Origin of the sequence: Rhizobium sullae (genome assembly GCF_025200715.1) — a bacterium.
Classification (GTDB): domain Bacteria; phylum Pseudomonadota; class Alphaproteobacteria; order Rhizobiales; family Rhizobiaceae; genus Rhizobium; species Rhizobium sullae.
This window is the reverse complement of record NZ_CP104143.1, coordinates 3285343-3398658: the sequence shown is the minus strand read 5'-3', so window position 1 is coordinate 3398658 and position 113316 is coordinate 3285343. Positions and strand designations below refer to the sequence as shown.

Sequence of the window (113316 nt, the reverse complement as noted above, 5' to 3'; positions counted from 1 at the left end):
ATAAGAAGGATCAGTTCTTCCTGCTGACCGTCGAAGAGCATGCCGTTGTCGATCTCAAGACCGTGCATGCATTAATCGGTGCGGCCAGCAAGGTTTCGTTCGGCAAACCGGAAAAGCTGATGGAATATCTTGGCGTGATCCCCGGCGCGGTCACGGCCTTTGGCGCTATCAACGACACGGGCATCAATGTGACCTTCGTGCTCGACGTGGACTTGATGAAGGAGGAGATCGTCAATTGCCATCCGTTGTCCAACGATGCGACAACGTCGATTGCAAGCGCAGACCTCATCCGCTTCATGGAAGCGACCGGCCATAAGCCGCTTGTCTTGAAAGTGACGGCCTGACATACGATTTTAGCGCTAGAAAAGCCGGGCACCGGCATGGCGGGAGATACCAATGAGCGGCAGCGACAATCCTTACGGCAATTCCTTCGGCACGCAGATGTCGGCAACGGCGAACTTCGGTTCGGCGCCGCAGCCGGCGGCAGGCGGCGGACATATCAAGGATACGACAACCGCCACTTTCACGACGGACGTCATCGAGGAATCGCGCAACCAGCCGGTGCTCGTTGATTTCTGGGCGCCTTGGTGCGGCCCCTGCAAGCAATTGACGCCGGTGCTCGAAAAGGCGGTCAACGAGGCGCAAGGCCGCGTGAAGCTCGTGAAGATGAATATCGACGACCATCCGTCGATCGCAGGCCAACTCGGCATTCAGTCGATCCCGGCCGTGATCGCCTTCGTCGGCGGCCGCCCGGCCGATGGTTTCATGGGTGCTGTGCCGGAAAGCCAGGTTCGCCAGTTCATCGACCGCCTCGCCGGTCCTGCCGGTGCGGATCAGGCTGCGGAGATCGAAGCGGTGCTTGAGGAGGCGTCGGGCCTTCTTGCCGCGGGCGACGTCAATGGTGCCGCGCAGCTCTACGGTGCAGTGATGCAAGCCGATCCGGAAAATGCCAAGGCGCTTGCTGGAATGGCCGAATGCATGATTGCCGCCAACCAGCATCAGCGCGCTCGCGAAGCCTTAACCGATCTGCCGGAAGGGCTTGCCAATGACGCCGGGATTCAAGCCGTCATCACGAAGCTCGATCAGATCGAAGAAGCTCGCAAGCTCGGCGATCCCGTCGCCCTGGAGCAGGACCTTGCGCTCGATCCGGACAATCACGACGCACGCATGAAGCTTGCCAAGATCCTGAACGTCGAGGGAAAGCGCGATGAGGCGGCAGACCATCTGCTCCACATCATGCGCAAGGACCGGACCTTCGATGACGATGGCGCGCGCCGTCAGCTCCTGCAGTTCTTCGAAGTCTGGGGCTTCAAGGACCCGGCAACCGTGTCCGCGCGGCGCAAGCTTTCAGCGATGCTCTTCTCATAACTTTAGAAACCTTGCCCTTGCGTTTTTGGGCAAGGGCACCACATTTCAGAGGCAGAACAGGAGTATCGTTTCGCTCCTGCCGGTTGGTTGCGGGACAAGGTTTGATGCAAGTCGGGAATGCAAGATATTTAAAGCCCGGCGATCTGCCAGATTCGATCGCCGTCTTTCCTCTGACCGGCGCTCTTCTTCTGCCTACGGGACAGCTTCCGCTGAATATTTTCGAGCCACGTTATCTCGCGATGTTTGACGCCGCTCTGGCCGGCAATCGGCTGATCGGCATGGTCCAGCCCGCGCTTGGTGATAACGATTCGACGGCGGGCGAGAAGAGTGGCGAACCTCATCTCGCTCCCGTCGGCTGCATCGGGCGGATCACCTCTTTTGCGGAGACGGGCGACGGGCGCTATATCGTTTCGCTGACGGGCGTTTGCCGCTTTCGCCTACTTGGCGAAAAAATGACGCATGAGCCGTTCAGAAGCTTCCACATCGCTCCCTTCATTTCCGATCTCTCCGCACGCGATGAGGAAGACGCCGTCGATCGTGGCGCCTTGCTCTCCGCGTTCAGGGCTTATCTCGATGCGAACAAGCTTGAGGCCGATTGGGAAAGCGTCGAGCGCGCCAGCAACCTGACGCTCGTGAATTCGCTTGCGATGATGTCGCCCTTTGGCCCTGCCGAGAAGCAGGCGCTGCTGGAGGCGCCCGATCTTAAGACCAGAGCGGAAACCCTGATCGCCATTACCGAAATCGTGCTCGCGCGCGTCTTCGGTGACTCCGATACGGTTTTGCAGTAAATCATCGGGTATGGACGAAAAACTCAGCCGTGTTGATCCGAAACTGCTTGAGCTCTTGGTTTGCCCGCTGACCAAGGGAAGGCTCAGCTATGACCGGGAGCACAACGAACTCGTCTCGGAAAAGGCGCGCCTTGCCTATCCGATCCGTGACGGCATCCCGATCATGCTGGTGTCAGAGGCACGGAGGCTTGACGATTAGATCGTCTCGCCTGCCAAAAGCCTTGGATTGTTCCTGGCCGCCGTGCCGGCCGCCTGCCCGATGAAGAAGGACTTGAGGCTCGGCAGCCTGTCGACGATGCCGAGGCCGACATCGCGGGCAATGCGCACCGGCATTATGTCATTCGAGAACAACCGGTTCAGCACGTCGGTCGTAACCCCCATGCGGAAGGTGTCGAAGCGGCGCCAGGTCTGGTAGCGTTCGAGAATATTGATCGAGCCAATATCGAGCCCGAGGCGGTCGGCCTCGACGACGGTCTCAGCCAGCGCGGCCACGTCCTTGAAGCCGAGATTGAGACCTTGGCCGGAAATCGGATGAATGCCGTGTGCCGCATCGCCGGCAAGTGCAACGCGCGGTGCCACGAAGGCGCGGGCAAGCGTGAGGCCGAGCGGGAAGGCACGCTTTTCGCCAATGACCTTGAGCGCGCCGAGCTTGTGCCCGAAACGGCGCTCCAGTTCCTCCTCGAAAATCAGGTCGTCGTCGGAAACAAGCCGGTCGGCATCGTGCGTGCGTTCGGTCCAGACAAGGGAGGAGCGGTTGTTGGTGAGCGGCAGGATCGCGAAGGGGCCGGATGGGAGGAAATGCTCTTCGGCGCAGCCATTGTGCGGCCGCTCATGCTCGACGGTCACAACGATGCCGGACTGGCCGTAATCCCAGGTGACCGTCTTTATGCCCGCCAGATCGCGGAGCTTCGACCGCACGCCGTCACAGGCCACGAGCAGGCGTGACTCCAGCATGCTGCCATCGGACAGCGTGATGGAAATCCGGTTTTCTTCCGTCTTCAGGCCAGAGGCGCTCAGTCCATGCCGGATTTCGATGCCGAGCCGGTCGCAGACGCCGCGCAGCGCGCGGACCATGACGGCGTTCGGGATCATGTGCGCGAAGGGGCGGCCATCTTCCACTTCACCGTCGAAGGTAAGGAAAACCGGACGCACCGGATCGGAGGTCCTGGAATCGGTCACGATCATCTTGGTGATCGGCTGGGCTTCCGGAAGGATTTCTTCCCAGATGCCGAAGACCTCCAGCATCTTCGTTGCTGCGGCGATGACTGCGGAGGCGCGCATATCCTTCTGCCAGACATGCTCAGGCGATGCTTCAACGACCGCAATCTCAAGGTGGGGGGCTGCCTGCTTGACCGCGACCGCCGCGGAAAGGCCGACATAACCTCCGCCAACAACCAGCATGTCCAGCATCGCCTGCTCCCCGCGCTTGTGATTACAATGACGATCTATATAGATCATCGCATCCCCACTTCCTACCGTCGGGAGCTGAACAAATGATGGAAGACGCAGCCAAGCCCACGGCCATGGAAACGCTGCTCGCGACGCTCGATCTCGAGCCGATCGAGGTCGATATCTTTCGTGGTCGCAGCCCGCAGGTTGGCTGGCAACGCGTTTTTGGCGGACAGGTGATCGGTCAGGCACTGATGGCTGCCCAGCGGACGATCGAGACAGAGCGCTTCGTTCACTCACTCCATGCCTATTTCATGCGGCCGGGCGATCCTTCCGTGCCGATCGTCTATCAGGTGGAACGCATTCGCGACGGATCGAGCTTCAATACGCGCCGGGTCGTGGCGATCCAGCACGGCAAGGCGATTTTTGCGCTCTCGTGCTCCTTCCAGATCGAGGAACCGGGTTTCGATCACCAGATCGAAATGCCGGATGTTCCGACGCCGGAAAAGCTGCTCGGCGAGCAGCAGATCAAGGAACAGTATCTCGCGCATGCGCCGCCGGCTGTGCGCAAATACTGGGAGCGCGAACGGCCGATCGAAATCCGGCCGGTTTCGCTGACGCACTATTTTTCCGACAGGAAGCTCGATCCCCGTCAGGACGTCTGGGTGCGCGCGACGGGGCCGGTCCCGGATAACCGGCTCTATCAAGCCGCAGTGCTTGCCTATCTCTCAGACATGACGCTACTTGATACCTCGCTCTACGCTCACGGAACGTCGATCTTCGACCAAAGCCTGCAGGTTGCGAGCCTCGACCATTCCATGTGGTTTCATCGGCCTGATAAACTTACGGATTGGCTGCTTTACACGCAGGATAGTCCATCTGCTTCCGGCGCTCGTGGGCTCACGCGCGGTAGCCTGTTCACGCGGTCTGGCGTTCTGATTGCGTCAGTCGCGCAGGAAGGTTTGATTCGGAAAAAGGCAAATGAATAAAAAATGTGCATTTTTTCAAATTTGGGCATTATTTGGGCGGTTCTTGCCCTACCATTTGCCTCTTAAATAGCATCGTTCATTATACTCTTTATTTTTCAATAACTTATAGTCTGCTTCGAATCTGGCACGCCCTTTGAATGTATATCCCCAGTCGCTGTTCGTGAATGTCAGCGGCAAGGAGAGTCGGCTCCGCGCCGAGGATAACGAAGGATGGGAAAACCAGATGAAAATTGTGATGGCCATTATCAAGCCGTTCAAGCTCGATGAGGTCCGCGAAGCCCTCACGGCGATCGGCATCCAAGGCCTGACCGTGACCGAGGTGAAGGGCTACGGACGCCAGAAGGGGCATACCGAAATCTATCGCGGTACGGAATATGCAGTCAGCTTCCTGCCGAAGCTCAAGATCGAGATCGCCGTCGCATCAGAAATCGTCGACAAGGCCGTCGAAGCCATCGCGTCGTCAGCCAAGACCGGCCAGATCGGCGACGGCAAGATTTTCGTCTACTCGATCGACCATGCCGTCCGTATCCGCACGGGCGAAACCGATACCGAAGCGCTGTAAGAACGGCTGAGCAAGGAGCTTTATTCCAATGTCAATTTCGAAGTTTTCCTCCACATTTGCGCGGCTCGGGGCTGCGTCTGCCGCGCTTTTCGCGCCGGTCGTCGCCTTCGCGCAGGAGACCGCGCCGGCTGCTGCCGATGCCGCGGCTGCAGCGGCTCCGGCCTTCACCATGGACAAGGGTGACAATACCTGGATGCTCGTCTCATCGGCGCTCGTGCTGTTGATGACCATTCCGGGCCTGGCTCTCTTCTACGGCGGCCTCGTGCGCGCCAAGAACATGCTCTCCGTGCTGATGCAGGTATTCATGATCACTGCCGTTGTGTCCCTGATCTGGGTCACCTACGGCTACTCGCTGGCCTTCACTGACGGCGGCTCGCTGAACAGCTTCGTCGGCGGTTTCTCCAAGGCCTTCCTCGCCGGCGTCAACACGGCGTCGCTTGTCGAGACCTTCTCGAAAGGCGTCGCCATTCCGGAATACACCTTCATTGTGTTCCAGATGACGTTTGCCTGCATCACGCCCGGCCTCATCGTCGGTGCGTTTGCCGAGCGCATCAAGTTCTCTGCCGTCATCCTGTTCGTTATCCTGTGGGTCACCTTCATCTACTTCCCGATGGCGCACATGGTTTGGTTCTGGGGTGGTCCGAGCTCGTACACTTCGCCGTCCGGCCTGATCTTCTCCTATGGTGCAATCGACTTCGCCGGCGGCACGGTCGTTCACATCAATGCTGGTATTGCCGGCCTCGTCGGCGCCATCATGCTCGGCAAGCGCACGGGCTATAAGAAGGAAATCATGGCTCCGCACTCGATGACGCTCACCATGGTCGGCGCAGCGCTCCTGTGGGTCGGTTGGTTCGGCTTCAACGCCGGCTCCAACCTCGAAGCAAATGCCTACGCTTCGCTTGCCATGATCAACACTTTCCTCGCAGCCGCTGCTGCCGCTGTTTCCTGGTGCATCGTTGAAACCTTCGCCCGCGGCAAGGCTTCCATGCTGGGTGCTGCTTCGGGTGCAGTTGCCGGTCTCGTTGCCGTTACTCCGGCAGCAGGCTTTGCAGGTCCGATGGGTTCGATCGTTCTCGGCCTCATCGTTTCGCCGGTCTGCTACTTCTTCGTCGACGTCGTGAAGAACAAGTTCAACTATGACGACAGCCTTGACGTCTTCGGCGTCCATTGCGTTGGCGGCATCATCGGTGCAATCGGCACCGGCATTCTCGTCAACCCGGCTCTCGGCGGTGCAGGCATCGTCGACTATTCGACGGCGGATTTCGCTGCTTCTTATGCTGGTACGGCAACTCAGGTCTGGGCTCAGTTCAAGGGCGTCCTGACGACCCTCGTCTGGTCGGGCGTTGGCTCTGCGATCCTCTACAAGATCGTCGACCTTATCATCGGCCTGCGCGTAACCCCGGAGGCAGAACGCGAAGGTCTCGACCTGTCGACCCACGGCGAAGCTGCCTACCACTCTTCTTGATCACAGGGATTGCGGCGCCCAGCAGAGGGCGCCGCAGAACAGCCCGTCGCGGCCTATCGAAATATATAGGCCGCATCTTGGCCCGGACCTTTTCAGGTTCGGGCCTTTTTATTTGCCGGTCGGGCCTATCCGATCTCTCATGGTTAACATCGCTTTAACCCTCCTTTGATTAGGTGGGGCGGACGCATATTGCGTGGCGACGCCTCGGCGACTCGCGCGCTCAGCATTGGACGGGTTGGGTATATGGCAAGAAGCACTTCGCCGGTGATCGATAACCGGCCGGACCGTTTCTCCCTCTCAGGGTTCGTGCTCAGGCAGGCGCAAGCTCTCCTGGGTTTTGCGATCTTCCTGCTATTGGCGCTGGCGGTTGCAGCACTGGCGACATGGAACGTCTCAGATCCGAGCTATTCCTACGCAACCGGCAATCCGCCGGCAAATGTCCTGGGATATGGCGGCGCCGCCTTTGCCGATATCGCGATGCAGTTTTTCGGGCTTGCCAGTGTTGTGGCGCTGCTGCCGGTCGTCGCCTGGGCCCTGGCATTGATTTCCGGCCGCCGCATCAGCCGCATTCCCGCTCGAGCCGGCGCCTGGGCCCTAGGTTCGGTCCTTTCGTCTGCCGTGATCGGTTGCATCCCGCCGCCCCTGACATGGCCGATCCCCAACGGTATAGGCGGCGTCATCGGCGATATGATCCTTCGTTTTCCGGCTCTTTTCGTCGGCGCCTACCCGAGCGGCGCGTTCGCGACGGCTGTCGGCGGCGTGTTCGCGCTGCCCACCGCCTGGATGATGCTATTTGCTGCGGGCATCGTTGGCCGCACGGAAGCCGACGAGGACGTGAGCGATGCATTCGTGGCTGCACCGTCCAAGGCCCGCTCGATTGGTGATGAGGATGAAGACGACGAAGAGGGTGGGTGGCTTGCATTCGGAGCGTTGACGCATGTCTGGTACATGAGCCAGGCGCGGATGCGCCGCATCTTCGGCCTAGGGCCGCGCAAGCGCCGTCAGAGCGATTTCGAATCGCCCTATGACTTCAACGACGATGAATTCGGTACCCTGAACGAGCCCGTCCGCGCCAAGGCGCCGGCAGGCCGCGGCGAGCGCCTGGAGCCGTCAATGGAACCACGCAACGGTTCGCTCCGCCGTGTCGTCTCCGCGCCGTCGATTTCGCTCAACGACGATGATGATGACGATGTGCCGTTCGATAGCGACATGCCGCCGCGTCCGGCCGATATTCTGCCGGACGACGACGAGGGCTGGATGATGCGTGCACCGGCGAAGACCGCTGGCGGCAAGCCCGAGCCGCGCGTCGTGCCGCAGGTCTCGCGGCCAAAGCCTGGTGCTCGCATCGAGCGCGAGTCGCAGGGTTCCTTCATTCGCCCAGAGGGCTTCCAGGTTCCCTCGATTCATCTGCTTGCCGAGCCAAAGAACGTCGTTCGCGACTCGTCGCTTTCGGCCGATGCGCTGGAGCAGAATGCCCGCATGCTCGAAGGCGTCCTCGAAGACTTCGGCGTCAAGGGTGAAATCATCCATGTCCGCCCCGGCCCGGTCGTCACGCTCTATGAGCTTGAGCCGGCTCCCGGCATCAAGTCCTCACGCGTCATCGGCCTTGCAGACGATATTGCCCGCTCCATGAGCGCGATCGCCGCCCGTGTCGCCGTGGTTCCCGGCCGAAACGCGATCGGAATCGAATTGCCGAACTCGACGCGTGAAACGGTGTACCTGCGGGAACTGATCGCATCACGCGATTTCGAAGGCTCGAAGGCAAAGCTTGCGATGGCGCTCGGCAAGACAATCGGCGGCGAAGCCGTCATCGCTGATCTTGCGAAGATGCCGCACCTGCTCGTTGCCGGTACAACTGGCTCCGGCAAGTCGGTTGCCATCAACACGATGATCCTGTCACTACTCTACCGTCTGACGCCGGAACAGTGCCGCCTGATCATGATCGACCCGAAGATGCTCGAACTCTCAGTTTACGACGGCATTCCGCATCTGTTGTCGCCGGTCGTCACCGATCCGAAGAAGGCTGTCGTCGCGCTCAAATGGACCGTCCGAGAGATGGAGGAGCGTTATAAGAAGATGTCGAAGATCGGCGTCCGCAACATCGACGGCTTCAATGCACGCGTCGAGCAGGCGTTGGTCAAGGGTGAGGCCATTTCGCGAACCGTGCAGACAGGGTTTGACCGTCACACCGGCGAAGCGATGTACGAAACCGAGGAATTCGACCTGCAGCCGATGCCCTACATCGTCGTTATCATCGATGAAATGGCCGACCTCATGATGGTCGCCGGCAAGGATATCGAGGGCGCCGTCCAGCGCCTGGCGCAGATGGCGCGCGCCGCCGGTATTCACGTGATCATGGCCACCCAGCGTCCGTCCGTCGACGTTATCACCGGCACGATCAAGGCCAACTTCCCGACGCGCATCTCCTTCCAGGTCACGTCGAAGATCGACAGTCGCACGATCCTCGGCGAACAGGGTGCCGAACAGCTGCTCGGCATGGGCGATATGCTCTACATGGCGGGCGGCGGACGCATTCAGCGTGTCCACGGTCCCTTCGTGGCCGATATGGAAGTCGAGGAGATCGTTTCTTATCTGAAGACGCAGGGCGCGCCGCAATATCTCGAGGCGATCACTGCAGATGACGAGGACGACGATGATTACGGCGGCCCTGCGGGCACCTCCAATCTGGCGGATTCCGATGACCCCTATGATCAGGCAGTGGCCATCGTGCTTCGCGACGGCAAGGCTTCGACGTCTTATATCCAGCGCCGTCTCGGCATCGGCTATAACCGCGCCGCTTCACTGATCGAGCGCATGGAGCAGGAAGGCGTCATCGGCCCTGCGAACCATGCGGGCAAGCGCGAAATCCTGGTTCCGACCGAAGGCGATATCCTCGATCGCTAGCGGCCGGAAAAGCCGCCGGGGCAATGGCTTCACGGAAACCTGATAGCCTCGAAAGCGTTACCTTCTGCAGCGGTGCGTCTGCGCCATGAAGACGCCGCCTTTCGGCAGCATGCAGGTCGCATCAAAGGAGACCCAGATGACCAATTCGGATTCCGGCTTCAAAGGCCTCTCGCTCACCCGCCGCCATCTTGTTGGTGCACTGGCGCTGGCTGCCGTTTCAACTGCAATTCCAGTCGAAGCCTTTGCGCAAGCTGCTGCCGGCGGTTCCGCGACGGCACAGGCGATCGCTGATCATTTCTCTGGCGTCGCCACAATGCAGGGTGATTTCGTCCAGTTCGGCCCACGTGGCGAACAGACAGGCGGCAAATTCTACATTGAGCGCCCCGGCAAGCTGCGCTTCAACTATGACAATCCGTCGCCGATCAGGGTGATCTCCGACGGCAGGAATGTCGCCGTCGGCAACCTGAAGCTTAAGACCTGGAGTCTCTATCCGCTTTCGAAGACGCCGCTCAGCCTGCTGCTTGCACGCAGGATCAACCTGTCGGACGGTTCGGTGAAGAGCGTGAAGGAGGAATCGGATCTGACCACGATTGCGCTAGGTAACAAGACGATCTTCGGCAATTCGACGATCACGATGATGTTCGATCCGAAGACCTACGATTTGCGCCAGTGGACGATCACCGACAATCAAGGCAAGAACACGTCGGTGATGGTGTTCAACGTGAGGACCGGCGTTCAGTTTGATCAGAAGGTTTTCAGAGTGCCGTATGAAAGCATTCCAGGTACTGCCGCTAACCGCGACTGATGCCATATGACTTTCTGTGAAAAACGCCCGGTGAAAGCCGGGCGTTTTCGTTTGCGGACGTTCCATCCGACGTGCCTTTGCTCTAAGGCCTTTTCCATCTCTTTTTAAAGGCAATGGCATGAGCTTCTCGATTACCACCTGGAACATCAATTCGGTGCGCCTGCGCATGCCGATCGTTGAGCAGTTTGTGCTCAAGCACAGGCCGGATATCCTCTGCTTGCAGGAAACCAAGGTTCCGAACGAGCTCTTTCCAGCGGCTCCGCTTCGCGCCATGGGTTATGAGCACATCATCGTGCATGGCCAGAAAGGCTATCACGGCGTTGCTATTGCATCGCGCATCCCGCTCCGTGAGGATCATCGCCTGGACTACGGCAATGTCGGCCATGCCCGCCATATCTCCGCGATCTTTGAGCGGGAAGGGCGCCGCGTCAGGCTGCACAACTTCTATGTGCCCGCCGGCGGTGACGAGCCGGACCCGGCCGTCAATCCGAAGTTTGCCCATAAGCTGGATTTCGTCGAGGAAATGAAGCTGCTGAAGGCTAACGGCGAAGCGAATACCTCGGCCATCCTCGTCGGTGACCTGAACATTGCGCCGCTCGAGCACGACGTCTGGTCGCACAAGCAGCTGCTGAAGATCGTCAGCCATACGCCGGTCGAAACCGAGGGTCTGCTGGAGGCGATGAAGCGCGGAGCCTGGCTCGATCTCATGCGTCAGCAGGTGCCGGCGAGTGAGAAGCTCTATACTTGGTGGAGCTACCGCGCCAAGGACTGGGAAGCCGCCGATCGCGGCCGCCGCCTCGATCATATCTGGTCGTCATCGGACCTCGGTCCGTTGTTGCAGCGCATCGACATCCTGAAGGAAGCTCGCGGATGGGACCGCCCGTCCGACCACGTGCCGGTGACCGCGCATTTTAATCTCTGAGATCTACGAAAAACGGTGAAGCTGCGCAGTCGCCCGCGCCGCCAATTCCGCGATGTTGTCGCGAATGCGGCTCTCTATGATCCGGGCTGCGTCCGGATATTCCTCGATTAGCCTGTGGAAGAGCGCCCGCGTGATGCGGATGACGCTGGAATCCTCTCGGGCCACGGCCGTGAATTTGCGCTCCACCAGCGTTACCAGCGCGAGTTCGGACAGCAGTGTGCCGGGACCGGCGATGTGCTTGACCTTGGGATGGCCATCGGGGTCGGCCGTGCTGAGCTCCAGCGCACCGCCGGCAACCACGTAAGCGCTTTCGGCGGGCGATCCCTCGCGGAAGAGCATCTGTCCGGTGGAAATCAAACGCCGGTCGGCGCCGAAGGCGATCAACCGCAGCTGATCGGCAGACATGCCTCTGAAGAGCTGCTGCTGCGAAAGCAAGTTGATATCGTCTGTCAGCGCCATCCGGCTCTTTGCCCTACGGTATGATTTTGTAGCCGCCGTTTTCCGTCACGAGGATTTCGGCGTTCGAGGGATCGCGCTCGATCTTCTGGCGCAGGCGGTAGACGTGTGTTTCAAGCGTATGGGTCGTCACGCCGGAATTGTAACCCCATACTTCCTCAAGAAGCACGTCGCGGGTAACGACCTTCTGCTCTGCGCGATAGAGGTAGCGGATAATCGCCGCTTCCTTCTCCGTGAGACGGATCTTCTGGCCGTTCTCGGCGGTGAGCAGCTTTTGGCTCGGCTTGAAGAGATAGGGACCGACCGTGAAGGTTGCGTCCTCGCTCTGTTCATGCTGCCGAAGCTGAACGCGGATGCGCGCCAGAAGCACTGCAAAGCGGAATGGCTTGGTGACATAATCGTTGGCGCCGGCTTCCAAACCAAGGATGGTATCTGAATCCGTGTCGTGCCCGGTCAGCATGATGATCGGCGCCTTGAAACCGCCCTTGCGCAGAATCTTCACGGCTTCGCGCCCATCCATGTCCGGCAGTCCCACATCCATGATGAGAAGGTCGATAGGCGTGCTGCGCGCAACCTGTACGCCTTTGCCGGCTGTTGCCTCTTGCAAAACCGTGAATTCATCATAGAGCGCAAGCTGCTCCGTGAGTGTTTCGCGGAGGTCGCTATCATCATCCACCAGTAGAATGGTGCGTGCGGTCATGCGGTTCTGTTCCTCAATTCCGTCCAATCAAGTCCTACGACATATTCAATCGTTGGCAAAGACCAGAAGACGTGCTGTTGCCCAGCTGGGGCCGATGTGATTTCAATTGAACTCACAAGCAAAACAAGAACATGTGAGAAAGATGGAGAAAAAAAGGCGAACCCGAAGAACCGCACCATCCACCATTATTGTGCGTCCGGCGCCCGGCAGGCAGAGCCGTGCACTGGTTCAATGCGGTCCTCTCGTCGTTCCCGCTGCAATCGGCCGCTCCGGCCGCACCATCTTGAAGCGCGAGGGCGACGGTGCAACGCCGATTGCTTCGTTGAAGCTGCTTTACGGCTTCCGCCGCGGCGAGCATCCGAGCCGCCTCGAAACACCGCTCTCGATCCGCCGCATCCGGCAGGACATGCTCTGGTGCGACCAGCCCGGCGATCCGAACTACAATCGCCTCGTCAGGGCGCCGTTCCGTCCAAGCCACGAGGAGTTGAAGCGCAAGGATGGACTCTACGATATATGTGTCGTCACGGATTGGAATATCACATCCCGCACCCGCAATCGGGGATCGGCAATCTTCTTCCATCTCATCAGGCCGGGCTATGAGCCGACGGCCGGTTGCATCGCCGTCCATCCACGCGACATGCGCCGGCTTCTGCCGCATATGCGCAAGGGGACAACGATACGCGTTCTCTGAGGCGTCAGGGGTGATAATTCGTACGCCGTCTCCTATATCCGTTTGACCGGCACTCAGGCTGCCGGGAAATCCGCTTGCGGATTCAATTTTATCCCCCTCCAATTCTTCAAACTTCCGGAGATATATTGTGGCCAATCAACCCATCATCACTTTCCATGACGGACATTCCATTCCCCAGGTCGGCCTCGGCGTATGGCAGACGCCACAGGATATCGCGGCGCCGACGGTCCGCAAGGCCCTCGAAGCCGGCTACCGCCATATCGATACGGCTTCCGGCTACGACAACGAAGAGGGTGTCGGCGAGGGTGTGCGTTCCTCCGGCCTCGATCGTAAGGATGTTTTCATCACCACCAAGCTTCGCAACACGGATCAGGGTTACGACAGCACCATGCGCGCCTTCGAGGGCAGTCTGAAGAAGCTCGGCACAGAATATGTCGATCTTTACCTGATCCACTGGCCGTCGCCGCACCGCGGCCTCTATCGCGAAACCTGGAAGGCTTTCGTCAAGATCAGGGCAGAAGGCCGCGCTCGATCGATCGGCGTCTCCAACTTCTATCCGGATCATCTGGATCACATCATCGGCGATACCGGCGTGGTTCCGGTCATCAACCAGATCGAGCTGCACCCGGATTTTCAGCAGAAGGCCGCGCAGGACGCGCACCGGAAACTGAATATCGTCACTGAATCCTGGAGCCCGCTCGGTCAGGGCAAGTTCATTGCAAATCCGGTTGTCGGTGAGATCGCCAAGAAGCATGGTAAGACGCCGGCGCAGGTCATCATCCGCTGGCACATCGATACCGGTCTTGTCGTGATCCCCAAGTCGGTAACGCCGTCGCGTATCGAGGAAAACTTCCAGGTCTTCGATTTCAAGCTCGATGCCGAGGACATGGCGGCGATTGCCAAGCTCGACGACAGGAATGCCCGCATGGGGCCGGAACCCTATACGGCAACGTTCTGATCAAGAGACCTTCTATCTCCTCCTCTCCACCATTGCGGCGAGGAGGAGATGGTTGCTCACCTGAGTTCACGCGGCGTCACGAAGCGTTCGAGGCGTCCGCTTCCTGGCGATATATCCGCCCAACGGTTCGCCTCAAACGCAATGATTGCCAAGCCGGCAGTGGGGAATTTGTCCTTCAGGCGCGCGCAAGCGTCTGGATCGCCATTGCCGATGAGATTGTTCGCGAGGTCCTGAAAACCGGGATTGTGTCCGACGAGCATGACTGTCCGGGCCGACGATTCAATCTTCTGGAGGATGCCGGCAATCCGCCCCGCCGGGGCTTCGTATAAGTCCGGCACGTCGCGTTCAGCAATCGAAGCGGAAAGTTTTTTCGCGACACGCTTCCATGTTCCCTGCGCGCGCTGAGCGGTTGATACTAGGACGAGGTCGGGAAAGAGCTTTTCACGCGCCATATAGGCGCCGATCAAGGGTGCAGCCTTTCGCCCGCGCTTTGCTAGCGGACGGTCATGATCCGCGATATCGGCCGGCCAGGCGGATTTTGCGTGACGCAGAAGAAAAAGGCGAAGGTACTTCGGCGAAGGCTTGTTTGGCGCATTCATGCTGCTCACCTGAAAGGGCAGGAAACTATTGTCTCACCGAATGCGCATCTTGTCTTCTGGAGACGGCATGCCTCCCCTTCTAATCGAAGGGGAGGCAATGGTCGTCAGTTCCACTCGCGGATATCGACGAAATGGCCTGCGATCGCAGCGGCGGCGGCCATAGCCGGGGAGACGAGGTGCGTGCGGCCCTTGAAGCCCTGGCGGCCTTCGAAGTTGCGGTTGGACGTCGAGGCGCAGCGCTCGCCCGGCTTCAAGCGGTCGTCGTTCATGGCGAGGCACATGGAACAGCCGGGCTCGCGCCAGTCGAAGCCGGCCGCCTTGAAGATCTTGTCGAGGCCCTCGGCTTCCGCCTGTTCCTTCACGAGGCCCGAGCCGGGAACAATCATGGCGTTGACGGTCGAAGCAACGGTCTTGCCTTCAACGACCTTGGCAACGGCGCGCAAGTCTTCGATACGGCCGTTGGTGCAGGAGCCGATGAAGACGCGGTCGATGTTGATCTCGGTCATCGGCGTGCCTGGCTTCAGGCCCATGTAATCAAGCGCGCGCCACTTGGAGGCACGCTTCGTTTCGTCCCGGATCTCGTCCGGGTTAGGAACGACGCCCTGCACCGAGACGACATCCTCCGGCGAGGAGCCCCAGGAAACGATCGGCGGCAGCTCGGCAGCGTTGAGCTTCACGACGCGGTCGAAATGTGCGCCTTCGTCCGACTTCAGCGTCTTCCAGTAGGCAATCGCCTGTTCCAGCGCCTCGCCCTTCGGCGCACGCGGCTTGCCCTTGATATACTCGAAGGTCGTCTCGTCGGGCGCAATCAGGCCGGCGCGGGCGCCGCCTTCGATCGACATGTTGCAGATCGTCATGCGGCCTTCCATCGACAGTGCGCGGATCGCTTCGCCGGCATATTCGATGACGTAACCCGTACCGCCGGCGGTGCCGATTTCGCCGATGATGGCCAGCACGATGTCCTTGGCGGTGACGCCTGCCGGAAGCTGGCCATCGACCTGCACCAGCATGTTCTTCGCCTTCTTCTGGATCAGCGTCTGCGTCGCCAGGACGTGTTCGACTTCAGACGTACCGATGCCGTGGGCGAGCGAGCCGAAGGCGCCGTGGGTGGACGTGTGGCTATCGCCGCAAACGATCGTCATGCCCGGCAGGGTGAAGCCCTGTTCCGGCCCGATGATGTGCACGATGCCTTGGCGCTTGTCGTTCTCGGAGTAGTACTCGACCTTGAACTCGGCGGCGTTCTTGGCCAGCTGCTCGACCTGGATACGGCTTTCCTCGTTCTTGATGCCGAGATGGCGATCGGGCGAGGTCGGAACGTTGTGGTCGACGACGGCGAGCGTCTTTTCCGGGGCGCGAACCGTGCGGCCGGTCATGCGCAAGCCTTCGAACGCTTGCGGCGAGGTCACTTCGTGGACCAGATGGCGGTCGATGTAGAGAAGACAGGTGCCGTCTGCCTGTTCGTCGACCAGATGGTCGTCCCAGATTTTGTCGTAGAGGGTACGCGGTGCGCTCATGGCTTTTCAGTCCGTTTTGGATGCAATGGGAAGGAATTGGCGGCAAGGCCGGCCGGCCGTCATTCGATCAGCGAAGTCGGCTGCTGAGCGCGCCGGAGACGGTCGCAAAGAAACGTGCCGGCAGGCGATAATGATCCTGCAGCACGAAAACATGCGCGCCAATGCATCTGAACTTGGATTCCATGGGCCTGCATATAGCGATTTTTCTCGGAAACGGCAATTCGAATCATGCAGTGTTACCGGCTGTGAGCCTTGCGCATCCGCTGCTCGACCTGCCGCAGCGCGAGCGACAAGCCAATCGTCAGGATCAGATAGATATAGGTGACGATTGAATAGGTCTCAAAGAAGCGGAAGGAGCCGGAGGCATAGACCTTGCCCATTTGCGTGATGTCGGAAACTCCGAGCACGGAAACGAGGGAGCTGTCCTTCACCATCGAAACGAAGTCGTTGGAGAGCGGCGGAAAGATGACGCGGATCGCCTGCGGAAAGACGACCAGCCGGAAGCGGTGGTAGCGTGATAGGCCAAGCGCCTTGGCCGCTTCGATCTGCCCATGGTCGAGCGATTGAATTCCGGCGCGGAAAATCTCTGCGATAAAAGAGGAATATCCGATCATCAGAGCGATGATCGCACGCCACATCAACGAGAGGTCGCGTACCAGGATCGGTTCGGCCAATCCGGCTTTCACAAATGGCGTGATCAGGAAATTATACGCGGCGACAATGCCCGGAGCGCCGACAAAAGCCACATAAAAGAGCAGCACGAGCATTGGGATGCCACGGACGATCTCGATATAGAAGCGGGATACTTGGCGTAGCGCGACGCTATCCGAAAGCCCGAGAAGAGCGATGCCGAGGCCAAGCAATGTCGCCAGCGCAAAGGCGACCAGCGTCACGAAGACGGTGACCCATACCCCGTTGACGACGGTGCGGAACACCTGCGCATAGACGCCGTTGGTGACGATGACGATCGCAAGGATGGCGCCGATCGTGGCAAGGGCGACCAGCCACCAGGGATAGTCGCCCTTGAGAGTTCCGGCAGGAGAAGGCTGCAGTGCCATCAGCGGCTGACCTGCATCATTCGCCCATCTTGTAGTCGAGGAACCACTGCTTGTTCAGCGCGTCGAGCGTGCCGTCGACCTTCAATGCGGCGATCGCGGCGTTGACGGGGGCAACGAGATCGGAGCCCTTCGGGAAGATGAAGCCGAAATCCTCGGTGCCGAGCGGGCCGCCGATAACCTTGAGCGTGCTGCTCGAGGCATCGACATAGCCTTTCGCGGCAACGCTGTCGGTCAGCACGACATCGACGTCGCCGGCCTTCAGCGCCTGTACGGTGGCGCCGAAGGTTTCGAAGAGCTTGATGCGCGGGTTCTGCTCGTTGCCGTCAAGGATCTCATAGACGGCCGTGTAGAAAGGCGAGGTGCCCGGCTGCGCACCTACGAGGCCGTCCTTGAACTCACCGAAGGTCTTCGCGTCCGTGAAGCGGCTCTCATCGGCCCGGACCAGCATGAATTGCTGCGAGCGCATATAGGGATCAGAGAAATCTACTTTCTGCTTGCGGTCGTCCTTGATGGTGATGCCGGTCATGCCGATACTGTACTGATCGTCGGAGACGGCCTGGATCATCGCGTCCCAGCTCGTGTTCTGATACTCGACCTTGAAGTTCAGCCGCTTGGCGATCTCGTTCATCGCATCATATTCCCAGCCGACCTGCTTGCCGGATTTGGGATCGACGAATTGCAGCGGCGGGTAGGCATTCTCTGTGACGACGACCACCGTCTTGCCGCCAAGATCCGGCAAACTGGCACCAAGGGCCGCCAACGGCGAAAGAACGAGAGCGGCGAGGCTTGCAAGAATGGTGCGACGGATCGGCATCAGAAATCTCCAATCAATATGGCCAGGGGAAATTGTCATAGTTGCGAAGCGGATGGCAAGAGCATTGGCCCCGACGCCGCAGGCCGAAAACAGAAAAGGCGGCCCAAAGACCGCCTTTTCATACAGAGAATTTTGCGTTGGTAGAACTTATTCTGCCGTAGGCTCTGCAGCGGCTGCAGCTTCAGCTGCTGCCTTAGCTTCCGCGGCTTCAGCTGCTGCCTTGGCTTCCGCGGCTTCGGCTGCTGCCTTTTCGGCTGCGAGAGCCTGAGCTGCTGCAACCTTCTCGGCTTCGATGCGTGCCTTTTCCTCGGCAACAGCGGCGCGCTCGGCGTCGTTGAGCTTGCGGGCACGAACGCCGGTGTCTTCAACGATACGGGCGGACTTGCCGCGACGATCGCGCAGGTAATAGAGCTTGGCGCGACGGACCTTACCGCGGCGAACGACGTCGACGCTTTCGATCATCGGCGAGTAAACCGGGAATACGCGCTCGACGCCTTCGCCGTAGGAGATTTTGCGGACCGTGAAGTTCTCCTGCAGGCCACCGCCAGAGCGGGCGATGCAGACGCCTTCATAGGCCTGCACGCGCGTACGGGTGCCTTCTGTGACCTTGACGTTGACGCGGACGGTGTCGCCCGGGGAGAATTCCGGAAGCGTGCGCTTCGCTTCGATCTTGGCGGCCTGTTCGGCCTCGAGCTGCTGAATGATGTTCATCGTCTTAACCTTTATTTCTTCTGAAACAGCCAGAGCGCTCGATACATGATCCTTTGGACTCGCCTCGGGATTTTGCCCTTCGCGGGCGGGAGCGGATTCGCCATTCTTTGTTTACTGGCAGACGGGGATAACCCCATTTCCGCGTGCGCTACTACACGAAAGCCCGGGGCTTGTCATCCCTCGGACGGCATTTTTATGAGGCGGAGGCACCGATTCTCTGGCTTTCAGTCCTTCAGCAGGTCCGGCCGCCTTTCCTTTGTCAACGCAACCGCCTGTTCATGCCGCCATTTTTCGATGGCGCCGTGATTGCCGGAGGTGAGGATCGCTGGAATTTCGCGGCCCTCCCATTCCTGCGGCCGGGTATAGTGCGGGTGCTCCAGCAACCCGCCCTCGAAACTTTCATGCAGGCCCGAGAGATCATTGCCCATGACCCCCGGCAGTATGCGCACGATTGCGTCGAGAACGATCAGGGCCGCGGGTTCGCCTCCTGAAAGCACGTAATCGCCGATCGAAACCTCTTCGAGCTCCCGTGCATCGATCACCCGCTGATCGACACCTTCGAAGCGGCCGCAGATGATGATCACGCCGTCGCCCGAAGCAAGCTCGCGCACGCGTTCCTGCGTCAGCGGCTTGCCGCGCGGGCTCATCAATAGCCGCGGGCGAGTATCGTTTTCGGAGATGCTGTCGATCGCACATGCCAGCACGTCCGGCTTCAGCACCATGCCGGCGCCGCCGCCTGCGGGTGTGTCGTCGACGGTCCGATGTTTATCGGTCGCAAAATCCCGGATCTGCACGGCATCCAGCGACCATTGACCACGCTCCATCGCCTTGCCGGCGAGCGAACAGCTCAGATGCCCCGGAAACATTTCCGGGTAGAGTGTCAGGACGGTTGCCCGGAAACCCATGGCGTTACTTCTTTTTCTTCGGCTTGCCGGAGGCGAGCTTGGAGATTTCCTGCGGATCGTCGATAAGTCCTGCCGCTAGCGGGTCGATCAGGATCGTGCCGCCTTCGAGATCGATTTCGAGAACCGACGCTTCGGAGAAGGGAATGAGCACAGGTCGCTTGCCCGGCCCCTTGAGCTCCAGCAGGTCGCCTGCACCGAAGTCGAAAACGCCGGTAATGTTGCCGTAGCTGACGCCCTTTTCGTCCAGTGCCTCCAGCCCCTCGAGGTCGGCATAGAAGAATTCGTCTTCCTCCAGCTCGTCATCCGGCAGGTTGTCGCGCTCGATGTAAAGCTCCAGGCCGTTGAGCGCCTCGGCCGCATTGCGGTCGTTGATGCCGCGGAAGCGGACCACAACGACATTCTTCATCTCGCGGACCTCGAGGATCTCGAAGGTTCGTCCATCCATGCTGTGAAGATGACCATAGTCGCCGAGTGCCGTCGGGTCGGCCGTATAAGCCTTGGCGCGCACTTCCCCGCGGATGCCTTGCGCACCGCCGATCGTTGCCATCAATACGGGGTTTTCGAGCTTTGTCATGGGGCCCTTCATGTGAAGCCGGAAATCTGGCTTCTCATAAACGAAGTCCGCCGAAATGAAAACGAAAACGGGCGGCATGTTGCCATGCCGCCCGTCCAATCAGGATATGATCCCGGGATTATTCCGCGGAAGCGGCGGCTTCAGCTGCGTCGGCAGCCTTCTGAGCCTTTTCGGCGGTGCGCTCCTGAGCCTTCTTGCCCGGCTTTGCCTTTTCCGGGTTGTTCTTGGCTTCGCGCTTAGCAACGCCGGCTTCGTTGAGGAAGCGCAGAACGCGGTCGGTCGGCTGCGCGCCGTTATCGAGCCAGTGCTTGATGCGCTCGGCGTTCAATTCAACGCGCTTTGCGTCGTCCTTGGCAAGCATCGGGTTCCAGGAACCGAGCTTTTCGAGGAAGCGGCCGTCGCGCGGCGAGCGAGCGTCGGCAACGACAACGTGGTAGTACGGGCGCTTCTTGGAGCCACCGCGGGCGAGACGAATTTTCAGTGCCATGTCATTTACTCCTTAGGCTTTTCTTGACCGCTTCGTGAGGCGGTATCGGTTCATTTTGCTGCGGCGCCTTGTTCAGCGTGATCCGCAGCGATCTGCTCATGGTGCCGGATGACTTCTTTAATGACGAAGTTCAGGAACTTCTCGGCGAAATCCGGATCCAGATGTGCGTCTTCGGCAAGCTGCCGCAGACGGGCGATCTGGTATTCCTCGCGCGCCGGATCGGCCGGCGGCAACTTGTACTTGGCCTTCAGCACGCCGACCTCTTTGGTGCAGCGGAAACGTTCGGCCAGGATGTGAACGAGCGCGGCGTCGATATTGTCAATCGACTGGCGATAGCTCGAAAGCTGGGCTTTGACTTCTGGATCAATCATGGGCCAGGCGATCCTCTCACTTCTTCTTCGGCAGTCCGGGCAGACCCGGTAAGCTGCCACCGAGACCCGGCAGCTTTGCGCCGCCAAGACCCGGCAAACCGCCGCCCAAACCGGGCATGCTCCCGCCCGGCTTTCCAAGACCCGCCGCTTCGGCCTGCTTCTGAAGCGCCTCCAGCTGTTTCGGGTCGATATTCGAGAGATCGGGCATGCCGCCCATTCCACCCATCCCGCCAAGGCCCATCTTGCCGGCAAGACCGCCCATCAGCTGCTTCATCATGCCGCCTTTGCCCTTGCCGCCCATCATCTTCATCATGTCCGCCATCTGGCGGTGCATCTTGAGCAACTTGTTGATGTCGGAGGCTTCGGTGCCGGAACCGGCGGCGATGCGCTTCTTGCGGGAATGCTTGAGGATGTCCGGGTTGGCGCGCTCGGCCTTGGTCATCGAAGAGATGATCGCAAGCTGACGGCCGAAAAGGCCGTCGTTCAGGCCGGCGGACGCCATCTTGTCCTTCATGCCGCCCATGCCGGGCATCATGCTCATGATACCGCCCATGCCGCCCATCTTCTGCATCTGGCGCAGCTGGTCGGCGAGGTCGTTGAGGTCGAACTTGCCCTTGGCCATTTTGGCAGCCATCGCGGCTGCCTTTTCGGCATCGATATTTTCCGCCGCGCGCTCGACAAGCGAAACGATGTCGCCCATGCCGAGGATGCGGTCTGCGATGCGGCGGGGATGGAATTCTTCCAGCTCATTCATCCGCTCGCCGACGCCGATCAGCTTGATCGGCTTGCCGGTGACGGCACGCATCGAAAGAGCGGCACCGCCGCGGCCGTCGCCATCCATACGCGTCAGGACGAGGCCGGTGATGCCGACGCGCTCGTCGAAATTGCGGGCCAGGTTGACGGCGTCCTGACCGGTCAGCGAATCCGCGACAAGCAGGATTTCATGCGGGTTCGACTTCTTCTTGATATCGGCCATTTCGACCATCAAGGGTTCGTCGATATGCGTACGGCCGGCGGTATCGAGAATGACGACGTCGTGGCCGCCGAGCCTGGCTGCCTGAACGGCGCGCGCGGCGATATCGGTCGGCGACTGACCGGCGATGACCGGCAGCGTGTCGATGCTCGCCTGCGCTCCGAGTTGCCGAAGCTGCTCCTGCGCAGCCGGACGGCGCGTGTCGAGCGATGCCATCAGCACCTTCTTCTTCTCGCGCGTCGTAAGGCGAAGGGCGATCTTCGCCGTCGTCGTTGTCTTGCCGGAGCCTTGAAGGCCAACCATCATGATGACGACAGGGGCGGCAGCGTGCAGGTCGACACCGACGCCTTCGCCGCCCAGCATCTCGATCATTTCGTCATGAACGATCTTGACGACCATCTGGCCGGGCTTGATCGACTTCAGTATCTCGGCGCCGACGGCCTTTTCGCGCACGCGGTCGGTGAAGCCGCGCACGACGTCGAGTGCAACATCAGCTTCCAGCAACGCACGGCGAACCTCGCGCAGCGCTGCGGAAACATCGGCTTCCGAAAGCGCGCCACGGCCTGTCAGTCCATTCAGAATGGATCCAAGACGGTCCTGGAGGTTTTCAAACATAGGCTCTTCCTTGATACGTTTCGGGCGGGATTGGTATGCCCGGAAACGTCGTGCTTTTCCTTGACGAAAACAAGACGCAAAGCCAAAAAGCACCCGAGGGCGCATCGCGCTGTCGGGTGTGGACCTCCGGGATCTCTTTATACCTTTGCGGGTCCCGGTCGGCGGCTCGAGTCTTGAAGCTCGTCATAGAATGAGCGGGGGTAAATAGGAAAGCGCAGACAAAGTCAAGAGAATGCGGACAAATGACCGCATTGCGGGCTTCTGAGACCCTTCGGCGTGCCGCTTGCGTAATCTCACGTGACACGATCAAAGTGCCGCCGTGCAGGACATTCGCGAAGCGGTTATCGTCACGACTCCGACCGGAGGAGGTTACGGTGCGGCTTGAAGTTAGGCTGGCGATACTCCGGGTAGCTTTGAGTATCTTCAAAGATGCGTGGCGCTTTAATTCGCGTGCGATCCCGAACCGTGCGTATGGATGATAGACTCGGCCTCCTTGCCGTAGATCTCCTCAAAGTGGTCGAAGGTTTTGGAGAAGTACCCGATCCCCTGAGTGGCTGAGCGCAGTGCCCGAGCCAACTCGTCCAGCGCCCCACCGGGAACGAGTGCCCGGAAGACATCCCAGCCTTTGGCGCTCTCATCACGATCGAATCCAAGCACTTGGCCTTTGAGCGCCGAGATGATCGCCACCATGCTGCCGGAGAAGATGGAGGGTATGTGGATTTCGACGCGAACCACCGGCTGCATTAGCACGGCCGCTGCCTCTGACAGCGCCTGCCGCACGCCCATCCTTGCCGCTGCCCGGAAGGCGAAATCGGAGCTATCGACAGAGTGATACTGGCCGTCCGTGAGCGTCACATCGACATCGATCACCTGAAAACCGAGCGGGCCTTTCTCCATGGCTTCACGGGCGCCGGCCTCCACCGCCGGTATATAATTCCGTGGAACGGTGCCGCCCTTGACCGTCTCGCTGAAGGTGAAGCCTTGCCCGCGCGCGTTGGGCCGGACGCTCAATTGCACGTCCGCGAACTGACCTGCGCCGCCGGTTTGCTTGCGGTGACGGTAGTGGACGTTCGAGGGCTTCGAGATCGTTTCCCGATAGATCGGGTTCGGCGATCGATCGGTCACCTCGACGCGGAACACCTCCGACAGGGTCTTGCGCAGATCGCGCAGGTGAATCGGCCCTTGGGCGCAGATCAACTGCGCGCCCGTTCCTTCTTCCTGCATCACCTTCAGGCCGCGATCGGTCTCGGCCAGCTTCGCCAGCGTCGCCGAGAGTTTCGTCTCGTCGCGCTCTGTGCCCGGAACGAGGATGCGTTCGAGCATTGGCGTCGGCGGCGTCGTCCAAGCTGGCGGCGGCAACGCGTCGGCCGGTGTCAGCAGCGCAGGTGCGGGTAGGTGGTCTGACTTGACTGCGGCGAAAATCGTGCCGCGTGTCAGGTTGGGACGGCCGTTTCCTCCCTCCTGAAGCGAGCCGAGCCCCGAGCCGCCCAGCGCCGCGCCCTGCTTCAGTCCGTCGGCAAGCGCGCGGGCGAGAACTGTCTTCCCAACGCTCGGCCGATGGTAGGCGTGAAAGCTCACGGCAGCCAACGCCGTTTCATCTAGGCTGGCGGCCGCGGCCAGCCGCCTCTTCAGAGCTTCAACAGGCGGCGCTTCGTGGCGCAGCGCCTTCATCAGCCGCTTGATGCCATTGCTGTGGGAAGCTGCCCCGAAGAGCACGGGAATGACCCTGTTTTCCTTCAGGATCCGCGAAGCGATGGCAAAGAGTGCGTCGCTTGCCGGTTCGCGATCTTCGATCAGCTCCTCCAGAAGCCAGTCATCATAGTCGGAAAGATGCTCGAGCAATTCGGAGCGTGCCTCGTGCTCGCGCGCTGCAGCACTGTCGGGAAGTTCAACGAGGGCGGAAGGTTGACCTTCGCGATAGCGCCAGGCGCGCTCCGAAATCAGGTCGCAGCTGCCGACGACCGCATCTCCGTCGCGGATCGGTATCTGCCGTAGGACGAGGGGATGGCTGGAATAGTCCTGCAGGGCGGCGATGACATCGCGCAGGCGCCCTCGCGGCTCGTCCATGCGGTTCACGAAAAGAATGCAGGGTGTTCCCGAAGCTTCGATGACACGAAGATAGGGGGCTGCCAGCACGGCTTCGTCCGGTGACGGCGATACGCAGAGGATGCAGGCGTCGCTTGCCAGCAGCGAATCCTGGGCGAGCGCCAGCGCCTCGTTGGCGCCGGGTGTGTCCAGCGCACACCATCCCTCGCTTCCGAATTCGAATTCCGTCAGGCTTGATCCGTATGGAGAGACAGACTTTCTCGGTGTCCCTTCGAGCGAAGCCAGTTTTGCGACGAGCGTCGACTTTCCCGTCTGCGAGGGTCCAAGTACCGTGAAGCAGCGCATCGGCTATCCTCCCATTGCCAAGAACACGCATCCCATTGCCAAGAATGCCTTCAACCGATGAAAAGCGCTAGGCCATTGCGATTTTTCTCAAGGATGAGGCGGCACGATGGGCGTCCGCTTTGTCGGTGGCCACTGGTAATTCCCGCGCGTTTCGGCCATATACAGCCGAAATACACGGAATGATCCTATGAGCACAACGGTCGAATTCGCGAAGATGAACGGGCTTGGCAACAAGATCCTGGTCGTTGACATGCGCGGCCGTGCAGACAAGGTGACGTCGGCTGCGGCGGTTGCGCTGAATGCCCATCCGGATACGGCCTTCGACCAGATCATGGCGATCCATGACCCGAGAGCCCAAGGCACCGATGCCTGGATCGATATCCTGAACTGCGATGGATCGAAGGCGCAAGCCTGCGGCAACGGCACGCGTTGCGTGGTGCAGGCTCTTGCTGCGGAAACCGGCAAGAAGGTCTTCACCTTCCAGACGGTGGCAGGCATCCTCAATGCCGTCGAGCATGATGACGGCACGATCTCGGTCGACATGGGCAAGCCTGTTTTCGATTGGGACAAGATCCCGCTTGCGGAAGAATTCCACGATACGAGCCGCATCGAACTGCAGATCGGCCCGATCGACAGCCCGGTCCTGCATTCACCCTCCACCATGTCGATGGGCAATCCGCATGCCGTCTTCTGGGTCGACCGGGACGTGATGTCCTTTGATCTTGCCCGCTTCGGACCGTTGCTTGAAAACCATCCGATGTTTCCAGAGCGCGCCAATATCACGCTGGCACAAGTCACCTCGCCGGTATCGATCACGACGCGCACGTGGGAGCGCGGCGCGGGTTTGACGCTTGCCTGCGGTTCAGCTGCCTGCGCAACCGCGGTTTCCGCTGCCCGCACGGGCCGCACAGGCCGCAAGGTCGACATTCATGTCGCCAGCGCCAAGCCGCCCGGCGTATTGTCGATTGAATGGCGCGAGCGCGACGACCATGTGATCATGACCGGCCCAGCCGAATGGGAATGGTCCGGCACTGTCGATCCCGCCACGGGCTCATGGTCGCGCGATCAGGCGCAGGGGGCCGAGGCGCGGTGAGCGGCGTCGAGGTCATCACCTTCGGCTGCCGCCTCAATACCTATGAATCCGAAGTGATGCGGGCGGAGGCGGAAAAGGCCGGGCTCAACAATGCCATTCTAGTGAACACTTGCGCGGTCACAGGCGAGGCCGTGCGTCAGGCGCGGCAGGCCATCCGCCGCGTGCGCCGCGATAATCCACATGCCCGCATCATCGTGACGGGCTGCGCGGCCCAGACCGAAAAGCAGACATTTGCCGAAATGACCGAGGTCGACGCCGTCCTCGGCAATGAGGAGAAGCTGACGAGCACTTCCTACCGCGCGCTTCCCGATTTCGGCGTTTCGGCGGAAGAGAAGCTGCGCGTCAACGACATCATGAGTGTGCGCCAGACGGCGCCGCAGATGGTGAAGCACATCGACGGGCATGTGCGTGCTTTTATCCAGGTCCAGAACGGCTGCGACCATCGCTGCACTTTCTGCATCATTCCCTATGGCCGCGGTAATTCCCGTTCCGTGCCCATGGGTGCCGTCGTCGATCAGGCGCGCAACCTCGTTGAAAGTGGCTATCGCGAGATCGTGCTGACAGGCGTCGATGCCACCAGCTACGGCGCCGACCTCACGGGCGAACCGACGCTCGGGCTGCTCGCTAAGACGCTTCTGAAGCAGGTACCCGACATCCGCCGTCTGCGGCTGTCTTCGATCGACAGCATCGAGGCGGACAAGCATCTGTTCGATCTGATCGCCGACGAGCCGCGTTTCATGCCGCACCTGCATCTTTCGCTGCAGCATGGCGACGACATCATTCTGAAGCGCATGAAACGGCGCCATTCGCGCGCCGATGCGATGGGCTTCGTCGACCAGGTCCGCCGTCTGCGTCCGGAGATGAGCCTCGGCGCGGATATGATCGCCGGTTTCCCGACCGAGACCGAAGCGATGTTCGAAAATGCTGTCAGCCTGGCGGAAGAAGCGAAGATCGCTCATCTGCACGTCTTCCCTTACAGCCCTCGTCCAGGCACGCCGGCAGCCCGCATGCCGCAACTCGACCGAGCACTCGTCAAGGATCGCGCGGCACGGCTTCGCGCTACTGGACATCAGCTTCATCAGTCCCATCTGGATCAGATGGTTGGAACGCGACAATGGCTGCTGGTGGAAAACAACGGGCTGGCACATACCGAAAACTTCACGCTTGTCGCAGCTCCCGGTCTTCGCCCGGGTTCGTTCGTCGAGGCGACCATCACCGGCCACAACGGCAACATCTCGACATGCAATTGATAGCCGCCGACGCGGCCTGATTTCACGGAATTCCCATGGCGCTCAGTTTCATCAAAAAGGTCTTCACCTTCGGCAAGGAAAAGCCGGCGGAAGAACAGGCGCCGGAGGCTGCAGAGACGAAAGCTCTCGAAGCCGAACTGGAGCCGCATTCGCGCGAAGAGCACCTGCCGCGCGCAAGCGATCCCGCTTTGCCGGAGGAGATGGATACCGCGGGTGGGCCGGCTGCGGATGCGTCCGAGACTTCCGCGAAGGAGAATTTGACGATTCTTCCGGCGGCCGACCAGATTGGTGATCTTGGAGTGATACCACTCTCGCTGCTGGAGGCGGAAGCCGAGCAGGAGGCGGGCGAGATAAAAACACCCCCCTCTGTCCCTGCGGGACATCCCCCCCACAAGGGGGGAGATCCGTTGGAGGGCGAGGCTGCCTTTTCGGAAGGAAGCGCTGCTGAGGTTGTTGAGGCGTCAGAAGCTGAACCAGTGACGTCAGAGTCTGGGAAAGACATCGCCGCTCAACCGCTCACCCCCCATGTGGGGGAAATGTCCGGCGGTACAGAGGAGAATATTCCTAGTCCTGAAGCGGATGGCGAGCATGCTTCAGAGGCGGAGCCTGTGCTTCCCAAGGGCTTTGCAACCGGTCCGAAAGTCGCCGAGCCGGAACCGATTGCTCTGACGCCAAAACTCAGCTGGTTCCAGCGTCTGCGTGCTGGTCTCGCGCGCACCTCGTCGCAACTTACGGGCCAGATTTCCGCGCTCTTCACCAAGCGCAAGCTGGACGACGACACGCTTCAGGATCTCGAAGACCTGCTGATACAAGCCGACCTCGGCCTCGAGACCGCCATGCGCGTCACCGGTACGCTTGCTTCCGAGCGCTATGGCAAGGATGTGACGGGAGAAGACGTCAGCCGCATCATGGCGTTTGAAATTGCCAAAGTATTGAAGCCGGTCGCAAAGCCGTTGCAGCTCGATCTCAGCCACAAGCCGCATGTCATTCTCGTCGTCGGCGTCAACGGCACCGGCAAGACGACGACAATCGGCAAGCTGGCGTCGAAGCTCTCAGGTGCCGGGTTGAAGGTCATGGTGGCGGCGGGTGACACTTTCCGTGCCGCGGCGATCGAGCAGTTGAAGATTTGGGCCGATCGCACGAAGTCGGAATTCATCGGCACCAAGCTTGGTGCCGATGCCGCGGGCCTCGCCTATGACGCCTTCGAGCAGGCGAGGGCGAAAAAGTGCGACGTGCTGATCATCGATACCGCCGGACGCTTGCAGAACAAGGCGGAATTGATGGCGGAGCTTGAAAAAATCGTCCGCGTGCTCGGCAAGCTCGATCCCGACGCCCCGCATACGGTGCTGCAGACGCTGGATGCGACCACCGGCCAGAACGCTCTCAACCAAGTCGAAATCTTCCGCAACGTTGCGGGCGTCAACGGCCTCATCATGACGAAGCTCGACGGGACGGCGCGAGGCGGCATCCTCGTTGCCATTTCCGCCAAGCACAAGCTGCCGGTCTATTTCATCGGCGTCGGCGAAGGCGTGGACGATCTGGAGCCCTTCGAGGCCGAGGATTTCGCTCATGCCATTGCCGGTCTCGGGCAATGATGCCACAGATAAGTCGACAACTGCGCGCAAGCCGCGCGAACGATGAACAGGTTTGACGGGTACATGACCACTGAAAGCGATATTACGCCCAGCGCCGCCGACCGGCACCATCCGATGCTGAAGCTGGTGCTGGAACTCGGGCCGCTTATGATCTTCTTCTTCGCCAATCTGCGCGGCGCCTGGCTGGTCGAGAGGTTCCCTGCCTTGTCCGAACTCGGCGGGCCGCTCTTCGTGGCGACGGGGCTGTTCATGGCGGCAACGATTGTCTCGCTCGTTGTTTCCAAGCTTGTTCTCGGCCATCTGCCGATCATGCCCTTCGTGTCGGGCATCGTCGTTCTGATCTTCGGTTCGCTCTCGATCTACCTCCAGAACGAAACCTTCATCAAAATGAAGCCGACGATCGTCAATGCACTGTTTGGCGTCGCGCTGCTGGGGGGGCTTGCCTTCGGCAGGTCTCTGCTCGGCTATGTCTTCAATGCAGCCTTTCAGCTCGACGCCGAAGGCTGGCGCAAGCTGACGGTCCGGTGGGGTATCTTCTTCCTGTTCCTCGCAGTTTTGAACGAAGTCGTCTGGCGCAATTTTTCGAATGATTTCTGGGTGGCCTTCAAGGTCTGGGGGACGATGCCGATTACTATCATTTTCACCATGGCGCAGATGCCGCTCATCCTGAAGCATTCGATAACTCCTGCAGGAGAGACCGAGAAGTGACGGCTTTCAGTGCGGCGGAAAGAACGAGGCATCAGAACTTCTGGTTTGCGGCCTGCCTGGCGGTTTTGATCGCCCAGATGGCTGCTGAGTATCTGATGGGCCGCACGCCGATCTGCACCTGCGGCTATGTCAAGCTGTGGGAAGGCGTTGTCAACTCGAGCGGCAATTCCCAGCATCTTTCGGACTGGTACACGCCATCCCACATCATTCACGGCTTCCTGTTCTATGGGCTGGCGCATCTCGTGCTACGCGGCAAACCTATTGCCGTCCGCCTGCTTCTGGCGCTAGTCATCGAATCCGGCTGGGAGTTGATGGAGAATTCGCCGATCATCATCGACCGTTACCGTGCGGCGACGATCTCCCTCGACTACTATGGCGACAGCATCCTGAACTCGGCCATGGACACCGTCTTCATGGTCGCCGGGTTCTTCTTCGCTGCCCGCGCGCCGGTCGCGCTTACCGTTGCCATCGCGATCTTCTTCGAGATTTTCACGGGTTATATGATCCGCGATAACCTGACGCTCAACGTGCTGATGCTGGTTTGGCCGGTCGAGGCGGTCAAAACCTGGCAGAGTGCGATTTAGGAAACAGGTTTCCCGAGCGCCTTTTCCATCGCTGGATAGAGGCCTTCCTTGAGGCTGACATCATCGAAGGGGCCGACGCGCTTATAGAGGATCGTGCCGTCGGGGCCGACGAGGTAACTCTCCGGGATGCCATAGACACCCCAGTCGATCGCTGCCTTGCCATTCGGATCGACCCCGATCGCGGCATACGGATTTCCGAGCTCGCCGAGGAAACGCAGTGCGCTCTCGTTCTTGTCCTTGTAGTTGATCGCCACGATGTTGAGCCGGTTGTCCTTTGCCAGTTCCGTGAGGATCGGGTGCTCCTCCCGGCAGGGAAGGCACCAGGAAGCAAAGACGTTGACCAGCGTCAGCTTTCCCTTGATCGCGATGTCCGTCAGAGGCGGCAGATTGGAGCCTTCGAGCGGTGCCAGGTTCAATGCCGGAGCCTTGGTGCCGATCAGTGCTGACGGAATTTCCGAAATGTTCTTGCCGTGGAAATCCTGATCGTAAAGCATTTTTGCAGCTGTCATTGCGATGCCGCCGAAAACCATGAGCGGGATCAGAGCCAGCGCGTAACGGGCCAAGCGACGCGGTTTCGGCTGATCCTGCTGCTGCGTGCTCATTCGCCATCCTTTGCGCGCGCCGAGCGGCGGCGGATACCGGAAGCCTCGAGCACTGCGAGTTCCTTCCGCCGTGCTCGTCCGTCGGCCCAGACCCAAAGCGTGACGGCAATCGTGAGCAAGGCTGCGAAACCGTAGGCGCTATAGACATAAAAAGCATGCGTCATGGCTATTCCTCGCGGCTTGCCATGCGGGCAGCGAGGCGGCGCTGGGCAGCAACGCGACGGCGCCAGATCTCGTTGCGCATTGCGGTAATGTGCAGCGTGAAGAAGAGCAGCGTGAAGCCGATGGCCATCACGAGGAGCGGCCGCAGGAATTCCGGATCGATTGCGGGGCCGTCGAGACGCACGACGCTTGCGGGCTGATGCAGCGTGTTCCACCAGTCGACGGAAAACTTGATGATGGGGATGTTGACGAAACCGACGAGAATCAGAACCGCGGTGACACGTGCGGCCCTGGACGGATCATCGATGGCGCGGTTCAGTGCAATGAGACCGAGATACATCAGGAAGAGGATGAAGACGGATGTCAGCCGCGCGTCCCAGACCCACCAGGTACCCCACATCGGCTTGCCCCAGAGAGAGCCGGTGACGAGCGCTAGGAGGGTGAACGCGGCACCGAGCGGTGCGGCCGCCTTGGCGGAGACATCGGCCAGCGGATGGCGCCAGACGAGGGTGCCGATCGCCGAAATGCTCATCACCGTGTAACACATCATCGCAAGCCAGGCCGAAGGCACATGGAGATACATGATGCGGACGGTTTCGCCCTGTTGGTAGTCGCCTTCGGTTGAGAAGCTGAGATATAGCCCGACGATGAGACAGAGCACCGTTGCCGCCGCCATCCACGGGATCGTGCGCTGCGCCAGCGCCAGAAACCGCGTCGGATTGGCGAGATCGCTAAATTTGCTGATGGCAAGGCTTGTTTCGTTCATGAACGGTTCTTTACCTTGAACGCAGTGCTCCCGCAATTGATCGTGATCAAAGAGCCGATCAATCCGATGTGTTCCGCAGCGCAAGTGCTGCGGCTGCCGGACCGATAACTGCAAAGAACAACGTCAATGCGATCAGAATGAGGAAGGGCGGCAGGAAAGGTGCCGGATCCTCCACGGCCGCATAGGTGGCGCTTACGCCGAAAATCAGCACCGGAATGGTCAACGGTAGAACAAGGATCGAGACCAGCAGCCCGCCGCGCGGAAGCGCGACGGCGACGGCCGCGCCGACGGCGCCGATGAAAGTGATCGCGGGCGAGCCGGCCAAGAGCGTCAGCATCGTCGCGCCGATCGCAATCTCGTTCATATTCATGAAGAGACCGAGGAACGGGGAGGCAATCACCAACGGCAGGCTCGTTGCCGTCCAGTGCGCGAAGCATTTAACGAGAACCGTCAGCACAAGCGGCGTTTCCTGCATCAGCATCAGGTCCAGCGAACCGTCGTCGCGTTCGGCTTGGAAAAGCCGGTCAAGACCGAGCAAAGCCGCAAGCAGCGCACCAATCCAGACGATCGCGGGGCCAATCCGCGAAAGCAGATTCAGGTCTGGCCCGACGCCGAACGGGATGACAGCGACGACGGTGAGAAAAAACAGCACGCCAACCAGCGCACTGCCGCTGGCGCGGATGGAAAGCTTCAGGTCGCGGAAGAAGAGGGCGGTCATATGCAGATGTCCCCTCGGATGGACGACCCCTCCCCAACCTGCCGCGTCGGCTGGCGTCTAAAGCAGGCCATTTCGGAATTAGCGAGGATACGATCCATATGAGCGGATGCCGTGTTGAAGCCCCTCGCTCTTGTGAGGAGGGGTTGGGGAGGGGTCGTGTTCCGGTGTGCCATAAGCTTCATCAACCCCAAACTCCTCGATCCACACTCGCAAACCCGGTCATCTTGAGTTCCCGGGCACTCTCAAGCCCGAGCGGCTGGTGGGTCGCGGCGAGAACGATGCCGCCCTTTCTGCGGTGGGCGTCGATGAGATCGGCAAACAAGCGGTCGGCGCTTGCGTCGAGCGCTGCGGTCGGTTCGTCGAGAATCCAGACCGGGCGGTAGGCGACGAGCAGCTTGGCGAATGCAAAGCGGCGTTGCTGGCCGGCAGAGAGATAGCCGAAGGGAAGATGCGTAATGCCCGAGAGGCCGACGGCCCCGGCGGCGTCTTCGATCGATAATTCTGAAGCGCCGAGCGTGTCGCCGAGAAAATTTTGCCAGAAGGCGAGATTTTCTGAAACGGTCAGCTCGCTTTTCATCGCATTGCGGTGGCCGAGATAGTGGCTGACCTCGCGCGGATCCCGGTCCGTTTCACCACGCGAATCAGTGAATTCGACTGTGCCCCTTTCGGGCGCCAAAAGACCGGCCACGACACGCAGCAAAGTGGACTTTCCCGATCCGTTTTTCCCAGTCAAAACTAGCGCTTCGCCTGCGTCGAGGCGAAAGGATATGTCTGTGAAAATCAGGTCTTCGCCCCGCCTGGCAGCGAGATTGGAGGCGTCGAGATGCATAGGTTTTCCGTTCGATAAGATTTTGGTCACCGCGACGCAAAAAATGTCCCAAATGGGCCAAGCCCTCTCTGGCACCTTTCTTAGAAATTATCTATAAGACCCGCAACCACGCCAGCGGCCGGCGTGAATTTCATCCTTGCGCCGAACATGGAGAACCTCTCCACGTGCGGACAGCGGAAATGGCCGTACCCGCATCCTGATGTGCATTAGTGCATAGGCGTCCGCACGACTGTGTTGGCTATCAGAACGGGGTCTCTCGTGTCTAAATCTCTTGACAGCTTCAATTGTCGTTCCACGCTTTCCGTGAACGGGAAAGACTATGTCTATTACAGCCTGCCGAAGGCTGAGGCGAATGGTCTCAAGGGCGTGTCGAAGCTTCCCTATTCGATGAAGGTTCTGCTCGAGAACCTGCTGCGCTTCGAAGACGGCCAAACAGTCACCAAGGAGCACATCCTGGCCGTCGCCGAATGGCTGAACAACAAGGGCTCCGTCGAAAACGAAATCGCCTATCGGCCGGCACGCGTGCTGATGCAGGACTTCACCGGCGTTCCGGCTGTCGTCGACCTCGCCGCGATGCGCGACGCGATGGTCTCGCTCGGCGGCGATCCGGAAAAGATCAATCCGCTGGTTCCGGTCGACCTGGTCATCGACCATTCGGTCATCGTCGATGAATTCGGCACGCCGCAGGCCTTTGCGAAGAACGTCGAACTGGAATACCAGCGCAACGGCGAGCGCTACCGCTTCCTGAAGTGGGGCCAGCAGGCATTCAAGAACTTCCGCGTCGTTCCTCCCGGCACTGGCATCTGTCACCAGGTCAACCTCGAATATCTCGGCCAGACCGTCTGGACGAAGGAAGAGGACGGAGAGACGATTGCATACCCGGATACCTGCGTCGGTACGGACTCTCACACGACGATGATCAACGGCCTTGGCGTTCTCGGCTGGGGCGTCGGCGGTATCGAAGCGGAAGCCGCTATGCTCGGCCAGCCGGTCTCGATGCTCCTGCCGGAAGTCATCGGCTTCAAGCTCACCGGCAAGCTCAAGGAAGGCGTGACCGCGACTGATCTTGTTCTGACCGTCGTGCAGATGCTGCGCAAGAAGGGCGTCGTTTCGAAGTTTGTCGAGTTCTTCGGCCCGGGCATGGACAACATGCCGCTCGCAGACCGCGCAACGATCGGCAACATGGGTCCGGAATACGGCGCGACCTGCGGCTTCTTCCCGGTCGACGGCGAAACCATCAACTACCTCACCATGTCGGGCCGTACGCATGACCGGATCGCGCTGGTCGAAGCCTATTCCAAGGCGCAAGGCATGTGGCGCGACGGCGATGGTTCCGATCTGGTCTTCACCGACACGCTGGAACTCGACCTCGGCGACGTCGTGCCGTCTATGGCAGGCCCGAAGCGCCCGGAAGGCCGCATCGCGCTCGAAGACATCGCGTCCGGTTTCGCCACGTCGATGGACGCTGACTACAAGAAGCCCAGCCAGCTTTCAAACCGCTATGCGGTCGAAGGCACGGACTTCGATCTCGGCCATGGCGACGTTGCCATTGCCGCCATCACGTCCTGCACTAACACCTCCAACCCATCGGTGCTTATCGCTGCCGGCCTGCTTGCCCGCAACGCCGTTGCCAAGGGCCTGAAGACTAAGCCCTGGGTCAAGACCTCGCTGGCGCCTGGATCGCAGGTTGTTGGCGAATATCTTGCCAAATCCGGCCTACAGGCCGACCTCGACAAGCTCGGCTTCAACCTCGTCGGCTTCGGCTGCACGACCTGCATCGGCAATTCCGGCCCGCTGCCGGCACCGATCTCGAAGGCGATCAACGACAAGGGCCTTATCGTTTCGGGCGTGCTTTCGGGCAACCGCAACTTCGAAGGCCGTATCTCGCCGGACGTTCAAGCGAACTACCTGGCATCCCCGCCGCTCGTCGTCGCTTATGCGCTCGCCGGCACGGTCCAGAAGGACTTGACCAAGGAGCCGATCGGCGAGGACCAGAACGGCAAGCCGGTCTATCTCAAGGACATCTGGCCGAGCGCGAAGGAAGTTCAGGAATTCATCCTGAAGTATGTCACCCGCGAACTCTACGAAACGAAATATGCGGATGTCTTCAAGGGCGATGAAAACTGGCAGGCCGTTCAGGTTCCTCCGGGCCAGACCTACGCCTGGGACGACGACTCAACCTATGTCCAGAACCCGCCTTATTTCGTCGGCATGGGCAAGAAGGGCAGCGGTACCTCGGATATCAAGGGTGCCCGCGTCCTCGGTCTCTTCGGCGACAAGATCACCACCGATCACATTTCCCCGGCCGGTTCGATCAAGGCTGCGTCGCCGGCCGGTTCTTATCTGCTCGAGCACAATGTCGGGGTCGCGGACTTCAATCAGTACGGCACGCGGCGCGGCAATCATGAAGTGATGATGCGCGGCACCTTCGCCAACATCCGCATCCGCAACCACATGCTCGGCCCGAACGGCAAGGAAGGCGGCTACACGATCCACTATCCGTCGAAGGAAGAGGAATCGATCTACGACGCCGCCATGAAGTACAAGGCAGAGGGTGTCCCGCTGGTCATCTTCGCAGGTGTCGAATACGGCAACGGTTCGTCGCGTGACTGGGCGGCGAAGGGCACGAACCTGCTCGGTGTCAAGGCCGTTATCGCGCAGTCCTTCGAACGTATCCACCGCTCGAACCTGGTTGGTATGGGCGTCATCCCCTTCGTCTTCGAAGACGGTACGACTTGGCAGAGCCTTGGCCTCAAGGGTGACGAGACCGTTACCATCGAGGGCCTGGAAAACATCAAACCTCGCCAGAAGAAGATCGCCAAGATCACTTACGGCGACGGCACGGTAAAGGAAGTTCCGCTCCTGTCGCGCGTCGATACGCTTGATGAAGTGATCTACCTTAACAACGGCGGCATCCTGCAGACGGTTCTGCGCGATCTTGCTGCCTGATTGTTAAGAGGCATGACATATAATGACCGCCGGAAAGCAATCTCCGGCGGTTTTCTTTGCGGGTTTCCATCTCACGCCGATGTGTTCCGGCGACGATACCGGCGGGTGGCGTCTCACCCCTTCGTGACTTCCCGTTTGCGGCCGGAAGGATTATCTCTACCATCGTAATCAGGGACTGCGGTTTTCGGTCTGCTGCGTGTCTCTGGAAAAGAGGTTGGAATGTCGCCGCGTTTTGTGATCTCGCTGGTCGCCGGTATGGTGCTTACAGCGCCGCTTCATGCCGAGGATGGCAAGCCGAAAGGCGTCGTTGAACTTTTCACCTCGCAGGGATGCTCCTCTTGTCCCCCCGCCGATGCTGCCTTCCGGAAGCTTGTTAGCCAGGGCGATGTCATCGCGCTCGCCTATCATGTGGATTACTGGAATTATCTCGGGTGGACGGACACGTTCAGCTCGAAGGAAAACACCGAGCGCCAATATGGTTATGCGCGGATGATGGGCCGCAGCAATGTCTATACACCGCAGGTCATGGTGAACGGCCGCGATCACCTGACTGGCTCAGACCTTTCTGCTATCAACGGCAAGATCGATACATTTTCGACGGAAGGCAAAGGCTTGACCGTGCCCGTGGACGCGCAGATGCACGGCGACGAGCTCGAGATAAAGATCGGCGCCGGCGAAGGAAAGGCCAATGTCGTTCTTGTCTATTTCGACAAGGAAAAGACGATTACCGTCGAAAAGGGCGAAAACAGCGGCAAGAAGATTTCCTATCTCAACAGCGTCAGCGATGTCGAAACGATCGGCATGTGGGACGGCAAGTCGGCAAACCTGACGCTGCCCGCAAGCGTTCTGCAGAAACCAGGACTCGAGGGGTGCGCCGTCCTGCTTCAGGCTGCGACAGCGGACGGCGATCCGGCCGCGATTCTCGGCGCAACAATCGTCATGGCAGGCAAGAATATCTGACCGGTTTCACCGCTTCGACGCGGACGGAAATGAGGCGGCCCGGCTGATCGTATTCGGGGCTGGGGTTAAGGTCGATACGCTCAGCCGGGCCCTTTGGCGCGCTGGCGCCAAATCAGTGAGCGAACTTCCCCCGGAAATGAGGCGCTGTTTTGACTGAAATGCGGCGCTTGGGAGATTGCATAGCATATGTTTAATGTGATGGTTGGCCGCACTTGCAATTTGATGTGGCTCGGGCAAACTGTCGTTCTCCTGTCATAAGCGGAGGCTTGGGAGACTGATGACAGATCAGCCGGATTTGCGGCATGGCGACGCCCGTTCCGCCAGTAGTAGTTCCTCGGTCGTCGTCGATTTAAAAGAGTACAAGCAAAGCAAGGATCCGCCGCCGGTGACGTTTCATCGCCGCGAGCTGGATGCGATTCTGTGGATCTACGGAAGGATGGTCGGCGAAGGCGAATGGAAAGACTACGCCATCGACCATTTGAAGGAGAAGGCGATCTTCGCCGTGTTCAAACGTTCAGGCGAGATGCCGCTTTTCCGCATCGAGAAGGATCCGAGGCTTGCCACCAAGCAAGGCGCCTATTCCGTGGTCAATTCAAACGGCATGATCCTGAAGCGCGGCCATGACCTCCAGCAGGTGCTGAAAGTCTTCAACAAGGTGTTCAAACTCGTCGAGAAGTGAAGGCATCAGCCCTTGAACAGCGTGCCGGGATAGACCGACGGATTAGGATCGCTGTCTTTGCCATCGCCGAGCGGCCGCTGCATGATCATCGTGTCAAGCCAGCGCCCGTGTTTGTATCCGGCACCTTTCAGCAGACCCGTATCTTCAAAGCCCAACGTGCGATGAAGCGCGATCGAAGCAGGATGAGCGCCGCCAATGACGGCTATCATCTGGCGGAAGCCGAATTCCGTGCAGCGCGAAATCAGCGCTGTGAGCAGTGCCCGACCGATGCCAAGGCCGCGCGCTGCAGGCGCGAGATAGATTGAATCCTCCACGATCCAGCGATAGGCAGGTCGGGTGCGGAAGGCGGAGGCGTAGGCATAGCCAAGCAGGGTCCCATTCTCATCAACCGCAGCGACATAGGGATACCCGAGGCCGGTATTCGCGGAGAAGCGAGAAGCCATCTCGGATTCCGAAGGCGGGATGATCTCGTAGCTGGCGACGCCATTGAGGACTGATTCGCGATAGATTTCCGTGATTGCGGGAAGGTCGGAAGGAGTGGCGTCACGAAGGGAGAAGGGCATTGAGTCGGCCGACTATTGATGAATAGTCTTTAGAAAACACTCCATCGCTCAACGCGCAATAAAAAAGGCGGCCGGAGCCGCCTTTTCCGGTGATGCTGTCCCCTTACCTGCGGTTACCGAGGAACTGCAGCAGGAACATGAAGAGGTTGATAAAGTCGAGATAGAGCGTCAGCGCGCCTATGATCGCCTTGCGGCCGGCGACGGCAACGTCATCGGCTTCGAAGTACATTTCCTTGATCCGCTGCGTATCGTAGGCTGTAAGGCCTGCGAAGATCAGAACGCCGATCACGGAGATCGCGAACTGCATCGCGGAAGAGGCCAGGAAAATGTTCACCAGCGAGGCGATGATCAGACCGAAGAGGCCCATGATCAGGAACGAGCCCATTGCCGAGAGGTCACGTTTTGTCGAGTAACCGTAAAGCGACAGCGCGCCAAAGGAGGCGGCGGTGATGAAGAACGTTTGAACGACGCTCTGGCCCGTGTAGATCAGCAGGATTGACGACAGCGAAAGGCCGACGAGTGCGGCATAGACCCAGAAAGTCGTCTGGGCGGCGGCGACACTCATGCGGCCGATCCGGAAGCTCAGGAAAAACACCAGAGCCAACGGGGCAAGGATCACGACCCACTTCAGCGGGCTCACATAGATCGCCTGGCCGAAGGCGGTCAATTGACCGTCGGCAAAAGCGAGCTGGAATGATAGAAATGCCGCTACACCCGTGATCGCCAGCCCCAGCGCCATCAGGTTGTAGACCTTGAGCATATAGGAGCGCAGTCCTTGGTCGATCATCTCGCCAGTTTGTGCGCGGCTTTGGTAGTTACGAAGGTCGGCCATAGTTTCCTCTTAAAAGCTCCGATGGGAATACGGTGTCGGGCTATACGACCCGGGCGCCGCTGCGGAGCTCCAGCATGCCTAGCGACAATATGAGCCTTTCGCCCTTTGCAAACAAGGCCCTTGCAACCCGCGATCGGGTTAAATCGCCGTAAGGTGAAGGGATTTTATCTGCCGCCGATTCAGAGTTCGCGCAAAACGGGTGCTGCCTTCTGGCCGAGAATGCGCCAAGTGCCGATCAGCCCGATGCCAACGGTCAGGACCAGAGCGGTGATCAGCGTAAGGCCAGCGACATCCGGCAGGAACGTCGAAGGTATCCGCATGACTCGGCTGACGATGAACCAGGCCGCGGCTCCGCCGGCGATCAATGCGAAGACCGCCGTTGCAATCCCTAGGATCAGATATTCGTAGCTGAAGGCGCGGATCAGCATCGCTCGCGTTGCGCCCAGCGTCTTGAGCACGACGGCATCGTGGGTTCGTGCCCGGTTGCCGGCGGCAAGCGCGCCGGCAAGTACCAGAATGGAGGAGATGAGCGCAACGGAGGCGGCCGCGCGGATTGCAGTCGCAAGCTGCGCGACCAGCGTGTTGACGATGTCGATCGCATCTTTGACACGGACGCTGGTAATCGTCGGGTAGGTATTGGTCACGGATTTGAGGATGGCTGCTTCCACGGCCGGCGTCGCCGAGGGATCGGTAAGCGTTGCCAACCATGCATGCGGAGCGCCACGGAAGGTATTGGGCGAGAAGACCATGACGAAATTGATCGACAGCGATTCCCACTCGACCTTCCGCAAGTTGGCAATTTTGGCAGTGAGGTTGCGGCCAAGCACATTGACAGTAACGGTATCGCCGATCTTCAGGCCGAGTTCTCTGGCTTCTTCCGAGGAGAAGGAGACAAGCGGCTCGCCCCCGTAGTCCTTCGGCCACCAGCTTCCCTCCGTCAGCGAGGAGTTTTCCGGCTTCGACTCTGAATAGGTGATGCCGCGATCGCCGCGCAGCACCCACTGGCCACCGGGTGGCACCTGGATCTTGGTCACGTCCTTCCCGTTCAGCGCCAAGATACGGCCGCGCAGCATCGGCACTTCGACGAGCTTGCCTTCTGGTGCCTGCCGGTTGATCAGGCTGCGGAAGTTTTCGACCTCGGCACTTTGAATGTCGACGAAGAAGAAATTTGGTGCGCCATCGGCCATGCGTCCGGTCAATTGCCGGCGGAGGTTACCGTCGATGAGCGTCAGGGTGACCAGCAGAGCGAGGCCGAGGCCGAGCGAGAGGACGACGGACGGCGTCAGTGCGCCAGGGCGATGGATGTTGCCGATCGCAAGCCTCAGTGCCGGCGAATTGACGCGCGGGCTGCGCTTGGCAAGCCAGGCGATCAGTGCCGCAACAGCGCGCAAGATGACGAAGGCGAAGACGATCGCACAGACGAAGATGACGGCGATGTAGCGGTCATAGGCGGTAAGGATTGCAAGACTGGCAAGTGCTGCCATGAAAAGCGCGGCAAGCAGGATATAGGGCCACGAAGGCAGGCGGCGTGCCTCGAAACCCTGTTCGCGGAAGAGCGCGGTTGCCGGCACTTCGCGGGCATGGCCGAGCGGCATGATGGCGAAGGCGAGTGTCGTCAGGATGCCGAAGAGGGCTGCTATCAGCAGCGCGTCTGGATAGAGCGTCGGCTCGGTGGAGACCGGCAGGAATTGTGCGAGAAATTGCGCGGCGAGCATCGGCGACAGGATACCCAAGACGAGGCCGATCAGGATGCCGGCGAAGGCGATGATCGCAATCTGGAAGAGATAAACGAGGACGACGACTGCGGCAGGTGCTCCGAGGCATTTGAATGTCGCGATCGTTGTGCGCTTCGCATCCAGGAAGGCGCGGACGGCGTTGGCGACGCCCACGCCGCCGACGATCAGTGCGGTGAGGCCGACGAGCGTGAGGAATTGCGAGAAGCGGGTAATGTTTTCGGTGAGCGAGGGTGCCGCGCGGTCGCTCGTTCGGATCGACCAGCCCGCCGATGGTAACTCCGTGGTGGCGCGGTCGCGCACGCTGCCGCGATCGGAGGGGTCGTCGAGCTTGATCTTGTAGACATGCTCGACAAGGCTGCCGGTCTGGATGAGCCCGGAGGCAGCCAGAGCTTGCCGGCTGACCACCAGACGCGGCGCAAAACCGAAACCTTCTGAGAGCGCATCTGGCTCTGTCTTAACGGTGCCGGTGATGCTGAGCGTCGCGTTTCCGAGCAGGATCTCGTCGCCGACCGCAAGACCGAGGCGCTCCAGCAGCAGGGGTGCTGCAACGGCGCCATAGGTTCCGTTCTGATCGGAGAGCAGAGCGGAAAGCGTGTAATCCGGTTCGGCCGTGAATTTGCCATAGAGCGGATAGGCGTTATCCACCGCCTTGACCTCGACCAGCGCCTGATCGGAGCCATCCGGCTTTCGTGCCATGGAGCGAAGGCCGGTCGAGGTGGAAACCTGGCCAAGGCCCCGGAGGAAACCCATCTCCTGCTGGGTCGCCTCGCGATTATTCAGTTCGAAACGGACATCGCCGGCGAGCAGCTCCTGGCCCTGGGATGCGATTGTGTCGGTGATCGATTGCGAGACGGAATTGACGGCGGCGATCGCGCCGGTGCCGAGCGCGATGCAGGCAAGGAAAATATAGAAGCCTCTGAGGCCGCCGCGAAGCTCGCGAAGGGCAAGACGGAAGGCGAGCGCGACGCGGGGTGTGACGAGCTTCATGCGATGGCTGCTTCGGAACGCCGGTCGGCAGTATCGCCTTCGATCTGGCCGGAACGGACTTTGATCTGCCGCGAACATCGGTTGGCGAGCGACACGTCATGCGTGACGAGCAGCAGAGTCATGCCGCGCTCGGCCTGCTTGGAAAACAGCAGATCGGCGATCTGGCGGCCGGTATCGGTGTCGAGATTACCGGTCGGTTCGTCGGCGATGAGGAGGGCGGGCGAAGGCGCAAGCGCGCGGGCGATGGCGACGCGCTGCTGTTCGCCGCCCGAAAGCTGGCCCGGATAGTGGCTCAGCCGCTCGCCGAGGCCGACCGACATCAGCTCGCGCCGGGCGATTTCGAAAGGGTTCGGCACGTTTGCGAGCTCAAGGGGTACTGCGACGTTTTCAAGGGCCGTCATATTGGCGATCAGATGGAACGACTGGAAGACGATGCCGATATTGCGGCCGCGGAAATCAGCGACCTGGTCTTCGCTGAGAGCGTGCAGGGGTGTCTCGTTGATGTTGATCTCGCCGCTATCGAGCTTCTCGAGACCGGCAAGGACCATCAGCAATGTGGACTTGCCGGAACCGGAGGGGCCAACGATACCAACCGACTCGCCGGCGGCGACCGAAAGGTCGATGCCTTTCAATACATGCACGGAGGCTGCAGCATTGCCCAGCGTCAAATCTGCCTGCTTGAGCTTGATGATGGTTTTTGCCAACAGAAAATCGCCCTATATGAATTGCAAAGACTTTGCCAATCTAGGGAAAGCAGCATGAGATTTAAAGTTGTCGCGCTTCACATCGCTGTCATTGCCGTTTCGTTGATTTTCGGGACCAGTGCAAATGCCACGACCATCAACCTTGTCGGCTTCGGCGACAGCCTGATGGCAGGCTACCAACTGCCGCCAGGCGACGGCTTCCCGGAGAAGCTGCAAGCGGCCTTGAAAGCCAAAGGCGTCGATGTTTCGATCGCCAATGCGGGCGTTTCCGGCGACACGACGTCAGGCGGGCTGGCGCGAATCGACTGGTCTGTCCCGGACGGCACAAACGGCGTCATTTTGGAGCTTGGTGCCAACGACGCGTTGCGCGGCATTGCCCCGGAAGAGAGCGAAAAGAATCTCGATGCGATAATTGCCCGGCTAAAGGGTCGCGGCATCGCCGTGCTGCTTGTGGGTATGATGGCGCCGCCGAACATGGGTGCGGATTATGCCGCGCGGTTTAATCCGATCTACCAAAAACTCGCGGAAAAACATAAGGTTCGGCATTATGCCTTCTTCCTTGACGGGGTCGTCACTGACGCCAGTTTAAAGCTTGAGGATGGAATGCATCCGAACGCGAAGGGCATTGATGTGATGGTCCAGAAGATGGAACCAGCTGTCACGGAATTCATCGGGACGATTTCTACTGTGAAGAAATAAGGGCTTGCGCGGGTCTCGAATGCGTGATTCCGTGTGAGCACCTGCAAAAGATTCGGGGAGTGCTCGTTATGCCGAGACTGTTTACCGCCCTCGAAATTCCGCGCAATGCGGCGATGAGCCTTTCATTGCTGCGCGGTGGTCTTCCCGGTGCTAGATGGATCGATGTCGAGAATTACCATATCACGCTGCGTTTCATCGGCGATGTCGATGGACGTACTGCGGACGAGATCGTCGAGCGCTTGGACCGGATCGACCGGCCCGAATTTCAGATACGCCTTGACGGCATCGGCTCCTTCGGCTCGAAGAAGCCCCATTCCGTTTGGGCGGGCGTTTCGCCTTCGCCGGAGATGTATGCCCTGCAGGCTGAAATCGAACGTATATGCCAGAGGATCGGCCTGCCGTCGGATCCCCGCAAATTTACGCCGCATGTGACGCTGGCGCGGCTGAAGTCCTCGCGCGTCGATGACGTCGTCCACTATCTTTCCAGTCGAGGCAACTTCCAGACGTCATCCTTCACGGTTCCACGCTTCGTGCTGCTTTCTTCGCGGGAGTCGGTCGGCGGCGGTCCCTATCTGACGGAAGAAGTCTTCCCGCTGAGCGAGGCTTGGTCCGCGCCGAGCGTTTCGACCAGCGCGATGCAGCCTGTCAAAAGCCTCGTATAGATCAGTTCAAAGCCTTCCGGGCCGCCGTAGTAGGGGTCCGGAATATCCTCGCCGGTCTGAAGCGCGGCGTCGCCGAAAAGCATTATGTTGCCTGCGCCCGGCGCCATCGCGCGAAGCTCGGCAACATTGGCGCGGTCCATTGCGAGGACAAGATCGAATTCCTCGAAATCGTCAGGGCGGATATGGCGGGCACGCTGCTCTGTAATGTCAATACCGTGGGCTCGTGCGATTGCGATCGAGCGCCTATCAGGCTGTTTGCCTTGATGCCAGCCGCCGGTACCTGCCGAATCAATCTTGAAACGATCGGCAAGACCGGCTTCTCTTGCAATACGCGCAAGGATGCCTTCGGCGAGCGGAGAGCGGCAGATGTTGCCCATGCAAACAAAGAGAATGCTGACGCGTTTCATGAAGGGACCTGACGGAACAGATGGGAGAACAATGACATGAAACAGGAGAAACTGGAACGGAGTGCGATCAACGGCCAGCTTGCCGGATTGACGGGCTGGTCCCTGGATGATGGTGCAGCATCGATCTCCAAAACCTTCAAATTCGCAAGCTTCGTTGAAGCCTTCGGTTTCATGACGAAGGCGGCGCTTGTGGCAGAAAAGCTCAACCACCATCCGGAATGGTTCAATGTCTATTCCAGGGTCGAGGTGAAGCTGAACACGCATGATGCGGGCGGCCTGACCGAACTCGACTTCAAGCTTGCCAAGGCGATGGACAAGGCTGCCGGACAGATTGATTGAATATGCCGAAGCCATCACCATATCTTCGCATGCACGAAAAGGGAAAACGGAATGGACGACGTCAAGTTCGGTGAGATCCTGCTCCCCGGGGACGAAGATACCCAGAGCAGGCAGGAAAAGGCTGTGCGGAAAAAGTTCTGGCCGACCTTCAAGCGGGCAGTGCGGCAAATTCCGTTTTCACGCGACCTGGTGGCAGGCTTCTATTGCGCGCTCGATCCCGAGACGCCGGCGCGTGTACGCGGCATCATGCTTGCTGCGCTAGCGTATTTCATCCTGCCTCTGGACATGATTCCGGACATTTTCGCCCTGATCGGCTTTTCGGACGATATTGCCGTGCTCACCGCAGCGTTTGCGATGGTCAGCAGCCATGTGAAAGCGAAGCATTACGAGGCGGCGGATCGTGCGCTTGCCGATCAGCCGGAAGGCATGAAAACGATCTAGGCCGTTTAGGCTTCCAGCACCTGTGCTCAGGCAATTCTTTGATAAATTTCCAATGCCTTAATGGTCCGGCAGCGGAATTCCGGAAGGTCAAACTCTTGCCTGAATCTTTATGTCTTAAATCTCCTCGAAGGGATGGCATCAGGCCATCAGGGCAGAATATCGTCGCGGGGCGCAATCGCGTTATACGTTGACACTCAGGCCGGAATGACACACGTGGCGACAATTCTTAGGCTCCGTTGACGCTTTGGTAACCTGAATCAAGTCAAAATAAAGCAGATCGTGACGAAGACGCCGCTCGCTCCGACAGGGCGCTGAATCGTAAGAACCGGCAGGAAATCCATGTTTGTAAAAAGTATCGTATCCGCTCTCGCACTCGTTCTGATCACGGCCGGAACTGCAGGAGCGCAGCAGACCGCTGCTGCGCCCACGCGCATCCAGCAATTCCAGGCTTGGGGTGCCTATTCCTACAAGCAGGGCAACGGCAATGTTTGCTACGTGCTGTCCGTGCCGACCGAAAAGAAACCGGCTGGCATCGACCACGGCGACAACTTCTTTATCGTCTCGCAGCGTCCCGGCCAGAACATCTCTTACGAGCCGCAGGCCATGATGGGCTACACGGTCAAGGAAGGCTCGAAGATAGAAGTCGTCATCGATAGCAAGACCTTCGTTATGTTTACCAAGGATAAGGCCGGCTGGGTCGAGAATGCGGCGCAGGAACCGGCGCTTGTGGCAGCCATGAAGGGCGGCAAGTCGATGACTGTCAATGCGATGTCTCGCCGAGGCACCGCCACATCCTACAGCTACTCGCTCTCCGGCATCTCTGCTTCGCTGAAGCAGATCGAAACCTGCAAGTAAGCCACGTTGCGCGATCTTGAAGTTAAAGGCCGGCCCTTGCGCCGGCCTTTGCCTTTTGCCATCTATAGTGACGCGCGGCGAAAATGATGATAAAGCCGCGCGCAACTGCGGAAGATCGCGGCATAGCCGCTCCGCTAATCAATTTTCTTTGAACTGCCGATGCCGCCCGCGAAGTCTTCCGGCTTACCGGGGTGAGTGCAGTTTGATTTCGGGATAAGGGACCATGTCCGTCATGGATGCCGTGACCATCACCAAGCCTGCCGCGCAGCCGCGCACGGAGCTTTCGCCGAAGCCATCGCTGATCGGCTTGAGCCGCGGGGAAATGGGCCAAGCGCTTAGCGAGAAGGGCGTTGCCGACAAGCAGATCAAGATGCGCGTCAGCCAGTTGTGGAACTGGATCTATGTGCGCGGCATCTCCGATTTCGATCAGATGGTGAATATCGCCAAGGACATGCGCGAGATGCTGAAGCAGCATTTCACGATCGCGCGTCCAGAGATTGTCGAAGAGCAGGTTTCCAATGACGGCACCCGCAAATGGCTGCTGCGCTTTCCGCCCCGCGGCGCCGGACGGCCCGTCGACATCGAGACGGTGTACATCCCGGAAGAGGGCCGCGGCACGCTCTGCATCTCCAGCCAGGTGGGCTGTACGCTCACCTGTTCCTTCTGTCATACCGGCACGCAGCGGCTGGTACGCAACCTGACAGCGGAAGAAATCCTCTCGCAGCTCCTGCTTGCTCGCGACCGGCTTGGCGATTTCCCGGACCGCGACGTGCCGGTCGGCGCCGTCGTGCCGTCGGAAGGCCGCAAGGTGAGCAACATCGTCATGATGGGCATGGGTGAGCCGCTCTACAATTTCGATGCCGTGAAGCAGGCCTTGCTGATTGCCACGGACGGCGACGGGCTTTCACTTTCGAAGCGTCGTGTCACGCTTTCCACCTCCGGCGTCGTGCCCGAGATTTTCCGCACCGGAGACGAGATTGGGGTCATGCTGGCGATCTCGCTGCATGCCGTGCGCGACGACCTGCGCGACATCCTGGTGCCGATCAACAAGAAGTATCCGCTGAAGGAATTGATCGACGCGTGCCGTGCTTATCCGGGCCTCTCCAACGCGCGTCGCATCACCTTCGAATATGTGATGCTGAAGGACGTCAACGACAGTCTGGAAGATGCCAAGGGGCTGATCCAGCTCTTGAAGGGCGTGCCTGCCAAGATCAACCTGATCCCGTTCAATCCCTGGCCTGGCACGAATTATCAGTGTTCTGACTGGGCGCAGATCGAGAAGTTTGCCGATTTCATCAATTCGGCGGGCTACGCGTCGCCGATCCGCACGCCACGCGGCCGCGACATCCTTGCCGCATGCGGCCAGCTCAAGTCGGAATCCGAGCGCATGCGCAAGACCGAGCGCCTGGCCTTCGAGGCGATGATGATCGCCAATCACGGCGCCGATGACTGATCAGCAAGTTTGATCCTTGCAGCAGTTCTTTGCGATTGATTGCGGCGTGCGGTTTTCTTAGAAGCCTTTCATCACCGATGGAGGACTCTCATGCGTTTGATCTCGCTCGCCGTCGCGGCGACTCTTGCCCTTACCTTGCCCGCCAAGGCTGACGACGTCACGGTCGCCGTGACCGCTATCGTCGAGCACCCGGCGCTCGATGCCGTGCGCAAGGGCGTCCAGGATACGCTTGCGGCGGCAGGCTACAAGGAAGGCGAGAACCTCACATTCCTCTTTGAATCCGCACAGGGAAATCCTGCTACGGCAGCGCAGATCGCCCGTCAGTTCGCAGGCGAGGATCCGAACATCATTGTGCCGATCTCTACGCCGTCGGCGCAGGCCGTGGTTTCCGCGACCCGCGACATTCCGGTGGTCTTCACCGCCGTTTCCGATCCGCTCGGCGCGCAGCTCGTCAAGGATATGGACAAGCCTGGCGGCAATGTCACCGGCCTTTCCGATATGTCGCCGGTTGCCGAGCACGTCGCGCTGATCAAGGAAATCCTGCCGGAGGCCAAGACGATTGGCTACCTCTACAATTCCGGGGAAGCGAATTCGGTGTCGCTGCTTGCAGTCCTGAAGGTTGAAGCGGAGAAGGCCGGCATGCGCGTCGTTGAATCGGCGGCAACCAAGTCTGCGGAGGTGCAGGGTGCAGCTCGCTCGCTCGTCGGCCGTGCCGATGCGATCTACGTGCCGACGGACAACACGATCATCTCGGCGCTGGAAGGCGCCGTTGCGGTCGCCGCAGAAAGCAAGCTGCCGCTCTTTACAGCAGATACCGATTCCGTCTCACGCGGCTCCGTCGCGGCACTCGGGTTCAACTATTACGACGTTGGCAAGCAGACCGGCGATGTCGTGGTCCGTGTCCTGAAGGGCGAAAATCCGGGTGATATCCCGGTCAAGGTCGCCGCCGGCAGCGATCTCGTCATCAACAAGGCCGCGGCTCAGAAAATGGGCGTTACGCTTCCAGAAAGCGTTCTCAAGCGGGCCAATCGCGTCATCGAATAACAAGCAGCTTTTGCCGTTATCGATATTGCGCTTAGCCGTTCCTGTTTCTAAACGGGAGCGGCTGATGATATTGATGCCCTTACGATTGGGCAGAACTGAAGAAAAGAAGGGCATATCGCCTTGAGTCAGATTGCATTTTGGGGAGCCGTTGAGCTGGGGCTGGTTTATGCCTTTGTCGCCCTCGGTGTCTATCTCGCGTTTCGCGTCCTCGATTTTCCGGATCTGACCGTCGACGGCTCCTTCCCGCTCGGTGCAGCGGTTACTGCGGTGTTGATTATTGCCGGCGTGAACCCTTGGCTTGCTGCGCTCCTTGCGATGGTCGCGGGGGCTGGCGCAGGCATCGTGACCGCGATGCTCAACGTCAGGTTCAAAATCTTGAACCTGCTCGCGTCGATCCTGACCATGATTGCGCTCTTCTCGGTCAATCTCCGCGTCATGGGCAAACCCAACGTCGCACTGATCAATGCCGATACGATGATCAGCCCGTTCTTCGGTCTTGGTCTTCGCGACTTTTATGTCCGGCCGCTCTTTGTCGGTGTTCTCGTCATCATCGTGTTGATCGTGGTCTGGCGTTTCCTCGAGAGCGATGCCGGGCTTGCGATGCGAGCAACGGGTGCAAATGCACGGATGGCGCGGGCGCAGGGCGTCGATACGAGCAGGCAAATTTATCTTGGCATGGCGATGTCGAATGCTCTTGTCGCGCTTGGCGGCGCGCTCTTCGCGCAGACCAATGGCTTTGCCGATGTGACCTCTGGTGTCGGCACGATCGTGGTCGGCCTTGCCGCCGTGATCATCGGTGAGACGCTGCTGGGCCGCCGGGGGCTCCTGATTGCCCTCATCGGCTGTGTCTTCGGCTCGATCATCTACCGCATTGCCATTCAACTGGCGCTTTCGACCGATATAATGGGACTTCAGGCCTCGGATCTCAATTTCGTGACGGCGGTTCTCGTGACTATTGCGCTCATTCTTCCCCGTATTCGCCGCGGAGGAGCCGCATCGTGATCAGCGTCAAGGATGTCAAAGTCGTTTTCGGGAAGGGCACGCCGCTCGAGAAAAGGGCGCTAAATGGCGTCAGCCTGACGATTGAGCAAGGCTCCTTCGTGACTGTCATCGGCTCCAACGGCGCCGGCAAATCGACGCTGCTCGGCGTTCTTGCTGGCGACGTTCTGGCAAGCGAGGGGAAGGTGCTGATCGGCGACATCGACGTGACGCGCAAGCAGACCGCTCAGCGTGCGGGGCTTGTCGCACGCGTCTTCCAGGACCCGCTGACCGGAAGCTGCGGCTCCCTCTCGATCGAGGAGAATCTAGCTCTTGCCGCCCGGCGCGGCGAGCGGCGCGGATTGGTGGCGGCCCTCGGCCCGAGGCGCCGCGATCATTTCCGTGAACGGATCAGCGAACTGAACCTCGGCCTCGAAAATCGTATGGCTGATCGCATGGATTTGCTTTCCGGCGGTCAGCGCCAGGCGGTTTCGCTGGTCATGGCGACGCTTGCCGGTTCCGAGGTGCTGCTGCTCGACGAACATACGGCCGCACTTGATCCAGCCATGGCGGAATTTGTCATGAGCCTCACGGACAAGATTGTCTCGGAGCGCAAGCTGACCACGCTGATGGTGACCCATTCCATGCGCCAGGCGCTGGACTACGGACACCGCACCGTCATGCTGCATGGTGGCGAAATCGTGCTGGACGTCAGCGGTGACAGCCGCAAGGACCTGCAAGTCGAAGACCTGATCGCGATGTTCCGCAAGATGCGCGGACAGACGCTGGACGACGATGCACTACTGATCGGCTAGGACGGGCCTGGTCAACGCGCCTGCGTAAAGAAGATCTTCACGGCGAAGATCGAGAAGACCCCCGCAAACGTGTAGTCCATTCCGCGCAGCACCTTCCTGTTTTTCTGTAGCCAGCCGGCGAGCCAGTCGGAGGCGAGAACCACAAAAGTGTTCACCGGCATACCGATCAGGATGAAGAAGAAACCGAGGAACAACAGCTTCTGTGTCACCGCCGGATCGCCGGCGCTTACAAACTGCGGCAGGAAGGTCATGAAGAAGATGATGACCTTGGGGTTTAGGAGATTGACCCAGAAGCCGACGGATATGTTGGAAAGCGGTGTGCCTTTGGCTTCGCTGACCTGCTCGACGGAAAGCTTCGAGCCAAAGCGGATTGCCTGAAGAGCCAGCCAGAGAAGATAGGCGGCGCCTCCGGTCTTCAGAATCAAGAAGGCCATCGGCGAGGCGGTGATCAGCGCTGAGATACCGAAAGCAACCAGCATGGTATGAACCACGATGCCGAGGCTGGTGCCCAAGACGACGTAAAGCGCCGGCTTTTTGCCTTGAGAGAGTGCTCGGCTGATCGAGAGTGTCATATCCGGCCCTGGCGTTGCTGCGAGAAGCAGGCTGGCCGCCGTGAAGGCGAGAAGGGTTGCGATGCTCGGCACGAAATCCATGACACACTCTGAAAGCTGATAAGAGTTAGTGTTTTCTTATCCAGCTTTCAGAAAATTACAAATCAATCCTGATGATCTGCCTATCGCTTTTCTTCAAGGGAGGCCTTGAACCTGTCGGCATAATCCTTGTGCCAGCGCGATAGCGGCGGGCGGTTCTCGATGATGTCGCCGATCGCCCAGGCCATGCGGCGTTCGTCAACCGGGCGGGCGACGTCGTTGTCCGGACATAGGATATAGAAATCGCCGCGCTGCAGGCTCTCGATCATGAAGTCGACCGTCTGTTCCGGTGTCCAGGCGGCCGCGGGCTTTTCGGCGCTGTCACCCTTGGTGAGGCCGGTGAAAACGAAACCCGGGATCAGAAGATGGGCTGAGATTTTCGAGCCTTCGGTGTTGCGAAGCTCGTGCTCCAGCGCTTCGGTGAAAACCTTCACGCCTGCTTTCGAGATATTGTAGGCGGGATTGCCCGGAGGGGTCGTGATGCCCTGCTTGGAGCCGGTGTTGATGATGAGTCCGGGCTCGCCATGTGCCAGCATGCCCGGTCCGAAGACGCGCGTGCCATTGATGACGCCGAGGAGATTGACAGCCAGGATGCTGTCCCAATTCGCCTGAGCGCTGAAAATCGAGGTTTCCGGACCGATGCCGGCGTTGTTCATAAGGACATGGACGCGGCCGAAGCGCTGAACGACAGCCCGTTCGAGCGCTTCCAGCGACGTTTTGTCGGAAACATCCGCCTCAACTGCCATCACGCGCTCGTGGCCGGCAATGGCTTCGAGTTCGCCACGAGCCTTAGCCAGCCGCTCGCCGCCGAGATCGGCAATTGCGACCCTCATGCCGGCCTTGGCGAAATGCTTCGCCGCCGCAAGGCCGATACCGGATGCGCCGCCGGTGATCACGGCAACATTGGGCTTCTTGAGAATCTCCTGAATATTCATAGGACCGGCCTCCTCAACCATTGTTCGGACGCAGCCAGATATGGGTGTGCGTTTCGCACTGTCAAACTCCAAGCCCACACCTGCGGCGGCAATCCTGCCCTTGCGTCACGCGACAATCTCGCTAAAAGTGCCCGCGACACCGGGCTATGCGGGTTCGCCGCTGCCCATATGCAACGGACCTCATCATCATGGCATCCAAAAAAGACGTGAAAAAAGTCGTGCTCGCCTATTCCGGCGGCCTCGATACCTCGATCATCCTCAAGTGGCTGCAGACTGAACTCGGCGCCGAAGTAGTGACCTTCACCGCCGACCTGGGCCAGGGCGAAGAGCTGGGACCGGCGCGCAAGAAGGCCGAGATGCTCGGCATCAAGGAAATCTATGTCGAGGACGTGCGCGAAGAGTTCGTGAAGGATTTCGTCTTTCCGATGTTCCGCGCCAATGCCCTCTATGAGGGCGTCTACCTGCTCGGCACTTCGATCGCCCGGCCGCTGATCTCCAAGCACCTGATCGACATCGCCCGCAAGACCGGCGCCGATGCGATCGCCCATGGCGCAACCGGCAAGGGCAACGACCAGGTCCGTTTCGAGCTTTCCGCCTACGCGCTGAACCCGGACATCAAGATCATCGCGCCGTGGCGCGATTGGGCGTTCAAGAGCCGCACCGAGTTGCTCGCGTTTGCTGAACAGCACCAGATCCCGGTTGCCAAGGACAAGAAGGGCGAGGCACCGTTCTCCGTCGACGCCAACCTGCTGCACTCGTCATCCGAAGGCAAGGTCCTGGAAGATCCGGCGCAGGAAGCACCGGAATACGTGCACATGCGCACGATCTCGCCGGAAGCCGCACCTGACAAGGCAACGGTCATCAAGGTGGGCTTCGAGAAGGGCGATGCGGTTTCGATCAACGGCGTTCGCATGACCCCTGCGACGCTTCTCGCCACGCTCAACACCTACGGCCGAGACAACGGCATCGGCCGCCTTGACCTCGTGGAGAACCGTTTCGTTGGCATGAAATCGCGCGGCGTCTATGAAACGCCCGGCGGCACGATCCTGCTTTCGGCACACCGTGCGATCGAATCCATCACGCTCGACCGCGGCGCAGCGCACCTCAAGGACGAGATGATGCCGCGTTACGCGGAGCTCATCTACTACGGCTTCTGGTTCTCGCCGGAACGCGAAATGCTGCAGGCCCTCATCGACAAGAGCCAGGAGCATGTCGAAGGCGAAGTGACGCTGAAGCTCTACAAGGGCAACGTCATGGTCATTGGCCGGGAGAGCCCGAAGTCGCTCTATTCCGACAAGCTGGTCACCTTCGAGGACGACCAGGGAGCCTACGATCAGAAGGACGCGGCGGGCTTCATTAAGCTGAACGCACTGCGCCTGCGCACACTCGGCAAGCGTAACCTCAAGAGCTAAGCATGTCATAATATGCTTGACGAGAGGCCCGCCGGCAGCGCCGCGGGCCTCTTCTTTTTGAGTTGTGCGGCGCTTGACGGATTACCGGGTTAGCATAGTCTGCGGCTTTGACCCTTCGGAGCGTTTGACATGACGCAACCCCTGCTTGTCGGTGCCTTTCTGGCGGCTCTCTTTTATGTGCTCATTCCAGGTCCGGCGTTCCTTCAGCTTCTCGGCATTGGTGCTGGGCAGGGACGAAAGGCTGGCGCCTTCTTCATGATGGGGCATCTCGTCGGCGATATTCTCTGGTCGGCGCTGGCGCTGGTTGCGATCGTCGGCGCAAGGACGATCGGCACCTTCGTCTTCGATCTGCTCGGCTTGCTCTGCGGCTTCTATCTCGCCTGGATCGGCTGGAGCGCGATAACGGCGAAGCCGAAAGGTGACGGGCGGGCGCTGGTGATGGTCGAGCGGCCCTTCCGCCGTGGGCTGATTTTCGGCGTCACCAATCCGAAGGGTTATCCGGTAGCGCTTGCGACCTTCACGGCGTTGGTCGCAGGTTCGGCAGGCGCCCTCGATTTCGAGGCGTTGCCGCTGCTTCTCGGCGTATCCTTCGTAGGCTTCGTGACTGCCGATCTTATTCTTGTCGCCATTATCGGCGCAGGCGCTGTGCGGCGTTTCTACCGCGCGCATGAGCGGCTGATCGTCCGCTGTTCCGGCGTGCTCTTCATGGGATTTGCAGCCCAGGCGCTCTGGCACGCGACGCCAGGCCTCCTCGGATGGCGTAAGGCCTGAACGCGGTCAAACATTCAAGAAATTCACGATGGATTTCAGTGTCTTTACGCTATCGGAATCGCCGATCGACATGGCGATCTGCAGCTGGTTTTCGTAATAATCGCGAAAATTGAATAACGTGCCGTCGGTGATCCCGGTCAGGTCGATGACGTTACCCTGTGCATCGATGGCGTGCATCGGCAGCGGCTCGGAAATCGCCGCAAATGTGTCCTGATCGATCCCGCCGCCGTCGTAGCTTTGGCGCGCATGGTTGCGCAGCTCGCCCGGGCTCATTGCCGTAAAATCCGGGCCTTCGACACCATTGTCGTCGATCCTGAATATCACTGAAGCGGCCGCTCCGGTGTCGATTCCAATCTCTTCGGTCTTCGAATTTTTTGCGTTGTTCTGGCTGTTTTTAAAAAGCAAACTCTGAGAAGACCGCACAGAAAAAATTTCCATGGCATATGTCCCCTGACGGAAAGAGTGGCTTGAGACTAGCGCCAGCGCGCGAGTCGCGTCAATCGTCAACGATTGGTTAATTCTTGTGTATCAATTCTTGTCGGTTAGATCTTACTGTGAAAGGCAAAAAGTGAATTTCGCCAGCGGCATACCAATGCCGCGATGCCTTGCCTATATTGCCGTTTCAGCCCTCTGCATAAAGGACGTCAGCATGCCATCCACACAAGATTTCAACACGGCTCTCGTCAACTGGAATGGGCTTCATGGCCTGCCGCGCTTCGACGCGTTGAGCGATGGCGATTTCGCTGCCGCTTTTGATGCTGCTTTCGCATCTCATGATGTGGAGATCGATGCGATCGCCGGAAACGTGGAAGAGCCCACATTCGAGAATACGATCGTCGCGCTAGAGCTTGCAGGCGATGAGCTTTCGCGTGTTTCGGCGCTGTTCTGGAATCGGGCGGGCGCGCATACGAACGATACGATCCAAGCGCTGGAGCGCGATATCTCGCCGAAAATGTCGCGCCACTATTCCAAGATCGGAATGAACGCTGCGCTTTTTGCACGTATCGATGCGCTCTGGGAGAAGCGGGAGAGTCTCGGTCTGACACTCGAGCAGACGCGTGTGCTAGAGCGGCATTGGAAAAGCTTCGTGAAATCCGGTGCCAAGCTGCCGAAGGGGGAGCAGGAAAAGCTCGCGACAATCAACGAAAAGCTCGCAGGCCTGAGCACGCAGTTCGGACAGAACGTGCTTGCCGACGAGACGAACTGGTCGCTGATCCTCTCCGAAGGACCGGAGCTCGCGGGCATTCCGGATTTCCTGAAGGACGCCATGGCGGCGGCGGCGCGCGAGCGCGGTAAAGAGGGGAAGTTTGCAGTCACTCTGTCGCGCTCGATTATCGAACCGTTCCTGACCTTTTCCGAGCGGCGCGACCTGCGCGAGCAGGCTTTCAAGGCATGGGTTGCCCGCGGCGAGAACGAGGGCGAGACGGACAATCGCGGCATCATCCGCGAGACGCTGGCGCTTCGCGGCGAAGTCGCGAAGCTTCTCGGATACGCCAATTTCGCGGAATTGAAGCTCGACGATACGATGGCAAAGACGCCGGCTGCTGTAAACGGTCTGCTGCGCGCCGTGTGGGCAAGGGCTGTCAAACGGGCGCATGACGAAGAGGCGGATATTGCCAGACTGATTGCCGAGGACGGCAAGAACCATGAGGTCATGCCTTGGGATTGGCGCTATTATGCCGAAAAGATCAGGGCGCAGAGGTTCAATTTTTCCGAAGCCGAGCTGAAGCCCTATCTGCAACTCGAAAAAATCATCGATGCCTGTTTTGACGTCGCCGGCCGCCTCTTCGGCATTCGTGCCGTCGAAAAGAAGGGCATCGCCGCCTATCATCCGGATGTGCGCGTCTTCGAGATTCGTGATAGCGAAGATAAGCTGGTTGCGCTTTTCCTGGGCGACTATTTTGCCCGCTCATCCAAGCGCTCCGGCGCCTGGATGAGCGCGTTCCAATCTCAGCACAAACTCACAATGAAGAATGCACGCCAGGGCGAACTGCCGATCATCTACAATGTGTGCAATTTCGCAAAACCGGCCGAGGGTAAGCCGGCACTGCTTTCGCTGGACGATGCGCGCACGCTTTTCCATGAATTTGGCCACGCGCTGCATGGCATGCTTTCGAACGTGACCTATCCGACCGTGTCGGGCACGGCCGTTTCACGCGACTTCGTGGAGCTGCCATCGCAGCTTTACGAGCATTGGCTGACGGTTCCTGCGATCCTCAAGCAATATGCGGTGCATTTCGAAACAGGCGAATCCATGCCGCAGGCACTACTCGACAAGGTGCTTGCGGCGCGCACCTTCAATGCCGGGTTCAACACGGTCGAGTTCACCTCCTCGGCGATTGTCGACATGGAGTTCCACACGCGCGACACTGTGGAAGACCCGATGGCGGTGCAAAGGCAGGTGCTTGCCGAACTCGGGATGCCGAAGTCTCTCGTGATGCGCCATGCCTCGCCGCACTTCCAGCACATCTTCTCCGGGGGTTATTCGGCAGGCTATTACTCCTACATGTGGTCTGAAGTGCTTGATGCCGATGCCTTCGCGGCTTTCGAGGAAACAGGTGACGCCTTCAACAGTGAGATGGCGCGGAAGCTCAAGGACAACATCTATTCCAGCGGAGGGTCGATCGATCCGGAAGACGCCTACAGGGGATTCCGCGGCAAGCTGCCGACCCCGGATGCGATGCTCGTCAAGAAGGGCCTCGCCACGTTCGAGGAGCTGTCGGGCAGCGATGCCTGAGATGATCCTTTAACAAAACTGTCGCCGAAGTTTCGGAAAACCGTCATGTCATCTTCAAGAGACTGACATGACGGCTGCTCTAGGCTTGTTGCGGGAGATTCGTTCCCGCTCTCGCAGCAAGCCGGATGAGCCATGGCATGAAATTGACGGACACGACGCGCCGCCGCTTCCTCTCTTCGATCGGCGCAGTCGGTGGCTTTGCGGCAGCCAGCCTCGTGATGCCATATTACGCGCGCGGCTCTTCGAGCCGCCCGATCTTCACGTCAGGCGTTCAATCCGGTGATGTAGACGTAACGTCAGGCATGATATGGACGCGTGTCGATCGGCCGTCGCGGCTCTTTATCGAATATTCGACGAGCGACAAATTCGCGAATGCTGTCAGACTGGCTCCGATCGACGTCACAGCGGAGACCGATCTTGCGGGCAAACTGCTGCTGCAGGACCTGCCGCCGGACCAGGACATCTTCTACAGGTTTACGGCCGCCGACCTACAGGACATCAACAGCACCTCCGAACGAATTCACGGTCAGTTCCGCACCGCCCCTACCAACAAGCGGACGATCCGCTTCGCATGGTCAGGCGATACGGCGGGGCAGGGTTGGGGGATCGATGACGACGGTATGCGCACCTATCAGACGATCGCCTATCACCGCCCCGATTTCATGATCCATTCCGGCGATACGATCTATGCCGACAATCCGATGCCGGACGAGATCAGGTTGCGCGACGGCGGGCTCTGGAAGAACAGGATCGTGACTGAGGAAAAGCGCGACATCGCGCAGACACTCGATCAGTTTCGCGGACAGTGGAAATACAATCTGCTCGATGAGCACGTGAGGGAACTGAACGCCGTCTGTCCGATCTTCTATCAATGGGACGACCATGAGGTCCTGAACAACTGGTCGCCTTCGACCGATCTTCGCGGGGACAATCGCTATAAGGAAAAGTCCGTTTCAACGCTGGCAGCGCGGGCAAGCCGCGCCTTCCATGAGATGACGCCCATCCGCTACATTGCCGCTGAACCCGGGCGCTTCTACCGCAAAGTCTCATATGGTCCGCTACTCGATATCTTCTTTGTCGATTTGCGATCCTATCGGGGGCCGAACGACGATGGGCGGCTGGATCAGACCCTGACGGTGAAATCCCGCCTCCTTGGCGAGACGCAAGTGGCGTGGCTGAAGCGCGAACTGGCGCGCTCGGCTGCAACATGGAAGGTGATTGCCTGCGATATGCCGGTCGGACTGGTCATCTGGGATGATTATGGAAAACGCCAAGGCAGCGAGTCCTTCTCCAACGGCGACAACGGAACTCCGCTCGGGCGAGAGGTGGAATTTGCCGATCTGCTGCGTTTCATCCGTGACGCGGCAATCTCGAACATCGTCTGGCTGACGGCCGATGTTCACTACACGGCGGCGCATTATTATGATCCGGCCAAGGCGAAATTCCGCGAATTTCTGCCGTTCTGGGAATTCGTTTCCGGGCCGCTGCATTCGGGAACCTACGGCCCGCAGGAATTCGACATGACCTTCGGCCCTGAAGCGCGCTTCATCAAAGCAGCCCCCGGCGGTGCAGACTCCAACCTGCCGCCGTCCGCCGGACTTCAATTCTTCGGACTGGTCGAGATCGACGGGCAGACCGAGCAGATGACCGTGCGGCTGATGGACAGAAACGATACCGAGCTCTGGCGGACGGTCATCGACCCGCAACGCATGAGCTAAACGGTTGCATGGCTCCGATCCGCCCTCCCCCCTTTCGCAAACGCGAAAAACACTGTAAGAGCGCGCCAAACGTAATTGGCGCATTCTCTTGAACGTAGCGCCTCAGCCTCAGAGATTTGAAAACATATGGCACTTCGCAACATCGCGATCATCGCGCACGTTGACCATGGCAAGACGACCTTGGTGGACGAACTCCTGAAGCAGTCCGGCTCGTTCCGCGAGAACCAGCGCGTTGCAGAGCGTGTGATGGACTCCAACGACCTCGAAAAGGAGCGCGGCATCACCATTCTCGCGAAGGCGACGTCGGTGGAATGGAAAGGTGTCCGCATCAACATCGTCGACACCCCCGGCCACGCCGACTTCGGCGGTGAAGTCGAGCGCATTCTCTCGATGGTGGACGGCGCGATCGTTCTGGTCGACTCGTCCGAAGGCCCGATGCCGCAGACAAAGTTCGTCGTCTCGAAAGCCCTGAAGGTCGGCCTTCGCCCGATTGTCGCGATCAACAAGATCGACCGTCCTGATGGCCGCCACGAAGAAGTCATCAACGAAGTGTTCGACCTCTTTGCAAACCTCGACGCGACTGACGAACAGCTCGATTTTCCGATCCTTTACGGTTCTGGCCGTGATGGCTGGATGAACGTCAACCCGGAAGGCCCGAAGGACCAAGGTCTCGCACCGCTGCTCGACCTCGTGCTCGAGCATGTTCCGGAACCGACAGTCCACGAAGGTCCGTTCACGATGATCGGTACGATCCTCGAGGCTAACCCCTTCCTCGGCCGTATCATCACTGGCCGCATCAATTCCGGCTCGATCAAGCCGAACCAGGCCGTCAAGGTTCTGAGCCAGGATGGCAAGCTGATTGAAAACGGCCGTATCTCGAAGATCCTCGCTTTCCGCGGCATCGAGCGCACGTCGATCGAAGAAGCGCATGCAGGCGACATCGTCGCGATTGCCGGTCTCTCCAAGGGCACGGTTGCCGATACCTTCTGCGATCCCTCGGTTACCCAGGCGCTCACCGCACAGCCGATCGATCCGCCGACTGTCACCATGTCCTTCATCGTGAACGATAGTCCGCTGGCTGGGACCGAAGGCGACAAGGTGACCTCGCGCGTCATTCGCGACCGTCTCTACAAGGAAGCCGAAGGCAACGTCGCGCTGAAAATTGAAGAAGCAGAAGGCAAGGATTCCTTCTACGTGTCCGGTCGTGGCGAATTGCAGCTCGCCGTTCTGATCGAAACGATGCGCCGCGAAGGCTTCGAACTGGCCGTGTCGCGTCCGCGCGTGGTCATGCATCGCGATGAGAACGACCAGCTGATGGAGCCGATCGAAGAAGTCGTCATCGACGTCGATGAAGAGCATTCCGGCGTCGTCGTGCAGAAGATGTCCGAGCGCAAGGCCGAAATGGCCGAGCTCAGGCCTTCTGGCGGCAACCGTCTTCGCCTGGTGTTCAACGCGCCGACGCGGGGCCTGATCGGCTACCAGTCGGAACTCCTGACCGACACGCGCGGCACAGCCGTGATGAACCGTCTGTTCAAGGAATATCAGCCGTTCAAGGGTGAAATCGGCGGCCGTACCAACGGCGTTCTGCTCGCCAACGCTCCGGGCGAAGCTGTTGCCTATGCCATGTTCAACCTGGAAGATCGCGGCCCGATGATGATCGAGCCGGGCGAAAAGGTCTACATGGGCATGATCATCGGCATTCATTCCCGCGACAACGATCTTGAAGTCAACGTTCTCAAGGGCAAGCAGCTGACCAACATCCGCGCTGCCGGCAAGGACGAAGCCGTCAAGCTGACGCCGCCGATCCGCATGACGCTCGACCGCGCCTTGTCCTGGATCCAGGACGACGAGCTGATGGAAGTGACGCCGAAGTCAATCCGCCTGCGCAAGATGTATCTCGACGCAAACGATCGCAAGCGCTTCAGCAAGGCAAAGATGGCCTGAGCCATCCAGACACCTTGAAGGCTTTAAACCCCGGCTATTGTGCCGGGGTTTTTTATTGTGTTCTGCGTCGAATCCGGCTTGTCGCAATAGTTAAAAAAGCGTTAAATTTTGCTCATCGTCCACATGTTAAGTCTGTGGGCAAACGGCCGAAACGCATGATCGCGTATGGTTAATTGCCTGCTGGAAGACCAGAGTAAGCGTTATGAAGACGTTGTCGATCGATGTCCGGCGGGCGGAACCGCATGATGCTCAGGCCATCTCCGAGGTGCATCGCCTCGCTTGGCAGCACACCTATGCCGGGATCATTCCGCATCGTGCCTTGACGCACATGATCGAACGCCGCGGCGAGAACTGGTGGCGCAAGGCAACCCGCGGTCCGGCAACGCTTCTCGTTCTTGACGTCGCCGGGACGGTCGCAGGCTATGCCACACTCGGCCTCAATCGCGCCCGCGCACTGCCGCAGGAAGGCGAGATCTACGAACTTTATCTTCGTCCTGAGTATCAGGGCATCGGTCTTGGGCGCATGCTTTTCGGCGAGGCGAGGCGGCTTCTGAAGTCACTCGGCTGCAAGGGCCTCGTAGTCTGGTGCCTTGAGGAAAACGAGAACGCCAGCCATTTCTATCGCGGCCATGGCGGCGTCGACTTCTGCGAAGGCATGGAGAGCTTCGACCACAAGCAGTTGAAGAAAATCGGCTTCATCTGGAACTGAAAAGCACAGCCTTCAACTTTTCGAAACAGTGCTGCATCGCCTTGAACTAACTGGCGAAATCGGCCGCTTGTCCTTCAATATTTCAAGCTGTATCTGGAACATCACGAACGCGCCGTGTTGCGTTGCGGCATAAAACGGACTATTTGGCTGCGAACAATTCATTTTGTGGGAGTTTTGCATGCGAATCGACGCCATTTCCATCGGCAAGAATCCTCCGGAAGATGTCAACGTCATCGTTGAAGTTCCGGTCGGCGGTCACCCCATCAAGTATGAAATGGACAAGGAAGCCGGCACGCTGGTCGTCGACCGCTTCCTCTATACGCCGATGACCTATCCGGGCAATTACGGCTTCGTGCCGCACACGCTTTCGGAAGACGGCGATCCGATCGATGTCCTGATCGCCAGCACGCGTCCGCTGGTTCCAGGCTGTGTCATCAATGTCCGCCCGATCGGCGTTCTGAAGATGGAAGACAATTCGGGCAAGGACGAGAAGATCATCGCCGTTCCTTCGCCGGCGCTTACGTTGCGCTACGAGAAGGTGAAGGACTACACCGACCTTCCGGAGATCACGCTGAAGCAGATCGAGCACTTTTTCGCGCACTACAAGGACCTGGAGCCCGGCAAGTGGGTGAAGATTTTCGGCTGGGGCGATTCAAAGGAAGCCGGTCAGCTCATCCTCGAAGCCGTTGAGCGTGCCACGAAGGCAAAATAAGCCGTTACGGCTTCAGAAGCTTTTCGAGCCTTTCCATCAACTCCTTCGGGTCGCCATCGATCCGGAGGATTTTTTTGCGCGATGTATCGCCTGAAACCAATTGGATCGAGGATTTCGGGATGCAGAGGGCTTTGGACAGAAGCGCGATGAGCGCCTTGTTGGCTTTTCCTTTTTCAGGAATCGCGGTGACACGGACTTTAATGTGGCACGCGCCTTCGGCATCGGCCTCGAAGCCATCGATCGCGTCGCGCCCGCCATTCGGTGTCAACCGAACGGCGAGGCGTATATGATCATCGAAAATCTTCCCGGCGGAATTCACGCCACCAGCGGGAAGAGAGTGTTCCACATCAGCGAGCGGAGGAAGAAGATGATGAGCAGAAGAATGATCGGCGAGATGTCGATACCACCAAGATTCGGCAGCAGCCGGCGAATCGGACGCAGTAGCGGCTCGGTCACATTGTAGAGGAACATGCCGACCGAATTGACGAACTGGTTGCTGGAATTGATGACGTTGAAGGCGTAAAGCCAGGAGAAAATGGCACTCGCAATTAGCACCCAGGTGTAAAGATTCAAAGCCAAATCAATGGTTTGAAATAGGGCAATCATCTTGGTCTCCAGTTCGTTTCTGACAGACATGTAGCCATTGGGCGCCAAACGGGCAAGTGCCGCGTGAAAACCTGCGGCGAATCATGCTTGGCGGGCGTGTCCGATCATGCGTCCGGCTTTTTCGCAGCAGAAAACGAACAGTGCAATGGGAAAGCAGCGGCGCGTGGCCTCGAGCGGACTTCTGAGCACCTATGCGGACAGTGCAGCTACAGAGCCCGGTACGGCCTTTGCCGTCTTGCCTTCGAAGACGATATCGAGAAATTCGGTCAGCCAGGCCTTGAGCGGCGCATCGAAGAGCATGCGGCCTTCCAGATGCTCCCGGCCCTGCTGTGCATTCGGAAGAATGAAGCGATGAGCGCCGTGGACGACCCAGCGGTGCATCATCACGCGGGTGAGCTCGGCGTGGAACTGCAGCGCCCAGGCGTTGCCGTTGTAGCGGAAGGCCTGGTTCGGATAGGTATCGCCTTCTGCGAGCAGATCGGCGCCGTGCGGCAGATCGAAGCCCTCGCGATGGAAATGGTAGACCATCTTCGGCCAGTGCATCAACAAGCGGCCCTTTTCGGTCGGGCGGAGCGGATACCAGCCGATTTCGGTCGAGCCGTCGGCATTCGGCCGCACCTTGCCGCCAAGGTGGCGCACCAGCATCTGCGCGCCAAGGCAGATGCCGAGGAACGGGCGATTTTCCTTGAGTGGAATGTCCAGCCAGTTGACTTCGGTTTTCACGAAGTCGTCCGGATCGTTTGCGCTCATCGGCCCGCCGAAGACGACCGTTCCGGCGTGGTTTTCAAGCGTGGTGGGCAGCTTATCGCCCAGAACCGGGCGGCGGATGTCGAGGCTGTAGCCCTTGTCGACCAGAAGCTGACCTACTCGGCCGGGGCTGGAGCGTTCCTGATGCAGGATGATCAGGATAGGGCGCTTGTCGCGCTTGATGGGACGGTCAATCGACATCGTCTTGCACCACCACCGTATCGGTCACGCGTGCGGCTGCCTCCTGACGTTTCCGGATGCGCTCGCGGGAGGAGACGCCGAGCAGATCGGCGATCCGCCAGATGACGTGATCCTCCATCTCGCTGCGTTCGCCGTCGGCATAGACGATGTCCCAGAGAATGCCGATGAGTTCCAGCCGCTGCTCGGTATCGAGATGGCGTTTCAGGTCGGACGTGAAGCGGTAATAGTCGACGGCGCTGCTCTCGGCTTCCTGGCCGGCGGCGATCAAGGCATCCAACTGCTTTCCGTCGAGCCCGTATTGCTCCTTGAGCAGTTTGCGGAGCCGCTTCTTTTCGCTGTCCTTGACCTTCCCATCCGCCTCCATCACCTGCATGCAGAGAGCGGCAACGGCGATGCGGGGATCGTCAGGGCTAAAACCCTTCTTGGGATTGTTTGCAGCGAGATTTTGGAAGAATGCCTGAAAACGTTCGAACATGCAGATTTCGTTCCATTCAGAAAAGGCGGAGTCGTGTCTTGGGTTCTGGTTCCGCCTTTGTGTTGCGAACGCCAGGGTCATCCGGCATTCCATAAAAGGGTTTCGGTTCTGGCTGCGCGGTAACCGGCTCTGGCTGCTTGGCGACCGGCGCGGGCGAGACAGACTTCGGAGCAGGAGCCGGTCGGGCGGCCTCGGCAATCGTTGCGGCGCGCTCCAACTCGATGATTCGGTGATCGTTGGCCGAACTTTCGGGCCGTGTTTCGCGAACGGGCGGCAAAGTCCGCAGCGCGGCGTCGATCGAGATGGTGGGTCGTTCCTCGACCGGCCCTTCGAGCTGACCGAAAGGCGCCTTCCATTCGAAGACGTCGAGACGGCCGGTGATGGGTGAGACGGGCAGCCATTTGTCGGAAACGAAGCCGTCGGCGACCCAGGCCGGGTCACGCGGCGCCTTCAGCGCCTGTGCCAGCCAGTGGCGTACACGGCCCTGGTCGCCAGTTTCGGCCTCTTCGATGTCGGCAAGCAGCAGGAAGGCGGCTTCACGCGGCTGCATGCGGGCGGCAGCTTCCGCCTTCGCGCGGGCCTTCGCAAAGTGCTGCGCATCGAGCGCCGCCTGCGCGACCACGAGCAGGGACTCGACGTTGTTGGGACGCAGGGCCTCCAACTTTTCGGCGCGTTTCAGGCGATCAACGGAGGAATCGCCGCTTCGAGCGAGCACATAAGTGCGGCCGATCTCGGGATGCGGTCCGGCTTTCCATGACTGCTCGAGGATCGAGGCGGCCTTGCGCAGTTTATCTTCCCGGAAAAGTGCCTTGGCGGCGATGATGGCGGCCGGTTCGAAGTCGGCAATGAGCTTCAGCGCATGCATCGCGTCGTCACGGGCACCGGCCGGATCGCTTTCCAGCTTGTCGTCAGCGCGAGCCGTCAGCAGCACGCCGCGCAGACGGTCCGCATCCTGCTTTTCGACGACACGCGCGGCCTTCTGTTGCTCAAGAAGCCGGATGGCGTCGTCCCAGCGGCCGGACTGGCTGCGGTATTCGAGCGTCGCCTGTGCCGCCCAGGGCAGATAGGGCGCGTTGTCGGCTGCCTTCTCGGCATATTGGCGCGCGGCCTCGTTGGCGCCGAGGCGTTTGGCTTCTAGATAGAGCCCGCGAAGGCCGAGTTCACGCGTTTCCGGATCGTTGGCCATCGCTTCGAACTTGGCGCGCGCTTCGTCATGCCGGCCTTCGATCAGGGCAGCCTGTGCCTCGAGCAGGTTGATCAGCGGCTCCTGATCGGCACGGATGAGGCCGCGGGAACGGGCTGCCATCTTGCGGGCAAGCAGGGCATTGCCGGCGCCGGCGGCGATAAGGCCGGTCGAGAGCGCCTGATAACCGCGATCGCGCTTGCGGGCGCGAAAATAGCGTCTCACAGAATGAGGCGACGTCCAGACCGTGCGGATCAGCCACCAGGCGATCATGACAACGGCGATCAGTGCGATAAGGCCGCTTGCCGCGACGATCAGCTTTGCCTGATAGAGCCGGCCTTCCCACACCAGCGACAGATCGCCCGGGCGATCGGCAAGCCAGGAGAAACCATAGCCGAGAACGACGACGAGGGCGACGAAGACGACGAGACGGATCATCGATCAACCCTCCTTGCCGGCGCCGGAAATGGCCTTGGAGAGCGCACCACCCACCAGTTCCTCGACACGGATGCGGGCTTCCAACGATTGCTTGAAAGCGGCGGAAGCCTGCTTTGCGTTCGCGGGCAGATCGTTCCACTCGTTGGCAGCGCCCGGCAGGTCGCCGTTCTTCACCTTGTCTTCCATGCGGGCGGCAATCGCCTCGACGCTTTCGCCCTCGATATTGCCGACAGGGCGCACGGTAACGAGCGACTTGGCGCTCGCCATCAGCCGGTCCGACCAGCTCTGGTTCGGATCCGATTGGGTGACAGATTGGATGACGGCGGTCGCGACGTCGGGAACCTGACGGATCAGTTCGGCGCGCGAGGGTACGCCGGTTTCGGCGAAATTGCGTAGATCGGCGACTGCGGGGTCGTCCGGCGAAACGCCGGCGAAAGTATCGAGTTCGGCCATGAAAGGTCCGCCGCGGTCGATCGCTGCCTTGAGCGCCGCAGCGGCGATCGCCTGCGCAACCGCAACATCCTGGCGTGGTTCGCTGAGCTTCTTCTCGGCTTCCTCCAGGCGCTTGACAATGTCGGCGCCGTTCGACGCCCGCTCTTCGGAGGATTGAGCGAGAGATGTGCGCACCTGTTCCAGCTGCGCGGCCAAATCCGCGACCTTCTGGTTTAGCGCATCGACTGCCGCTGTGTCTGCTGGCCCCGTGACGGCAGGCGTCTTTGCCGCCGCCTCGAGAGCAGATAGTCGCTTGTCGAGCGCGTCGTCGCTGGTATTCGGCGCTGCGGCCAAGTTCGCGATGGATTGCTTGAGGCCGTCGATTTCAGCCGAAAGGTTGGCCGTTTCATCCAGCGCGGTTTGGGGTGCTGAAGACGTCGGAAGGTAGCCGGCATATTGGATAACGCCAGCACCCAGCAGGGCAACGAGGCCGCCGAAAATGCCCGCAGCGATCTGACCCGACGTCGTTCCGCCGCGCGGCGGCTGCCGGATCGGCTCCGGGTCGGCTGTCGTTTCCGGCTGACTGGACTCCTCGGAGGCGGCGGCGGGCTCGGCCGTCTCCTCGGCCGATGGTTCCTTTTGCGGATCGACGGATGCCTCCAGATCGGCTGTCGCATTGTCTGCGTCGGGAGCGTCGGCTTCAGGGCCGTTCTCTTCGGATTTCTTGTCGGTATCGGCTGCTGCCGCAATTTCCTGCGCTTCCAGATCGATCGTGACCGGCTCGTCGGTGTTTTTCGAATGACGTGGCGGATTTCCCGATACCATGCGTATCCTCATTTTCCTGCATCGCAACGAAACTAGTCAGTGATGCCAGTTATGAAAAGAGGTTAGATCAAATTTGAGCGGCTAAGGCCTTCAAAGAAGCGACAGAAGGCTTCTCTCATCCGGTAATGCTGCGATGCGAAGATTTCTGCCGAGCGATGCCGGAACAGCTGCTGCGACGGCTTTGCTGAGACAAAGAATGAGCGCCTGATTGATCCAGGCGGGTTCCGATTGGGTTCCGGCGAGACTGAAAAAATGCTCCGCGGTCTGGCGGGAATAGAGGAGAACGGCCTCTGGCGGCGGAATCAGCGCTTTTAGCAGGGCGTCCGGATCAGGTTCTGCCGGCAGCATCCGATAACACTCGACGATATCGACCTTCAGTCCAAGTGCTTGTGCCTTGAGCTCAAACGTTTCCGCACGTGGCGAACCGGCAAGATAGGTGACCGGTTCCCGTATTTGCCCTGCGATCAGCTCCGCCAGTTGCGCGCCATCGCCCGCCGAAGCCAGGACCGAAGCAAATCCGATCGCCTTGGCTGCGTTTGCGCTCGCTTTGCCAACGGCGAACACCGGCCGGAGGCGATAAGGCTTGACGTCTGTTCCTGACGATAAGAGCGCATGGACAGCCTCCGTGCTTGTGATGGCGATAGGACCGTCGCTCCTCGCCAGCGCATCCATCGCGGCCTTGCCATCATGCATGGGCTGCGAAAGCGGCAGCAAGACGGGATCATGTCCCATATCGCGTAACGTTTTGGCGGTTCGTTCCCCCGAATGCTTCGGACGGGTAACCAGCACGCGCATGCTGCATCAGCTCCAGTCGTCGAAGAAGCTGCTGCCGGCGCGGGCGCGAATGTCCTGGCCGGCGCGGGTGCCATGTGCTGCGGCGTCGCGGCGATGGCCGTCGATTGTCACCGAATGCTGGTTGCGGCCGTCCGGGGTGATGATCAGGCCGGAGAACCTGATCTGATCGCCTTCGCAGATCGCGTACCCGCCGATCGGCGTGCGGCAAGACCCGTCGAGGGCAGCAAGGAAAGCGCGTTCGCAGGAGACGGCATCGTAGGTGACCGGGTCATTGATCGTTGCAAGCAGATTGTCGATCCGCTGATCGCCGATGCGGCTTTCAATGCAGATAGCACCCTGCGCGGGCGCGGGCGGGAAAGTATCGGGGTCGAGGATGTCGGTAATCACGTCCACCTTACCGAGACGCTTCAGGCCCGCGAGCGCGAGCAGCGTCGCATCGACCTGGCCTTCGTCCAGCTTGCGCAGACGGGTTTCCACCGCGCCCCGGAAGGTTACGACCTTGATATCAGGCCGCATACGGCGGATCAGTGCCTGGCGGCGCAGTGATGCCGACCCGACCGTCGCACCGTGCGGCAACTCGATCAGTTTCGGCGCCGTGCGGCCGATTACCGCATCGCGGATGTCTTCCCGCGGCAGGTAGGCCGAGATATGGAGCCCTTCCGGCAACACCGTCGGCATGTCCTTGGCGGAATGGACGGCGAAATCGAGATCGCCGCCGGCAAGCTTTTCTTCCAGCTCCTGAGTGAAAAGACCCTTGCCGCCAATCTCGGCAAGCGAACGATCTGTGATGCGGTCGCCTTTCGTCGTCAGCACAACGATTTCGAACATTTCCTCCGGCATTCCGTGCGCTGCCATCAGCCTGTCGCGCGCTTCGTGGGCCTGAGCAAGGGCCAGCGGGCTGCCCCGCGTACCAATCCGGAAAGGTTTTGTTTGCATCCGCTTTGATCCGTTGTTACCGGAAGTTCTCGTAACCGGGTTTCGCACCCATCGCAATCAACGACAGGCTTCATGGCTCCCTTTCTACGCATCCTCGGCATCGAAACAAGCTGCGACGAGACTGCCGCGGCTGTGGTCGAGCGCGATGCGGACGGGCGCTCGAAGGTGCTTTCCGACGTCGTCTTGAGCCAGTTGGACGAGCATAGCGCCTATGGCGGCGTGGTACCAGAGATAGCCGCGCGCGCTCATGTCGAGGCGCTCGATACGTTGATCGACGAGGCGTTGCAGCGCGCCAATGTGTCGCTCTCCGACATCGATGCGATTGCCGCCACCTCCGGGCCGGGATTGATCGGTGGGCTGCTCGTCGGATTGATGACGGGCAAAGCGATCGCCAAGGCCACCGGCAAGCCGCTTTATGCCGTGAACCATCTCGAAGGCCATGCGCTGACGGCCCGGTTGACGGACGGGCTCTCCTTTCCTTATCTCATGCTGCTCGTGTCCGGCGGCCATACGCAGCTCATCCTCGTGCGCGGCATTGGCCAATACGAACGCTGGGGAACGACGATCGACGATGCGCTCGGCGAGGCCTTTGATAAAACCGCGAAGCTGCTCGGGCTGCCTTATCCGGGCGGGCCACAGGTGGAAGAGGCGGCAAAGAACGGCAATCCGGACCGCTTTGATTTCCCGCGGCCGCTCGTCGGTGAAACGCGGCTCGATTTCTCCTTTTCGGGCTTGAAGACGGCGGTCCGGCAGGCAGCAACGGATATCGCGCCGCTCACGGATCAGGATGTCGCCGATATATGCGCCTCGTTCCAGAAGGCGATTTCGAGAACGCTGAGAGATCGCATCGGCCGTGGATTGCAGCGGTTTAAGGCGGAGTTCCCGCAGCTGAACAGGAAGCCGGCCTTGGTCGTTGCGGGCGGCGTCGCCGCCAATCTGGAAGTGCGTGGTACGCTGCAGGCCCTCTGCGACAAACACGGCTTCCGATTCATCGCGCCGCCGCTGAGATTGTGCACCGACAATGCGGTGATGATTGCCTGGGCAGGGCTCGAGCGCATGGCGACGGGCGTTGCGCCGGATGACCTCGATGTGCAACCGCGGTCGCGCTGGCCGCTGGATTCGAATGCGGAAGCGCTGGTTCACTACGGAAAGCGGGGGGCAAAGGCATGAGCGAACAGATTGCGGTCGTTGGCGCAGGCGCTTTCGGAACGGCGCTTGCCTCCGTCATTGCACTCACCGGCCGCAACCAGGTCACTCTTGTCGGCCGTAATCCCTCGCTGATTGCCGACCTGAAGGCCGAACGGCTGCATGATGCGGTTCTCCCGGGCATCGAGCTGCCGGAAGCTCTGGAGTTTTCGGCAGAGCCTGATTCAATCGGCGATGCAGGTATCGTGCTTTTTGCCATGCCGTCGCAGGCGCAGGCGGATGCCGCCCGGCAGTACGGCGCTCATCTCGCTAAGGACGCGATCGTCGTAACATGTGCCAAGGGCATCGAGCGGGCGACCGGCAACTTGTTGACCGACATGCTGGAGCGCGAATTGCCGCAGCATCGCGTCGCAGTGCTTTCAGGGCCAGGTTTTGCGGCTGATATTGCCAAAGGGTTGCCGACCGCTATGGTACTTGCGGCATCGGAGGTGGCTGTTGCCGAGCGGCTGGCTCAGGCGATTTCGGGCAGAACCTTCCGGCTCTATCCGTCGTCCGACCGTATCGGCGTGCAGCTTGGTGGTGCGCTGAAGAATGTATTGGCGATCGCCTGTGGTATCGTCGAAGGCTGCGGCATTGGCGATTCTGCGCGTGCGGCGCTGATTGCGCGCGGGCTGGCGGAGATGTCGCGCCTCATCGTCGCCAAGGGCGGGCAGGCCGATACGGCGCGCGGGCTTTCCGGGCTTGGCGATCTCGTCTTGACTGCGACGAGCCATCAGTCGCGCAATCTGCGCTTCGGTATTGCGCTCGGCCGTGGCGAAAAGGCCGATCCTTTGCAGGGCGAGTTGGTGGAAGGTGCATTTGCCGCCGCCGTCGCCTCGCGGCTGGCGGACGAGCTCGGCATCGCGATGCCGATCACGGACGCCGTCTCTGCGATCATCGAAGGCAAACTCGGCATCACCGAGGCCATCGAGCAATTGATGACACGTCCGATCACGACCGAATAGGAGAGAGACATGCTTTTCGCCCTTCTCTGCAAGGACAAGCCGGGGCATCTCAATGTGCGCATGGAGACACGTGCTACACATTTGGAGTATTTGAATAAGCTGAATGCCGAAGGCAGGCTCAGCATCGCCGGACCGTTCCTCGACGGCGAAGGCAAGCCCTGCGGCAGTCTGGTAATCGTGAAAGCCGAGACGGCCGAGGAAGCCAAGGCGCTCGCCGATGCCGACCCCTATGCGAAGGCCGGTCTTTTCGAGAGCGTCGAGATCAAGCCCTTCAACTGGGTCTTCAACAATCCGGAGGCATAAGGAATGGCCCATTGGCTCTATAAATCCGAACCGTCTTCCTGGTCCTGGGAGCAGCAGAAGGCCGCAGGCGAAAAAGGCACGGAGTGGACGGGCGTTCGCAATTATCTCGCCCGCAACAACATGCGCGCCATGCAGATCGGCGACAAAGGCTTCTTCTATCACTCGAATGACGGCCTGGAGGTCGTCGGCATTGTCGAGGTCTGCGCGTTGTCGCATCCGGATTCGACGGCGAAGGGCGACGATCGCTGGGATTGCGTCGATATCCGCGCCGTGCGCGATATGCCGAAGCCGGTGACGCTGAAGGATGTCAAGGCGAACGAAAAGCTCTCGAAGATGGCGCTGGTGACGTCGATGCGCCTTTCGGTCCAACCGGTGACAGACGACGAGTGGCTCGAAGTCTGCCGGATGGGCGGCCTCGACAATCCACCGCGCTGACCGCCTTTGAAGACAGATCCCGAAATCTTCATCCGCGCCAATACGAGTCTGATTGCGCCGCCGCATGTGCCGGAGATCCGGTTACATCTGGCGAGCGAAGCGCATGAGCTTTGGCTCAAGACGGAAGAGGAACTGGCGGAGATCGGCCTGCCGCCGCCGTTTTGGGCTTTTGCCTGGGCAGGCGGACAGGGGCTTGCGCGTTATATTCTCGATCATCCGGAGACGATGCAGAGTAAGCGCGTTTTCGATTTTGCAACAGGCTCGGGACTCGTCGCGATTGCGGCGAAGATGGCGGGTGCGGCGGCGGTGAAGGCGGCGGATATCGATCCGTGGGCTGAGACGGCCGTGCTGCTTAATGCTGTTGCCAATGGGGTCTCGATTGATTTCGATGGCGCCGATTTCGTCGGCCAACCTGTCGATGCCGATATCGTTCTGGCGGGCGACGTGTTCTATGACCGCGTCTTCGCGGACGCCCTCGTTCCGTGGTTCGAACGGCTGGCCAGCGAAGGCAAGGACGTCTTGGTCGGCGATCCGGGACGCGCCTATTTGCCAAAGGAGCGGCTGGAGTTTTGCGCCATCTACCAAGTGCCCGTAACGCGAGCGCTCGAGGATTGCGAGATCAAGAAGACGACGGTCTGGCGATTCAGGGCCTGATGACGCAGACGCTGGCCTCGTAGCTGCAGGGGTCGCCCTGGACGGCGACGTCAATCACCTTGGCCTTGGCTGCAAGCGGCGCGGCCTGCGGCACGCTGTAGGTCTCATAGCCGTCGACGCCGAAATAGGTGCCGCCTTCCGTCTCGTAGCCATAAGTGCCGCCGTAAACGCCGCTGTAGGCATGGCGGGAGAGCTGCGGCGATGCAGCGATAACGCTGCGGATACCGTAGCCGTTCGATGACGGCGAGAAATGCTTGAGGCGAACATGGCGGTTATGACCGTGATGGTGACGGCGATCGCCGAACCAGGGTTTGGCGATATTTGCCCACTTGGCGCTGCTTGCCCAATGGATCGTGCCGCGATGATGCCGGTGGCGCTCGCCGGCCACGGCCGGAAGCGCAATTAGAGCACATAACAGGAGCGAAACGACTTTCGAGATGCGCTGGAACATGGGACGTCAGCCTCCGGAAACTCGGCCATTAACAAATCGTTAACGCCAGCTTGCGTCAAAACTACCCCTCTGTCCACTTGAGCGATGAAAAATCAGGATAAAATTTGAGCCGAAAAGGCCAGTTTCCATTTCCGGCAACTTCCCGGTAACGCGAATCGATTAAATTAAAAGCAGACAGCAATTGTGCTTGTCGTCGGGGGTTTCGGTGATTAAACGTCGCCGTTGATGCAACGCACACAGACAAATTTGTCATTCCTGTGGTTGCCTCGAAATGCTCCGAAATTCGGGAGCGCAGAGAAGACGCCGCGAGGTTCTGATGGCGAATGTGACAAATAACCGGCCTCTGTCGCCGCATTTGCAAGTTTATAAACTTATTCCTACCATGGTCATGTCGATCGTCCATCGTATCACCGGCGCCGCTCTTTATTTCGGCACGCTGCTGGTCGCCTGGTGGCTGATTGCGGCTGCGACCGGCCAGGCTTATTACGACTGGGTGAATTGGGTGCTCGGCAGCCTCATCGGCAAGGTCGTCCTGCTTGGTTACACCTGGGCACTGCTTCACCACATGCTCGGCGGCCTGCGCCACTTGTTGTGGGACCTCGGCCATGGTTTCGGCAAGGAATTCTCCACCAAGCTCGCCATCGCCAATATCATCGGATCACTCTGTCTTACCGTGTTGGTCTGGGTGATCGGCTTTATCATTCGCTTCTGAGGTCGCTCACATGGATATGCGTACCCCTCTGGGTAAGGTTCGCGGCCTCGGTTCCGCCAAAGAAGGCACCGAACACTTCTGGCGTCAGCGCCTGACGGCTGTTGCCAACATCCCGCTCATCGTCTTCTTCGTCATCTTCATGATCGTTTATGCTGGCGCGCCTTATGCGGATGTCGTGCATGCGCTGTCGAACCCCTTCGTGGCGGTCATCATGGGGCTGATGGTGATTTCAGGCATCGTTCACATGCGTCTCGGCATGCAGGCCATCATCGAGGATTACGTGCACAGCGAAATCGGCAAGCTCGTCCTGCTGATGCTAAACACGTTTTTCGCGATCTTGGTCGCGGCGCTCTGTCTTTTTGCCATTCTGAAAATTGCTTTCGTAGGATAACCGTATCATGGCACCGACTTCACCTGCTCAGAATGGGAAAGCCTACAAATATGTCGATCACTCCTATGACGTGATCGTCGTCGGCGCCGGCGGCGCCGGTCTTCGCGCCACGCTCGGAATGGCCGAACAGGGGTTCCGCACGGCCTGCATCACCAAAGTATTTCCGACCCGCTCGCACACCGTTGCGGCGCAGGGCGGCATTGCCGCCTCGTTGCAGAACATGACGCCGGACAGCTGGCAGTGGCACCTCTACGACACCGTCAAGGGTTCGGATTGGCTCGGCGACGTCGATGCCATGCAGTATCTCGCCATGGAAGCGCCGAAGGCGGTCTATGAGCTCGAGCACTACGGAGTGCCTTTCTCGCGCAATGAGGAAGGCAAGATCTATCAGCGCCCGTTCGGCGGCCACATGCAGAACTACGGCGAAGGCCCGCCGGTGCAGCGCACCTGCGCCGTTGCCGACCGCACCGGCCACGCCATCCTGCACACGCTTTACGGCCAGTCGCTGCGCCACAACGCTGAGTTCTTCGTCGAATATTTCGCACTCGACCTCATCATGTCGGAAGACGGCAATCGTTGCACTGGTGTTGTTGCCTGGTGCCTCGATGATGGCTCGATTCATCGCTTCGCGGCGAAGATGGTGGTGCTGGCGACAGGTGGCTATGGCCGCGCTTACTTCTCCGCGACCTCCGCCCATACCTGCACCGGTGACGGCGGCGGCATGGTGGCGCGCGCAGGGCTTCCGCTGCAGGACATGGAGTTTGTGCAGTTCCATCCCACCGGCATCTACGGCTCCGGCTGTCTGATCACCGAAGGCGCGCGCGGGGAAGGCGGCTACCTGGTCAACTCCGAAGGCGAGCGCTTCATGGAGCGCTACGCGCCGTCGGCGAAGGACCTTGCCTCGCGCGATGTCGTCTCGCGCTGCATGACGCTGGAAATCCGCGAGGGCCGCGGTGTTGGCAAGAACAAGGATCATATCTTCCTGCATCTCGACCATCTCGATCCGGCCGTCCTGCACGAGCGCCTGCCGGGCATCTCCGAGAGCGCCAAGATCTTTGCCGGTGTCGATGTGACGCGCGAGCCGATCCCGGTCCTGCCGACCGTCCATTACAACATGGGCGGCATTCCGACGAACTATTGGGGTGAGGTGCTCAATGCCGACAACGCCAATCCGGAACGCGTGATTCCCGGGCTGATGGCCGTCGGCGAAGCGGGCTGCGCTTCGGTGCATGGGGCCAACCGCCTCGGCTCGAACTCGCTGATCGACCTCGTCGTTTTTGGCCGCGCAGCGGCAATCCGTGCCAGCGAGGTCATTGACCGCTCCGTATCGACCCCGCATCTGAATATAGCTGCCTGCGACAAGATCATGGATCGCTTCGACGGTCTTCGCCACGCCAATGGCGGAACGCCGACGGCGTATCTGCGCGAGAAGATGCAGCGCGCCATGCAGGAAGACGCTGCCGTGTTCCGCACTCAGGAATCGCTGGAATCTGGCTGCCAGCGCATTTCGGCGATCTGGCAGGAAATGTCGGACATCAAGGTCACCGACCGTTCGATGATCTGGAATTCCGATCTCGTCGAGACGCTCGAATTACAGAACTTGATGGCGAATGCGATCACCACGATCTACGGCGCCGAGGCCCGCAAGGAAAGCCGCGGTTCGCATGCCCGTGAGGATTACACCGAAGGCGCATACGCTGGCCGCGACGACGTCAACTGGCGCAAGCACACGCTCGCCTGGGTCAACAATGCCGGCGAGGTCAAACTCGACTACCGCCCGGTTCACACCGAGCTCATCGCAGAAGGCATCGATCCCAAGAAGATCGCGCCGAAGGCTCGCGTGTATTAAGAGGACTGGACATGGTTGAACTCGCTCTCCCCAAGAACTCTCAGATGCGCGAAGGCAAGGTCTGGCCGAAGCCGGCGGGCGTAAAGAACACCCGCGAATTCCGCGTCTACCGCTGGAGCCCGGATGACGGGCAGAACCCGTCGATCGACACCTTCTATATCGATATCGACGACTGTGGCCCGATGGTGCTTGATGGGCTGCTCTACATCAAGAACAAGATCGATCCGACGCTGACGCTGCGCCGTTCCTGTCGTGAAGGCATCTGTGGTTCCTGCGCGATGAATATCGACGGCACGAACACGCTTGCCTGCACGAAGGGCATGGAGGAGATCAAGGGCACGGTGAAGATCTATCCGTTGCCGCATTTGCCGGTGGTGAAGGATCTCGTTCCGGACCTGACGAATTTCTATGCGCAGCACCGCTCGATCGAACCCTGGCTGAAGACTATATCTCCGGCACCCGCCAAGGAGTGGAAGCAGAGCCACGAGGAACGCCAGAAGCTCGACGGCCTCTACGAGTGCATTCTCTGCGCCTGCTGCTCGACCTCTTGTCCGAGCTACTGGTGGAACGGCGACCGCTATCTCGGCCCGGCCGTCCTGCTGCAGGCTTATCGCTGGCTGATCGACTCCCGAGACGAGGCGACCGGCGAACGTCTCGACGACCTCGAAGATCCGTTCCGGCTTTACCGCTGCCACACGATCATGAACTGCGCGCAGACCTGCCCGAAAGGCCTCAATCCGGCAAAGGCTATTGCGGAGATCAAGAAGATGATGGTCGAGCGCCGGGTTTGATAGCCGATGCTCGCCAATTGCCCGGCGCTCAGAGAGGCGGCGCCGGGTCTTACCGAGTTTTTGCCCCCACCGGTCCGAATCCGGCGAAAGATCGTGCAGATCATCACCTTGCTGACAAATTCTATCTGCAGGAAGTTCTCCGGCAGGCAAGTTGAATTGCTCCATTTCCGGCATAAGTGTTGTCGCGAGCAATTTATGGCTGTGCCGACTTGATTAACTAAAGTGAAATACGTTAATTCGAAATTAGTCTGATGACCAATTCTGTGCTGCAAGAGCGGACAATCGGGAGCATGATGATGCAGTTGCGATATGCGATGACGGGTGTGGCGGTTGTTCTGTCATTGGCGGGCTGCCAGCGCACGGCATATGACAATGCGAGTTACAGCTCGCCGGCACCGCTGACAGCGCAGCCTGTTCCTTCCGTCCAGGGCGGGCAGCTGCCGCCGCCTGCAGGCGCTTCGCAGTTTCCCGCCGCTCCGACGGCGGCGCCGGCGACTCCGGGCCAGCCGGGTGCCATGGCGGCCAATGCACTTGACGTCACCAAGGAATCCATGGTCGGCAGCTGGCGCGTCAACGGCAGCTGCGACATGTTCCTGACGCTCACTAATCTCGGCAGCGGCTCGCGCGGCGGCACGCGCGGCTGCGTCGGCGAGCTGACGGCGATGGGCTCTTGGGAAGTTGCAGGCAAGCAGGTTCTTCTTAAGGATCGCAGCGGCAACCCGATCGGCAGCGTCTACAAGACGGCCGACAACAGCTTCAGTGGCCAGACGAGCACTGGCCAGCCGATCACCCTCAGCCGGTAAGACAACCGGCGGCCACCCCGCCGACGACGCGTAGGCGGACTTCTCCATGCAGCCTATCCCCGATTATACTTCGAGCGTCAGCGAGCACTTGAAATCGCTGACGGCTTCAGGCGCTCTCCAGATCGATTCAGCGCAGATGGATGTGGCAAAAAGCCTCGATCGGGTGCTTTTTGAACTGAAGCGCCGCCGCCCTGCTGCGAAATCCAGCTCGCTCGGCTGGCTCTTCGCTCCGAAGAAGAAGGCGGAGGATCACATCAAAGGGCTTTACATTCATGGCAGCGTCGGCCGCGGCAAGACAATGCTGATGGATATCTTTTACGGGATGGCGCCCTGTTCGAAGAAACGCCGTGCGCACTTCCATGAGTTCATGACCGATGTCCACAACCGCATCGCCGCGCACCGGCTCAAGCTGAAGAACGGCGAGATAAAGCAAGCCGATCCCGTGCCGCCGGTGGCGGCCGCACTTTACGAGGAGGCCGAACTCCTCTGCTTCGACGAGTTTACGGTGACGGACATCGCTGATGCGATGATCCTCTCGAGGCTGTTCTCAGAGCTTTTTGCGCGCGGCTGCGTGCTCATCGCGACCTCGAATGTCGAACCTGACAATCTCTACAAGGACGGCCTCAATCGCGGTCTCTTCCTGCCTTTCATCGGTCTCCTCAAGAAGAATGTCGAGGTCGTGACGCTCGACTCCCCGACGGATTACCGGATGGAGAAGCTGAACAGCCAGCCCGTCTATCTGACGCCGATCGACGAGCGGACGGATATGGCGATGGATGCGTCCTGGGCGCAGGCGCTGCACGGGCGCAAGGCGCAGCCCCTCGATATTCCGATGAAAGGCCGCTCGATCCATGTGCCGCTCGCGGTCGATCGCATGGCGCGCTTTTCCTTTGCCGATCTTTGCGAGAAGCCACTCGGTGCTGCAGACTTTCTCGCAATCGCCAAGCGCTTCGATACGATTTTTGTCGACCGCATCCCAAAACTGGGTCCGGACAAGCGGAACCAGGCGAAGCGCCTCATCATTCTCGTCGATACGCTCTACGATCACGGCGTGCGGCTTCATGCGTCCGCAGCGGAAATGCCGGAAGATTTGCTGGTCGAACGGCGTGGGACGGAAGGCTTCGAATTCGATCGGACCGCCTCGCGCCTTTTCGAGATGCGCAGCGCAGAATATCTTGCAATGCACCATGAAAAGCATGCCGCCGAGTAACAATTTGGTGACGAAATATTTTACGTTTACGTAAGAATTTTTATATCTAAACGATTGAAATTGCTGCACCAAAAATAACACGTTGCCATTTTTTGGCTTTAAGGCTATGCGATTGCGGCATTGGACGACGCTTGGACGCGCCGCCCGACTGATTTTGATCGCAAAGGAAACAGCGAAATGGCGCGTAACAAGATCGCACTTATCGGTTCTGGCATGATTGGTGGCACGCTGGCACATCTCGCCGGCCTGAAAGAGCTCGGTGACATCGTTCTCTTCGACATTGCCGACGGCATTCCGCAGGGCAAGAGCCTCGATATCGCGCAGTCGTCTCCGGTCGAAGGCTTCGATGCCAATCTAACGGGTGCCAGCGATTATTCCGCGATCGAGGGCGCAGATGTCTGCATCGTCACCGCCGGCGTCCCGCGCAAGCCGGGAATGAGCCGCGACGACCTCCTCGGCATCAACCTCAAGGTCATGGAGCAGGTCGGCGCCGGCATCAAGAAGTACGCCCCGAACGCTTTCGTCATCTGCATCACCAATCCGCTCGACGCCATGGTTTGGGCGCTGCAGAAGTTCTCCGGCCTTCCGGCCAACAAAGTTGTCGGCATGGCCGGCGTTCTCGACTCGTCGCGCTTTCGCCTCTTCCTGGCCAAGGAGTTCAACGTTTCCGTCCAGGACGTCACGGCTTTCGTTCTCGGCGGCCATGGCGATACGATGGTGCCGCTCGCCCGCTACTCGACCGTCGGCGGTATTCCACTCACCGATCTCGTCACAATGGGTTGGGTCACCAAGGAACGCCTCGAGGAAATCATCCAGCGCACCCGTGACGGCGGCGCCGAAATCGTCGGCCTGCTGAAGACAGGCTCGGCCTATTATGCTCCGGCTGCTTCGGCAATCGAAATGGCTGAATCCTACCTCAAGGACAAGAAGCGCGTTCTGCCCTGCGCGGCACATCTTACCGGACAGTACGGTGTCAAGGACATGTATGTCGGCGTTCCGACGGTGATCGGCGCCGGCGGCGTCGAGCGCGTCATCGAGATCGACCTCAACAAGGCCGAGAAGGAAGCCTTCGACAAGTCCGTCGGCGCTGTCGCCGGGCTGTGCGAAGCCTGCATCAACATCGCCCCCGCGCTGAAGTAATCGAAACAGGGATAAACCCATGAACATTCATGAATATCAGGCCAAGGCTCTGCTGAAGAGCTATGGCGCGCCGGTCGCCGAAGGTGTGGCCATCTTCAAGGCCGACGAGGCTGAGGCTGCTGCAAAGCAATTGCCGGGTCCGCTCTACGTCGTGAAGAGCCAGATCCACGCCGGCGGCCGCGGCAAGGGCAAATTCAAGGAGCTCCCGCCGGAAGCCAAGGGTGGCGTTCGCCTTGCGAAGTCGATCGACGAAGTCACCGCCAATGTCAAGGAAATGCTTGGCAATACGCTGGTTACCAAGCAGACCGGTCCTGCCGGCAAGCAGGTCAACCGCCTCTACATCGAAGACGGCGCCGATATCGACCGCGAACTTTATCTCTCGATCCTCGTCGATCGTTCCGTCGGTCAGGTTGCCTTCGTCGTTTCGACCGAAGGCGGCATGGACATCGAGACCGTTGCGCACGACACGCCAGAGAAGATCATCACTGTCGCCATCGACCCGGCAAAGGGCGTGACGGCTGAGGACAGCAAGAAGCTTGCGGATGCTCTGAGGCTCGAAGGCGACGCCCGCAAGGATGGCGACACGCTGTTTCCGATCCTCTACAAGGCGTTCGTCGAAAAGGACATGAGCCTGCTCGAAGTCAATCCGCTGATCGTCATGAAGAGCGGCCGCCTGCGCGTCCTCGACGCCAAGGTATCCTTCGACGGCAATGCGCTCTTCCGTCACGAAGATATCGTTGCGCTGCGCGACAAAACGGAAGAAGACGAGAAGGAAATCGAAGCCTCCAAATACGACCTCGCCTACGTTGCCCTCGACGGCAATATCGGCTGCATGGTCAATGGTGCAGGTCTTGCCATGGCGACCATGGACATCATCAAGCTCTACGGCGCCGAGCCGGCGAACTTCCTCGATGTCGGCGGCGGTGCTTCGAAGGAAAAGGTCACCGCGGCTTTCAAGATCATCACCGCTGATCCGGCCGTGAAAGGCATCCTGGTCAATATCTTCGGCGGCATCATGCGCTGCGACGTCATCGCCGAAGGCGTGATTGCGGCAGTGAAGGAAGTGGGCCTCCAGGTGCCGCTGGTCGTCCGTCTCGAAGGCACCAATGTAGAACTCGGCAAGAAAATCATACGAGAGAGCGGGCTGAACGTGATCCCTGCCGACGATCTTGACGACGCGGCGAAGAAGATCGTCGCTGCTGTGAAAGGGAACTAAGGCATGTCCATTCTCGTCAACAAAGATACCAAGGTCCTGGTCCAGGGGCTGACCGGCAAGACCGGCACTTTCCACACCGAGCAGGCGCTTGCTTATTACGGCACCAAGATGGTGGGCGGCATCCATCCGAAGAAGGGCGGCGAGACCTGGGGATCGCTCGAAGGCGAAGCGCAATTGCCGATCTTCGCCTCCGTCGCCGAGGGCAAGGAAAAGACCGGCGCCGATGCATCGGTGATCTATGTGCCGCCGGCCGGCGCCGCCGAGGCGATCATCGAGGCGATCGAAGCGGAGATCCCGCTCATCATCTGCATCACGGAAGGCATTCCGGTCGAGGACATGATCAAGGTCAAGTCCAAGCTCGACAAGTCGAAGTCGCGCCTGATCGGCCCGAACTGCCCGGGTGTTCTGACGCCTGAGGAATGCAAGATCGGCATCATGCCGGGCAACATCTTCCGCAAAGGCTCGGTCGGCGTTCTCTCGCGCTCCGGCACGCTGACCTACGAAGCCGTCTTCCAGACCTCGAATGAAGGCCTCGGCCAGACGACAGCTGTCGGCATCGGCGGCGACCCGGTCAAGGGCACCGAGTTCATCGATGTACTCGAGATGTTCCTTGCGGACGACGAAACCAAGTCGATCATCATGATCGGCGAAATCGGCGGCTCGGCCGAAGAAGATGCGGCTCAGTTCCTGAAGGACGAAGCCAAGCGCGGACGCAAGAAGCCGATGGTCGGCTTCATCGCCGGGCGTACGGCACCTCCCGGCCGCACCATGGGCCATGCCGGTGCCGTTATTTCCGGCGGCAAGGGCGGTGCGGAAGACAAGATCTCGGCCATGGAATCGGCTGGCATCACGGTGTCCCCGTCTCCGGCCCGTCTCGGCAAGACGCTGGTTGAAGTCCTCAAGGGCTAAGCCAACTTATACCCGGGCGGAAGAAAGCATCTGCGCTTCCGCCCGGCCCCAAGTTTCGACAGCAGATGTGCCGCGGACAGGCGGCAAATTCGAATGCGGCAGCCGGGTAGAGCCGGCAAATTCATCAAAGTCAGGAGGCGGGCGGAAAGCGTCCGCGTAAAACCATGGCACGGCAAGAAGCCAACGAGCAGTTTCAGATCACCTCGTTTCTGGATGGCGCCAATGCTGCCTATATCGAGCAGCTCTATGCGCGCTACGAGGAGGATCCGTCTTCGGTCGACGATCAGTGGCGGACTTTTTTCAAGGCTCTGGAAGACGATCCGAACGATGTGAAGAAGGCGGCCAAGGGTGCTTCCTGGCGCAAGAAGCACTGGCCGATCCAGGCCGGCGGCGATCTCGTATCGGCGCTCGACGGCGATTGGGGCACGGTCGAGAAGGTCATCGAAACCAAGGTGAAGGCAAAGGCCGAAGCTGCGGGCAAGCCGACCGACGGCGCCGACATTCTCCAGGCGACGCGCGATTCCGTCCGTGCCATCATGATGATCCGTGCCTATCGCATGCGGGGCCATCTGCATGCCAAGCTCGATCCGCTCGGCATCGCGGCGGCGGTCGAAGACTACAAGGAACTGTCGCCGGAAGCTTACGGCTTCACCCCAGCCGACTTTGATCGCAAGATCTTCATCGACAACGTGCTCGGTCTCGAATACGCGACCATTCCGCAGATGATCGAGATTCTCGAGCGGACCTATTGCTCGACACTCGGCGTCGAGTTCATGCACATGTCCAATCCGGAAGAAAAGGCCTGGATCCAGGAACGCATCGAAGGGCCGGACAAAGGCGTCGCATTCTCGCCGGAAGGCAAGAAGGCGATCCTTGCCAAGCTCATCGAGGCGGAAGGCTACGAGCAATTCCTCGACGTCAAGTTCAAGGGTACCAAGCGCTTCGGCCTCGATGGCGGCGAATCGCTGATCCCGGCTCTTGAGCAGATCCTGAAGCGCGGCGGCCACCTCGGCCTGAAGGAAGCCGTGTTCGGCATGGCGCATCGCGGCCGCCTGAATGTGCTTAGCCAGGTCATGGGCAAGCCACACCGTGCCATCTTCCACGAGTTCAAGGGCGGTTCCTATGCACCCGACGAGGTCGAGGGTTCAGGTGACGTGAAGTACCATCTCGGCGCATCTTCCGACCGCGAATTCGACGGCAACAAGGTTCACGTCTCGCTGACGGCAAACCCTTCGCACCTCGAAATCGTTGATCCGGTCGTCATGGGCAAGGTCCGCGCCAAGCAGGATATGAGCGCCACCGTCTGGGAAGGCGATATCATTCCGCTCTCCGAGCGCGCCAAGATTCTGCCGTTGCTGATCCATGGCGACGCGGCTTTCGCTGGCCAGGGCGTCATCGCTGAAATTCTCGGCCTTTCGGGACTCCGCGGCCACCGTGTCGCCGGCACGATGCACGTCATCATCAACAACCAGATCGGCTTTACGACGAACCCGGCCTTCTCCCGCTCGTCGCCCTATCCGTCCGATGTTGCGAAGATGATCGAGGCACCGATCTTCCACGTCAATGGTGATGATCCGGAAGCTGTCGTCTACGCAGCCAAGATCGCGACCGAATTCCGCATGAAGTTCCACAAGCCGGTCGTGCTCGACATGTTCTGCTACCGGCGCTACGGCCACAACGAAGGTGATGAGCCGTCCTTCACCCAGCCGAAGATGTACAAGGTTATCCGTGGCCACAAGACGGTGTTCCAGCTTTACGCCGAGCGTCTTGTTGCGGAAGGCCTGCTGACCGAAGGCGAAGTCGAGAAGATGAAGGCCGACTGGCGCGCCCATCTCGAGCAGGAGTTCGAGGCCGGGCAATCCTACAAGCCGAACAAGGCCGACTGGCTGGACGGCGAATGGTCTGGCCTGCGCACGGCAGACAACGCCGACGAGCAGCGCCGTGGCAAGACGGCCGTGCCGATGAAGCAGTTGAAGGAGATCGGCCGCAAGTTGTCGGAAATCCCGGCGGGCTTCCACGCGCACCGCACGATCCAGCGCTTCATGGAAAACCGGGCCAACATGATCCAGACGGGCGAAGGCATCGACTGGGCAATGGGTGAGGCGTTGGCATTCGGCGCGCTCTGCCTCGAAGGACATAAGATCCGCCTTTCAGGTCAGGATTGCGAACGCGGCACTTTTTCGCAGCGCCATTCGGTCCTCTACGATCAGGAAACTGAAGAACGCTATATCCCGCTCGCCAACCTGTCGCCGACGCAGGCCCGTTACGAAGTCATCAATTCGATGCTTTCCGAAGAGGCTGTTCTCGGCTTCGAATACGGCTATTCGCTGGCCCGCCCGAATGCGCTCACACTCTGGGAAGCCCAGTTCGGCGACTTCGCCAACGGTGCGCAGGTCGTCTTCGACCAGTTCATTTCGTCGGGCGAACGCAAGTGGCTGCGCATGTCGGGTCTCGTCTGCCTGCTGCCGCATGGCTACGAAGGTCAGGGTCCGGAGCACTCTTCAGCCCGCCTCGAACGCTTCCTGCAGCTTTGCGCGGAAGACAACATGCAGGTTGCCAACGTCACGACGCCGGCGAACTATTTCCATATCCTGCGCCGTCAGCTGAAGCGTGACTTCCGCAAGCCGTTGATCCTGATGACGCCGAAGTCGCTGCTGCGCCACAAGCGGGCGGTTTCGGGCCTCGCAGAGATGGCAGGCGAATCCTCTTTCCATCGTCTTCTCTGGGACGACGCGGAGGTCATCAAGGACGGGCCGATCAAACTGCAGAAGGACAACAAGATTCGCCGCGTCGTAATGTGTTCCGGCAAGGTCTACTACGACCTTCTGGAAGAGCGCGAGAAGCGCGGTGTCGATGATGTCTACCTGCTGCGTGTCGAACAACTCTATCCTTTCCCGGCCAAGGCGCTCATCAACGAGCTCTCCCGCTTCCGCAACGCGGAAATGGTCTGGTGCCAGGAAGAACCGAAGAACATGGGGGCATGGTCGTTCATCGATCCATATCTCGAATGGGTTCTCGCCCACATCGATGCGAAGTACCAGCGCGTGCGCTACACCGGACGTCCGGCTGCCGCTTCACCTGCAACGGGCCTGATGTCCAAGCATCTGTCGCAGCTCGCCGCATTCCTCGAGGATGCGCTGGGCGGCTGAGGAGTTGGGGACGATGGCATATTTCTTCTTGAGACTCGTGCCGCCTCGTTCCCACTTTCCGAACGACGCGACCGAGGAGGAAATGGCTGCGATGGAACGGCATGCCGAATATTGGCGCCAGAACGCAGAAGCGGGATCGGCAATTGCTGTCGGCCCCGTCTTCGAGGGCGAAGGTGCCTGGGGCATGGCTGTCGTCTCGGTCGAGGATCAGGAGGCCGCGAAAGCGCTCGCCGATGCCGATCCGATCATCCGCTCCGCTTTCGGTTTTCACTTCGAAATTTTGCCGATGCCCTCGATCATTCTCCGGCCGTCTGGCGCCGGAAACGAATAAATGAAAACAACCAAATCAGGATTTGAACAATGGCCACAGAAATCCGCGTTCCAACTCTCGGTGAATCCGTCAGCGAGGCAACCGTCGGCACCTGGTTCAAGAAGGTTGGCGACGCCATCAAGGCCGATGAGCCGATTCTTGAGCTTGAAACCGATAAGGTGACCATCGAAGTACCGGCACCCACCTCCGGCACGCTGTCCGAAATTGTCGCTCAGGCTGGTGAGACCGTTGGTCTCGGCGCGCTGCTTGGCCAGATCGCCGCGGGCGCTGCTGCCCCGGCTGCCGCTCCCGCAAAGGCCGCCGAGCCGGCCGTCGCGGCTCCGGCCGAGGCAGCGCCTGCCGCTCCGGCCGCTGCCGCTGCAGCATCGGTTGCTTCCGCCCCGGCCTCGGTTTCAACCATGCCGCCGGCGCCGGCTGCCGCCAAGATGCTGGCTGAAAGCAATCTCTCTGCCGATCAGGTCGAAGGCAGCGGCAAGCGCGGCCAGGTGCTGAAGGGCGATGTAATCGCTGCCGTTGCCAAGGGTCTTTCCGCTCCGGCAGCTGCGCCTGCGGCTCCCGCTGCAGCCCGTGGCCCGTCGACGGTGGAGGACGCCACCCGCGAGGAGCGCGTGAAGATGACGCGCCTGCGCCAGACGATCGCCAAGCGTCTGAAGGACGCGCAGAACACCGCAGCCATGCTCACCACCTACAATGAGGTGGACATGAAGGCGGTCATGGACCTGCGCGCCAAGTATAAGGACGTCTTCGAGAAGAAACACGGCGTTAAGCTCGGCTTCATGGGCTTCTTCACCAAGGCCGTGACGCATGCGTTGAAGGAATTGCCGGCCGTCAACGCCGAGATCGACGGCACCGACATCATCTACAAGAACTACTGCCACATCGGCATGGCCGTCGGCACAGACAAAGGCCTAGTTGTTCCGATCATCCGCGATGCCGACCAAATGTCGATCGCCGAGATCGAGAAGGACCTTGGCCGTCTTGCCAAGGCTGCGCGCGACGGCACGCTCTCGATGGCCGACATGCAGGGCGGCACCTTCACGATCACCAATGGCGGCGTTTACGGCTCACTGATGTCCTCGCCGATCCTCAACGCACCGCAGTCGGGCATTCTCGGGATGCACAAGATCCAGGACCGTCCGGTCGTCGTCGGCGGTCAGATCGTCATCCGTCCGATGATGTATCTTGCCCTCTCCTACGATCACCGCATTGTCGACGGCAAGGAAGCCGTGACCTTCCTCGTCCGCGTCAAGGAAAGCCTGGAAGATCCGGAGCGCCTGGTTCTCGATCTCTAAGAGGATGGGGGCCGCACGAGCGGCCCTGTTTTTCGCGGCAAGGAGTGCCTTATGGCGCGTGGAGTTCCGGCGGTGGACGGCAGTTCGCATCGCATTGTTAGGCTGAAACTGGCAGCTGCCTTGGCGGTGCCGTTCTTCCTGTGCGCGATGACGGGTGCTGCGCTGCCGGCCGATTGCAAGCAGTCGAATGCCGTCTATGCGGATCGCGATGATGCCTACGAACTCCGCTTTTCGCCGCTCGGTTCCGATGCTGCTGCTGCAAGCAACCAGTTCAAGATCAGCGTGGTGAAAACGTCGATCTCCCTGGACGGCTATGTAATGCCGTCGGAGGATCCGGATCGTGCGATCGGCATAATCATGTTCAATTGCCCTGGTGGGGATGTGACAGGTGCCGACCTCGACGCCTGCACGATCTGGCAGGGCCCGGTCTACAGCGTCAGTGCTGCGGGCGAACTGGACAACCTTCAAGCCGAGACGGCGAGCGCCGCGGATAGGATCGTGCTCCCTGGTTTTGGTCCGGCGATCCGCGAGTCCTCGATCTGGGGCGAAGGCAAGGCGACGGTTGCGCCCTGGGACGTCCTGACCTTCAAGGAATGCGCGAAATGAGCGATGCGCCTGTTCTGCTCGTGACCGGCGGAAGCCGTGGCATCGGTGCTGCCGTCTCAAGGCTTGCTGCTAGGCAAGGCTGGCGGGTTGCCGTGAATTACGCCTCGAACAAGGTCGCCGCGGATGCCGTCATTGAAGCGATCACGGCGGACGGTGGCGAGGCGATTGCCGTGAAAGGCGATGTCGGCAACGCCGCTGATATCGCTTTGATGTTCGAAACCGTTGATCACCATTTCGGCCGGCTTGATGGGCTGGTGAACAATGCCGGGATCATCGATATGGCTCAGCGCGTCGACGAAATGAGCGGCGATCGCATCGAGCGGACGATGCGCGTCAACGTCACCGGCTCCATTCTCTGCGCGGCGGAAGCCGTGCGCCGCATGTCGAGCAAGCACGGCGCCAAGGGCGGAGCGATCGTCAACATCTCGTCGATGGCGGCGATCATCGGATCACCGTTCCAATATGTGGATTATGCCGCATCGAAGGCTGCGATCGATACCTTTACGATCGGGCTCGCCCGCGAAGTCGCCGCTGAAGGCGTTCGGGTGAATGCGATCCGCCCGGGAATTATCGACACCGATATTCACGCCTCCGGCGGATTGCCGGACCGTGCGCGCGATATGGCGCCGAGCATTCCGATGCAGCGGTCGGGAACGGCGGAGGAGGTAGCCGATGCCGTGCTCTATCTTCTTTCTCCGGCAGCCTCTTATGTCACAGGTGCAGTCCTCAACGTCAGTGGCGGACGCTAGGCCGCAAAGGGCAAAACGATGCAATATATTTTTGAATTCCTGGGCCTGATGGCCGTCTTCTCGATCTTCATTGTCGTTCCGGGTGCCGACTTTGCCGTGATCCTTCGCCAGAGCATCGTGCATGGCCGCCGCGCCGCAATGATGACCGGCCTCGGCATGGGTTTTTCGCTGCTCTTCCACATCAGCTACACGATCCTCGGCCTGGGCCTCGTCGTGTCGCAATCCCTGATGCTGTTTGCGATGATCAAGTGGGCGGGTGTGGCCTATCTGGTCTATCTCGGCATCAAATCCTTCCGCGAACCCGGCTTTAAGGTGAATGAGATCGATGTCACGGAGGCGGATCGCAGGCCGTTCTCGGCGGTCAAGTGCCTCGGCACAGGTTTCATCACCAATGCCCTTAATCCGAAGCCGGTGCTCTTCTTTCTGTCACTGTTTTCGACGCTGGTGCATCACGATACGCCGGCGCTGATCCAGTTCGGCTATGGCATTGGCATGGCATCCGCACTCGTTGCATGGTTTGCCGGCGTCTCGATCTTCTTCACGGTCAAGCCCATCCGCGACCGCTTCATTGCCTGCGGCAAATGGTTCAACCGCATCACCGGCGCCGCATTGGTTGGCTTCGGCTTCCGCCTCGCACTCACCCGCGCGGCCGACTAAACGATTAAAGCAAAGGGAAAAGAAATAATGTCCTATGATGTGATCATTATCGGAACCGGCCCCGGCGGCTATGTCGCCGCGATCAAGGCGGCCCAGCTTGGCCTCAAGGTTGCGGTCGTTGAAAAGCGCGCGACCTTCGGCGGCACCTGCCTCAACGTCGGCTGCATCCCCTCCAAGGCGCTGCTGCACGCTTCCGAAATGTTCCATCACGCCGGTCACGGCATGGAAGCGCTCGGTATCGAGGTGACGGCTCCGAAGCTCAATCTCGAAAAGATGCTGGCGCATAAGGATACGACGGTGAAGGCGAACGTCGACGGCGTCGCCTTCCTCTTCAAGAAAAACAAGATCGATGCCTTCCAGGGCACCGGCAAGATCGTTTCCGCCGGGAAAGTCTCCGTGATGGGCGACGATGGCAAGGCGCAGGAAATCGAAGGCAAGAACATCGTGATCGCCACTGGCTCCGATGTTGCCGGCATTCCGGGGGTCCAAGTTGAATTCGATGAAAAAGTGATCATCTCCTCGACCGGTGGTATTGCGCTGGAGAAGGTGCCGGAAACGATGATCGTCGTTGGTGGCGGCGTCATCGGCCTCGAACTTGGTTCGGTCTGGTCGCGCCTCGGCGCGAAGGTAACCGTCGTCGAATATCTCGACACGATCCTGGGCGGCATGGATGGCGATGTCGCCAAGCAGTTCCAGCGCATGCTCGCCAAGCAAGGCATCGACTTCAATCTCGGCGCCAAGGTTGTCGGCGTCGAGAAGGGCGGCAAGGGCGCGAAGGTGACCTTCGAGCCGGTCAAGGGAGGCGACAAGGTGACGCTTGACGCGGAAGTCGTTCTTATCGCCACTGGCCGCATGCCCTATACTGAGGGCCTTGGTCTTGAAGAAGCGGGCGTCAAGCTCGACAATCGCGGCCGCGTCGAGATCAACGGCCACTTCAGTACCAATGTCGCTGGCATTTATGCGATCGGCGATGTCGTGAAGGGTCCGATGCTGGCGCACAAGGCGGAAGACGAAGGCGTGGCGCTTGCCGAAATCCTTGCCGGCCAGGCCGGTCATGTGAATTACGATGTCATCCCGAGCGTCGTCTACACACAGCCGGAAGTCGCTTCCGTCGGCAAGACCGAGGAAGAGCTGAAAGTTGCAGGCATCGCCTATAAGGTTGGCAAGTTCCCGTTCACCGCAAATGGCCGCGCTCGCGCCATGCTCGCGACGGACGGCTTCGTGAAGATCCTGTCGGACAAGGCAACGGACCGCGTTCTCGGCGGCCATATCGTCGGCTTCGGTGCCGGCGAGATGATCCACGAGATTGCCGTCCTGATGGAATTCGGCGGTTCTGCCGAGGATCTCGGACGCACCTGCCATGGGCATCCGACAATGTCCGAAGCCGTGAAGGAAGCGGCACTCGCTGCCTTCTTCAAGCCGATCCATATGTAAGCTTTGAAGATATCCGGATCAAAAGCCGCAGTTCGAAAAGGCTGCGGCTTTTTCAATTCACGGTGCTAACGGTGAAACCCTGCTTGCGGAGCAGTTCGACCACGCCAGCTTCCCCAGGAAGATGAAGCGCGCCGACGGCCATGAAGACATTGCCGTTAGCGAGGATGGGGGCGGCGCGCTCGGCCATTATTTTGTTGCGGTCAAGGATGATGCGCTGCTCGAAGCTGGCGTAGTCGCTCTCCTCGTTCTTGCCGTCCGGCGAAACCGTCTTCAGCATTGGTATGGTCATGCCGATATCGCCGGTGAGATAGAGATCGGTCATCGTTTCCACGACGTCGTTCATCTTGGAGCCGAGCTCCAGGGTCTCGATCAGTGACTTCAGGTGAAATTCGACCGGAAGTTCGGCCATTGCCTGCAGTTGTTCAGCAAGCGTTTCAAGCCCGCGCACCTGCTTGCCTTCGGCGGCGGCGTCGGCTGCGATTTCCTGATCGAGGAACCGGATGCCCTTCGCCTTGCGAGAAATCTCGCAGGCGGGGAGCGCGACGGCGCTCGCAATCATCCAGGGTCGCATGCGTGAAACGGCGGCGAGCGGAATGCCGCGTTGCTTGAGGCCAGCGTCGAGACGGGCATAATCTTCAGGCGAGAGCAGTTTTTCGATCGTCGTGCCATCGGTGAACATGGTGAGGTCCGGCCGGGCAAGGAGCGCCGCTGCCGCCTTTTTCTCACTCAGGATCTCATCAGATTCGATGATAATCGTATCGACGCTATCGCGGGCTGCCTGGGCATGGGGCGGCAAGTCGAGCACGCGCGGATCGGTGACGTGCATGCTGCCAAGCAGCCACGAAGGCTTCAGACCAGGCTTTTCAATTCTCCAGAAAATGCCTTTGCCGTTCGGCACCGCATCCGCTTCCTTGACGACCTCTGCATAGCGGGCAGGGTTTTTTTGCTGCAACTCGGTCATCAGATTCTTGCCGGTGCAAGTATCGTCGGCAGCCTGAGCTGTAGATACCGAAAGGAGCGTAGCGAGAAGGGTAGCTGCAAGCAGCATATGCAAGGCCGCGATCAGCCAGAGCAGGATATTGCCCGGCCGCGCAATTCCGAAGGCGCGGTGGCCGATGGAAATCGTCATGATGGTGTTCCGCTCGCAGTCCATGTCAATCTCTGCTCTACGCCTTTCCGGCGCATATTCCTTTAAGAGAATGCGTTAACGAAAGATTACGCCCTTGGATGGGCACGATCGTAGACTTCGAGCAAACGCGCTGAGTCGACACCGGTATAGACCTGTGTCGTGGAAAGGCTCGCGTGACCAAGCAACTCCTGGATGGTCCTCAGATCACCGCCTCCGGCCAAAAGGTGCGTCGCAAACGAGTGCCGCAGCGCATGCGGCGTTGCCGTTTCCGGCAGTCCAAAGGCTCCGCGCATCCTCTGCATCGTGCGCTGGATAATCCCCGCCTGGAGCTTCCCGCCTCGTGCGCCGCGGAAGAGCGGCGCTGCGTTGTCCAGATGGTAAGGGCAGAGTGAACGGTATTTCTCAACCGCTTCAAGAACGACGGGCAACAATGGAACCAGGCGGGTCTTGTTGCCCTTGCCGGTGATGCGCAATGTCGTAGCGCCCGCGTGCAAGTTATCCGCTGTCAGGTCTAGTGCCTCGGAGATGCGCAAACCGCAACCATAAAGGAGCGTGAAGACGGCGGCATCGCGTGCAGCGATCCATGGTTGCTCGTGAAGCTGCGCCGCGTCGCTGGCGACAGTGATCGCCTGCTTGTCGGAGAGCGGTTTTGGCAGGGATTTCGGCTGTTTCGGCGAGCGAACCGCACCGGCGCCTGCAGCGTTCACGAGCCCTTTCTTTTCCAGATAGCGCAGCAGCGAGCGAAGACCGGCCAGATTACGGCCGAGCGACCGGGCTCCGGAGCCCTCCTTCCGGCGGGCGGCCAGGAAAGCGCGGAAATCGGCCGGGCGAAGAGACGCTATATCCTTCACCGTCGCCGGGCCACCGATATGGCCGGTCAGGAAGGTGAGGAACTGGCGGCTGTCGCGCTCGTAGGCGTCGAGCGTGTGTTCCGAAAGGCGCCGCTCGCGCTTGAGATTTTCAAGCCAGGCGTTGCGTTCGGCCATCAGGCGCGGGTCGGCGATAATCAGGAGTTCGTTCACGGCGCGGGCCTTGATTTTGTTTTTGCCTTTGCCAAGTTTGAAGGGGGACAGTTAGGGAATTGCTAATATCGGCCAAGCGCTTGTCATGCTTCCATCATAATAGGTTGCGATAGCTGTTCCGAACGAAACAGGACCTTGCATGGCACGGCGCCAATCCACGACGGCTTTCGGACAGCTCGCGGAAGCGATCACTCTGGTTTCCCACGGCAAGCCCGGACACATCGTAGATACTTTGATCGCCGAGCGCGGCAAGCGCATCGTCCGCCACCCGCTTTGGCCGGTAATGCGGCCCTTTCTCTATACGCTTCTGCGCTATAACAAGGCGCTTCAGTTCGCCAACGACGTGGCGAACATGCCGGGCTTTCAGTGCTTCGAGTATATGAGCAACCTGCTGATGCTGGATATCGCGGTCAGATATGGCGAGCGTATCCCCGCTTCCGGCGGCTTCATCCTCGTCAGTAATCATCCGACCGGTATCGCAGATGGCGTCGCTGTCTTCGATCTTCTGAAGAGCCGCCGCCCGGACATGATGTTCTTTGCCAACCGGGACGCGGTGCGCGTCAATCCGCGATTTGCGGAAATGGTGATCCCTGTGGAATGGCGGGACGAATACAAGACGAAACTCAAGACTCGCGAGACTCTGCAGTTCACGAACCACGCCGTGAAAGAAAGAAAGGCGACCATACTGTTTCCCTCGGGCCGCATTGCCTATTGGGCGAACGGCCGGCTGAATGAAAGGCCGTGGAAAAATTCTGCCGTCGGCCTCGCCCGCAAATACAATCTGCCGATCCTGCCGGTGCATATGACCGCGCGCAATTCCGGTCTTTTCTACTGGTTTGCCAAGTGGTCGACGGAACTGCGCGATATGACGGTGTTTCATGAGCTTCTCAACAAGCGCGGCGACCGCTTTGATTTCATCATCGGCAATCTCGTTCCGGTAGAGCATCTGGACGGCGACATAAACGAAGTGACCAAGGCGCTTGAAAAACACACGGTGCATGATCTGCTTGCGGACAGCGATGCACGGTTCCTGCCGCTTGTGCAGCCGCCGGCGCCCGAGATAGTGGCGGCCCATTCATTTCGCTGACCGGATAGGTTAAAGCGAGGCATGCTGCTCCGTTCGATGTTCGCCCAGAACTACAGGTCACTGCGATCGATCCGCATGGATCTTTCGGGCATCAATCTTTTCATCGGCGAAAACGGCGCCGGGAAATCCAATCTCTATCGCGCGCTGCAATTGATCCAGGCTGCAACGCGTGGCCGTCTTGCGCATGAAATCGCGGCCGAAGGCGGGATGCTGTCCTCCCTATGGTCTGGCCCGAGACGGGAATCAGAAGGCCCGGTGCGCATCCGGCTGGAGGCCGAGCTGCTAGATCAGGAAAGAGCGATCACCTTCCGCTATCGGGTCGAGGCGGGAATGCGGCCCCCGAAGGCTGCCGCAGGCTTTCCTTTCGAGCCGCAGATCAAGGCGGAAGAGCTTTCGGTCGAAACCGGCACGCGTCCGGTCACAACGATGAAGCGCAATGGGCCGGCCATATCAGTCCGGGGGCCGAACGGCCGCATGCAGGATTATCCCGAACAGGCTCTGACCTCGGAAACAGCGATCGCTCTCCTGGGCGATGCCGGGCACTATCCGGAGGTGGGCACGCTCCGGCGCGCTATCGATGGATGGCGCTTCTTTCACGGGTTCAGGACCGATCGATCATCGCCGCTGCGCGCGCCATGCCTGGCCGTCACGGCACCGATGCTGGACGAGGACGGGGGCAATCTGGCGGCTGTCTTTGCAACGCTGGTGCATACGCGGGAAGATACCGTCGATCTCGACCGTGCGATCGCTGCTGCGCTTGGCGGCGCAGGCTTGGTGGTACCGGAGCCGGGTGAGACGGCGGAATTCGGTCTTGCCTTGCCGGACTTTCCGCATCGGGTGTTTCGGCCGCGTGAACTTTCGGATGGCCAGATCCGCTTTCTCGGCTTGGCCGCAGCGTTGATGTCCTATCGCCTACCACCCTTGATTGCCTTGAACGAGCCGGAAGCAAGCCTCCATCCCGACATGCTCCCTCCGCTTGCCGATATGATTGCGGAAGCGTCGCGTAGCAGCCAAGTCTGGGTCGTCACCCACTCAGAGCTTCTTGCCGCCGCTGTCGGGGAGCGATGCGGCGTGCGGGCACGCCGGGTCGTGCGGCAGGACGGCGCCACATGGATCGAGGGGATGCGGTTGACCGGCATCATCGACGAGGAAGAGTAGCTTATGTTCTCGCAGGTTTTCTTTTTGCCTCGTAGCGGGCATGGTCACGCCTGATGAGCACAGATTCGTCCGATCTCTTTGGCGCGTTATTCGAAGCACCGGCCGCGAACCGCACGGTTCCGGTTCTCGTGCCCATGCCCGCGCCGAAACCCTATTCCTATTCGGTTCCGGACGGCATCGCGGTCGAGCCGGGTTCGGTTGTACAGGTGCCGCTTGGGCCACGGCAGGTGATCGGCGTTGTCTGGGACGGCGGCGAAGATGGCATCGATGCGAAGAAGCTCCGGCCGATCACGCATGTCTTCGATTGCCCGCCGCTTTCCAAGGAATTGCGGGATTTCATCGACTGGGTAGCTGCCTATACGCTATCCCCGCCCGGTCTTGTTGCCCGCATGGCGCTTCGTGCGCCGAATGCCTTCGAACCGGAGCCGATGGTGGAAGGATTGCGCTTCGTCGGCGGCGCGCCGGAACGGATGACGCCTGCGCGTGCCCGGGTGCTCGATACGGCATCGGACGGTATCTCGTGGACACGGACCGGACTTGCGCACGCCGCCGGCGTTTCCACGAGCGTCGTCGACGGCCTCATCAGCCAAGGGCTCTTCGAGACGATTTTCCTGCCACCGCCTCCGGTCGTGGCAAAACCCGATCCAGACTTTGCGTCTTCGCGGCTGCAGGGGCCGCAGAAGGATGCAGCCGAAGAGATTTTGACCGAAGTCAGAAAACGTGAGTTTGCCGTCTCGCTGATCGATGGCGTGACGGGGTCCGGCAAGACCGAGGTCTATTTCGAGGCGATTGCCGAGACGCTTCGCCGCGGCAAACAAGTGCTGATCCTCCTGCCGGAAATCGCACTCACCGCAAGTTTCCTCGAGCGCTTCCAGGACCGGTTCGGCGCAAAACCGGCCGAATGGCATTCCGATCTTGCGCCGCGCATGCGCGAGAAAGTCTGGCGGCAGGCGGTGACCGGCGAGGTTCGCGTGGTTGCCGGCGCTCGGTCGGCATTGTTTCTGCCGTTCGAAGATCTCGGGCTCATCGTCGTCGATGAGGAGCATGATCCAGCCTACAAACAGGAAGACCGTGTCTATTACAATGCCCGCGACATGGCCGTCGTCCGCGGACGTATCGGCGATTTCCCGGTCGTTCTCGTGTCGGCGACGCCTTCTGTCGAAAGCCAGGTGAACGGCCAGAACGGGCGCTACAGCACCATCCATCTGCCGACGCGCTTCGGCAACGCGGCGCTGCCCGATTTGCATCTCGTCGATATGCGGCGGCATGCGCCGGAGAAGGGGGGCTTTCTCTCGCCGGTCTTGATCCGCGCGATCGGCAAGACGGTCGAAAAGGGCGAGCAGGCGCTGCTCTTCCTCAATCGCCGCGGCTACGCGCCGTTGACACTCTGCCGTGTCTGCGGCCACCGCTTCCAGTGCCCGCAATGCTCGAGCTGGCTTGTCGAGCATCGATTCCGCAAGCAGCTCCAGTGCCATCAATGCGGCCATGCGGAGCGGACGCCGGAGGCCTGTCCGGAATGCGGAACGCTTGACCATCTCGTTGCCTGCGGCCCGGGGGTCGAGCGCATTGCCGAAGAAGTGGAGCGCCATTTCCCCGACGCGCGGACGATTGTGCTGTCTTCCGACATCATGGGCGGCGTCAAACGCCTGCGGCTGGAGCTTGAGGCGATTGCCAAGGGCGAAGCGGATATCGTCATCGGCACGCAGCTTGTCGCCAAGGGGCATAACTTTCCGTTGATGACACTCGTCGGCATCGTCGATGCGGATCTCGGTCTCGCCAACGGCGATCCGCGTGCGGCGGAAAGGACGTTCCAGCTTCTTTCGCAGGTGACGGGCCGGGCGGGGCGAACGGGTCTGAAAAGTCACGGCCTCTTGCAGACATATCAGCCGCAGCATCCCGTCATGCAGGCGATCGTTTCAGGCGACGCGAGCGCGTTCTATGAGCGGGAAATCGTCGAGCGCGAGCGGGCAATTCTGCCGCCATTCGGGCGCCTTGCGTCGATCATCGTTTCGGCCGAAACGCGGCACGACGCGGAAAACCACGCCCGCAGCATGCGGAATGCGGCGCCTCAGGTATCCGGCATCTCCATCCTTGGCCCGGCCGAAGCACCGCTGGCGCTCGTTCGCGGCCGCTACCGTTTCCGGCTGCTCGTGCACGGACGGCGGAATACCGACATGCAGGCATTTCTGCGAACGATGCTCGCGCAGGCGCCGAAAGAGCGCGGCTCAGTGCACGTGCAGCTCGATGTCGATCCGCAAAGCTTCCTATAGATCGGCGATGGACCGCCGTTTTCCATCCGGCGCAATCATGTCATAAGGTCAAGTATTCGCGGCATGATTTGGAGTTGATCCATGGAGTTCTATTTTCCGGAGACGTTTGGCGAACAGCTCGCCTTTTGCACGGCGGCGTTCACGGCTCTTGCGGGTCTCGTCATCATGTTCGCGCCCGGATATGCGATGCAGCTTTTCGGCCTTCAACCACGCGCAGAGCGCCGCGACGGTTACGCAGAGCAGCGCTCCGTCGGTGGTTTCTATCTCGGCTTCGGACTGGCGGCGGTCATGCTGGCGCAGGATTTCATCTACATGGCGCTCGGCGCGGCTTTTGCGATGGCAGCTTTCGCCCGGGTCGTTTCTCTTCTTTCTGATAAGGGGAGCACAATTCCCAACTATTTACTTCTGGTTGTGCAGACCGCTCTAGCGGCACTCCCGCTCGCCTATTCCCTGGGCTTCTTCGCAACCTAGATTACAGGGCCGCGAGCCGCTTGCTCGCCGGCCTCTGCGCCATTTCACGATTTTGCAGATAGAAAAGCATTCGAAAGGCATATTCGGGCACTACGCGTGTTGCGAGTCCCGACATCCTATGTTAGACGGACCCCGAATTTCGGAAGAAGCAAGAGGCTTCTCTTGCGATTTCTGGGGGAAATCATAACGAATTCAAGAATATAGGTCAGGCGCCCGCCAGCGGCCGGATTCTTGGGTTGAAATCAGGGAAATTTGTGCCCGTGGCAGACACGTCCCAGCTTACTTCTGGTGTTGCAGAACGATATGCGTCCTCGCTGTTCGAACTGGCGCTTGAAGAGGGCGCCGTTGAGAGCGTCACTGCAGATCTCGACCGGTTCCAGGCGATGCTGGATGAGAGCGACGACCTGAAGCGCTTCGTCGCGAGCCCGGTATTCTCCGCCGACGATCAGCTCAAGGCGATCGTTGCAATCAGCGAGAAGGCCGGCATCGGCGGCTTCGTTGGTAATTTCCTGAAGGTTGTGGCGCGTAACCGCCGCCTCTTTGCCCTCCCGGGCATGATCAAGGCCTTCCGCATCATTGCTGCTCGCCAGCGTGGCGAAATTTCTGCCGAGGTTACCTCGGCCCATGCGCTGAGCACAGTGCAGGAAACCGAATTGAAGGCGGCGCTGAAGGGCGTCACCGGCAAAGACGTGGCGATTGCCGTCACGGTCGATCCGTCAATTCTTGGTGGTCTGATCGTGAAGGTCGGGTCCCGTCAGATTGATACGTCGCTTCGTACCAAACTTTCTACCCTCAAGCTTGCATTGAAAGAGGTTGGCTGATGGATATCCGCGCCGCGGAAATTTCCGCAATTCTCAAAGATCAAATTAAAAATTTCGGCAAAGAGGCGGAAGTCTCGGAAGTCGGCCAGGTGCTTTCTGTCGGTGACGGTATTGCTCGCGTTTACGGTCTGGACAACGTTCAGGCGGGTGAAATGGTCGAGTTCCCCGGTGGCATCCGCGGGATGGCTCTGAACCTCGAGTCCGATAACGTCGGTGTCGTTATCTTCGGATCCGACCGCGACATCAAGGAAGGCGACACCGTCAAGCGAACCGGCGCTATCGTTGACGTTCCGGTTGGTCCGGAACTGCTCGGCCGCGTCGTCGACGCTCTCGGCAATCCGATTGACGGTAAGGGCCCGATCAACGCGACGCGCCGTTCGCGTGTCGATATCAAGGCGCCGGGCATCATTCCGCGTAAGTCGGTTCACGAGCCGATGTCGACCGGCCTCAAGGCTATCGATGCTCTCATCCCCGTCGGCCGCGGCCAGCGCGAGCTTGTCATCGGCGACCGCCAGACCGGCAAGACCGCGATCCTTCTCGACACGATCCTGAACCAGAAGGCCATTCACGACTCCGGTCCGGAAGCTGAAAAGCTTTTTTGCGTCTACGTCGCCGTTGGCCAGAAACGCTCCACGGTTGCGCAGTTCGTCAAGGTTCTCGAAGAGCGTGGCGCCCTGAAGTATTCGATCATCGTCGCCGCGACGGCTTCTGATCCCGCTCCGATGCAGTTCCTGGCTCCATTTGCCGGCTGCGCCATGGGCGAATATTTTCGCGACAACGGCCAGCATGCGCTGATCGGTTACGACGACCTGTCCAAACAGGCCGTTTCCTACCGCCAGATGTCGCTGCTGCTGCGCCGCCCGCCGGGCCGCGAAGCCTACCCGGGCGACGTCTTTTACCTGCACTCGCGTCTCCTCGAGCGCGCTGCAAAGATGAGCGACGCAATGGGCGCCGGTTCGCTGACGGCCCTGCCGGTCATCGAAACGCAGGGCAACGACGTTTCGGCTTTCATTCCGACCAACGTGATCTCGATCACCGACGGTCAGATCTTCCTCGAAACCGATCTGTTCTATCAGGGTATCCGTCCGGCCGTTAACGTCGGTCTGTCGGTTTCCCGCGTCGGTTCTGCCGCGCAGATCAAGGCGATGAAGCAGGTTGCCGGCTCGATCAAGGGTGAACTCGCCCAGTATCGCGAAATGGCAGCCTTTGCCCAATTCGGTTCGGACCTTGACGCCGCGACGCAGCGCCTGCTGAACCGTGGTGCCCGTCTGACCGAACTCCTGAAGCAGCCGCAGTTCTCGCCGCTGAAGGTGGAAGAGCAGGTCGCGGTCATCTTCGCGGGCGTCAATGGTTACCTGGACAAGATCGCCGTCGCTCAGATCGGCAAGTTCGAGCAGGCACTGCTTTCGTACCTGCGCTCGGAAGGCTCAGCGATCCTCGACACGATCCGCACGGAGAAGGCAATCAGCGACGATACCAAGGGCAAGCTTGTGGCTACTCTCGATACCTTCGCGAAGTCTTTCGCCTGATCGCACCTATTTAGGACGGAAAACGGATGCCTTCACTTAAGGATCTGAAAAACCGGATCGCCTCCGTCAAGGCGACGCAGAAGATAACCAAGGCGATGAAGATGGTCGCCGCGGCGAAGCTTCGGCGTGCGCAGGAGGCGGCCGAGGCCGCCCGGCCTTACTCGGAGCGCATGGCGACTGTTCTTTCGAACATCTCCAAGGCGATGACTGATGCCGACAGCGCACCAGTGCTCATGACAGGTACGGGCAAGGATCAGGTTCACCTGCTCGTTGTCTGCACTGCCGAGCGCGGCCTCTGCGGCGGCTTCAATTCGCAGATCGCGCGCTTTGCCCGAGATCATGCCCGCAAGCTCATCGCCGAGGGCAAGACCGTCAAGATCTTCACCGTCGGCAAGAAGGGCTATGACGTTCTTCGCCGCGAATTTGCTTCGCTCATCGTCGAGCGCAAGGAACTTCGCGACGTCAAGCGCATCGGCTTCGAGAATGCCGACCAGGTCGGCAGACGCGTTATCGAGATGTTCGAAGCCGGGGAATTCGACGTTTGCACGCTGTTCTACTCGGAATTCAAATCGGTCATCTCGCAGGTGCCGACGGCTCAGCAGCTTATCCCGGCTTCGGCTCCGGACGCTGTTGTTGAAGACGCCGAGCATTCGGGTGCCGTTTATGAATACGAGCCGGATCCGGCATCGATCCTGAACGACCTGATCCCGCGCAACATCTCCGTCCAGGTTTTCCGCGCGCTGCTTGAAAATGTCGCCGGCGAAATGGGCGCGAAGATGAGCGCGATGGACAGTGCGACGCGCAACGCTGGTGAGATGATCAATAAGCTGACGCTCAGCTATAACCGCCAACGTCAGGCTCAGATCACCAAGGAACTCATTGAAATCATTTCGGGCGCGGAAGCGCTCTGAGGTTAGAGAAAGAGGGTATGAAAATGGCTAGGGCAGCTACCCCGAAGGCGGCAGCGAAGACCGCCGCTAAGAAGACCGCCACAGGCTCTGTCGGCAGGGTCACACAGGTTATCGGCGCCGTCGTCGACGTTGCTTTTTTCGAAGGCGAACTGCCGGCGATTTTGAACGCGCTCGAAACCACCAACATGGGCAACCGTCTGGTTCTGGAAGTTGCGCAGCACCTCGGCGAAAACGAAGTCCGCACGATCGCCATGGATTCGTCCGAAGGTCTGGTGCGCGGCCAGGAAGTCGTCGACACCGGCGCTCCAATTTCGGTTCCAGTCGGCCCGGAGACGCTCGGCCGCATCATGAACGTCATCGGCGAGCCGGTTGATGAAGCCGGTCCGCTGGTCACCGCTTCCAGGCGTGCGATCCATCAGGACGCACCGTCTTACGTCGAGCAGTCGACGGAAGCACAGATTCTCGTCACCGGCATCAAGGTCGTCGACCTTCTGGCTCCGTACGCCAAGGGCGGCAAGATCGGCCTCTTCGGCGGTGCCGGCGTCGGCAAGACGGTTCTCATCATGGAACTGATCAACAACGTCGCCAAGGCGCACGGTGGTTACTCGGTGTTTGCAGGCGTCGGTGAACGCACCCGCGAAGGCAACGACCTCTATCACGAAATGATCGAATCGGGCGTCAACAAGCATGGCGGCGGCGAAGGTTCGAAGGCCGCCCTCGTCTACGGCCAGATGAACGAACCGCCGGGTGCTCGCGCTCGCGTCGCTCTGACCGGTCTGACGGTTGCTGAGAACTTCCGCGACCAGGGCCAGGACGTGCTGTTCTTCGTCGACAATATCTTCCGCTTCACGCAGGCGGGGTCGGAAGTGTCGGCTCTGCTCGGTCGTATTCCTTCGGCTGTGGGTTACCAGCCGACACTCGCAACCGACATGGGCCAGATGCAGGAACGCATCACGACGACGACGACCGGCTCGATCACCTCGGTTCAGGCTATCTACGTTCCGGCCGACGACTTGACCGACCCGGCTCCGGCAACCTCGTTCGCACACCTTGACGCAACGACCGTTCTGTCGCGCTCTATTGCTGAAAAGGGCATCTATCCGGCCGTTGACCCGCTTGACTCTACGTCGCGCATGCTCGACCCGATGGTCGTCGGCGAAGAACACTACGAAGTTGCCCGTAAGGTTCAGTCGACGCTGCAGCGCTACAAGGCCCTGCAGGACATCATTGCGATCCTTGGCATGGACGAACTGTCTGAAGAGGACAAGCTCGCCGTCGCCCGCGCCCGCAAGATCGAGCGCTTCCTGTCGCAGCCGTTCTTCGTTGCCGAAGTCTTCACCGGTTCGCCGGGCAAGCTGGTTGCTCTCGAAGACACGATCAAGGGCTTCAAGGGTCTCGTCAACGGCGAATACGACCACCTGCCGGAAGCTGCCTTCTACATGGTCGGCTCGATGGACGAAGCCATCGAGAAGGCTAAGAAGCTCTCCGCAGCTGCTTGATGAACGAAGCTCATGACGAGATTTTCTGCTGCGACTCCCTGAGGGAAGTCGTGGCAGGACTTCCTGCCCCGGCGGCGCCGACCGTCTACAAAGCGGATGACGGCGCACTGATGATGGTGGTAGGGTTGGTTCAGACCGAAGAAGGTCTCGGATATCTCGATCAGGCGGTACTGCACTGCCCGTTCTGCGGGACCAAACTGCAAGATGCAAAAGCCATAGCCGAGAAGGTAAGTCACTGATGGCTGACAATTTCAATTTTGAACTCGTATCTCCGGAGCGTCTGCTCCTGTCGGAGATGGTGACGGAAGTTGTCATTCCGGCAACAGAGGGCGAGATGACCGTCATGGCGAACCACGCCCCGGCGATGACGACCATCAAGCCGGGTATCGTCAGCGTCCGCTCCAGCGGCGGCTCCAAGCAGGACTACGTCGTTTTCGGCGGTTTCGCCGACATCCTGCCGACCGGCTGCACGCTGCTTGCAGAATCTGCCGTCGCGGTCGAAGATCTTACCAAAGATGAGCTGACCCGTCGGATTGAGGCTGCCAAGAAGGAGCTCGAGGATGCCCTGCATCACGAGCATAAATCCAGGCTTGAGCATTTCATCATGGAACTGACGCATATGCGCGGCATCGTCCAGCAGGATTGATCGGGATTGCAGGGAAATGACCTAAAGCGGCCTTAAAGGGCCGCTTTTTTTGTCGCGGCGGGGTTGGGGACGGCTCAACGTGGAACGGCGTCGGCTCTCAGTAGGACCGGCCGTTCGATGAAAATATAGCTAAGGCTTCCGACGACCAACACAAGTGCTGCTGCGAGGAGCGACCAGAGCAGCCAGCCGTAGAGAAGGTTATCGCCGATCGGGCCGAAGGCGGAAGGAAAAAGCACCTTCAAGGCTGAAATGACCGGATCCTGCCAGATGTAGATGCCGAATGAGATTTTCGCTGTGAAGCGGAGCGCTCGATTATCGAGAAAATTCCCTAGCCATAGCGCGTGCGCCAGCGAGACAAGCGCCGCTGCTATAGCGATCGGAAAGAGCGGAAAGCTGTGAGGAACTCCGAGCCAGCCATAGGCCTCCCAAGGTCCGTCCGCAGCTGAAACGAGGGCGGCAGCGCTACCAGCTATAGCGAGGCAGGCGAGGATATCGAAGAAAACTACCTTTCGCTCCGGCAGGATTGTCTCGACGCCCGAAGCAAAGATACCGAGCGCGAAAATCGCAAAGAAGCCGATCGGATTGTAACGCGGCATCCATTCCTTCGCACCGCCCGCCATCCCGAACTGCCAGCCGCGCTGTACGTCGTCCGGCTGAAAGGCGTTGACGACTAACCACTGCAAGACAAGAGCGGTGGCTATGGTGCCAAGCCAAAGGAGACGCGTAGCGAAGCGCGGCAGCGGACGGCTGAAGTGATGAAGAGCAAGCATGCACAGCGGTAGCAAAATATAACAGGTTGCTTCGAAGGGAATCGACCAGAGCGGTCCGTTCCCTTCGACGGGAAAGAAAGTTCGCCAATGCCACTGACTCATGAGAAGGAATCCTGCGAGATAACGCATGGCAAGTTCGGCCGTCGGCGGATGTCCGAACAACGTGAGGCTCAAAACGAAGCCTGCGGTCAGCGCCACCCAGTAACCCGGCAGGATGCGTGCCGCTCGGCGTGTGGCGTAGGTTTTCACATCCGGCAACGGACGGCGCTCATCCAGCGCGCGCCAGAAAGGGCGCGCCAGCAGATAGCCGCTCAGAACAAAGAAGATCGCCACGCCGAAATTGCCGAAGCGGGCAATGACGAAGGCCGATTGTTCGCCGGGATCCACCTGCTTGATGTCGATGCGCAGGACGAGATGATGAATGAGCACAAGCAGACACGCAGCCGCACGCATGGCATCTGCGCCTGCCAGCCTCCGCTCTCTCTCCATTCGTGCCTCGCCTGGTCTGCCTCACCTCACGCCTAGGACATGATGGAGGGCAGGGCAAGGGCGCTGCTTGGGACAGCCGACATGCGGACGCGCAGCGCGCGGTGCAATCCACCTTCGTTAGCCTGAATGGTCACACGGACGCTGGGCCGACACCCGGGCATGGGTTAGCCCAGGTGTCCGCCGGCGTTTCCGTACCTGCCGGAAACGGAAACAGGATCGGTTCAGGCGGCGATGCTCCGGTAGGGCTTCTCGGCGCGCGCGGCAGTCAGGGCATGCGCCCACCATTGCAGCCTTGCCATCATCCGGGCGAGAAGCTTGAGCGCTTCTTCGGGCCGATCGAGGTTGCCGTCTTCATCGAAGCGGTTCCAAGGTGCCGCAATGCTTACGGTGTCACGCACGGTGACGGCATGGAGTTCGGCGAAGACAAGCCGCAGCTGCTCGACAGCACGCAGACCGCCCGAGATGCCTCCATAGGATACGAAGGCCACAGGTTTTCCATGCCAGGGTTCGTTGAACGAATCGAGCACGAATTTGAGTGCCGCTGTGAAGCTGTGATTATATTCCGGCGTGACAACGATGAAGGCGTCCACCGCGTTCAGACGGGACGCGAGACGCTTTACTTCGCGATGAACGTCATCATGCTGGGAAGGCAGGTCGAAATCGAGCGGATCGATGATATCGAGGTCGATCAGCGGATAGAGTACAAGCTGCCGGGTCAGCCATTTCACCACCCGGTCGCATATCCGGCCCTGCCGTATGCTTCCGTAGATGACGCCGACTTTGATGGCTGTTTTCATACATTGCCCCTTCTTTACGCTGCGAGGAGCTTGGCTTATAAAACCTCAACCAATATTGAGGTCAATAGGCGTATGGAAACAATTTCATCGACCAATTTCAGCAGGCTTCTGACTGTAGGCGAAGTGGCGGAGCGCAGCGGACTGGCGGTCTCGGCGCTGCATTTCTACGAGGCCAAGGGTCTGATTTCGAGCATGCGCTCGCGCGGCAACCAGCGGCGTTACGGGCGCGATGTCCTGCGTCGTCTCGGCATCATCAAGGTGGCACAGAGGGTCGGCATACCGCTGGCTGAAATTCAGGGGGCTTTCGATACCCTGCCGCAGGGGCGAACGCCGACGGCAGGCGATTGGCAGAAGCTCTCGCAGATATGGAAGGACGATCTGGATTCGCGAATCAAACGGCTGACGCTGCTTCGCGATCGCCTGACCGGTTGCATCGGCTGTGGTTGCCTGTCTATCGAAAGCTGCCCATTGCGAAACCCTTGTGACAAACTGGGCAAGGAGGGAACCGGTGCGCGCCTGCTGGAGGAGGCTTAGGCAGCCGCTGCAGTCGCCCGCATTTAGTTGTCTAGGGCAGTCGCCCCATTACCGATAGATATGCCCCTTCCGCCACGAGTCCAACGCCATTAAACGAACTAGAATAGCGACAAATCGAAGATAAATAGAATATCAAACGAACATTCTATGGCAGTGTCTTTTCCGAGGTTTCGATCAGATTAATGTTGCTTTCCGCGCAGACCTTCCTGAGCGATTCGACATTACAGTCGTCAGTAACGAAGGTGTGGACCTGCGACAGGTGGCCAATGCGCACCGGAGCCGTGCGCTCGAATTTGGTGGAGTCGGCAACAAGGACGACGTGGCGCGCATTCGCCATGATGGCTTGGGCGACCTTCACTTCGCGGAAATCGAAGTCGAGAAGCGCACCGTCCGGATCGATCGCCGAAGCGCCGATGACGGCATAATCGACCTTGAATTGCCGGATGAAATCGACGGCTGCTTCGCCGACGATGCCGCCATCTGAATGGCGCACTACGCCGCCCGCGATGACGACCTCGATCGAGGGAAACAGACGCAAACGACTGGCAACGTTGATGTTATTGGTGATCACCATCAGTTCGTGGTGATCGACCAGCGCTTCCCCGACTGCCTCGGTCGTCGTTCCGATATTGATGAAGAGCGAAGCTTTGTCGGGAATAATGTCAGCGGTCGCGCGACCGATCGCGAGTTTTTCACCGGCGGCGATCGAGCGGCGTGCCTCGTATTTCACGTTCTCTGTCCCGCCCGGAAAAATTGCCCCGCCGTGAATACGCGTCAGCACGTGTCCATCGCAAAGGTCGTTCAGGTCCTTGCGAATGGTCTGCGGCGTGACGGAGAAGCGCGTTGCCAGATCATCGACCAGCACGCGGCCTTCGGCTTTGGCGATATCGAGAATCTCCGTCTGCCGTCCGGACAGAAACATGGCTTCGTCTCCCTTTCTTTCGCTGGGCCGGATCATATGTTAAAGCGAAAATTGCGCAATCGGCGACTGGCAGCCGGAGCCGGGAGGGTTTCAACCGTGTTTCACCCCAAACTTTTTGAAAATCGCAATGTTGTCGTGACCGGCGCAGGGCGTGGAATCGGCCTCGAAGTCGCGCGGCAGTTCCTGGATTGCGGCGCGCACGTCTTGGTTCACACTGGCCGGAATAGCGAAAGGAATTTGCCGGACTTCCTGTTGACGGCAGAGCAGGAGCGACGCGCAGTTCTCGTTGCAGCCGATTTTCTGTCGCCGAACGGCACGGCTGCTTTCGCAGCGAAAGCTCTGGATACTTTTGGCGCGGTGCATGTGCTCGTCAACAACGCCGGCACGATGGTTGGCCGGTTTCCCGCAGGCGCGTTGACGGATGGAGAATACGACACGATCGTCAGGCTCAATCAGACATCCGTCGTTGAGCTTACGCGCGTTCTGCTGCCGGCTTTGCGGGCGGCCCACGGCGCGGCGATTGTCAACACGGTTTCGATCTCCGCGATGACAGGCGGTAGTCCCGGCTCCGCGATCTATTCCGCCTCCAAGGCATTCGTCTCTACCTATTCCAAAGCGCTCGCACGCGAACTGGCGCCGGATGCAATCCGGGTCAATTGCGTATCCCCGGGCACGATCGAAACCGACTTTCACGGGCGTTATTCCTCGCCGGAGAAGCTGGAGCAGACCCGCAAGGGCATACCGCTGCAACGTCTCGGGACTGCCGAGGATTGCGCACCTGCCTATCTCTTTCTGGCTGCGCCATCGCTTTCCGGTTACATCACGGGGCAAGTGCTCGAAATCAATGGCGGCCAGCTTATCTGCTGATTTGCTTGGACTTTTTTTGGTATTTCGACAATTCGGCACAATGCCGGCATGTGGATATGCTATCGTTCCGGTCTACCTGAAGTGCATCCAGCAGAGAGTCCGAATGCCCTTGCCGAAGACCGAGCCGGGAATAACCGGCCAGGAACTGCAGAAGCTTGCCGCCAAAGCCCACGAAGCGAGCGATCTGCTGAAAGCAATGGCACATCAGACCCGGCTTCTCATTCTCTGCATCCTCGCCAATGAGGAAAAGACGGTCAGCCAAATCGAAGAATTGCTCGGTGTACAACAAGCGATGGTTTCGCAGCAGCTTGCGCGGCTGCGCATGGAAGGCCTCGTGAACACGCGCCGGGCAGGCCGGCTAATCTATTACAGCATCGGCAATGCCAATATAACGATCTTCATGGATTTGCTCTTCGGCATGTTTGAAGCGCCCGACGTTGGCTGATGCTTGCAGCCCTTGCGATTATTAACGGCTAAGGCCAAAGATGGCTTGTCTCGAAGGCGGCTGGAGTCCGGATGATCGACAAGCTTGAATTCTTCATTGCCCTTGCCAACGAAAAGCACTTCGGCCGCGCTGCCGAGGAGTGCGGCATCTCGCAGCCCACCCTGTCGGCCGCGATTCGGCAGCTCGAAGACCAGTTGGGTGTCATGCTGGTGCAGCGAGGCTCGCGCTTTCAGGGCCTGACGCCGGAGGGCCAGCGTGTTCTCGAGTGGGCAAGGCGCATCGTCGGCGACACGCGCACCATGCGCGAAGAGATGCGCGCCGCGCGCAGAGGCCTTTCCGGCCACCTGCGCCTTGCCTCCATTCCGACTGCTCTGGCGATGCTGGCGCGGATCACGACGCCCTTTCAAGAGCGGCATCCGGACGTCACCTTCTCCATCGTTTCACGCAATTCGTTGCAGGTGTTGAGCATGCTCGAAAATCTCGAGATCGACGCCGGGGTGACGTATCTTGAAAACGAGCCGCTCGGGCGTGTGACGACCGTGCCGCTTTATGCCGAGCGCTACCACCTGATCACCGCCGCCGGCAGCCCGCTTTCCGATCGCGAAACCGTGACATGGCGTGAAGTGGGCGATCTTCGGCTTTGCCTATTGACCGCCGACATGCAGAACCGCCGGATCATCAACCGGCACCTCGCAGAAGCGGGCTCGAGCGCGCATCCCACCTTGGAATCCGGTTCGATGATCGTGCTGTTTTCCCATGTCAGAACCGGGCGCTGGGCGAGCATCATGCCGCGAAATGTGGCTGAATCCTTTGGGTTTCCAGCCGAAATACGAATGATTCCGATTATCGAGCCGGCGGCCCATCATTCGGTCGGGTTGGTTGCGACGCATCGCGAGCCGTTTACGCCCCTCGTGTCTGCATTGTTGCATGAGGCGAGAATACTCGCAGAGAGCGAAAGTCTTTGATAGAAATTTCCTATCAATCGACGGAACAGCTTTATTGATCGCTCGATGTTTCCCTGAAAGACTTCCTTCGAGATACCGGATCGGCAGAGGGAGGCCGCTGCGGTGATCGACATAGGAAGCCCTGGGAGGCCCGCCGAAATGAATGCTCATGTCGCCAATGGCGATATTGCCGAACGCACGCGCGCGATTGTTGGTGCCTTGCGCGCTCTTGAAGGTCCGCTCCTTCCAATCCTCCATGAAGTTCAGGATGAATTCGGCCATGTGCCGCAGGAAGCGCTTACTGTCATCGCCGACGGGCTCAATCTGTCGCGCGCCGAAGTGCATGGCGTGATGACGTTCTATCACGATTATCGCGATCATCCTGCCGGCCGCCATGTCCTGAAGCTCTGTCGTGCCGAGGCCTGTCAGTCGATGGGCGGGGATGCTGTTGCCGATCGTATCAAGACATTGCTCGGTGTCGATTTCCATCAAACTGCGCTCGATGGCAGCGTGACCTTGGAGCCCGTCTACTGTCTCGGGCTCTGCGCTTGCGCGCCTGCAGCCATGCTCGACGGCGATCTCTATGGGCGGGTCGATGACGAGACCGTCGCCGAGCTCGTTGCGGAGGCGCGGCGATGAGCGTGACGATTTATGTTCCGCGCGACGCCGCAGCGCTGGCGCTCGGTGCCGAGAAGGTGGCTGAAGCGGTTACCCAGGAGATCGCAGCCCGCGGCATCGATGCGAAGATCGTGCGCAACGGCTCGCGCGGAATGTTCTGGCTGGAGCCTCTGGTGGAGGTCGAGGTATCCGGCAAGCGCATCGGCTACGGTCCGGTCAAAGCGAAGGACGTCGCCGCGCTTTTCGACGTCGGGTTCGCAAGCGGCGATGATCACGCGCTCTGTCTTGGGGAGGTCGAAGGCCTCCCATTCTTGAAGGAACAGACCCGCCTGACCTTCGCCCGCTGCGGCATCGTCGATCCGCTTTCCCTGGAAGATTATGAGGCACACGGCGGTCTCGCGGGGCTTCACCGCGCCGTGGCCATGCCTCCTGCAGACGTGGTCAAGGAGGTCACCGATTCCGGCCTTCGCGGCCGCGGCGGTGCTGGTTTTCCGACCGGTATCAAATGGAAGACGGTTTTGGATGCCGCCGGCGACCGGAAATACATCGTCTGCAATGCGGACGAAGGCGACAGCGGCACATTCGCGGACCGCATGATCATGGAGGGCGATCCCTTCGTGCTGATCGAAGGCATGGCGATCGCCGGTCTCGCCACCCGCGCCACAAAAGGCTTCATCTACATCCGTTCGGAATATCCGCATGCGATCGCGACGATGACGGAAGCGGTTGAGATCGCCCGCAGGGCATGCATTCTCGGCGCTTCGGTACTCGATTCCGGTCGCGCGTTCGATATCGAAGTCAGGACCGGTGCGGGCGCTTATGTCTGCGGCGAGGAAACGTCGCTGCTGAACAGCCTGGAAGGCAAGCGCGGTGTCGTGCGCGCCAAGCCGCCGCTGCCGGCGCACAAGGGGCTCTTTGGCTGTCCCACGGTCATCAACAACGTGATCTCGCTGGCCTCTGTTCCGATCATCCTGGACAAGGGGTCCGCCTTTTACCGCGATTTCGGTATGGGCCGGTCGCGCGGTACGATTCCGCTGCAGATCGCCGGGAACGTCAAGCATGGCGGCCTCTATGAAACGGCCTTTGGTCTCTCGCTCGGCGACATCGTTGACAAGATCGGTGGCGGCACGGCGACCGGACGGCCGGTGAAAGCAGTTCAGGTTGGCGGTCCGCTTGGCGCCTATTTCCCGCGGGCCCTCTTCGACACGCCTTTCGACTATGAATCTTTTGCCGCCAAGGATGGCCTCATTGGCCATGCAGGCATCGTCGTATTCGACGACACGGCGGACATGCTGAAACAAGCGCGGTTCGCCATGGAATTCTGTGCGGTCGAAAGTTGCGGCAAGTGCACGCCCTGCCGCATCGGCTCCACGCGCGGCGTCGAGACCGCAGACAAGATCGCGCGAGGAATCGAACCGGAGAAGAACCGGGCACTGCTCGCCGATCTCTGTAACACCATGAAATTCGGCTCTCTTTGCGCGCTCGGCGGATTCACGCCTTATCCGGTGATGAGCGCGATGACGCACTTCCCGGACGATTTCGCGCCAGTACCCTTCATCGAAGCGGCGGAGTAAGGACCTATGTCTCTCGTTCACGAAATCGACTACGGCACGCCGGCTTCGAAATCCGAAACAAGTGTGACGCTGACCATCGATGGCCGGCAGATCACCGTGCCGGAGGGTACGTCCGTCATGCGCGCCTCGATGGAGGCTGGTATTCAGGTGCCGAAGCTTTGTTCGACCGATATGGTCGACGCCTTTGGCTCCTGCCGCCTGTGTCTCGTGGAGATCGAAGGCCGCAACGGGACGCCTGCATCGTGCACGACGCCGGTTGCGGCGGGCATGGTGGTCCATACGCAGACCGGGCGCCTCAAGGATATCCGCCGCGGGGTGATGGAGCTTTATATTTCCGACCACCCGCTCGACTGTCTGACCTGTGCTGCCAATGGCGATTGCGAACTGCAGGACATGGCCGGCGCCGTCGGCTTGCGCGACGTACGCTACGGCTATGAAGGCGACAATCACGTCAAGGCACGCAACAACGGCGACATCAATCTCAAATGGATGCCGAAAGACGAGTCGAACCCGTATTTCACATATGATCCGTCGAAATGCATCGTCTGCTCCCGCTGCGTGCGCGCCTGTGAGGAAGTGCAGGGAACCTTCGCGCTGACGATCGAAGGCCGCGGTTTCGGCTCGCGCGTTTCCCCAGGCATGCACGAGCATTTCATCGATTCCGAATGCGTCTCATGCGGCGCCTGCGTGCAGGCCTGCCCGACGGCGACACTGACGGAAAAGTCGGTCATCCAGATTGGCCAACCGGAACATTCGGTGGTGACCACCTGTGCTTATTGTGGCGTCGGCTGCTCCTTCAAGGCGGAAATGCGCGGCGAAGAGCTGGTGCGCATGGTGCCGTGGAAGGATGGGCAGGCCAACCGAGGGCATTCCTGCGTCAAAGGCCGTTTCGCGTACGGCTATTCGACGCACAAGGATCGCATCCTCAATCCGATGATCCGCGAAAAGGTCACCGATCCCTGGCGCGAAGTGACTTGGGACGAAGCCTTCGCGCATGTGGCGTCGGAATTCCGCCGCATCCAGTATCAATACGGCCGCGACTCGATCGGCGGGATCACCTCGTCGCGCTGCACCAATGAGGAGACCTTCCTTGTCCAGAAGCTGATCCGCGCAGGCTTCGGCAACAACAATGTCGATACCTGCGCCCGCGTCTGCCATTCGCCGACGGGTTACGGTCTTGGCCAAGCCTTCGGCACATCGGCTGGCACGCAGAATTTTGACAGCGTCGAAGATTCTGATGTGGTCGTGGTTATAGGTGCCAATCCGACGGATGGGCATCCGGTCTTCGGATCCCGCCTGAAGAAGCGCCTGCGCCAAGGCGCCAAGCTGATCGTCATCGACCCGCGGCGCATCGATCTCGTCAGAACGCCGCATGTCGAGGCCGCCTATCACCTGCCGTTGAAGCCAGGCACCAACGTCGCGGTCATGACCGCGCTTGCGCATGTGATCGTCACCGAAGGGCTCTATGACGAAGCCTTCATCCGCGAACGCTGCGATTGGTCAGAATTCGAAGATTGGGCGGCTTTCGTCGCCGAACCACAGCACAGTCCGGAAGAGACAGAGAAGTTCACCGGCGTTCCCGCCGAAGATCTGCGCGGTTCTGCTCGCCTTTATGCGCGCGGCGGCAACGGGGCGATCTATTACGGCCTCGGCGTGACCGAACACAGCCAGGGTTCTACGACCGTTATGGCGATCGCGAACCTGGCGATGGCGACCGGCAATATCGGTCGCCCGGGCGTCGGCGTTAATCCGCTGCGCGGCCAGAACAATGTGCAGGGCTCCTGCGACATGGGTTCGTTCCCCCACGAGCTGCCGGGCTATCGCCATATCTCGGACGATGCGACACGCGATATTTTCGAGAAGCTGTGGGGCGTCAAACTCAACAACGAACCCGGCCTTCGCATTCCGAATATGCTGGATGCCGCCGTGGAAGGCACATTCAAGGGCCTGTATGTCCAAGGCGAGGACATTCTCCAATCCGACCCGGATACAAAGCATGTGGCCGCCGGCCTTGCCGCTATGGAATGCGTCGTGGTTCAAGATCTCTTCCTGAACGAAACGGCAAACTATGCGCATGTCTTTCTGCCGGGGTCGACCTTCCTGGAAAAGGACGGGACTTTCACCAACGCCGAACGCCGCATCAACCGCGTGCGCAAGGTCATGACCCCACGCAACGGCTATGGGGACTGGGAGGTAACGCAGAAGCTGGCCCAAGCCATGGGGCTTGGCTGGAACTATCAGCATCCATCCGAGATCATGGACGAGATTGCGGCAACGACGCCGAGCTTCGCGCTGGTTTCCTACGACTACCTGGAAAAGATGGGCTCGGTGCAGTGGCCCTGCAACGAGAAGAACCCGGAAGGTTCGCCGATCATGCATGTGAACGGCTTTGTTCGCGGCAAGGGCAAATTCATCCGCACCGAATATGTGGCGACCGACGAGCGCACGGGGCCGCGCTTCCCGCTGCTGCTGACGACCGGTCGCGTCCTCAGCCAATACAATGTCGGCGCCCAGACGCGGCGCACCGACAACGTCGTCTGGCATGCCGAGGACCGGCTGGAAATCCATCCGCATGATGCCGAAATGCGGGGCATTCGCGATGGCGACTGGGTCAAGCTCGGCAGCCGCTCCGGCGATACATCACTGCGGGCGCTGATCACCGATCGCGTTGCGCCCGGGGTCGTCTACACAACCTTCCATCATCCGAACACGCAGGCAAATGTCATCACCACAGACTTCTCCGACTGGGCGACGAACTGCCCGGAATACAAGGTGACGGCAGTGCAGGTCTCGCCTTCGAACGGTCCATCGGATTGGCAGATCGAATATGATGAGCAGGCACGTCAGAGCCGCCGGATCGCCGGCAAGCTGGAGGCAGCCGAATAATGAAAAGGCGGCCGACGCGCATTTCCGTCAACCGAATCGCCCGGAAGGGC

116 protein-coding genes (2 of these 116 cut by a window edge) are annotated in these 113316 nt (G+C 59.9%); 75 read left to right on the top strand and 41 right to left on the bottom strand.

The window, feature by feature from the left end; all coding sequences use genetic code 11:
• From N2599_RS17040 to N2599_RS17025, 4 genes are all read left to right on the top strand, one after another.
• Window positions 1–344: the 3' portion of a prolyl-tRNA synthetase associated domain-containing protein gene (locus tag N2599_RS17040; protein WP_027511795.1), read on the top strand. It extends 166 nt beyond the left edge of the window; the window shows 344 of its 510 coding nt (coding positions 167–510); its start codon lies off the left edge, out of view; it ends in the stop codon at window positions 342–344.
• 52 nt (window positions 345–396) lie between these two features.
• Window positions 397–1368 (top strand): thioredoxin, encoded by a 972-nt coding sequence (gene trxA / locus N2599_RS17035; RefSeq protein ID WP_027511794.1) that lies wholly within the window; start codon window positions 397–399, stop codon window positions 1366–1368.
• 104 nt (window positions 1369–1472) lie between these two features.
• Window positions 1473–2156: an LON peptidase substrate-binding domain-containing protein gene (locus N2599_RS17030; protein WP_027511793.1), complete on the top strand. Its 684-nt coding sequence runs from the start codon at window positions 1473–1475 to the stop codon at window positions 2154–2156.
• 10 nt (window positions 2157–2166) lie between these two features.
• A complete protein-coding gene (locus N2599_RS17025) occupies window positions 2167–2355 on the top strand; it encodes a Trm112 family protein (protein WP_027511792.1) in 189 nt (62 codons plus the stop codon).
• Here the strand turns inward: N2599_RS17025 and N2599_RS17020 are convergent.
• The gene (locus tag N2599_RS17020) at window positions 2352–3566 is read right to left on the bottom strand and encodes a ubiquinone biosynthesis hydroxylase (protein WP_027511791.1); all 1215 of its coding nucleotides are present in this window, start codon (window positions 3564–3566) and stop codon (window positions 2352–2354) included. The two genes, N2599_RS17025 and N2599_RS17020, sit on opposite strands and share 4 nt — an antisense overlap.
• 83 nt (window positions 3567–3649) lie before the next feature.
• Here N2599_RS17020 and tesB point away from each other — a divergent pair, with 83 nt between their 5' ends.
• The 6 genes from tesB (at window position 3650) to N2599_RS16990 (ending at window position 11192) form a co-directional block, all read left to right on the top strand.
• Window positions 3650–4534, top strand: a complete 885-nt coding sequence (gene tesB / locus N2599_RS17015) for an acyl-CoA thioesterase II (RefSeq protein WP_027511790.1) — start codon at window positions 3650–3652, stop codon at window positions 4532–4534.
• Between the two features lie 223 nt (window positions 4535–4757).
• On the top strand, window positions 4758–5096 hold the full coding sequence (locus N2599_RS17010; RefSeq protein WP_027511789.1) for a P-II family nitrogen regulator: 339 nt from the start codon (window positions 4758–4760) through the stop codon (window positions 5094–5096).
• A 28-nt stretch (window positions 5097–5124) separates the two neighbouring features.
• Window positions 5125–6561 carry an ammonium transporter gene (locus tag N2599_RS17005; RefSeq protein WP_027511788.1) on the top strand — a complete coding sequence of 479 codons (1437 nt, stop codon included), beginning with the start codon at window positions 5125–5127 and terminating at the stop codon, window positions 6559–6561.
• Window positions 6562–6804: 243 nt separating this feature from the next.
• Entirely contained in the window at window positions 6805–9465 is a 2661-nt protein-coding gene (locus tag N2599_RS17000) for an FtsK/SpoIIIE family DNA translocase (RefSeq protein ID WP_027511787.1), read from the top strand.
• Between the two features lie 136 nt (window positions 9466–9601).
• A complete protein-coding gene (locus tag N2599_RS16995; protein ID WP_027511786.1) occupies window positions 9602–10270 on the top strand; it encodes an outer membrane lipoprotein carrier protein LolA in 669 nt (222 codons plus the stop codon).
• A 118-nt stretch (window positions 10271–10388) separates the two neighbouring features.
• A complete protein-coding gene (locus tag N2599_RS16990; protein ID WP_027511785.1) occupies window positions 10389–11192 on the top strand; it encodes an exodeoxyribonuclease III in 804 nt (267 codons plus the stop codon).
• A gap of 3 nt (window positions 11193–11195) precedes the next feature.
• Here the strand turns inward: N2599_RS16990 and N2599_RS16985 are convergent, their stop codons facing one another.
• On the bottom strand, window positions 11196–11651 hold the full coding sequence (locus N2599_RS16985; RefSeq protein ID WP_027511784.1) for a cyclic nucleotide-binding domain-containing protein: 456 nt from the start codon (window positions 11649–11651) through the stop codon (window positions 11196–11198).
• A gap of 13 nt (window positions 11652–11664) precedes the next feature.
• Window positions 11665–12348, bottom strand: a complete 684-nt coding sequence (locus N2599_RS16980; RefSeq protein WP_027511783.1) for a response regulator transcription factor — start codon at window positions 12346–12348, stop codon at window positions 11665–11667.
• A 142-nt stretch (window positions 12349–12490) separates the two neighbouring features.
• Between N2599_RS16980 and N2599_RS16975 the strand changes: the two genes are divergently transcribed.
• The gene (locus N2599_RS16975; RefSeq protein WP_027511782.1) at window positions 12491–13039 is read left to right on the top strand and encodes a L,D-transpeptidase family protein; all 549 of its coding nucleotides are present in this window, start codon (window positions 12491–12493) and stop codon (window positions 13037–13039) included.
• Window positions 13040–13166: 127 nt separating this feature from the next.
• Window positions 13167–13997, top strand: a complete 831-nt coding sequence (locus N2599_RS16970) for an aldo/keto reductase (protein WP_027511781.1) — start codon at window positions 13167–13169, stop codon at window positions 13995–13997.
• 56 nt (window positions 13998–14053) lie between these two features.
• Here the strand turns inward: N2599_RS16970 and N2599_RS16965 are convergent, their stop codons facing one another.
• From N2599_RS16965 to N2599_RS16915, 11 genes are all read right to left on the bottom strand, one after another.
• Window positions 14054–14596: a SixA phosphatase family protein gene (locus N2599_RS16965; protein WP_027511780.1), complete on the bottom strand. Its 543-nt coding sequence runs from the start codon at window positions 14594–14596 to the stop codon at window positions 14054–14056.
• A gap of 104 nt (window positions 14597–14700) precedes the next feature.
• Entirely contained in the window at window positions 14701–16110 is a 1410-nt protein-coding gene (leuC, locus tag N2599_RS16960) for a 3-isopropylmalate dehydratase large subunit (protein WP_027511779.1), read from the bottom strand.
• Between the two features lie 236 nt (window positions 16111–16346).
• Complete coding sequence (locus tag N2599_RS16955) at window positions 16347–17168, bottom strand: amino acid ABC transporter permease (protein WP_027511778.1); 822 nt, start codon at window positions 17166–17168, stop codon at window positions 16347–16349.
• A gap of 16 nt (window positions 17169–17184) precedes the next feature.
• On the bottom strand, window positions 17185–17982 hold the full coding sequence (locus N2599_RS16950) for a transporter substrate-binding domain-containing protein (RefSeq protein ID WP_027511777.1): 798 nt from the start codon (window positions 17980–17982) through the stop codon (window positions 17185–17187).
• Window positions 17983–18129: 147 nt separating this feature from the next.
• Complete coding sequence (gene rplS / locus N2599_RS16945) at window positions 18130–18693, bottom strand: 50S ribosomal protein L19 (RefSeq protein ID WP_027511776.1); 564 nt, start codon at window positions 18691–18693, stop codon at window positions 18130–18132.
• Window positions 18694–18917: 224 nt separating this feature from the next.
• Entirely contained in the window at window positions 18918–19598 is a 681-nt protein-coding gene (gene trmD / locus N2599_RS16940) for a tRNA (guanosine(37)-N1)-methyltransferase TrmD (RefSeq protein ID WP_027511775.1), read from the bottom strand.
• A 4-nt stretch (window positions 19599–19602) separates the two neighbouring features.
• Entirely contained in the window at window positions 19603–20172 is a 570-nt protein-coding gene (gene rimM, locus N2599_RS16935) for a ribosome maturation factor RimM (RefSeq protein WP_027511774.1), read from the bottom strand.
• 118 nt (window positions 20173–20290) lie between these two features.
• Window positions 20291–20659: a 30S ribosomal protein S16 gene (gene rpsP, locus N2599_RS16930; protein ID WP_027511773.1), complete on the bottom strand. Its 369-nt coding sequence runs from the start codon at window positions 20657–20659 to the stop codon at window positions 20291–20293.
• A 50-nt stretch (window positions 20660–20709) separates the two neighbouring features.
• Window positions 20710–21030 carry a chorismate mutase gene (locus tag N2599_RS16925; RefSeq protein WP_027511772.1) on the bottom strand — a complete coding sequence of 107 codons (321 nt, stop codon included), beginning with the start codon at window positions 21028–21030 and terminating at the stop codon, window positions 20710–20712.
• A gap of 16 nt (window positions 21031–21046) precedes the next feature.
• A complete protein-coding gene (ffh, locus tag N2599_RS16920) occupies window positions 21047–22618 on the bottom strand; it encodes a signal recognition particle protein (protein ID WP_027511771.1) in 1572 nt (523 codons plus the stop codon).
• A 441-nt stretch (window positions 22619–23059) separates the two neighbouring features.
• The gene (locus N2599_RS16915; protein WP_027511770.1) at window positions 23060–25009 is read right to left on the bottom strand and encodes an elongation factor G; all 1950 of its coding nucleotides are present in this window, start codon (window positions 25007–25009) and stop codon (window positions 23060–23062) included.
• A 187-nt stretch (window positions 25010–25196) separates the two neighbouring features.
• Here N2599_RS16915 and dapF point away from each other — a divergent pair, with 187 nt between their 5' ends.
• The 5 genes from dapF (at window position 25197) to N2599_RS16890 (ending at window position 30239) form a co-directional block, all read left to right on the top strand.
• Window positions 25197–26102: a diaminopimelate epimerase gene (gene dapF, locus N2599_RS16910; protein ID WP_027511769.1), complete on the top strand. Its 906-nt coding sequence runs from the start codon at window positions 25197–25199 to the stop codon at window positions 26100–26102.
• Window positions 26099–27352, top strand: coding sequence for a tRNA (N(6)-L-threonylcarbamoyladenosine(37)-C(2))-methylthiotransferase MtaB (gene mtaB, locus N2599_RS16905; protein WP_027511768.1), 1254 nt, complete (start codon window positions 26099–26101; stop codon window positions 27350–27352). The genes dapF and mtaB overlap by 4 nt, the downstream gene beginning before the upstream one ends.
• A gap of 35 nt (window positions 27353–27387) precedes the next feature.
• Entirely contained in the window at window positions 27388–28947 is a 1560-nt protein-coding gene (gene ftsY / locus N2599_RS16900; RefSeq protein ID WP_027511767.1) for a signal recognition particle-docking protein FtsY, read from the top strand.
• 63 nt (window positions 28948–29010) lie between these two features.
• On the top strand, window positions 29011–29655 hold the full coding sequence (locus N2599_RS16895) for a septation protein A (protein ID WP_027511766.1): 645 nt from the start codon (window positions 29011–29013) through the stop codon (window positions 29653–29655).
• Window positions 29652–30239 (top strand): DUF2585 domain-containing protein, encoded by a 588-nt coding sequence (locus N2599_RS16890; RefSeq protein ID WP_027511765.1) that lies wholly within the window; start codon window positions 29652–29654, stop codon window positions 30237–30239. The genes N2599_RS16895 and N2599_RS16890 overlap by 4 nt, the downstream gene beginning before the upstream one ends.
• Here N2599_RS16890 and N2599_RS16885 read toward each other — a convergent pair.
• From N2599_RS16885 to ccmA, 5 genes are all read right to left on the bottom strand, one after another.
• Window positions 30236–30841, bottom strand: coding sequence for a DsbE family thiol:disulfide interchange protein (locus N2599_RS16885; protein WP_027511764.1), 606 nt, complete (start codon window positions 30839–30841; stop codon window positions 30236–30238). The genes N2599_RS16890 and N2599_RS16885 overlap by 4 nt on opposite strands.
• Window positions 30838–31005, bottom strand: a complete 168-nt coding sequence (ccmD, locus tag N2599_RS16880; RefSeq protein WP_027511763.1) for a heme exporter protein CcmD — start codon at window positions 31003–31005, stop codon at window positions 30838–30840. The genes N2599_RS16885 and ccmD overlap by 4 nt, the downstream gene beginning before the upstream one ends.
• Before the next feature lie 2 nt (window positions 31006–31007).
• Complete coding sequence (locus tag N2599_RS16875; RefSeq protein ID WP_027511762.1) at window positions 31008–31769, bottom strand: heme ABC transporter permease; 762 nt, start codon at window positions 31767–31769, stop codon at window positions 31008–31010.
• Window positions 31770–31827: 58 nt separating this feature from the next.
• Window positions 31828–32487, bottom strand: a complete 660-nt coding sequence (gene ccmB / locus N2599_RS16870; RefSeq protein ID WP_027511761.1) for a heme exporter protein CcmB — start codon at window positions 32485–32487, stop codon at window positions 31828–31830.
• A gap of 181 nt (window positions 32488–32668) precedes the next feature.
• The gene (gene ccmA, locus N2599_RS16865) at window positions 32669–33316 is read right to left on the bottom strand and encodes a heme ABC exporter ATP-binding protein CcmA (RefSeq protein ID WP_027511760.1); all 648 of its coding nucleotides are present in this window, start codon (window positions 33314–33316) and stop codon (window positions 32669–32671) included.
• Window positions 33317–33574: 258 nt separating this feature from the next.
• On the opposite strand from ccmA, the gene acnA reads away from it, so the two are divergent.
• From acnA to N2599_RS16850, 3 genes are all read left to right on the top strand, one after another.
• Entirely contained in the window at window positions 33575–36265 is a 2691-nt protein-coding gene (acnA, locus tag N2599_RS16860; RefSeq protein ID WP_027511759.1) for an aconitate hydratase AcnA, read from the top strand.
• 219 nt (window positions 36266–36484) lie between these two features.
• Window positions 36485–37225: a DUF1223 domain-containing protein gene (locus N2599_RS16855; RefSeq protein WP_027511758.1), complete on the top strand. Its 741-nt coding sequence runs from the start codon at window positions 36485–36487 to the stop codon at window positions 37223–37225.
• Window positions 37226–37502: 277 nt separating this feature from the next.
• Window positions 37503–37904, top strand: coding sequence for a DUF2794 domain-containing protein (locus N2599_RS16850; RefSeq protein ID WP_027511757.1), 402 nt, complete (start codon window positions 37503–37505; stop codon window positions 37902–37904).
• A gap of 5 nt (window positions 37905–37909) precedes the next feature.
• Here the strand turns inward: N2599_RS16850 and N2599_RS16845 are convergent, their stop codons facing one another.
• From N2599_RS16845 to N2599_RS16830, 4 genes are all read right to left on the bottom strand, one after another.
• Window positions 37910–38467 (bottom strand): GNAT family N-acetyltransferase, encoded by a 558-nt coding sequence (locus tag N2599_RS16845; protein WP_027511756.1) that lies wholly within the window; start codon window positions 38465–38467, stop codon window positions 37910–37912.
• Window positions 38468–38570: 103 nt separating this feature from the next.
• Complete coding sequence (locus N2599_RS16840; RefSeq protein ID WP_027511755.1) at window positions 38571–39299, bottom strand: Bax inhibitor-1/YccA family protein; 729 nt, start codon at window positions 39297–39299, stop codon at window positions 38571–38573.
• A 179-nt stretch (window positions 39300–39478) separates the two neighbouring features.
• Window positions 39479–42022 (bottom strand): ABC transporter permease, encoded by a 2544-nt coding sequence (locus tag N2599_RS16835; protein WP_027511754.1) that lies wholly within the window; start codon window positions 42020–42022, stop codon window positions 39479–39481.
• On the bottom strand, window positions 42019–42726 hold the full coding sequence (locus tag N2599_RS16830; RefSeq protein ID WP_027511753.1) for an ABC transporter ATP-binding protein: 708 nt from the start codon (window positions 42724–42726) through the stop codon (window positions 42019–42021). Before N2599_RS16830 ends, N2599_RS16835 begins: the two co-directional genes overlap by 4 nt.
• A 54-nt stretch (window positions 42727–42780) precedes the next feature.
• On the opposite strand from N2599_RS16830, the gene N2599_RS16825 reads away from it, so the two are divergent.
• The gene (locus tag N2599_RS16825) at window positions 42781–43425 is read left to right on the top strand and encodes an arylesterase (RefSeq protein ID WP_027511752.1); all 645 of its coding nucleotides are present in this window, start codon (window positions 42781–42783) and stop codon (window positions 43423–43425) included.
• 68 nt (window positions 43426–43493) lie between these two features.
• Window positions 43494–44087: an RNA 2',3'-cyclic phosphodiesterase gene (gene thpR / locus N2599_RS16820; protein WP_027511751.1), complete on the top strand. Its 594-nt coding sequence runs from the start codon at window positions 43494–43496 to the stop codon at window positions 44085–44087.
• Here the strand turns inward: thpR and N2599_RS16815 are convergent.
• Complete coding sequence (locus N2599_RS16815) at window positions 43994–44494, bottom strand: low molecular weight protein-tyrosine-phosphatase (RefSeq protein ID WP_084606560.1); 501 nt, start codon at window positions 44492–44494, stop codon at window positions 43994–43996. The two genes, thpR and N2599_RS16815, sit on opposite strands and share 94 nt — an antisense overlap.
• 36 nt (window positions 44495–44530) lie before the next feature.
• On the opposite strand from N2599_RS16815, the gene N2599_RS16810 reads away from it, so the two are divergent.
• The 7 genes from N2599_RS16810 to N2599_RS16780 all read left to right on the top strand — a co-directional run bounded on the left by N2599_RS16810 (window position 44531) and on the right by N2599_RS16780 (window position 50419).
• Window positions 44531–44833 carry a 4a-hydroxytetrahydrobiopterin dehydratase gene (locus N2599_RS16810; RefSeq protein ID WP_027511749.1) on the top strand — a complete coding sequence of 101 codons (303 nt, stop codon included), beginning with the start codon at window positions 44531–44533 and terminating at the stop codon, window positions 44831–44833.
• A gap of 51 nt (window positions 44834–44884) precedes the next feature.
• Entirely contained in the window at window positions 44885–45274 is a 390-nt protein-coding gene (locus N2599_RS16805) for a YkvA family protein (protein WP_027511748.1), read from the top strand.
• Window positions 45275–45613: 339 nt separating this feature from the next.
• Entirely contained in the window at window positions 45614–46129 is a 516-nt protein-coding gene (locus N2599_RS16800; RefSeq protein ID WP_027511747.1) for an invasion associated locus B family protein, read from the top strand.
• A 223-nt stretch (window positions 46130–46352) separates the two neighbouring features.
• Window positions 46353–47582, top strand: coding sequence for a dual-specificity RNA methyltransferase RlmN (gene rlmN / locus N2599_RS16795; RefSeq protein ID WP_027511746.1), 1230 nt, complete (start codon window positions 46353–46355; stop codon window positions 47580–47582).
• 90 nt (window positions 47583–47672) lie between these two features.
• Entirely contained in the window at window positions 47673–48626 is a 954-nt protein-coding gene (locus N2599_RS16790; protein ID WP_027511745.1) for an ABC transporter substrate-binding protein, read from the top strand.
• A 120-nt stretch (window positions 48627–48746) separates the two neighbouring features.
• A complete protein-coding gene (locus tag N2599_RS16785; RefSeq protein WP_027511744.1) occupies window positions 48747–49628 on the top strand; it encodes an ABC transporter permease in 882 nt (293 codons plus the stop codon).
• Entirely contained in the window at window positions 49625–50419 is a 795-nt protein-coding gene (locus N2599_RS16780) for an ABC transporter ATP-binding protein (RefSeq protein ID WP_027511743.1), read from the top strand. Before N2599_RS16785 ends, N2599_RS16780 begins: the two co-directional genes overlap by 4 nt.
• 11 nt (window positions 50420–50430) lie before the next feature.
• Here N2599_RS16780 and N2599_RS16775 read toward each other — a convergent pair whose 3' ends face one another.
• Together N2599_RS16775 and N2599_RS16770 are read right to left on the bottom strand one after the other, a co-directional pair.
• Window positions 50431–51072 (bottom strand): LysE family translocator, encoded by a 642-nt coding sequence (locus tag N2599_RS16775; protein WP_027511742.1) that lies wholly within the window; start codon window positions 51070–51072, stop codon window positions 50431–50433.
• An 80-nt stretch (window positions 51073–51152) separates the two neighbouring features.
• On the bottom strand, window positions 51153–52004 hold the full coding sequence (locus N2599_RS16770; RefSeq protein WP_037142844.1) for an SDR family NAD(P)-dependent oxidoreductase: 852 nt from the start codon (window positions 52002–52004) through the stop codon (window positions 51153–51155).
• A gap of 188 nt (window positions 52005–52192) precedes the next feature.
• Between N2599_RS16770 and N2599_RS16765 the strand changes: the two genes are divergently transcribed.
• A complete protein-coding gene (locus N2599_RS16765; RefSeq protein WP_027511740.1) occupies window positions 52193–53416 on the top strand; it encodes an argininosuccinate synthase in 1224 nt (407 codons plus the stop codon).
• Between the two features lie 129 nt (window positions 53417–53545).
• Window positions 53546–54187 carry a LysE family translocator gene (locus tag N2599_RS16760; RefSeq protein WP_027511739.1) on the top strand — a complete coding sequence of 214 codons (642 nt, stop codon included), beginning with the start codon at window positions 53546–53548 and terminating at the stop codon, window positions 54185–54187.
• A gap of 6 nt (window positions 54188–54193) precedes the next feature.
• On the opposite strand, the gene N2599_RS16755 is transcribed toward N2599_RS16760, so the two are convergent.
• A complete protein-coding gene (locus tag N2599_RS16755) occupies window positions 54194–54625 on the bottom strand; it encodes a hypothetical protein (protein WP_027511738.1) in 432 nt (143 codons plus the stop codon).
• A gap of 211 nt (window positions 54626–54836) precedes the next feature.
• Between N2599_RS16755 and N2599_RS16750 the strand changes: the two genes are divergently transcribed.
• The 5 genes from N2599_RS16750 to ppa all read left to right on the top strand — a co-directional run bounded on the left by N2599_RS16750 (window position 54837) and on the right by ppa (window position 62007).
• Complete coding sequence (locus N2599_RS16750) at window positions 54837–56924, top strand: M3 family metallopeptidase (protein WP_027511737.1); 2088 nt, start codon at window positions 54837–54839, stop codon at window positions 56922–56924.
• 137 nt (window positions 56925–57061) lie between these two features.
• A complete protein-coding gene (locus tag N2599_RS16745; protein ID WP_027511736.1) occupies window positions 57062–58642 on the top strand; it encodes an alkaline phosphatase D family protein in 1581 nt (526 codons plus the stop codon).
• 126 nt (window positions 58643–58768) lie between these two features.
• A complete protein-coding gene (gene typA / locus N2599_RS16740; protein WP_027511735.1) occupies window positions 58769–60586 on the top strand; it encodes a translational GTPase TypA in 1818 nt (605 codons plus the stop codon).
• Between the two features lie 202 nt (window positions 60587–60788).
• A complete protein-coding gene (locus N2599_RS16735) occupies window positions 60789–61295 on the top strand; it encodes a GNAT family N-acetyltransferase (RefSeq protein ID WP_027511734.1) in 507 nt (168 codons plus the stop codon).
• 178 nt (window positions 61296–61473) lie between these two features.
• On the top strand, window positions 61474–62007 hold the full coding sequence (ppa, locus tag N2599_RS16730; protein ID WP_027511733.1) for an inorganic diphosphatase: 534 nt from the start codon (window positions 61474–61476) through the stop codon (window positions 62005–62007).
• Between the two features lie 4 nt (window positions 62008–62011).
• On the opposite strand, the gene N2599_RS16725 is transcribed toward ppa, so the two are convergent.
• The 8 genes from N2599_RS16725 to hemC form a co-directional block, all read right to left on the bottom strand.
• The gene (locus N2599_RS16725) at window positions 62012–62326 is read right to left on the bottom strand and encodes a DUF167 domain-containing protein (RefSeq protein WP_027511732.1); all 315 of its coding nucleotides are present in this window, start codon (window positions 62324–62326) and stop codon (window positions 62012–62014) included.
• Window positions 62323–62613, bottom strand: coding sequence for a YggT family protein (locus tag N2599_RS16720; protein WP_027511731.1), 291 nt, complete (start codon window positions 62611–62613; stop codon window positions 62323–62325). Before N2599_RS16720 ends, N2599_RS16725 begins: the two co-directional genes overlap by 4 nt.
• Window positions 62614–62802: 189 nt before the next feature.
• A complete protein-coding gene (locus tag N2599_RS16715; protein ID WP_027511730.1) occupies window positions 62803–63561 on the bottom strand; it encodes a glutamine amidotransferase in 759 nt (252 codons plus the stop codon).
• Window positions 63551–64036, bottom strand: coding sequence for a tellurite resistance TerB family protein (locus N2599_RS16710; protein ID WP_027511729.1), 486 nt, complete (start codon window positions 64034–64036; stop codon window positions 63551–63553). The genes N2599_RS16715 and N2599_RS16710 overlap by 11 nt, the downstream gene beginning before the upstream one ends.
• 16 nt (window positions 64037–64052) lie before the next feature.
• On the bottom strand, window positions 64053–65657 hold the full coding sequence (locus tag N2599_RS16705) for a heme biosynthesis protein HemY (protein ID WP_027511728.1): 1605 nt from the start codon (window positions 65655–65657) through the stop codon (window positions 64053–64055).
• Between the two features lie 3 nt (window positions 65658–65660).
• Window positions 65661–66914, bottom strand: a complete 1254-nt coding sequence (locus N2599_RS16700) for a COG4223 family protein (RefSeq protein ID WP_027511727.1) — start codon at window positions 66912–66914, stop codon at window positions 65661–65663.
• 90 nt (window positions 66915–67004) lie between these two features.
• Window positions 67005–67709 (bottom strand): uroporphyrinogen-III synthase, encoded by a 705-nt coding sequence (locus N2599_RS16695; protein WP_027511726.1) that lies wholly within the window; start codon window positions 67707–67709, stop codon window positions 67005–67007.
• Between the two features lie 6 nt (window positions 67710–67715).
• Complete coding sequence (gene hemC, locus N2599_RS16690) at window positions 67716–68645, bottom strand: hydroxymethylbilane synthase (RefSeq protein WP_027511725.1); 930 nt, start codon at window positions 68643–68645, stop codon at window positions 67716–67718.
• A 72-nt stretch (window positions 68646–68717) separates the two neighbouring features.
• Between hemC and tsaD the strand changes: the two genes are divergently transcribed.
• From tsaD to N2599_RS16665, 5 genes are read left to right on the top strand one after another with little or no spacing between them, the layout of a single operon-like run.
• Entirely contained in the window at window positions 68718–69815 is a 1098-nt protein-coding gene (gene tsaD, locus N2599_RS16685) for a tRNA (adenosine(37)-N6)-threonylcarbamoyltransferase complex transferase subunit TsaD (protein ID WP_027511724.1), read from the top strand.
• Window positions 69812–70795 carry an NAD(P)H-dependent glycerol-3-phosphate dehydrogenase gene (locus tag N2599_RS16680; RefSeq protein WP_027511723.1) on the top strand — a complete coding sequence of 328 codons (984 nt, stop codon included), beginning with the start codon at window positions 69812–69814 and terminating at the stop codon, window positions 70793–70795. The genes tsaD and N2599_RS16680 overlap by 4 nt, the downstream gene beginning before the upstream one ends.
• A gap of 9 nt (window positions 70796–70804) precedes the next feature.
• On the top strand, window positions 70805–71098 hold the full coding sequence (locus N2599_RS16675; protein ID WP_027511722.1) for a YciI-like protein: 294 nt from the start codon (window positions 70805–70807) through the stop codon (window positions 71096–71098).
• Window positions 71099–71101: 3 nt separating this feature from the next.
• Window positions 71102–71533, top strand: a complete 432-nt coding sequence (locus N2599_RS16670; RefSeq protein ID WP_027511721.1) for an EVE domain-containing protein — start codon at window positions 71102–71104, stop codon at window positions 71531–71533.
• Window positions 71534–71539: 6 nt separating this feature from the next.
• Window positions 71540–72187, top strand: a complete 648-nt coding sequence (locus N2599_RS16665; RefSeq protein WP_027511720.1) for a class I SAM-dependent methyltransferase — start codon at window positions 71540–71542, stop codon at window positions 72185–72187.
• On the opposite strand, the gene N2599_RS16660 is transcribed toward N2599_RS16665, so the two are convergent.
• Window positions 72177–72638, bottom strand: coding sequence for a hypothetical protein (locus N2599_RS16660; RefSeq protein ID WP_027511719.1), 462 nt, complete (start codon window positions 72636–72638; stop codon window positions 72177–72179). The genes N2599_RS16665 and N2599_RS16660 overlap by 11 nt on opposite strands.
• 316 nt (window positions 72639–72954) lie before the next feature.
• On the opposite strand from N2599_RS16660, the gene sdhC reads away from it, so the two are divergent.
• The 16 genes from sdhC to lpdA all read left to right on the top strand — a co-directional run bounded on the left by sdhC (window position 72955) and on the right by lpdA (window position 89877).
• Window positions 72955–73350, top strand: coding sequence for a succinate dehydrogenase, cytochrome b556 subunit (gene sdhC / locus N2599_RS16655; RefSeq protein ID WP_027511718.1), 396 nt, complete (start codon window positions 72955–72957; stop codon window positions 73348–73350).
• Window positions 73351–73360: 10 nt separating this feature from the next.
• The gene (sdhD, locus tag N2599_RS16650; RefSeq protein WP_027511717.1) at window positions 73361–73741 is read left to right on the top strand and encodes a succinate dehydrogenase, hydrophobic membrane anchor protein; all 381 of its coding nucleotides are present in this window, start codon (window positions 73361–73363) and stop codon (window positions 73739–73741) included.
• A gap of 7 nt (window positions 73742–73748) precedes the next feature.
• Window positions 73749–75590, top strand: a complete 1842-nt coding sequence (gene sdhA, locus N2599_RS16645; protein ID WP_027511716.1) for a succinate dehydrogenase flavoprotein subunit — start codon at window positions 73749–73751, stop codon at window positions 75588–75590.
• Window positions 75591–75601: 11 nt separating this feature from the next.
• Complete coding sequence (locus N2599_RS16640) at window positions 75602–76381, top strand: succinate dehydrogenase iron-sulfur subunit (protein WP_027511715.1); 780 nt, start codon at window positions 75602–75604, stop codon at window positions 76379–76381.
• Window positions 76382–76677: 296 nt separating this feature from the next.
• Complete coding sequence (locus N2599_RS16635) at window positions 76678–77184, top strand: protease inhibitor Inh/omp19 family protein (protein WP_027511714.1); 507 nt, start codon at window positions 76678–76680, stop codon at window positions 77182–77184.
• Window positions 77185–77230: 46 nt separating this feature from the next.
• Complete coding sequence (gene zapE, locus N2599_RS16630; RefSeq protein ID WP_027511713.1) at window positions 77231–78394, top strand: cell division protein ZapE; 1164 nt, start codon at window positions 77231–77233, stop codon at window positions 78392–78394.
• A 177-nt stretch (window positions 78395–78571) separates the two neighbouring features.
• A complete protein-coding gene (gene mdh, locus N2599_RS16625) occupies window positions 78572–79534 on the top strand; it encodes a malate dehydrogenase (protein ID WP_027511712.1) in 963 nt (320 codons plus the stop codon).
• A gap of 19 nt (window positions 79535–79553) precedes the next feature.
• Window positions 79554–80750, top strand: coding sequence for an ADP-forming succinate--CoA ligase subunit beta (gene sucC / locus N2599_RS16620; RefSeq protein WP_027511711.1), 1197 nt, complete (start codon window positions 79554–79556; stop codon window positions 80748–80750).
• A gap of 3 nt (window positions 80751–80753) precedes the next feature.
• A complete protein-coding gene (gene sucD / locus N2599_RS16615) occupies window positions 80754–81659 on the top strand; it encodes a succinate--CoA ligase subunit alpha (protein ID WP_027511710.1) in 906 nt (301 codons plus the stop codon).
• Between the two features lie 164 nt (window positions 81660–81823).
• A complete protein-coding gene (locus N2599_RS16610; protein ID WP_027511709.1) occupies window positions 81824–84808 on the top strand; it encodes a 2-oxoglutarate dehydrogenase E1 component in 2985 nt (994 codons plus the stop codon).
• Window positions 84809–84821: 13 nt separating this feature from the next.
• Window positions 84822–85139 (top strand): YciI family protein, encoded by a 318-nt coding sequence (locus tag N2599_RS16605; RefSeq protein ID WP_027511708.1) that lies wholly within the window; start codon window positions 84822–84824, stop codon window positions 85137–85139.
• A gap of 29 nt (window positions 85140–85168) precedes the next feature.
• The gene (gene odhB, locus N2599_RS16600) at window positions 85169–86431 is read left to right on the top strand and encodes a 2-oxoglutarate dehydrogenase complex dihydrolipoyllysine-residue succinyltransferase (RefSeq protein WP_027511707.1); all 1263 of its coding nucleotides are present in this window, start codon (window positions 85169–85171) and stop codon (window positions 86429–86431) included.
• A gap of 51 nt (window positions 86432–86482) precedes the next feature.
• Entirely contained in the window at window positions 86483–87037 is a 555-nt protein-coding gene (locus N2599_RS16595) for a hypothetical protein (RefSeq protein WP_375714112.1), read from the top strand.
• Window positions 87034–87786, top strand: coding sequence for an SDR family oxidoreductase (locus tag N2599_RS16590; protein WP_027511705.1), 753 nt, complete (start codon window positions 87034–87036; stop codon window positions 87784–87786). Before N2599_RS16595 ends, N2599_RS16590 begins: the two co-directional genes overlap by 4 nt.
• Window positions 87787–87804: 18 nt before the next feature.
• Entirely contained in the window at window positions 87805–88443 is a 639-nt protein-coding gene (locus tag N2599_RS16585) for a LysE family translocator (RefSeq protein WP_027511704.1), read from the top strand.
• Window positions 88444–88470: 27 nt separating this feature from the next.
• Entirely contained in the window at window positions 88471–89877 is a 1407-nt protein-coding gene (gene lpdA / locus N2599_RS16580; RefSeq protein WP_027511703.1) for a dihydrolipoyl dehydrogenase, read from the top strand.
• Between the two features lie 52 nt (window positions 89878–89929).
• On the opposite strand, the gene N2599_RS16575 is transcribed toward lpdA, so the two are convergent.
• Window positions 89930–91006: a TraB/GumN family protein gene (locus N2599_RS16575; protein WP_027511702.1), complete on the bottom strand. Its 1077-nt coding sequence runs from the start codon at window positions 91004–91006 to the stop codon at window positions 89930–89932.
• 86 nt (window positions 91007–91092) lie between these two features.
• Window positions 91093–92028 carry a tyrosine recombinase XerC gene (locus N2599_RS16570; RefSeq protein WP_027511701.1) on the bottom strand — a complete coding sequence of 312 codons (936 nt, stop codon included), beginning with the start codon at window positions 92026–92028 and terminating at the stop codon, window positions 91093–91095.
• A 139-nt stretch (window positions 92029–92167) separates the two neighbouring features.
• Between N2599_RS16570 and N2599_RS16565 the strand changes: the two genes are divergently transcribed.
• From N2599_RS16565 to N2599_RS16520, 10 genes are all read left to right on the top strand, one after another.
• Window positions 92168–93115: a lysophospholipid acyltransferase family protein gene (locus N2599_RS16565; protein ID WP_027511700.1), complete on the top strand. Its 948-nt coding sequence runs from the start codon at window positions 92168–92170 to the stop codon at window positions 93113–93115.
• Window positions 93116–93136: 21 nt separating this feature from the next.
• A complete protein-coding gene (locus N2599_RS16560; RefSeq protein ID WP_027511699.1) occupies window positions 93137–94273 on the top strand; it encodes an AAA family ATPase in 1137 nt (378 codons plus the stop codon).
• A gap of 53 nt (window positions 94274–94326) precedes the next feature.
• Window positions 94327–96543: a primosomal protein N' gene (locus tag N2599_RS16555; protein ID WP_027511698.1), complete on the top strand. Its 2217-nt coding sequence runs from the start codon at window positions 94327–94329 to the stop codon at window positions 96541–96543.
• A gap of 81 nt (window positions 96544–96624) precedes the next feature.
• Complete coding sequence (locus N2599_RS16550; RefSeq protein WP_027511697.1) at window positions 96625–97014, top strand: AGROH133_08824 family phage infection protein; 390 nt, start codon at window positions 96625–96627, stop codon at window positions 97012–97014.
• Between the two features lie 254 nt (window positions 97015–97268).
• Window positions 97269–97835, top strand: coding sequence for a F0F1 ATP synthase subunit delta (locus N2599_RS16545; protein WP_027511696.1), 567 nt, complete (start codon window positions 97269–97271; stop codon window positions 97833–97835).
• On the top strand, window positions 97835–99364 hold the full coding sequence (gene atpA / locus N2599_RS16540) for a F0F1 ATP synthase subunit alpha (RefSeq protein ID WP_027511695.1): 1530 nt from the start codon (window positions 97835–97837) through the stop codon (window positions 99362–99364). Before N2599_RS16545 ends, atpA begins: the two co-directional genes overlap by 1 nt.
• A gap of 26 nt (window positions 99365–99390) precedes the next feature.
• Window positions 99391–100275 (top strand): F0F1 ATP synthase subunit gamma, encoded by an 885-nt coding sequence (locus N2599_RS16535; protein ID WP_027511694.1) that lies wholly within the window; start codon window positions 99391–99393, stop codon window positions 100273–100275.
• A gap of 23 nt (window positions 100276–100298) precedes the next feature.
• Window positions 100299–101774 (top strand): F0F1 ATP synthase subunit beta, encoded by a 1476-nt coding sequence (gene atpD / locus N2599_RS16530; protein WP_027511693.1) that lies wholly within the window; start codon window positions 100299–100301, stop codon window positions 101772–101774.
• A complete protein-coding gene (locus N2599_RS16525) occupies window positions 101774–102013 on the top strand; it encodes a hypothetical protein (protein ID WP_027511692.1) in 240 nt (79 codons plus the stop codon). Before atpD ends, N2599_RS16525 begins: the two co-directional genes overlap by 1 nt.
• Window positions 102013–102420, top strand: a complete 408-nt coding sequence (locus N2599_RS16520; RefSeq protein WP_027511691.1) for a F0F1 ATP synthase subunit epsilon — start codon at window positions 102013–102015, stop codon at window positions 102418–102420. Before N2599_RS16525 ends, N2599_RS16520 begins: the two co-directional genes overlap by 1 nt.
• Window positions 102421–102494: 74 nt before the next feature.
• On the opposite strand, the gene N2599_RS16515 is transcribed toward N2599_RS16520, so the two are convergent.
• Together N2599_RS16515 and N2599_RS16510 are read right to left on the bottom strand one after the other, a co-directional pair.
• Complete coding sequence (locus N2599_RS16515; RefSeq protein ID WP_027511690.1) at window positions 102495–103679, bottom strand: acyltransferase family protein; 1185 nt, start codon at window positions 103677–103679, stop codon at window positions 102495–102497.
• A gap of 221 nt (window positions 103680–103900) precedes the next feature.
• Window positions 103901–104476, bottom strand: a complete 576-nt coding sequence (locus N2599_RS16510; protein ID WP_027511689.1) for an NADPH-dependent FMN reductase — start codon at window positions 104474–104476, stop codon at window positions 103901–103903.
• A gap of 72 nt (window positions 104477–104548) precedes the next feature.
• On the opposite strand from N2599_RS16510, the gene soxR reads away from it, so the two are divergent.
• Complete coding sequence (soxR, locus tag N2599_RS16505; protein ID WP_027511688.1) at window positions 104549–105010, top strand: redox-sensitive transcriptional activator SoxR; 462 nt, start codon at window positions 104549–104551, stop codon at window positions 105008–105010.
• A 145-nt stretch (window positions 105011–105155) separates the two neighbouring features.
• Here the strand turns inward: soxR and N2599_RS16500 are convergent, their stop codons facing one another.
• The gene (locus N2599_RS16500; RefSeq protein WP_027511687.1) at window positions 105156–105932 is read right to left on the bottom strand and encodes a DeoR/GlpR family DNA-binding transcription regulator; all 777 of its coding nucleotides are present in this window, start codon (window positions 105930–105932) and stop codon (window positions 105156–105158) included.
• A 96-nt stretch (window positions 105933–106028) separates the two neighbouring features.
• Between N2599_RS16500 and N2599_RS16495 the strand changes: the two genes are divergently transcribed.
• From N2599_RS16495 to fdhD, 7 genes are all read left to right on the top strand, one after another.
• Window positions 106029–106799: an SDR family NAD(P)-dependent oxidoreductase gene (locus N2599_RS16495; RefSeq protein ID WP_027511686.1), complete on the top strand. Its 771-nt coding sequence runs from the start codon at window positions 106029–106031 to the stop codon at window positions 106797–106799.
• A gap of 103 nt (window positions 106800–106902) precedes the next feature.
• Window positions 106903–107244: an ArsR/SmtB family transcription factor gene (locus N2599_RS16490; RefSeq protein WP_027511685.1), complete on the top strand. Its 342-nt coding sequence runs from the start codon at window positions 106903–106905 to the stop codon at window positions 107242–107244.
• Window positions 107245–107315: 71 nt separating this feature from the next.
• Window positions 107316–108209: a LysR family transcriptional regulator gene (locus tag N2599_RS16485; RefSeq protein WP_027511684.1), complete on the top strand. Its 894-nt coding sequence runs from the start codon at window positions 107316–107318 to the stop codon at window positions 108207–108209.
• Window positions 108210–108347: 138 nt separating this feature from the next.
• Entirely contained in the window at window positions 108348–108827 is a 480-nt protein-coding gene (locus tag N2599_RS16480; protein ID WP_027511683.1) for a formate dehydrogenase subunit gamma, read from the top strand.
• The gene (locus N2599_RS16475) at window positions 108824–110380 is read left to right on the top strand and encodes a formate dehydrogenase beta subunit (protein WP_027511682.1); all 1557 of its coding nucleotides are present in this window, start codon (window positions 108824–108826) and stop codon (window positions 110378–110380) included. Before N2599_RS16480 ends, N2599_RS16475 begins: the two co-directional genes overlap by 4 nt.
• Window positions 110381–110386: 6 nt before the next feature.
• Entirely contained in the window at window positions 110387–113266 is a 2880-nt protein-coding gene (fdhF, locus tag N2599_RS16470; RefSeq protein WP_027511681.1) for a formate dehydrogenase subunit alpha, read from the top strand.
• Window positions 113266–113316, top strand: the 5' end (the start) of a protein-coding gene (gene fdhD, locus N2599_RS16465) for a formate dehydrogenase accessory sulfurtransferase FdhD (protein WP_051336702.1). It continues 777 nt past the right edge of the window; 51 of the gene's 828 nt are visible here — the first part of the coding sequence; it begins with the start codon at window positions 113266–113268; the stop codon falls past the right edge of the window. The genes fdhF and fdhD overlap by 1 nt, the downstream gene beginning before the upstream one ends.

Coding starts and splice junctions, on each gene's coding strand:
- trxA (WP_027511794.1), top strand. CDS start 397: ATGAGCGGCAGCGACAATCCTTACGGCAATTCCTTCGGCACGCAGATG.
- N2599_RS17030 (WP_027511793.1), top strand. CDS start 1,473: ATGCAAGTCGGGAATGCAAGATATTTAAAGCCCGGCGATCTGCCAGAT.
- N2599_RS17025 (WP_027511792.1), top strand. CDS start 2,167: ATGGACGAAAAACTCAGCCGTGTTGATCCGAAACTGCTTGAGCTCTTG.
- N2599_RS17020 (WP_027511791.1), bottom strand. CDS start 3,566: ATGCTGGACATGCTGGTTGTTGGCGGAGGTTATGTCGGCCTTTCCGCG.
- tesB (WP_027511790.1), top strand. CDS start 3,650: ATGATGGAAGACGCAGCCAAGCCCACGGCCATGGAAACGCTGCTCGCG.
- N2599_RS17010 (WP_027511789.1), top strand. CDS start 4,758: ATGAAAATTGTGATGGCCATTATCAAGCCGTTCAAGCTCGATGAGGTC.
- N2599_RS17005 (WP_027511788.1), top strand. CDS start 5,125: ATGTCAATTTCGAAGTTTTCCTCCACATTTGCGCGGCTCGGGGCTGCG.
- N2599_RS17000 (WP_027511787.1), top strand. CDS start 6,805: ATGGCAAGAAGCACTTCGCCGGTGATCGATAACCGGCCGGACCGTTTC.
- N2599_RS16995 (WP_027511786.1), top strand. CDS start 9,602: ATGACCAATTCGGATTCCGGCTTCAAAGGCCTCTCGCTCACCCGCCGC.
- N2599_RS16990 (WP_027511785.1), top strand. CDS start 10,389: ATGAGCTTCTCGATTACCACCTGGAACATCAATTCGGTGCGCCTGCGC.
- N2599_RS16985 (WP_027511784.1), bottom strand. CDS start 11,651: ATGGCGCTGACAGACGATATCAACTTGCTTTCGCAGCAGCAGCTCTTC.
- N2599_RS16980 (WP_027511783.1), bottom strand. CDS start 12,348: ATGACCGCACGCACCATTCTACTGGTGGATGATGATAGCGACCTCCGC.
- N2599_RS16975 (WP_027511782.1), top strand. CDS start 12,491: ATGGAGAAAAAAAGGCGAACCCGAAGAACCGCACCATCCACCATTATT.
- N2599_RS16965 (WP_027511780.1), bottom strand. CDS start 14,596: ATGAATGCGCCAAACAAGCCTTCGCCGAAGTACCTTCGCCTTTTTCTT.
- leuC (WP_027511779.1), bottom strand. CDS start 16,110: ATGAGCGCACCGCGTACCCTCTACGACAAAATCTGGGACGACCATCTG.
- N2599_RS16955 (WP_027511778.1), bottom strand. CDS start 17,168: ATGGCACTGCAGCCTTCTCCTGCCGGAACTCTCAAGGGCGACTATCCC.
- N2599_RS16950 (WP_027511777.1), bottom strand. CDS start 17,982: ATGCCGATCCGTCGCACCATTCTTGCAAGCCTCGCCGCTCTCGTTCTT.
- rplS (WP_027511776.1), bottom strand. CDS start 18,693: ATGAACATCATTCAGCAGCTCGAGGCCGAACAGGCCGCCAAGATCGAA.
- trmD (WP_027511775.1), bottom strand. CDS start 19,598: ATGGGTTTCCGGGCAACCGTCCTGACACTCTACCCGGAAATGTTTCCG.
- rimM (WP_027511774.1), bottom strand. CDS start 20,172: ATGACAAAGCTCGAAAACCCCGTATTGATGGCAACGATCGGCGGTGCG.
- rpsP (WP_027511773.1), bottom strand. CDS start 20,659: ATGGCACTGAAAATTCGTCTCGCCCGCGGTGGCTCCAAGAAGCGCCCG.
- N2599_RS16925 (WP_027511772.1), bottom strand. CDS start 21,030: ATGATTGATCCAGAAGTCAAAGCCCAGCTTTCGAGCTATCGCCAGTCG.
- ffh (WP_027511771.1), bottom strand. CDS start 22,618: ATGTTTGAAAACCTCCAGGACCGTCTTGGATCCATTCTGAATGGACTG.
- N2599_RS16915 (WP_027511770.1), bottom strand. CDS start 25,009: ATGCGCTGCTTCACGGTACTTGGACCCTCGCAGACGGGAAAGTCGACG.
- dapF (WP_027511769.1), top strand. CDS start 25,197: ATGAGCACAACGGTCGAATTCGCGAAGATGAACGGGCTTGGCAACAAG.
- ftsY (WP_027511767.1), top strand. CDS start 27,388: ATGGCGCTCAGTTTCATCAAAAAGGTCTTCACCTTCGGCAAGGAAAAG.
- N2599_RS16895 (WP_027511766.1), top strand. CDS start 29,011: ATGACCACTGAAAGCGATATTACGCCCAGCGCCGCCGACCGGCACCAT.
- N2599_RS16885 (WP_027511764.1), bottom strand. CDS start 30,841: ATGAGCACGCAGCAGCAGGATCAGCCGAAACCGCGTCGCTTGGCCCGT.
- ccmD (WP_027511763.1), bottom strand. CDS start 31,005: ATGACGCATGCTTTTTATGTCTATAGCGCCTACGGTTTCGCAGCCTTG.
- N2599_RS16875 (WP_027511762.1), bottom strand. CDS start 31,769: ATGAACGAAACAAGCCTTGCCATCAGCAAATTTAGCGATCTCGCCAAT.
- ccmB (WP_027511761.1), bottom strand. CDS start 32,487: ATGACCGCCCTCTTCTTCCGCGACCTGAAGCTTTCCATCCGCGCCAGC.
- ccmA (WP_027511760.1), bottom strand. CDS start 33,316: ATGCATCTCGACGCCTCCAATCTCGCTGCCAGGCGGGGCGAAGACCTG.
- N2599_RS16855 (WP_027511758.1), top strand. CDS start 36,485: ATGTCGCCGCGTTTTGTGATCTCGCTGGTCGCCGGTATGGTGCTTACA.
- N2599_RS16850 (WP_027511757.1), top strand. CDS start 37,503: ATGACAGATCAGCCGGATTTGCGGCATGGCGACGCCCGTTCCGCCAGT.
- N2599_RS16845 (WP_027511756.1), bottom strand. CDS start 38,467: ATGCCCTTCTCCCTTCGTGACGCCACTCCTTCCGACCTTCCCGCAATC.
- N2599_RS16840 (WP_027511755.1), bottom strand. CDS start 39,299: ATGGCCGACCTTCGTAACTACCAAAGCCGCGCACAAACTGGCGAGATG.
- N2599_RS16835 (WP_027511754.1), bottom strand. CDS start 42,022: ATGAAGCTCGTCACACCCCGCGTCGCGCTCGCCTTCCGTCTTGCCCTT.
- N2599_RS16825 (WP_027511752.1), top strand. CDS start 42,781: ATGAGATTTAAAGTTGTCGCGCTTCACATCGCTGTCATTGCCGTTTCG.
- thpR (WP_027511751.1), top strand. CDS start 43,494: ATGCCGAGACTGTTTACCGCCCTCGAAATTCCGCGCAATGCGGCGATG.
- N2599_RS16815 (WP_084606560.1), bottom strand. CDS start 44,494: ATGAAACGCGTCAGCATTCTCTTTGTTTGCATGGGCAACATCTGCCGC.
- N2599_RS16810 (WP_027511749.1), top strand. CDS start 44,531: ATGAAACAGGAGAAACTGGAACGGAGTGCGATCAACGGCCAGCTTGCC.
- N2599_RS16805 (WP_027511748.1), top strand. CDS start 44,885: ATGGACGACGTCAAGTTCGGTGAGATCCTGCTCCCCGGGGACGAAGAT.
- N2599_RS16800 (WP_027511747.1), top strand. CDS start 45,614: ATGTTTGTAAAAAGTATCGTATCCGCTCTCGCACTCGTTCTGATCACG.
- rlmN (WP_027511746.1), top strand. CDS start 46,353: ATGTCCGTCATGGATGCCGTGACCATCACCAAGCCTGCCGCGCAGCCG.
- N2599_RS16790 (WP_027511745.1), top strand. CDS start 47,673: ATGCGTTTGATCTCGCTCGCCGTCGCGGCGACTCTTGCCCTTACCTTG.
- N2599_RS16775 (WP_027511742.1), bottom strand. CDS start 51,072: ATGGATTTCGTGCCGAGCATCGCAACCCTTCTCGCCTTCACGGCGGCC.
- N2599_RS16770 (WP_037142844.1), bottom strand. CDS start 52,004: ATGAATATTCAGGAGATTCTCAAGAAGCCCAATGTTGCCGTGATCACC.
- N2599_RS16765 (WP_027511740.1), top strand. CDS start 52,193: ATGGCATCCAAAAAAGACGTGAAAAAAGTCGTGCTCGCCTATTCCGGC.
- N2599_RS16760 (WP_027511739.1), top strand. CDS start 53,546: ATGACGCAACCCCTGCTTGTCGGTGCCTTTCTGGCGGCTCTCTTTTAT.
- N2599_RS16755 (WP_027511738.1), bottom strand. CDS start 54,625: ATGGAAATTTTTTCTGTGCGGTCTTCTCAGAGTTTGCTTTTTAAAAAC.
- N2599_RS16750 (WP_027511737.1), top strand. CDS start 54,837: ATGCCATCCACACAAGATTTCAACACGGCTCTCGTCAACTGGAATGGG.
- N2599_RS16745 (WP_027511736.1), top strand. CDS start 57,062: ATGAAATTGACGGACACGACGCGCCGCCGCTTCCTCTCTTCGATCGGC.
- typA (WP_027511735.1), top strand. CDS start 58,769: ATGGCACTTCGCAACATCGCGATCATCGCGCACGTTGACCATGGCAAG.
- N2599_RS16735 (WP_027511734.1), top strand. CDS start 60,789: ATGAAGACGTTGTCGATCGATGTCCGGCGGGCGGAACCGCATGATGCT.
- ppa (WP_027511733.1), top strand. CDS start 61,474: ATGCGAATCGACGCCATTTCCATCGGCAAGAATCCTCCGGAAGATGTC.
- N2599_RS16720 (WP_027511731.1), bottom strand. CDS start 62,613: ATGATTGCCCTATTTCAAACCATTGATTTGGCTTTGAATCTTTACACC.
- N2599_RS16715 (WP_027511730.1), bottom strand. CDS start 63,561: ATGTCGATTGACCGTCCCATCAAGCGCGACAAGCGCCCTATCCTGATC.
- N2599_RS16710 (WP_027511729.1), bottom strand. CDS start 64,036: ATGTTCGAACGTTTTCAGGCATTCTTCCAAAATCTCGCTGCAAACAAT.
- N2599_RS16705 (WP_027511728.1), bottom strand. CDS start 65,657: ATGATCCGTCTCGTCGTCTTCGTCGCCCTCGTCGTCGTTCTCGGCTAT.
- N2599_RS16700 (WP_027511727.1), bottom strand. CDS start 66,914: ATGGTATCGGGAAATCCGCCACGTCATTCGAAAAACACCGACGAGCCG.
- N2599_RS16695 (WP_027511726.1), bottom strand. CDS start 67,709: ATGCGCGTGCTGGTTACCCGTCCGAAGCATTCGGGGGAACGAACCGCC.
- hemC (WP_027511725.1), bottom strand. CDS start 68,645: ATGCAAACAAAACCTTTCCGGATTGGTACGCGGGGCAGCCCGCTGGCC.
- tsaD (WP_027511724.1), top strand. CDS start 68,718: ATGGCTCCCTTTCTACGCATCCTCGGCATCGAAACAAGCTGCGACGAG.
- N2599_RS16680 (WP_027511723.1), top strand. CDS start 69,812: ATGAGCGAACAGATTGCGGTCGTTGGCGCAGGCGCTTTCGGAACGGCG.
- N2599_RS16675 (WP_027511722.1), top strand. CDS start 70,805: ATGCTTTTCGCCCTTCTCTGCAAGGACAAGCCGGGGCATCTCAATGTG.
- N2599_RS16670 (WP_027511721.1), top strand. CDS start 71,102: ATGGCCCATTGGCTCTATAAATCCGAACCGTCTTCCTGGTCCTGGGAG.
- N2599_RS16660 (WP_027511719.1), bottom strand. CDS start 72,638: ATGTTCCAGCGCATCTCGAAAGTCGTTTCGCTCCTGTTATGTGCTCTA.
- sdhC (WP_027511718.1), top strand. CDS start 72,955: ATGGCGAATGTGACAAATAACCGGCCTCTGTCGCCGCATTTGCAAGTT.
- sdhD (WP_027511717.1), top strand. CDS start 73,361: ATGGATATGCGTACCCCTCTGGGTAAGGTTCGCGGCCTCGGTTCCGCC.
- sdhA (WP_027511716.1), top strand. CDS start 73,749: ATGGCACCGACTTCACCTGCTCAGAATGGGAAAGCCTACAAATATGTC.
- N2599_RS16640 (WP_027511715.1), top strand. CDS start 75,602: ATGGTTGAACTCGCTCTCCCCAAGAACTCTCAGATGCGCGAAGGCAAG.
- N2599_RS16635 (WP_027511714.1), top strand. CDS start 76,678: ATGCAGTTGCGATATGCGATGACGGGTGTGGCGGTTGTTCTGTCATTG.
- zapE (WP_027511713.1), top strand. CDS start 77,231: ATGCAGCCTATCCCCGATTATACTTCGAGCGTCAGCGAGCACTTGAAA.
- mdh (WP_027511712.1), top strand. CDS start 78,572: ATGGCGCGTAACAAGATCGCACTTATCGGTTCTGGCATGATTGGTGGC.
- sucC (WP_027511711.1), top strand. CDS start 79,554: ATGAACATTCATGAATATCAGGCCAAGGCTCTGCTGAAGAGCTATGGC.
- sucD (WP_027511710.1), top strand. CDS start 80,754: ATGTCCATTCTCGTCAACAAAGATACCAAGGTCCTGGTCCAGGGGCTG.
- N2599_RS16610 (WP_027511709.1), top strand. CDS start 81,824: ATGGCACGGCAAGAAGCCAACGAGCAGTTTCAGATCACCTCGTTTCTG.
- N2599_RS16605 (WP_027511708.1), top strand. CDS start 84,822: ATGGCATATTTCTTCTTGAGACTCGTGCCGCCTCGTTCCCACTTTCCG.
- odhB (WP_027511707.1), top strand. CDS start 85,169: ATGGCCACAGAAATCCGCGTTCCAACTCTCGGTGAATCCGTCAGCGAG.
- N2599_RS16595 (WP_375714112.1), top strand. CDS start 86,483: ATGGCGCGTGGAGTTCCGGCGGTGGACGGCAGTTCGCATCGCATTGTT.
- N2599_RS16590 (WP_027511705.1), top strand. CDS start 87,034: ATGAGCGATGCGCCTGTTCTGCTCGTGACCGGCGGAAGCCGTGGCATC.
- N2599_RS16585 (WP_027511704.1), top strand. CDS start 87,805: ATGCAATATATTTTTGAATTCCTGGGCCTGATGGCCGTCTTCTCGATC.
- lpdA (WP_027511703.1), top strand. CDS start 88,471: ATGTCCTATGATGTGATCATTATCGGAACCGGCCCCGGCGGCTATGTC.
- N2599_RS16575 (WP_027511702.1), bottom strand. CDS start 91,006: ATGACGATTTCCATCGGCCACCGCGCCTTCGGAATTGCGCGGCCGGGC.
- N2599_RS16565 (WP_027511700.1), top strand. CDS start 92,168: ATGGCACGGCGCCAATCCACGACGGCTTTCGGACAGCTCGCGGAAGCG.
- N2599_RS16560 (WP_027511699.1), top strand. CDS start 93,137: ATGCTGCTCCGTTCGATGTTCGCCCAGAACTACAGGTCACTGCGATCG.
- N2599_RS16555 (WP_027511698.1), top strand. CDS start 94,327: ATGAGCACAGATTCGTCCGATCTCTTTGGCGCGTTATTCGAAGCACCG.
- N2599_RS16550 (WP_027511697.1), top strand. CDS start 96,625: ATGGAGTTCTATTTTCCGGAGACGTTTGGCGAACAGCTCGCCTTTTGC.
- atpA (WP_027511695.1), top strand. CDS start 97,835: ATGGATATCCGCGCCGCGGAAATTTCCGCAATTCTCAAAGATCAAATT.
- N2599_RS16535 (WP_027511694.1), top strand. CDS start 99,391: ATGCCTTCACTTAAGGATCTGAAAAACCGGATCGCCTCCGTCAAGGCG.
- atpD (WP_027511693.1), top strand. CDS start 100,299: ATGGCTAGGGCAGCTACCCCGAAGGCGGCAGCGAAGACCGCCGCTAAG.
- N2599_RS16525 (WP_027511692.1), top strand. CDS start 101,774: ATGAACGAAGCTCATGACGAGATTTTCTGCTGCGACTCCCTGAGGGAA.
- N2599_RS16520 (WP_027511691.1), top strand. CDS start 102,013: ATGGCTGACAATTTCAATTTTGAACTCGTATCTCCGGAGCGTCTGCTC.
- N2599_RS16515 (WP_027511690.1), bottom strand. CDS start 103,679: ATGGAGAGAGAGCGGAGGCTGGCAGGCGCAGATGCCATGCGTGCGGCT.
- N2599_RS16510 (WP_027511689.1), bottom strand. CDS start 104,476: ATGAAAACAGCCATCAAAGTCGGCGTCATCTACGGAAGCATACGGCAG.
- soxR (WP_027511688.1), top strand. CDS start 104,549: ATGGAAACAATTTCATCGACCAATTTCAGCAGGCTTCTGACTGTAGGC.
- N2599_RS16500 (WP_027511687.1), bottom strand. CDS start 105,932: ATGTTTCTGTCCGGACGGCAGACGGAGATTCTCGATATCGCCAAAGCC.
- N2599_RS16490 (WP_027511685.1), top strand. CDS start 106,903: ATGCCCTTGCCGAAGACCGAGCCGGGAATAACCGGCCAGGAACTGCAG.
- N2599_RS16485 (WP_027511684.1), top strand. CDS start 107,316: ATGATCGACAAGCTTGAATTCTTCATTGCCCTTGCCAACGAAAAGCAC.
- N2599_RS16480 (WP_027511683.1), top strand. CDS start 108,348: ATGAATGCTCATGTCGCCAATGGCGATATTGCCGAACGCACGCGCGCG.
- N2599_RS16475 (WP_027511682.1), top strand. CDS start 108,824: ATGAGCGTGACGATTTATGTTCCGCGCGACGCCGCAGCGCTGGCGCTC.
- fdhF (WP_027511681.1), top strand. CDS start 110,387: ATGTCTCTCGTTCACGAAATCGACTACGGCACGCCGGCTTCGAAATCC.